This is a genomic window from Streptomyces sp. UW30 (assembly GCF_008042075.1).
GTDB lineage: Bacteria > Actinomycetota > Actinomycetes > Streptomycetales > Streptomycetaceae > Streptomyces.
The window spans coordinates 518,976-621,428 of the sequence record NZ_RDBN01000005.1 but is presented as its reverse complement, the minus strand read 5'-3'; the positions used below and the strand labels follow the sequence as shown (position 1 = coordinate 621,428).

Here is a 102,453-nt window from a genome sequence, read left to right as displayed (position 1 = left end):
GGGTATGGGGATGTCGTCGGTGGGGAGGGTCACTCGTCGGCCGTTTCGGGGGACAGGCGGGCGATGTAGGAACGCAGGAGGCGGCTGCGGTCGCGGTCGTCGGTCAGGCGCAGGGCACGGTCGTAATCGTCGTGAGCCGTCCTGGGCCTGCCTTGCGACTCCCGTGCCTGGCCGCGCCTCATGAGGGCTGCGGCCACCAGCTCGTCGTCACCCGCCTCCCCGGCGAACTCGATGGCCTGGTTGCAGAGGTCGATCGCCTTCTGCAGATGCGCGATCGCCGCCGTCCGCTCGTACAGGAGCCGGGACACGGCTGAGCGACTGATCAGGCTCTGCGCGATGAGCCCTGGGTTCTCTGTGGCGCGAACGGCCTCCGCGAACAGCCAGTCGGCCTCGTAGAGATCCGTCAGTACACCGCTCAGGAGGTAGCGCCTCTGGTAGGCGTGTCCCAGGCTCCGGCGCAGCCCCGGAACGCGCGGATCGTCCGGTGGGCACTCGTCCACCGCCCGGCGCAGATGATCGATGCTCCTGGCGATGTCCTCGGCCTCTCCCCGCAGACCGAACCGGACGTGCAGCGCCAGACCGAGATCGGTCAGCACCCCGGGCCGCCGGGGGTCGTCCGCGCTGAGCAACTCCACGGCCTGCTGCCATGCCTCGACGGCGCGGTTCAGCTGGATCAGCGCTCCGGACCGGTCATGGCGATCGCGGTAGATCTTCCCCGCCCGCACCAGGCACTCGAACCTGAGCTCCGCGTCGTCGCCCGCGGCCCGGTGCGCCTGCTCCAGGGCGTACAGCAGCAGGCTCTCCTCACGCTCCGGCTGCGGGATCTCGACGGCGGCCGCCACCTCCAGCCAGATCCGGCAGCGCTCGGCGGCCGGCAGCGCGGTCTCGTCCCGGACCGCCTCCATGAGGTCCTCGGCGGCGCTCGCGGCGTCGTCGGCGGCGACCACGGAGTGCTCCTCGTGCCGCCGGGCCAGATCGAGCCAGAGCCGGCCCCGGGCGGCCAGGGCGAGCGGGGAGCCGGACAGCTGGATCCACGCACTCGCCGCGTCGACGGCCCGCCACAGGTGGAGCACCTGCCAGTCCCCGGCGTCGAGGGCGGCCTCGTCCTCGCCCCAGACGCCCGGCCCCGCCACCGCCACGGCCCGCCGCACACCCGCCGACGCCTCCGCGGCGACTCTCCGATGCGCCAGGGCCTCGGCATCGGTGTCCGTGTCGTCCAGTACGGCGGTGAGGTCGCGGTCGGCGAGATACAGCAGCACCGCTGCCGCGTGTTCCTCCGCCCGCCCCGGCTGCCGCAGCGCCCACTCCCGCAGGCTCTCCGGGATGCCGTCGAAGCCGACTCCGCCCGCCCGCACCTCCTGCACCTGCGTCCAGCACACCAGCCCGAGAACCAGCCGCCCGCGCGCGGTGGGCGCCCGCCCGTCGACCGCCTCCCACGCCTCCAGCAGGTCCTCGCCGACGCGCCGCACCCGCCACCGGGTGAGTAACGCGTGGGCCAGCTCCGCGCCGGCGGCGGCCTGCCCCCCGCCCGTCCGGGCGACCGTCACCGCCTGCCGCAGCAGCTCGATCGCGGCGTCGAGTTCCCGGGTGAGCCCCTCGCCGTTGAACCGGGCGAAGGCCTGCCGCCCCAGATCGAACAGCTCCGATGCGCTGTGCCCCGGTCCCACCGCCACCGCCGGCAGTCGCGCGCCGAGGTCCCGCAGGACCTCCGCGGACACCTCGGCGAACGCCCGCAGCCCGGCGGGTTCCCGCTCCCCCGAACCGGTCAGCGGTGCCGCCTGCGCCTGAGGCGGTACCGCGCCCCGCAGGAAGGCCCCCGCCAGCGCGGGGAAGTTGCGCGCGCTGCGCCCGAACTTGCGCTCCACGTACTCGGAGCAGTGCTTGAACAGCAGCTCCACCTCGTCGACCGACAGCCGGGACCGCAGCTCGGTGGCCACCCCCGGCAGGAAGTCGTAGCGGACGGCCCGCGGATCGTCCGCGTCCTCCCGCCGCCGCAGCAGTCCGCTCAGCAGCACCTCGGACAGCACGTCCGGCCCGCTCCCGGCCAGCATGGCGTGCTGGACGAGCTGCATCACCGGCAGATACAGCGGCACCGCGGACAGATACACCGCCAGCCGGCGCGCCTGGGAGGACGCGGGACGCCAGAACGTGCGGACGCGCTCCGCACCACTGCGTTCCTGCGCGGCACGCACCGGCGCCGCGGACGCGGGATGGTCGGCCCGCACCCAGCCGGCCGCGGCGGACAGCGACTGCCCCGTGGCGCCGGACACCAGCCGCGCCCAGCCCTCCACCGAGTCCCGGCGCAGCGCGAGCACGGGAACGGGCAGCGCGCCGGTCTGAACCGGCCCCTTCTCGGGCCGGAACCGAAGCGACCCGGCGGGCCCTTCGCGCCGGTGCAGCAGCCCGCGCCGGGCCGGCAGATGGGTGCGCAGCCACATCCTCTGCGGCAGCGGCTGTACGACGGCCACGGGCGCCGTAGCCGCCCAGCGGTGCAGCAGCCGCTGCACGAGGCCGCTGCGCCACATGGGCCCGGCGCAGTCGCTGAGGACCAGGGTGACGCGCCGCCCGGTCGGGTCGCTGAGCTGCTCCGGCGCGTGGAGCGCGGCGGTGGGCTTCGCGGTGGCCGCGCAGCCGGGCCGGCCGTCGGGCGCCTCGTGCAGATAGCGCACCTGCACCTCGCGGAAGGCGCCGGCGCGGGCGCAGACCTGGCGCAGTTCGTCCAGGGCCTGTTGCCACACGACCGTCGAGGTGGAGACGTCCATCAGGAGCAGCAGGCGTGCCTCGCGGCGCCGGTCGGTACGCAGCACGGGCAGGACCAGCCCGGACTCGGCGGCGCGTTCGGCGGTGGCCCGCTCGTCCAGGGTGCGCGGCACCGGTCGTACGGGCGCGCGGTAGCGCTGGAGGGGCCGTAAGCCGCGTTGCAGGGCGAGGGGTTCGGGCAGCGCGGGTGCGGCGGGGACGCGGACCGGGGTCATCCGGGCGCCGGCGCCGTCGCCGCCCGGGCCGGGTGCGAACAGGCGGGCGCCGTCGGGCTGCCGGGGCTCGTCGTCCTCGTCGGGCAGGCGCAGGGACTGCGGTGGGTGCGGGGGCGGCATGCCGGTGGAAGCGGGCCGTTCGAGCGAGGGGTCGAGGGGAGCCTGGCCGGTCCTGCCGGGCCGCCCCTCGGACGGCGGCAGCCAGCGGGCCAGCCACAGCGCGTCCGCGAGTTCCTCCACCCCGGGTGGGATGCCCGCGTCCCGCATACGCGCGACCAGCGCCGTGAGCACGGGGCTCACGCCGTCGGCGGGGTTGCCGGGAGCGCGGGAGGCCATCGGCTATCGCGGTCCCCGGTCGAGGGGCTGCATCAGCAGTTCCGAGATCTCCTCGCGCCGCTGGCCGGCGTCCCGGGCGGCGTGCTGGGCGAGGAAGATGGCGTTGAGCAGCTGGTCGGTGGGGCGCATCGCCCCGTCCGCCTCGGCCTGGGTGAACTGGTCGACGAGGTCGTGGTTGGTGTCGTAGGCGCCCTGCCCGAAGTGTGCCTGGACGAGGGCGGCGAGGCGTTCGTCGCGTGGGGCCTTCAGGTCGAGCGGGATGCAGCGGCGCAGCAGCGCGGCCGGGAACTCGCGCTCGCGGTTGCTGGTCATGACGACGAACGGGAAGGCCCGGCAGCGGACCTGACCGTCCGTCACCGTCACCCGGCGTCCGTCGTCGGTCACGACCCGCACCTCGGGCGTGCGGTCGGCGATCCGCTTCAGCTCGGGGATGGCGAACCGGCCCTCCTCCAGGACGTTCAGCAGGTCGTTCGGCAGGTCGATGTCGCTCTTGTCGAGCTCGTCGATGAGCAGCACCCGGGGCTTGTCGGCGGCGAGCAGGGCGGTGCCGAGCGGGCCGAGCGTGATGTACCGGCCGATGTCCTCGGCCGCGGCCTCGCCGGGGAGCTGGGCGTCCTGGAGCCGGCCGATGGCGTCGTAGGTGTAGAGGCCGTCGCGCAGTTCGCTGCGGCTGACGATCGGCCACTCCAGGACGCGGCCGAGGTCGAGTTCGTAGGCGACGGAGTGGGCGAGCGTCGACTTGCCGACGCCCGGTTCGCCGGTGACGAGCAGCGGGCGCCTCAGATACAGGGCCGCGTTGACGAGTTCGAGGGCGTCGGGGTCCTGGACGGGCAGCGGGACGGTGCGCTCGCCGAGCCTGCGGTGGGTGGAGGAGTCGAGCTCGGGGACCTCGTAGTCGACGGGTTCGGCGTCGAAGTCCCGCCAGGGCGGCGGGTCCGGCAGTTCGGCGATCCTGGCCGGATCCGGCTCTCCGATCCCCCGGTAGATGAACCACTCGCTCATGGCGCGCTCCTCGTCGACGGTCGGGGGTGGTCCACGTCCTGGCCGACGGGAGCGTCGTGCGCCCGCAGCGGGCCCCTGGGAACATACCCGGAACAGCCCTGGTAAACGGGCTGTTCCGGCCAGTCCTCGACGGCGTTCACAGCGGCGCGTCCACCGGATCGGTCTCCTCGCCGGGCAGTGGCCGGCGCGGGTCGTCGTACAGCAGGGCGAGGGGTTCGGCCCAGGCGCTGTCGGCGCGCTGTTCGCTGATGTCCTGCCGTACGTGCCGCAGCCGGTCGGGGAGTTCGGACAGCGAGCCGAGGGTCTCCAGGAACTTCTCCACGCGCGCGTGGAGCGTGTCGCACTCGGGCGGACAGGCGCCGCGCTCCGGGTGCGGGCCGATGTGCCACAGCGCGACGGCGTGCCCGCCGCCCAGCGCGCGCTTCATGGCGACCCGCCCGGGGCCCTGTCCGGCCGGGCGGCACATCACGGGGATGCGGTCGCGCTCGGCGTCGCGGTAGCCGACGGCGTCCACGGCGCCCGGCGGCGGCATGCGCCAGCCCTGGAAGCGCCGCTCGCCCGTCATGTGCTGCCAGCGGTCGAGCCAGACATTGTCCGGATCTCCCCGGCGCTCGAGGGCGCGCAGCACCAGGCGACGGCGCGCGCCCAGGTGTCCGGGGTCGGTCAGCGCCGCGATGTCCTCGAACCGCCAGCGGTGTACGGCGGTGTCGAAGTGCTCGGTGGGCAGGGCGACTTCGAGCGGTACGGGATGCCCTTCCCGGTCCTTGGACTCCAAGAGTCCGCCCAGCGGGACGCGCAGTGCCTGGACGAGTTCGTCGGGCCGGCATCCGTGCACCGAGCCGTCCGTCTCGTGGACCTCGGGCAGGCCGTCGCCGTCGTGGTACCAGATCTGCCAGAAGAACCGGACGGGCTGCGAGCCGATCACGGGGTCGAGCAGCAGGGCCACCACGGGGCCCTCGCCGGGGCCGGGGTAGGAGATCACGATCCGCTCCGGCCCGTCGCCGCCCGGGAGCGGCCGGAGCTCGTCGGGCAGGGCGACGTCCCGGACCAGGGCGTGCAGATAGCGCCGGGTGTCGCGGCGCAGCCGTCGGCCGATCCAGTCCGCGAGGAGCGGGCTGCCGGCGTCGCGCGCGCAGGCGTGGGCCTCGACGAGCCGGAGGTAGCGCAGGAAGGTGAGCGGGTCGAGCGGGGCGGTGCCTTCGTAGAGCAGGCCGTGGCCGTCGCGCCAGGTCCGCAGCTCGGGGGTGTCGCCGGCCCATTGGTTGCCGCTGCGGGCCGCCTTGGCGAGGAGGCGGACGGTGGGCTCGTCGGGCGGGGGCGGCAGCGCGGCCAGCAGATCCAGCGCCCGGCGGCGGTCGCGGGGCGTCCACACCGGGCTCTGCTCGGCGGACGGCCCGTGCTGGAGGTCGATCCAGTTGTCGCCGCTCTCCGACATCGGCTCCTCGCCGTGCCAGCGGTCGTGGGCCGCCATGACCGTGCGGTACGTCGCCCCGAAACGGCGCAGTGCGGCGATCGCGACCGCCTTGCCGCCGTCCTGCTCCTTGCGCCGCGACTTGATCAGCCCGACGACGGCTCCCGTCTCGGGGTCGAGCAGCGGACCGCCCGACATACCGCTGGGGAAGTCGATGTCGGGCTTGATGATCAGCCCGTACGTGTCCTCGTGGCCGTTGATCTCGGCGTCCACCATGCGGAAGCGGGCCTCGGGCGGCCCGGGGAAGTAGCCGCAGGCCTTGAGGGCGCCGGAGTGGCGGGCGGCGCGGTCGGTGAGCCACACGCACTCGTGGGGGTGGTCGTCGGGCTCGCCCGTGAGCCGCACCAGAGCCAGGTCCTCGGCCAGCGGGACCTTGGGGCGGCGCGGGTCGGTGATCAGCCACCGCGCGAGCCGGGCCTCGGCGTCCACGCCCTCGCCGCGCACCCGGAACACGGCCTTGTCGTCCGTCGCGAGATGCGGGCGCAGTACGTGGGCGGCGGTCAGGACCCAGCCGGGCGCGACGAAGAAGCCGCTGCCCCACAGCGGGGTGTCCTTGCCCCCGGTGGGGAGCAGATGGACGGTGGCGGCCCGGACGAGTGCGAAGAGGCGCTCGTTTCGCTCACTCATGCGCCGTGCTCTCGTCGGCCTCCCCCGCGGTTCCGCGGTCGAACTGCCAGGTGAGGGTGACCTGGAGGGACGCCTTGACCTCGCCCCGGGCGAGCACGGCGACCGCCACGCCCTCCTTGGCGGTCAGCTCCACGCCGAAGGTGATGGCGGCCTCGTGCGGCTTGGCCTGCCGGGCGGCTTCCAGGACGGTGCCGCCGACGCCCTTGATCAGCTCCTGGAGCTGCTCGACCTTCACCGCGGCGGCCTCGGTGAAGCCGACGTCCTGCTGGTCGTCCCAGGCGTCGGCCGCTCCGATCCGGGCGGTGATCACCGTGCCGTCCGGCAGTTCGAGATCCTGGATGTGCGTCATGCCGCTCCCCCCGCCGAGCCCGTGCCGTCCGGTCAAGCGACGATGGACGGCGCCCACTTGAACTGCGACGAGGCTAATACCCAGGTGGGTTGCAGGACTACTCGTCGTCCTCGTCGTCGAGCCGTGCCAGCCATGTCGCCAGCCGCTCCACCGGCACCTCGAAGTCCGGGTTGAGATCGACGAACGTCCGCAGCTGCTCGGCGAGCCACTCGAAGGTGACCTCCTCCTCGCCGCGCCGCTTCGCCAGTTCCTCGATGCCACGGTCGGTGAAGTACAACTCTTCGCTCCTGATACGGACGGGACATGCCGTGATACGGCCGGGACAAGCCCCTGGGGCCTTCCCCCTCAGGGTATGCCGTACCGGCTCGCCCGGGCCTCGGCGTCAGTCGCGCGGCTGCGTGAAGGCGTACGCCAGCCCCAGCAGCCCGTGCCCCAGCAGCAGCGCGCCCGCCGCGGTCCAGCCGCCGCTGCGGCGTCGTAGGCCCCAGGCCGTCAGGGGCAGGCCGAGCGTGATCTGGGCCAGGGCGAGGGCGCGGATCTGGGTGCCGCCGGCGCCGGGGAAGAGGGCGGCGAGTGTGCGGCCCTCGACGACGTCCAGTTCCGCCCGGAAGGTGTCGCGCCAGCCCGACAACTCGGTCAGGCGGATGTGCGGCTGGTTGCGGGCGGCGCTCTGGAGGTGGTCGGCGCTCTCGCCGGGGGCGAGTCCGTCGGGCAGCGCCATGCCCGCGCGCGTGAGGACGGCGATCAGGCCACGCATGCGTGCCCGGGCGTCGGCCACGGGGTCGGGGCGCGTCAGCTCGTCGAGCGACTGCACGTCCAGGACCGGATCGAGGCCGAGGCGGGCGGCGAAGGTGCGCATGGCCTCGTCCTCGCCGGCCGGGGTGCCGTTGGTGAGCCACACATAGCCGACGGGGCGGCGGAAGCCGGCGGCGAGGGTGTAGCCGGCACGGTCGGCGTCCCACCAGAGGGCGAGGACGGGCCAGGGCGCGCCGACGGCGAGGGCGGTGGCCCAGCCGGTGAGGACGCGGTCGACCGGCTCGTCGCCGTCCAGCCAGGGCCTGCCCTCGGGGACGAGCACGCTCCACTCCCCGCCGGCCGGGGCGAGCAGCATGTCCTCGCGCAACAGCCGGGCGACGGGGGCGACGGACTCGGGCTCGGCGCGGCAGAGCAGCAGGGCGCCCGGCGCGGGGCGGGCCTTGCTGGCGGTCCGGGGTTCCGTCGGCATGACAACACGCTAGGCCGGTTTGTCCACATCGCGTGATTTGTGATCACCAGAACGAGTGTCTTGACTTTCGACGTCCGCGATATATCGTGTTTTACGTAGGACGCGATATGGCGCGTGTCGTGTCCATCGCGTTCGGCGTATTCATCGTGTTCATCGTGTTCGATCCGGCCCGTGCGGCCGTGTCCGGTCGCCCAGGAGGTCCGCAGCATGTCCGAGTGGTCCGTAGCAGAGCCCAGGAAGCTCACCTTCGACGAGCCGGTGAGCGAGCTCCACGTACGCATCGTCAACGGAACGGTGAACGTCGTGGGGACGGACGAAGGTTCCGCCCGCCTGGAGGTCTCCCAGATCGAGGGCCCACCCCTGGTGGTGACCCAGGAGGGCGGCACCCTGTCGGTGGCCTACGAGGACCTGCCGTGGAAGGGCTTCCTCAAGTGGCTCGACCGCAAGGGCTGGCGCCGCAGCGCGGTGGTCTCCCTGGCGGTGCCGGCCGACACCCGCGTCGAGGTGGGCGTGGTCGGCGCCGCGGCGGTGGTCTCCGGGATCCAGGGCCCGTCGGTGGTCAAGGGCGTCACCGGTGACACGACCCTCGTCGGCCTGTCCGGCCCGGTCCGCGCCGACACCGTCTCGGGGAACCTGGAGGCGCAGGCCGTCACCGGCGACCTCCGCTTCAACTCCGTCTCCGGCGACCTCACGGTCGTCGAGGGCTCCGGCTCCGCCGTGAAGGCCGACTCGGTCAGCGGCTCCATGATCGTCGACCTCGACCCGGAGGGTCCGACGGACGTCCGGCTGACCAGCGTCTCCGGCGAGATCGCGATCCGCCTGCCGGCCCCGGCGGACGCGGACGTCGAGGCCAACACCGCGAGCGGCACGATCTCCAACGCCTTCGAGGGTCTGAGGGTGCACGGCCAGTGGGGCGCCCACAAGATCACCGGCCGCCTCGGCAACGGCACCGGAAAGCTCCGGGCGACGACGGTCTCCGGCTCGATCGCCCTGCTGCGCCGCCCGCCGCGGGAGGAGGAGCCGTGGGAGGCAGAGGCCTGGGAGACGCCCGAGGCGCCGGAGGCCACGGCGGACTCGACGGCCGACCCGGTGAACGGCGCACGGCACAGCGCGGGGGACAATTCCGTCTCCGGCCAGGGCGACCGCCCGACCGACCACCAGTCCGACGCTCCACCCCCCGCCCCGGCCGACGGCACGACCGACAAGAAGGTGCTCTGACATGCCTCCCGTCTTCGCCCATGGCCGTCTCCGCCTCTACCTGCTGAAGCTGCTGGACGAGGCCCCCCGCCACGGCTACGAGGTGATCCGCCTCCTCGAGGAGCGCTTCCAGGGCCTGTACGCACCGTCGGCCGGCACCGTCTACCCCCGCCTGGCCAAGCTGGAGGCCGAGGGCCTGGTCACCCACACCACCGAGGGCGGCCGCAAGGTGTACGCCATCACGGACGCGGGCCGCGCCGAACTGGCCGACCGCAGCGGCGAGTTGGCCGACCTGGAGCTGGAGATCAGGGAGTCGGTCGCCGAGCTCGCCGCCGAGATCCGGGCCGATGTGCGCGGCGCGGCGGGCGATCTGCGGCGCGAGATGCGGGCGGCGGCCTCCGAGGCCCGCAAGGGGACCGGCGCCAAGACGGAGACGCCCTTCGGCGACCTCTCCGACTACACCGACAAGGAGGCGTGGCGCGCCGCCAAGGAGGAGATGCGCCGGGCCAAGCAGGAGTGGAAGGAGCAGGCCCGCCGCGCCAAGGACGAGAGCCGGCGTGCCCGCGAGGAGGCACAGCGGGCCCGGCGCCAGGCCAAGGAGGCTCAGGATCACGCCCGGGCCCAGGCCCAGGAGGAGGTCCAGCGCATCGCCCGCCGGGTCCAGGAACACGTACAGGACCACTTCGCACGCGGCGACTGGCCGACGGGCGTCCGGGAGGGCCTGACGGAACTGGCCAAGGAGTTCGGCGACTTCGGCAAGGACTACGGCAGGGAGTTCGGCAAGGAGTTCGGCTTCGGCCGCCAGGGCGGCGCATCAAGCGCCCCCAAGTCGGCGGAGCGGCAGCCCGAGTACTCCGAGACCACCGAGGACTTCCCCGCCGACTACGAGCCGACGTGGGCCCATGAGCCGCCCGGCGGCGACCCGGCCCGCGACCTGGACCGCCTGCTCGACCGCTTCCGCGACGACATCCGTGACGCGGCACGCGACCACGGCGTGACGGCGGACCAACTCAAGGACGCCCGCCGCCACTTGTCGACGGCGGCGGCCCACATCGGAGCCCTGCTGCGCACGCCGAAGCCCTGACGCCACCCCTGGGCGGTCCGGCCGAGCGATGACCGCACCGCCCGGGGCAGCCGCACCACAACGCCCGGCACCGGCACACCGCACCGCCCGCCGCCGCACCGCGGCTCAGCCCGCCTTCGCCTCTCCCCCGCCGTACAGCACCCGCGTGACCGCCTCGTAGGTCACCCCGTGATCGGCGAGGACCTCGGCGGGCACGCCGGGGCGGCTGGTCAGGGCCAGCAGGATGTGCTCGTCCCCGATGTGCCGGTCCCGACGGGCAGTGGCCACCCGCAGCGCCCGTACGAGCACGTCCTTGGCGCCCCGGCTGAAGGGCCGGCGCCTCGCACGCGACCCCTTGCCCTCCAGGTCCCCGGACATCGCCCCGACCCCGTGCACTTCCTCCACCCGGGCGACGATCTCCGCGACGTCGATCCCCAGCCCGGCGAGCGCCTCGGCCTCGGACTGCGACATCCCGCCCCGCCGCCGAGCCTCGCCGAGCGCCTGCCGCACGGACTCCAGCCACTGCCCGCCCCCGAGCGCGGCGAGTGCGAACGAGGCCCGGCTTCCCTCCCGGTCGAGCAGGGCGAGCAGCATGTGCTCGGCGTCGACGGCCGACGCCCCACCCCGCTCGGCCTGCTCCACCGCACCCGTCACCACGGCACGGGCATCCTTCGTGAACCGCTCGAACATCAACGCCTCCCGTACTTCTTGTGCACGGCCTGCCTGCTGACCCCGAGTTCCGCGGCGATCTCCTGCCAGGACCACCCCTGGTTGCGCGCACTGCGCACCTGGACCGCCTCCAATTGCTCCAGCAGCCGCCGCAGTGCCGCGACGGCCCGCAGCCCGATCCGCGGATCGCGATCTCCCGCCCGCTCGGCGAGATCTGTTGCTTCGGTCATGATGTCAATGTAAGTTGACACGCCGATCCACGTCAACCCCAGTTGACAAACAGAACGGCGGGCCCGGGGCAGAGCCCCGAACCCGCCGCAAGCGCCTCGGCGAGAGCCGTCAGTTGGTGAGTACGACCTTCCCGAACAGCTCGCCCGACTCCATCCGCTCGAAGCCCTCCCGGGCCCGGTCCATGGGGAGCACCTCGTCGATCACGGGCCGCACACCGGTGGCGGCACAGAAGGCGAGCAGATCCTCCAGCTCGTCCTTGGTCCCCATGGTGGACCCGACGATCTTCAGCTCCAGGAAGAAGATCCGCGTCAGCTCGGCGTGCGAGGGCCGGTCACCGCTGGTGGCACCGGAGATGACCAGAGTTCCCCCCGGCTTCAGCGACTTGACGGAGTGCGACCACGTGGCGGCACCGACCGTCTCGATCACGGCGTCGACCCGCTGAGGCAGCCGGGCCCCCGACTCCACGGCCTCCACGGCGCCCAGCTCCAGGGCCCGCTTGCGCTTGGCCTCGTCCCGGCTGGTGGCGAAGACCCGCAGCCCCGCGGCCTTGCCGAGCACGATGGCGGCGGTGGCCACCCCACCCCCGGCGCCCTGCACCAGCACGGAGTCCCCGGGCCGCACGCCCGCGTTGGTGAACAGCATGCGGTACGCCGTCAGCCAGGCGGTCGGCAGACAGGCGGCCTCCGCGAAGGAGAGCTCCTTGGGCTTGGGCAGGATGTTCCAGGTCGGCACGGCGACCTGCTCGGCGAACGTGCCCTGATAGCGCTCGGTGAGGATGGAACGGGGTTCCTTGGGGCCGACGCCGTGACCGCTCTGTCCGATCACGGAGTGCAGGACGACCTCGTTGCCGTCCTCGTCGACACCGGCGGCGTCGCAGCCGAGGATCATCGGCAGCCGGTCCTCCGGGAGGCCGACGCCCCGGAGCGACCAGAGGTCATGGTGGTTGAGGGAAGCGGCCTTGACGTTGACGGTGCTCCAGCCGGGCCGGGCCTCGGGAGCGGGACGCTCCCCCAACTCGAGGCCGCTCAGCGGCTGGTCGCGGTCGATTCGGGAAGCGTAGACGGCGAACATGGCGTCGACGATAGGTGGCGTTTGCAGCCGACGGAACGGGAGGGGGCTGTGACGCTCGCCCTCTTGCCAAGGAGTGCTCACTCGAACGGGTGGCCCGGCGGGCAAAAAATCGGCCCCGCCCGGACGGGCGGGGCCAATCAGCGCCGATCAGGGTCGGTCGGCGAGGCCGCCGGGCGATCAGCGCCCGTCGGTCGACGTGCGGTGCACGTCAGCGCCGGGCCACGCCCTCCGCCCGAGCCGCCGCCGCGACGGCCGCGGTCACGGCCGGGGCGACCCGCTCGTCGAACGGCGACGGGATCACGTAGTCCGCGGCGAGGTCGTCGCCGACGACCCCCGCCAGCGCTTCGGCCGCCGCGATCTTCATGCCCTCGGTGATCCGGGACGCCCGCACCTGGAGCGCGCCCGCGAAGATGCCCGGGAACGCCAGCACGTTGTTGATCTGGTTCGGGAAGTCGGACCGCCCGGTGGCCACGACGGCCGCGTACTTGTGCGCGACGTCGGGGTGGACCTCGGGGTTCGGGTTGGCCATGGCGAAGACGAAGGCGCCCTTCGCCATCGAGGCGACGGCCTCCTCGGCGACCGTACCGCCGGAGACGCCGATGAAGACGTCCGCACCTTCCAGAGCCGCCTCGAGCGACCCGGTGATGCCGGCCTTGTTGGTGAAGGAGGCGAGCTCCTGCTTGACCGGCGTCAGGTCCTCGCGGTCGGCCGAGACGACGCCCTTGCGGTCCGCGACGGCCACGTCGCCGATGCCGGCCTCGACCAGCATCTTGGCGATGGCGACACCCGCCGCGCCGGCGCCCGAGATGACAGCCCGCAGCTCGCCGATCGCGCGCCCGCTCAGCCGCGCGGCGTTGCGCAGGGCGGCCAGCGTCACGACCGCGGTGCCGTGCTGGTCGTCATGGAAGACCGGGATGTCGACGCGCTCCTGGAGCTTGCGCTCGATCTCGAAGCACCGGGGTGCCGAGATGTCCTCCAGGTTGACGCCGCCGAAGGACGGGGCGAGGCGCACCACCGTCTCGACGATCTCGTCGACGTCCGTGCAGTCGAGCGCGATCGGGACCGCGTCCACGCCGCCGAACTGCTTGAACAGAATCGCCTTGCCCTCCATCACGGGGAGGGAGGCTTCCGGACCGATGTCACCGAGCCCGAGCACCGCGGTGCCGTCGGTGACCACGGCCACGACGGACGACTTCCACGTGTAGTCGTGGACGAGATCGGGCTGCTCGGCGATGGCGGTGCACACCCGCGCGACGCCGGGCGTGTACGCCAGGGACAGGTCGTCCTTGTCGCGGATCGGCACCGTGGCCTGCACGGCCATCTTGCCCCCGCGGTGCAGCGCGAACGCCGGATCGAAGGAATCGAGGGGCTCGACCCCGCCGTCCTGATCGGTATTGCTCCCGCTGCGAGGATTGACAATCTCCGCTGCCACTTTGTCTGACCCCTTAGGTGTTCATGGTTTGAGGGTGGGACCACTTCTGGTGAGAAGTGGGCGGGACCGCGCATGGCCCTGCTCGTTGATACGTACGACGTACGACGTACGGACCCATACGCGACGGGCGCGCCGCACACGCGCCCTGAGCCCCGGATGAGGGGTTAAAGAACCTTCTTACCGGACGGACCGTACCGACGACGAGTCCAATACGTGCAAGATCACATGACGGGAATGGAAACGCCCGCGCCCGGCAGCACGAATCAGACACGACCTGACGGCGAAACCGGTGTGATTCGTGACCAAATAAGTGGACAATCGACACCAGAAACCGCAAAGAACACCCGGCGGCCACAAAACCCACGCACGGCCGGTCCGCATCGCGGGATGCACCGAAGATCTTTCGGCCGGAAGGACAGATTCCCGTAGAAGGTGCGGTCAGGATGTACCGACCTGCGGCGGTTCGGGGGTAACCCGTTATCCGATTTTGACATGACGAGCGCCCTGAATGCCTCAGTCCGAATGGCAAGATGCCGTAATCACACGAGGTCGCGACACTCGAAGGCGTGTGCTCTCGTCGACCTAGGAAACCAAGGCTTCTGCCGACGTATCGGCGGGCGCCTGCCCCATCGGCAACTCCACCCATCCGCCGGAGGAACCCACCATGACCGCAAGCACCACCCGTCGTACGACCGCCACGCGCTCCCGGTTGGCAGCGGTCGCCTCGATCGCGGTCGCAGGCGCCCTGATTCTCACCGGCTGCGGTGACCAGACGGAGGGCGGCGGCAGCGACAGCACGACGGAGACGGACAAGTCCAGCGCCGCCCCGCTGTTCGACAAGCTGCCCAAGAACATCCAGGACGCGGGCGTCATCAAGGCCGGCACGAACGCCGAATACGCCCCCATGGAGTTCCAGGAGGGCGGCAAGATCGTCGGCGTCGACCCCGACATCGCCGCCGCTCTGGGCGAGAAGCTGGGCGTGGACGTCCAGTTCACCTCCGGCTCCTTCGACGGCCTGATCACCGCTCTGAACTCGGGCCGCTACGACCTCGCCATGTCCTCCATCACGGACAACAAGCAGCGCCAGGAGGGCCTGGACGACAAGGGCAAGAAGCTCGGCCCGGGTGTCGACTTCGTCGACTACTTCGTCGCCGGCACCGCCGTGTACGTCCAGAAGGGCAACCCGAAGAAGATCAACTCGATCGAGGACCTCTGCGGCCAGACGGCGGCGGTGCAGCGCGGCACCACGTACGAGAAGGCCCTGCAGGCGCAGTCCACGGCCTGCACGGACGGCGGCAAGAAGAAGATCACGATCGAGTCGTTCGAGAACGACACCGAGGCCCAGACCCGTGTGAAGTCGGGCGGCGCGGTCGCCGGTGTCAACGACTACCCGGTCGCGGTCGACCTGGCCCGCAAGGCCGGCGGCGGCAACGACTTCGAGGTCGTCGGCGAGCAGGTCGACGCCGGTCCGTTCGGCATCGCGGTGAACAAGGACAACAAGGAGCTCACCGCGGCCCTCGAAGAGGCCGTCAACGCCATCATCGAGGACGGCACGTACAAGAAGATCCTCGAGAAGTGGGGCGCCGAGTCCGGCGCGATCGACAAGGCCGCCATCAACGGCGGCAAGTGACCGTCCCGGGCAAGACTGAAGGGCAGTCACAGTGACTGACAAGTTCGACAAGGAGCCGGCCGACGCGAACCCGTCGGCCGCCGTCTCCAAGGAGGGCGGGGACCTCCCGCCCGAGGCGATCAAGGCCATTCCGGTACGGCACTACGGCCGCTGGGTCAGCGGTGTCGTCGTGCTGGCCCTGGTGGCCCTGCTGATCAACGCGTTCGCCAGCGCCGAGAAGATCCAGTGGAACGCGGTCGGCGACTACGTCTTCGACCCCACGGTCCTCGCGGGCGCCGGCCGCACCCTGCTGATCAGCGTCCTGGCGATGATCATGGGCGTGGTCCTGGGCGTGATCCTGGCCGTGATGCGCCTGTCCAAGAACCCGGTGACGAGCTGGGTGGCCTGGGTCTACATCTGGTTCTTCCGCGGCACGCCGGTCTATGTCCAGCTGCTGCTGTGGTTCAACCTGGCGCTGATCTTCCCGGTGCTGAATCTCGGTCCGCTCTACAAGGACGAGATGGTCGACGTCATGACGCCGTTCATGGCCGCCCTGCTGGGTCTGGGCCTGAACGAGGCGGCGTACATGGCGGAGATCTGCCGCGCCGGTCTGATGGCCGTCGACGAGGGCCAGACCGAGGCGTCGCACGCGCTCGGCATGAGCCACGCCAAGACGCTGCGCCGCATCGTGATCCCGCAGGCGATGCGGGTGATCGTGCCGCCGACCGGCAACGAGTTCATCAACATGTTGAAGACCTCGTCGCTGGTGTACGCGGTGACCTACAACGAACTGCTGCGCGCCACTTCCACGATCGGCTCCACGTCGTACGCCGTGATGGAGATGCTCTTCGTGGCGTGCATCTGGTACCTGGTCATGACCAGCGTGTTCAGCGTCTTCCAGTACTACCTGGAGCGGCACTACGCCCGCGGTTCGCTACGTCAGCTGCCGCGGACGCCGTGGCAGAAGATCAAGGCGAACATGCTCGGCCTGGGCAGCGAGAGGGGCAAGTGAGATGACCGCCATGGTGAAGGCCGAGGGCGTCCACAAGTCCTTCGGCGCCGTCCAGGTCCTCAAGGGCATCGACCTGGAGGTGCAGACCGGCGAGGTGTTCTGCCTCATCGGCCCCTCCGGCTCCGGCAAGTCCACCTTCCTGAGGTGCATCAACCACCTGGAGAAGATCAACGCCGGTCGGCTGTACGTCGAAGGCTCGCTGGTCGGCTACCGCCAGAAGGGCGACAAGCTGTACGAGCTCAAGGACAGCGAGGTCGCGCAGCAGCGGCGGGACATCGGCATGGTGTTCCAGCGGTTCAACCTGTTCCCGCACATGACGGCGCAGGAGAACGTCATGGAGGCGCCGATCCAGGTCAAGGGCACGAGCAAGGCCCAGGCCAAGGACCGCGCGAGGGAGCTCCTCGACCGTGTCGGCCTCGCCGACAAGGCCGGGACCTACCCCTCCCAGCTCTCCGGCGGCCAGCAGCAGCGCGTCGCCATCGCCCGTGCGCTGGCGATGGACCCGAAGCTGATGCTCTTCGACGAGCCGACCTCGGCTCTCGACCCGGAGCTGGTCGGCGACGTCCTCGACGTCATGCGCGACCTCGCCGAGTCCGGCATGACGATGGTCGTCGTCACCCACGAGATGGGCTTCGCCCGCGAGGTCGGCGACAGCCTGGTCTTCATGGACGGCGGCGTGGTCGTGGAGTCCGGCGACCCGCGCGAGGTCCTGACCAACCCGCAGCACGAGCGGACCCAGGCGTTCCTGTCCAAGGTGCTCTGACGGTAGGACGGTGAAGGGGCGGTACGAGATCCTCGTACCGCCCCTTTCGCCATGTGCTCGCCCTACGGCAACGGTTCTGGCGCCGGCACCGCCCGCTGCTCGGGCGCGAGCTGCGCGAGGGCGGCCCGCGCCATGACCCCGGTCCAGTACTGCGGGAGAGCTTTCAGGACGCAGTGAAGGCGGTACGAATTTCTCGTACCGCCTCCGAGCCGTCGGCCGGGGACAGCGCCCCGCCCGCCTACTTCACCGCGAGCATCAGCGTGTCCGACGGCGAGCACCACACCGGCCGCGCCTCCCCGAAGCCCTGCTCGCGCAGCACGCGCGCGTGCCACTCGGGGGACGGCATGTCGCCGTCGGCGTGCTCGCCGTAGATCTCGAAGCGGCGGGCCGTCGGGCCGGCCAGCACCGGGTCCTCGCCGGCCAGCCGCCACCACTCGGCCCAGTCGAGGGCGCCCCGCGCCTTGGCCTGATCCATGCGGGCGTGGCGCTGGGCGCGCTCGGCGGCGTTGATCCGGGGCGTCGACTCGTCGATCATGTGGTCCGCGTTCATGAAGACACCGCCGTCGCGGACGAGCTCCGCGACCTGACCGTAGAGGGCCGCGAGGGGTTCACGGTGCAGCCAGTGCAGGGCCGTGGCGGTCAGGACGGCGTCGTAGGAGTCGTACGGCAGCTTCGCCTGCCAGTCGGGGTCCTTGAGGTCGGCCGTGACGAACGAGACCCGCTCGTCGCCCGCGAAGGTGCCCTCGGCGATCGCGAGGAGCGCCGGGTCGAGGTCGACTCCGGTGCTGGTGGCGTCGGGGAACCGGGCGAGCAGCCGGGCCGTGATACTTCCCGTGCCGCACGCGAGATCGAGCACGCGCGGGGCGGGCCCGACGAGGGCCTCGACCATGTCGAGCATGATCCGGAAGCGTTCCTCGCGGTCGGGCATGTACCACTCCTGCTGCCGGTCCCAGCTCTCCTGCCACGCGGACCAGTCGGCGGCCCTGGTGGTGGTGTCCGTGTCCGTCATCGAGCCCCTCCGTTGCGCACATTACGTAATACCCTGGAAGCACGATCAGCTGTTACCCGACCGCACGACGACGATAGAACGCCTCCGTAAGGACTACAAGTGGAACTGGCCTATTACTCGGACTACGCCGTACGTCTCGTCAACAGCGAGGACCCGGCCCGGGGCAAGGACTCGCTGACCTCGGTCGAGGCCATCCGCGACCTGTTCGGCGTCAGCCAGGAGGCGGCCCGCCGCGCCACCGACGCCGACGTCACCCGCTTCCGCTCGGTGCGCGCGCGGCTGAGGGCGGTCTTCGAAGCGGCGGACCAGGGCGACGAGGCGCTGGCGGTGAACCTGCTGAACTCGCTGCTGCTGGAGTTCCCGGTGAGCCCGCAGATCTCCGGCCACGACTTCCGGGACGACGACGGCCGCCCGCTGTGGCACATGCACCTGGCGGACCACCCGTCGAACGCGACCGCCGGCTACGCCGCCACCGCCGCCATGGGCCTCGCCTTCCACCTCACCGAGTACGGCGTGGACCGCCTGGGCCTGTGCGAGGCGGCGCCGTGCCGCAACGCCTACCTGGACACGTCCACCAACCGCTCCCGGCGCTACTGCTCGGACCGCTGCGCGACCCGTGCGAACGTGGCCGCCTACCGCGCCCGCAAGCGCCTGGAGGCCGACCGGTCGGCGAACAGCGGCCGCACGGCCGACAGTGCCCAGCGCGCCAGCGCGAACGGCGAGCGCTGATCCGGCTTGCGCGGCCGGTAGCGCAGCCGGACCCTGCCCAGGATCAGCTCGTCCGGTACGACCCCGTAGTCGGTGCTGTCACCCCCCGCGTACGCGTTGTCGCCGAGCACCCACCAGCCGCCCTCGCGGCGCTCCGCGGCACGCTTGACGACGAGAAGGTCCTGCTGGAACGGATGCCGCAGCACGATGACGCCCCCCGGCCGGATCCGCCCCCGGTGCGAGACCACGAGCAGGTCGCCGTGATACAGCGTGGGCACCATCGACGGCCCGGTCACCTCGGCCCACCCGAAGGGCCGGTCCGCCCGCCCGCGCTCGGTCTCCTGCGACAACTCCGGCATCCCCGGCACCTCCCCAGTAGGGTCCTCCACCAGTCTCAGTCTCACCCCGGACTTTTGTCCTAAGCCCATGGGGGCACCCGCGAAAACCCGTCTTGCAGGGAGTAATGTCCCACCTGAGAAGACGATCACGAGGAAGGAATGCTCCATGCTTTCCCGCCTGTTTGCCCCCAAGGTCAAGGTCAGCGCACACTGCGACCTGCCCTGCGGTGTGTACGACCCGGCCCAGGCCCGCATCGAGGCGGAGTCGGTGAAGGCCGTGCAGGACAAGATGGCCGCCAACGACGACCCGCACTTCCAGGCGCGTGCCACCGTCATCAAGGAGCAGCGTGCCGAGCTCGCGAAGCACCATGTCTCGGTGCTCTGGAGCGACTACTTCAAGCCCCCGCACTTCGAGAAGTACCCGGAGCTGCACCAGCTGGTCAACGACGCCCTGAAGGCCCTTTCGGCCGCCAAGGCGTCCACCGACCCGGCCACCGGTCAGAAGGCTCTGGACTACATTGCCCAGATCGACAAGATCTTCTGGGAGACCAAGAAGGCCTGACCCAGGTCTCCTTGGCTTCTCGAAGGGGCCCGACCGGTTCGCCGGTGGGGCCCCTTCGTCACGCCCGGAACCGCCAATTACCGGTGAAAAGCACCAATTCGACGGCACGGCGAACCCATGGTTCCGTGAATTCGCGGTGATTGTATTCACGCGCCACCCAGTGGCCGCGGATCACCTCCGTCACGTAGCTTTTGGCACCTCCGCCCCTGCGGCCGACCCGCGGGGCGGGTGGCCCACGGGGGAAGGCGAACCACGCTCACGTCCCGTCTCGACCTGCGAGGTCGAGGCGTAGTTCGGCGTGCTCCGCGTCAGCGGGCGAGCGGGATCACATCACCCGGCGGCCTGTCCCCGCCGTATCGAATGTCGATCCCCTGGAGAGCTCCCTTGCCCGAAACCCGTTGGCCACAAGGGGCCCGTGTCCTGGGCGATCGGTCATCGGGCGACGATTCCCGTGACATCCCGGCGCGAATAGCCCTTCACCCCCGCCGCCCCCGTCTGTGGCCGGTCCCCCTGCTGTGGACCCTCGCCCTCGGTCTGTGGGGGCTGTCCCGGCAGCACAGCGTCTGGCGCGACGAGGCCGCCACCTGGCAGGTCGCGCGGCGCTCGGCCGGGGACATCTGGGACATGCTCGCGCAGGTCGACGCGGTGCACGGGCTCTACTACCTGCTGATGCACGCCGTCTTCGAGAGCTTCGGACCCGGCACCACCGCGCTGCGACTGCCCTCGGTACTGGCCACGGCGGTCGCGGCGGTCTGTGTGACCGAAATCGGTCGTCGGCTGGCGGGGGCCCGGGCGGGCCTGGCGGGCGGGCTGGTGTTCGGGCTGCTGCCCGCCGTGCAGTTCTACCTCCAGGAGGGACGCCCGTACGCGCTGGTCGCCGCGGGCGCCGGGATATCGACCCTGCTGCTGGTGACCGTGCTCCAGGGGCGCGGGCGAGCCGTGCACTGGCTCGCATACGGGGGCACGGTCGCGGTGTGCGGGCTGCTGAACTGGCTGTCACTGCTGGTCCTGCCCGCGCACCTGGCGACGCTGATGTGGACGCGGGCCGGGCGGCCGACGTGGACGCGCTGGCTGGTGGCCGCGGCCGCCGCCGTCACGGCCGTACTGCCGTTGATCCTGTTCAGCCGGCGCCAGTCCGAACAGGTCTCCTGGATCCCCCCGTTGACCTGGCACATGCTCATCGGCCCGGCGATCCTGCTGGCGCTCGGCGGTCTCGGGGCCCTGCTGGACCGGCCGCGCGCGGGACGGCTGTCGGTCGCGGCCGTCGGGCTGCCGCTGCTGGCGGTGCCACAGCTCGGCCTCCTCGGGCTCTCCCTGGTCCGCCCGCTCTTCCTGGACCGCTACATCCTGTTCAGCATGCTGGGGCTGGCCCTGTTGATCGGTGCGGCGCTGGGTGCGGCGGCGCAGGCGGCAGGGCCGCGGTTCCCGAGGGCGTCGCTGTGGCTCGTCCCTGTCGTGCTCGCCGCGGTGTTCGTGGCGCTGTTGCCGCAGTCGCTGTCCAAGCGCTCTCCGGAGAGCCGGGTGGACGACGTCCTGGCGGTGGCGGCGGACGTACGGCGGCTGAAGGAGCCCGGGGACGCCGTGGTCTTCATACCCGCCGCCCGGCGTGACACCGCCCTGGTCTCCCCCGACGACTTCGCCGGGCTGAGGGACGTGGCGCTGGCACGAAGCCCTCTGGCCTCGGGGACGTTGAAGGGCGAGGAGGCGGATCCCGCCCGGATCCGGGCCGCGATGCTCACTCACCGGCGGATCCTGCTGGTCACCGACGTGCCCGAGGTGGCCCGGGCGGTGACGGCGAAGCGCGACAAGGCGAAAACCGCGGTGCTGGAGGAGCACTTCAGGGTCGTGGAAGACGTACAGGTCCGCGGGCGGCGCGTGACGGTGTACGAGCGGGTCGGACCGGCGCAGGAGACCTGAGCCGTCAGGCCTCCTCCGGTTCACGGCATGGTCAGTGGAACTGCGGCACGATCAGATAGATCCCGTACGCCACCACCGCCGCGCAGGCCACAAAGCACAGCCCGGCCTGGGCGAGGCCGACGGTGGACGTGCCGCCGTCTTCCTCACGCGCCCCTTCGTGGCGGGCCATGCCCAGCACACCGAGCGCGAAGACGGCGACCACGGCCACGGTGACGGCGAGGCTCACCGCGGCGGCCTGGCCGAGTGCGGTCCAGTCGAGGTTCATGGTGTGAACTGCCCTTTCTCAGCTGACCGTTGCGTCAGGCGGCCGTGCCGACCTGAGCCGGCTCCGTGCCACGGATCGTGACCTCGTGGTTGTCGTTGACGTTGTGCGCGGACACGGGGTTGCGGCGGGAGACGACCACGATGCCGGCGGCGACCGCGGCGCCGATCAGGGCCACCACGGCCGTACCGATGTTGCCGCCGTGCTTCACCGCGCTCGCGGAGACGCCGCCGACCAGCGCCGCGGCCGGCAGGGTGATCAGCCAGGCCACGACCATCCGGCCGGCCACACCCCAGCGGACCTCCGCGAGACGGCGGCCGAGACCGGCGCCGAGGATGCTGCCGGAGGCGACCTGCGTGGTGGACAGCGCGAAGCCCAGGTGGGCCGAGGTGAGGATGACCGTCGTGGAGGCGGTCTCCGCGGCGAAGCCCTGCGGGGACTGGATCTCGGTGAGGCCCTTGCCCATCGTGCGGATGATGCGCCAGCCGCCGAGATAGGTGCCGAGGCCGATGGCCAGACCGGCGGAGGCGATCACCCACAGCGGCGGGCCCGCGTCGTGGCCGAGCGCGCCCGCCGAGATCAGGGTCAGCGTGATGACGCCCATCGTCTTCTGCGCGTCGTTGGTGCCGTGGGCCAGGGAGACCAGCGAGGCCGAGGCGATCTGACCGGCGCGGAAGCCCTTGGTGACGGACTCCTTGCGGGCGCGAGAAGTGAGCTTGTATGCCAGGTAGGTGGCCAGCAGCGCCGCGACACCCGCCACGAGCGGCGAGGCAACCGCCGGGATCAGCACCTTCTCGACAACCTTGTCAAAGTGCACGCCGTGGGACCCGGCACCTACCCAGACGGCCCCGATCAGCCCGCCGAACAGCGCGTGCGACGAACTGGACGGCAGGCCCACCAACCAGGTCAGCAGATTCCACAGGATCGCCCCGACGAGACCCGCGAAGATCATGCCCGGGGTGACGAGTGTGTCGTCCACTATGCCGCCGGAGATCGTCTTGGCGACCTCGGTGGAGAGGAAGGCGCCGACGACGTTCAGGACGCCGCTGATGAGCACGGCCGTCCTCGGTTTGAGGGCCCCCGTGGCGATGGAGGTGGCCATCGCGTTCGCCGTGTCGTGGAATCCATTGGTGAAGTCGAAGGCGAGGGCCGTCACGATGACGACCGCCACCAGGAACGTGATGTGGTCCATTCCCCAACGCAAACAAGCGCGGACCAATGCAGGGCGAACTGATGGCAAAGCAAGTCCCAGAAGCTGGCGCGTGGTTGGTGAGGGTCCTGCAAAGCAGGCGTGGCGACCGCTTTGCCCACCGTACGGATATCGCCGCGCGCGACCGCGCCGGCGGTTCTACGATCACCGCATGAGCATCCGCTGGACCTACGCGTTCATCGACCGCCCCGCCGCGGACTTCGCCCGGGCCCACACCTTCTGGACCGCGGTGACGGACACCGGGCTGTCCGATTTCCGTGGCGATCAGGGCGAGTTCGTGACCCTGCTGCCGGGCGGCGGGGCGGACCCCTGTGTGAAGGCGCAGGGCGTCGACTCGGGTCCCGGCGGCGCGCATCTCGACTTCGCCGTGGACGACGTGGAGGAGTTCGTGGCGTCGGCGCTCCGGCACGGCGCGGACCTCGCCGCCGAGCACGACGGGTGGGCCGTACTGCGCTCGCCCGCCGGGCAGTTGTTCTGTGCCGTGCCCTGGCAGGGCGAGTCGGTACGGCCGCCCGTGGTGCGCGGCAGCCGGCTCGACCAGGTCTGCGTGGACGTACCGCCGTCCGCGTTCGACGCCGAAGTCGCCTTCTGGGGCGGCCTGTTGGACGGCTGGCTGTCGGTGCCGGGCTCGCTCCCCGAGTTCCATGTGCTCAGGCCCCCGGCCGGGCTGCCGGTGCGCGTGCTGCTCCAACGGCTCGGCGAGGAGCGGGCGGGCCGGGAGCGCCCCACGGCTGCTGCCCACCTGGATCTGGCCTGCGCGGACATCCCGGGGACCCGCGCCCGGCACGAGGAGCTCGGCGCGACCTTCGTGGCCCAGGGTGCCCACTGGACGGTGATGCGCGATCCGGCGGGCGGGACGTACTGTCTGACGGGGCGGGACCCGGAGACGGGCGGGCTGCCCGGCTAACGGGTCCTGATGAAGCAGAGCGCCCGGCCGTTCTCGTCGGGCGTGGCGCTCGCACAGGCCGACTCCCAGCCCTGCGGAAGCGACGGCGTCGGATCGGCGTTCTCCCAGCGGTACGGCCCCGGCGGCTCCGCCGAGTCCTCAAGCCACCACGTCACTGCGCCCGCCACCGCCACGACGATCACCCACGCCACCGCGACCCACCGCCATAACCGGCGGCGTCCCGTCACCCCCACACCTCCACGTCCACGACCGCGTCCACCGGAATCGGCCCGTACACATGCGGGAATTCCTCGCCCCCGGGCTTCGGCGCCTCGTACTTCAGCGGCACATCCAGCCGCGCGGGGTCCACGACCAGGACGACCAGCTCGTCGGGGCCGTCGTAGGAGCCGTACAGGAAGGCGGCCACGGCAGGGAGTTGGGCGCGGGTCGAGCAGTGGATGAAGCCCTCCTCCCGGAGCGTGCGGCCCCGCGTGGACATCTCGTACGTGCCGCGCTCGCGGGCCGCGTCCCACAGGGAGCGTTCGGTGATGTGGAGGATGTACGTGCGTTCGACCATGGGGCGAGATTACGGCCTCAGCCGTGCCGCCCGCGCGTGCAGATAGCGCTGTTCGGGCAGGCTCTGTGTCTTGGCGGCCGCGGCCTCGTAGGCGGCGCGGGCCTCGTCAGGGGCGCCGGCCCGCTCCAGGAGGTGCCCCCGGACCGCGTCCAGGCGGTGCCCGGCGCCCAACTCGTCTTCCAGCTCCGCCAGTTCGGCCAGTCCGGCACGCGGCCCCTGGACCATGGCGACGGCGACCGCGCGGTTGAGGCGCTCGACGGGCCCGGGGACGAGTCGGAGCAGGACGTCGTAGAGGCCGAGGATCTCCCGCCAGTCGGTCTTGGCCGCGCAGGGCGCCTCGTCGTGCACGGCGGCGATGGCGGCGCGCAGCTGGTACGGGCCGGCGGGCGCCCGGGACAGGGCCCGCGTGACCAGGGCGACGCCCTCGTCGATCGCCGCCTTGTCCCAGCGGTCGCGGTCCTGTTCGTCGAGCGGGACGAGCTCGCCGTGCGGGCCGGTGCGCGCGTCGCGGCGGGCGTCGGTGAGCAGCATCAGGGCGAGCAGGCCGGCCACCTCGCCGTGGTCCGGGAGGAGGCGATGGACCTCGCGGGTCAGCCGGATCGCCTCGCCGGCGAGTTCGCGCCGCTGGAGGTTCGTGCCCGAGGTGGCCGTATAGCCCTCGTTGAAGATCAGGTACAGGGTCTGCAGGACCGCGGGCAGACGGTCGTCCCAGTTGTCGGGCCGCCCGAAGCGCACCCCGCGCACCTTCTGCTTGGCCCGGCTGATGCGCTGGGCCATCGTGGCCTCGGGGACCAGGTACGCGCGGGCGATCTCCGCCGTGGTCAGACCGCCGACGGCACGGAGCGTGAGGGCGATCTGGGCGGGCGGGGTCAGGTTCGGATGGCAGCTGAGGAAGAGCAGGGTGAGGGTGTCGTCCTCGCGGGGAGCGCGGTCCGCACCCGGCGGCGGGGCCGTGAAGGCGTCCCGTGGCGAGAGCGCCGCGACCTTCTCCTCCCGGGCCCGGCGTGCCTCCTCCGCACGCAAGGTATCGGTCAGGCGGCGTGCGCCGACCCTGATCAGCCAACCGCGCGGGTTGTCCGGGACGCCGGTGCGCGGCCACTGCTCGGCCGCGGCGAGCAGCGCCTCCTGTACGGCGTCCTCGGCGCTGTCGAAGTGGCCGTACCGCCTCACCAGCGCGCCGAGGACCTGCGGCGCGTGGCGGCGCAGCAGGTCCTCGGTCTCGGGTGTGGCGCTCATGTACGGCTCGGTGTGCGACGTGTCGTACGGCTCAGCCGATGTCTCCCGGCCCCTCGTCGATGGGCCGGATCACCACCGGGTACACGGGGGCCCCGGCGGGCTGGGGGCACTGAAGGACGCGCTCGGCGATCTCCGTGACCCGCTCCAGGCTCGCACAGTCCAGCACCCAGTAGCCGGCCAGCAGTTCCTTGGTCTCGCTGTACGGGCCGTCGGTGATCACTGCCTTGCCGTCGTCGCCCAGGGTGACGTGCCGCGCCTTCGCGGGCTCGCCCAGCCCCTGTCCGTCGACCATCTCGCCGGTTTCGGCGAGGTCGTCGTTCAGGGCCTGCATGAAGCCGTACATCGCCTGGATGTCCTGCTGGCTCCAGGCCACGGAGTTCGCGGACCCCTTGCCCTGCATCGCCTCGTAGTCCGCCTGCGTTCCCTGCACCATGACCAGGTACTTCATCAGTCCGCTCCTTCTGCTTCCGTCGGCTCGGGCCGCCCTCGGTGGGCGGCTCTCACAGGGGACGTCGGAGCCGGGCCGGCATTCTCGACAGGGTGGCTCAGGAATTTTTCGCGGTGGGTGCCTCGGGCTGCTCGGGCTGCTCCTCGTGCCCGGCGCCCTCCTCGGCGAAGGCCGCGCAGTCGGGGTTCCTGCAAGGGCCGCCCACCCAGGTGGGGACCCACGCGCCCAGCGTCTTGTGGCGCTTGACGACCGTGTCGACGGGCTGTCCGCAGTCGGGACAGACGTGCTCTTGGCTGCCCATGCCCTCAGAGTAGGGCGCCGGACCGCTCAGCGCTTCCTGCTGTACGTACGAACCACGGCGCCGTTGCCGAACGCGCGCACCTCGCCGAGGGTGAACTCCGTGACGGCGAAGTCCGAGCCGAACATCGGCATGCCCGTGCCGTACACGATGGGGTAGGTCTTGATGACGAGCTCGTCGATCTCGTCGAACAGCACACCGGCGAGCTGCGAGCCGCCGCACAGGTAGATGCCCAGCTCGCCCTCCTCGGCCTTGAGTTCGCGGACCTTGCCGACCACGTCCGTCGAGACGATCTCGACCTGCGGGTCGGGCGACTCGGTCAGCGTGCGCGAGGCGACGTACTGACGCATATGGGCGTAGGGGCTGGTGACACCCTCCTTCAAGGCCAGGTCGTAGCTGGCCCTGCCCTGGATGATGGTGTCGAACAGCCTGTTCTCCAGGTCGTCGAAGCCGAGGGCCCGGCGACCGGGCGTCGACATGGTCTCCGGGTGCTCCGTCTTGAGGAACTCCAGGAACTCCGCGTCGACGAAGGGGTACATCGCCGTGGCATCGCCGCTCGGGTCCCCGATGAATCCGTCGATCGAACAGGCGATGAAGTAGGTGAGCTTTCGCAAGCCGGTCTCTTTTCGTAGGGTGTCAGGCAACCACTGCGGTTGTAGTGCTTCAGTTGTAGTACTTCGCTTGTAGTGGTTGCAAGGGTATTCAGGCGTGCGTTTACGGGACGGGGAAAGTGAGAGAGGGGATTCCGAATGGCGGGCAATCCGGAGCGCCGGGCCGCCCTCGTCGACGCGGGCGTCGAGGTGCTCGCTCGTGAGGGGGCGCGCGGGCTGACCTTCCGCGCGGTGGACGCCGAGGCGGGGGTGCCGGTCGGCACCTCCTCGAACTACTTCACCGGGCGCGACGAACTGCTCCGCCAGATCGACGCGCGGCTGCATGTACGGCTCGCGCCCGACCCGGAGGTGATCGCCGGGCTGCTGACCCGGCCGAAGGACCGCGCCCTGGTCACCGCCTTCATGCACGACCTGATGGCCCGCGCGACCCGCGACCGCACGGGCTATCTGGCCATGATGGAGATGCGCCTGGAGGCGTCCCGTCGCCCCGAGCTGCGCTCTTCCTTCACCAAGTCGGTGCGCGGCGACCTGGACGAGGCCATGGAGTTCCACCGCGGCGCCGGACTGCCCGGCGGCGACGAGGCCGTCACCGTCCTGTATCTCGCGATGCTCGGCCTGCTCCTGGAGCACCTGACCCTGCCGGACGTGCTGGAAGGCGTACTGCCCGGGGTGAGCGTGCCGGACGGGCTGGTGGAGCGGATCGCGGCGACGATCGTGCCGGAGCGGTAGGGGCAGGGGTGGGGAGAGGGGCTGCGCTCAGCTGCGCGGCTCGCGCCACATCGGCCACATCCGGGGGCCGTCCGGGAGGTCGAGGGGGCGGCCCTTGAGCTCGAAGCCGAGCCGCTCGTACAGATGCCGGCTGCGGGCGCTGCTCGCCTCCAGGTAGGCGGCCACGCCCTCCTGGTCGCAGCGGTCGAGGACCGAGGCGATGAGCGCACTGCCGAGACCCTCGCCCTGCCGCTCGGGCGCGGTGCCGATCATCCACAGGTACTCGTGGGCCTCGCCCTCCGGATGGATGGCGGCCGTCAGCCGGCCTATCTGCTCGACGCGCTCGTTCTCCGGATCGACGGCCGCACGCAGCCGGGCCGGGCCTTCGTCGTCCTGACCGTGTGCCTCGGCCGGCACGGACATCCACAGCGCGCACGCGCTGCCGTCCTCGGTGACGTCGACACGGCCATGGGCGAGCACGATGTCGGTGAACGCCGCCATCAACTTGTGGTGGGTGGTACGGCGATGCTCCTCGCCCGGGAAGACCCAGCCGCTGACCGGATCGTCCTGGAAGGCAACGTCCAGCAGCCGCACCACCAGCTCCCGATCCTCCTCGCCCGCCGACCGGATCGCGACGCCCATGATGTGTACCCGCCCCTTCGTCTCAACCGGCCTTGATCGTAGGACGGATGACGAGGGCACGGCGTCCGCGCAGCCATTTTGTCGAGATCCGGCCGGTGCAACGAATCCGGCGGGTTACCCGTCGAGATCCGGCCGGTGCGCGTCGGAATCCGGCCGGTACGCGTCGGATTCCGGCCGGTGCACGAGGCGGGCCCCGCACACCGTGGGGATGTGCGGGACCCGTCGGTCCGGAGCCGCCGGCCGGCCGTACGGGGTCAGGAACCGTACGGCCCCGGAGCTCCGGAGTCTCTACGACCGTCGGCCGCCGCCCACCGTCTCGCACGGTACGTCGGCGGCTGCCGAGGCCCTCAGTTGCTGCGCCGCGTCACGAACTCGGCCAGGGCGAGCAGTCCGCCCGCGTCCTCCGGTTCCGGCACCGCGCGGGCCAGCGACTGCATGGCGCGGGCCATCCGGTCGGCGGCCTGGGCCTGCGCCCAGTCACGTCCACCCGCCTGCTCCACGGCGAGCGCGGTGCGCTGCAGGTCCTCCTTGTCGTAAGGCCTCTCGTACAGTGCTGCCAGCTCCGCCGCCGCCGGACCGCCGGAGGTCAGCGCGGCAACCACCGGCAGGGACTTCTTGCGGGCGGCGAGGTCCGCACCGGCCGGCTTGCCGGTGTGGCTCGGGTCGCCCCATATACCGATCACGTCGTCGATGAGCTGGAAGGCGAGCCCGGCCTCACGGCCGAACGCGTCCAGCGCCGCCACATCCTCCTGCGCCGCGCCCGCGTACAGCGCACCGACGGCACAGGCGCACCCGAGCAGCGCACCGGTCTTGGCCTCGGCCATGGCGAGCACCTCGTCGAGCCCGACCTCGCCCGGGCCGCGCTTCTCCAGCGCCGTGTCCGCGTGCTGTCCCGCGCACAGTTCGACGACGCAGTCCGCGAGCCGGGCCGCCGCCGCGGCGGACGCCGGGTGCGGATCCTCGGCCAGCAGCCGCAGGGCCAGCGCCTGGAGCGCGTCACCGGCGAGGATCGCGTCGGGCTCGCCGAACACGGCCCATGCGGTGGGCCGGTGCCGACGGGTGGTGTCCTGGTCCATCACGTCGTCGTGCAGCAACGTGAAGTTGTGGACCAGCTCCACCGCGACCGCCACCGGTACGGCCGCCGCCCGCGCCCCCGGTCCGCCGAGCGCGGCGGCCGCCGCGAGGACGAGGGCGGGACGGATCGCCTTGCCCGCGTTGCCCGCCGCCGGAGTGCCGTCCGGGTGCTCCCAACCGAAGTGGTAGAGCGCGATCTTGCGCATGGAGGGCGGCAGCGACTCGATGGCGGCGCGCAGTTCGGGGTCGACCGAGGCCCGCACCCGCTCCAGGATCACCGCCGCCTCGGGGCCGTCGAGCGGACCCGGCGTGCCGTCCCCTTCGGTCGCGATGGGCCCCCGCCTTTCGAGCGTCTCGGTGGACGGCCGCGCCCCGGCGGGGCGTTGCTGCGTCTCCGTCATGAACTCACCCATGGCATCGCCTCGGAGAGTCGGCGGACAGTGGCACTTCCGCTACGGCTGGGCGCCTACCCCGAAGGTCTACCCACGCGAAGGACGCGGGACACGGCGCGACTCCGACGAGAGTGCCGGCGAAGCCGCGCCGGGCGGGGAAGGTCACCGCCAGCGCCCGATCTCGACGTTCTCCAGCACGCCGAGGGCGTCCGGCACCAGGACCGCGGCCGAGTAGTACGCCGTCACCAGGTACTTGATGATGGCCTGTTCGTTGATGCCCATGAAGCGGCAGGACAGGCTCGGCTCGATCTCGTCCGGGATGCCCGACTGCTGGAGCCCGATGACGCCCTGCTCCCCCTCGCCCGTACGCATGGCGATGATCGAGGTCGTGCGGGCGTCGGTGACCGGGATCTTGTTGCACGGGAAGATCGGCACACCGCGCCAGGTGGGGATGCGGTTGCCGGCCATCTCGATGGTCTCGGGCACCAGTCCGCGCTTGTTGAGCTCGCGCCCGAACGCGGAGATCGCGCGCGGGTGGGCGAGGAACAGCTTGGTGCCGCGCCGCCGGCACAGCAGCTCGTCCATGTCGTCGGGGCTGGGCACACCGTCGTGCGGCTGGAGCCGCTGGTCGTATTCGCAGTTGTTGAGCAGCCCGAACTCCCGGTTGTTGATGAGCTCGTGCTCCTGGCGCTCCTTCAGCGCCTCCACGGTCAGCCGCAACTGCTGCTCGGTCTGGTTCATCGGCTGGTTGTAGAGGTCGGCCACGCGCGAGTGGATGCGCAGCACGGTCTGGGCGACGCTCAGTTCGTACTCACGAGGCCTGGCCTCGTAGTCGACGAAGGTGTGCGGGATGTCGGGCTCGCCGCTGTGGCCGGCCGCGAGGTCGATCTCCCGCTCGCCGTACTTGTTGGTGCGCTGCTCCGGGATCGCCCGCAGCTGTTCGAGGTGCTCGCGCAGCGAGTCGGCGCGCTCCGCGACCCGTTCGACGTCCTGGCGGGGCAGCACGAGCACCGTGCAGGCGGTGACCGCGCGGACGGAGTACTCCCAGATGGCGTCGGCGTCGAGCAGGGCCTGATCACCGAGATAGGCGCCGTCGGCCAGGACGCCGAGGGACTCGTCCTCGCCGTAGGGGCCGGTGCCGAGCTTCTCCACCCTGCCGTGCGCCAGCAGGTACACCTCGTCGGTCTGGCTGCCGAACGAGGCGACCACGGCGCCCGCCGCGAACTCCCGCTGCTGGCAGCGCTGGGCGAGCTCCGAGAGCACCTCCTCGTCCTCGTACGACCGCAGCGCCGGCAGTTCGCACAGCTCGGCGGGGATGACCTCGACGCGATCGCCGGTCTTGACGAACGTGATACGGCCGTCCCCGACGGCGTAGGTCAGTCGCCGGTTCACCCGGTACGTGCCGCCCTGCACATTCACCCAAGGCAGCATGCGCAGCAGCCAGCGGGAACTGATCTCCTGCATCTGCGGCGCGGACTTGGTCGTGGTGGCCAGGTTCCGCGCGGCCGCCGTGCCGAGACTCTGCTGCGGCTTGCCCTGCTCAGTGCGGACCTCTTCGCCTACCGACATAAGGAATTGCCCTCCCGGTCATGCGCCGACGCCGATCTGGCGCCACGCATCGCGATCTGCACCACCGAGCTTTCCATTACGGAGCGTGCTGGTGCTATTACACGAAAGAGCGGGAATGGATCACGGGCCACTGGGCAAATAGGAGGACCTTGTCCACCTGAACCGCTGTCGGCGCCTGTCCAAAACGCATCGCACAACGTGCGATGCGAGGAGTCCCCTCTGCCCGTTTTCGGTAGAGCACCGGTACGAGGCGGCCGCGGACGGCGGCCGACGCACGGCATGAAGGGGTCGGCCATGGCCACACCCATGTCAGCGAGCAGGTTCCTGGAGAGACTCCGGGCGGAGGGCGCGACCCTCGTCGAGGTCGGCGACTGGGAGCACCACAACCGCAACCACGTGGGCCCGTGGGGCCCCGTCCACGGCGTGATGATCCACCACACCGTGACCAAGGGCAGCGCACACACGGTGGAGCTGTGCCGCAACGGCTACGAAGGGCTGCCGGGCCCGCTCTGCCTCGGCGTCATCACCAAGGACGGCAGGGTCCACCTCGTCGGCTACGGCCGCGCCAACCACGCCGGCCTCGGCGACGACGACGTCCTGCGCGCCGTCATCGCGGAGACGGCCCTGCCGCCCGACAACGAGGCCAACACCGACGGCAACCGCCATTTCTACGGCTTCGAGTGCGAGAACCTGGGTGACGGAGTGGATCCGTGGCCGGAGGCCCAGCTGGACGCGATCGAACGTGTCTCGGCGGCCGTCTGCCGTCATCACGGCTGGACGGAACGGTCGGTGATCGGCCATCTGGAGTGGCAGCCCGGGAAGGTGGATCCGCGCGGGTTCACGATGGCCGCGATGCGGGCGCGGATCGGCGTCGGCGCATGACCGGGAGGGCAATTCCTTATGTCGGTAGGCGAAGAGGTCCGCACTGAGCAGGGCAAGCCGCAGCAGAGTCTCGGCACGGCGGCCGCGCGGAACCTGGCCACCACGGGCTCGAACGTCCGCATGATCGGGTGCCCGGACTCCTTGTGGTGCTCCGTGGCGTGCCGTCCCGGCGAGGAGTCGCAGCAGCCCGCCCTCGATTTTTCCGCGCGGGTGTGCGCGTGGCCGTCGTAACCTGGCAATCATGAAACAGTGCACGCATGCCGACGCGCTGCCGCACCCGGAACCCGCTCCGCTCAGCGAGACGTGTCTCAAGTGTCTGGCGGAGGGCTGGCACCCGGTCCAGCTGCGGCTGTGCCTCATCTGCGGTCACGTCGGCTGCTGCGACTCCTCGCCGGGACGGCACGCCACGGAGCACCACAAGGAGTCCGGGCACCCGATCATGCGGACGTTCGAGCCCGGCGAGCAGTGGCGCTGGTGCTTTGTCGACCACGTACTGGTGTGACGCCGACGTACGCTGGACCACTGGGGATCCGGACGGTTCGACCGTCTGACGTCTGGGTACGTCAAACCGGCGCGCGCTCTTCCCAATTGGGCCCGCAGACCCCCTAGCCACGGAGCGTATCCGTGTGTTTACTATGAGTGACAGCAAGGGGTTGGGGTCCTGGGGACAGGAAAGTTCAGAGCGCGGTAGCGTCACCGCTGAACCACACATCGCGTTACCCCGGGGGGCGACCCTCGGCCCCGAGAAGCTTGTACCACCTTGGAGGTGAGGGTGTCCCAGATCGCAGGCGAGCCCGCGACCCAGGACTTCGTGGAAGTCCGGCTGCCGGCCGCGGGTGCCTACCTGTCGGTGCTGCGTACGGCGACTGCCGGCCTCGCCGCCCGTTTGGACTTCACCCTCGACGAGATCGAGGACCTGCGCATCGCGGTGGACGAGGCCTGCGCGATCCTGCTCCAGCAGGCCGTGCCCGGCTCCGTGCTCAGCTGTGTCTTCCGGCTCGTCGACGACTCGCTGGAGGTCACCGTCTCGGCCCCGACCACGGACGGCCACGCCCCCGCCAGGGACACCTTCGCCTGGACCGTCCTGTCGGCCCTCGCGGGCAAGGTCTCCTCCGCCGTGGACGAGGACAAAACCGTTTCGATCAGCCTCTACAAACAGCGCGGCGCGGGACCCGGGCCGGCGTGAGGAACGGGGACGGGCCGGTGCGGGACGAAGAGCGCGGCACACGGGAGCTGCCGGACACTCCCCCCTGCTCGGGCGGAGCCGGGAGTCCGGGGACGGGCCCTGACGGCCCGAGCGGTTCCCGACGCATGGCGGACGGCATCGACGGCATTCCCGAGCAGGCCCGGCCGCACCCGGAGGACGACTCCGTGGAGACCGGCTTCCCGGGCGACGGCCGGGAGGACGACGGTGCTGTGCAGGGCGCGCCTCTGGGCGGTCGGATCGGGGTCTCCCCAGTCCGAGCGGGGGCGAGGGCTCGGGAGAGGGCGACGGGCGGGACGATGAGCGAGCACGAGCGACACGCCGACGAGGCGAGGGGCGCGCACGGCGCGCAAGCCACGCAGCACGACCCGCAGGACCGCAGCGGGGCACGCGCCCTGTTCATCGAGCTGCGCAAGCTGAAGGACGGCAGCCCGGAGTACGCGGAGCTGCGCAACCGGCTGGTCCGGATGCACCTGCCGCTCGTCGAGCACCTCGCGCGCCGCTTCCGCAACCGCGGCGAGCCGCTGGACGACCTCACCCAGGTCGCCACCATCGGTCTGATCAAGTCGGTCGACCGGTTCGACCCGGAGCGCGGCGTCGAGTTCTCGACGTACGCGACCCCGACGGTCGTCGGCGAGATCAAGCGTCACTTCCGCGACAAGGGCTGGGCGGTGCGCGTCCCGCGCAGGCTCCAGGAGCTGCGCCTCGCGCTCACCACGGCCACCGCCGAGCTGTCCCAGCAGCACGGCCGCTCCCCGACCGTCCATGAGCTCGCCGAGAAGCTGGCGATCTCGGAGGAGGAGGTCCTGGAGGGCCTGGAGTCCGCCAACGCGTACTCCACGCTGTCCCTGGACGTCCCCGACACCGACGACGAGTCCCCGGCGGTCGCGGACACCCTGGGCGCGGAGGACGAGGCGCTGGAGGGCGTCGAGTACCGCGAGTCCCTCAAGCCGCTGCTCGAGGACCTCCCGCCGCGTGAGAAGCGGATCCTGTTGCTGCGCTTCTTCGGCAACATGACGCAGTCGCAGATCGCGCAGGAGGTCGGCATCTCCCAGATGCACGTCTCGCGCCTGCTGGCGCGCACGCTGGCGCAGCTGCGGGAGAAGCTGCTGGTGGAGGAGTAGCCGCCGGCTACTTCTGATCCGGTGCGTTTCCGGGCCCCCGGATGCCGAGGGCCTGGGTCGTCGCCGGGTTGATCAGGAACACGAGCGTGGCGATCGCGATCACGGCGATCGCGATCCCCGCCGGGATGGCGATGCTGTCGGCCTGCAAGAGGCTGTAGGCGACCGGCAGCGCCAGGATCTGCGTGATGATGGACGGCCCGCGGCTCCAGCTGCGCTGGGCGAACAGCCCTCGCGCGGCGAGCAGCGGCAGCAGCGCGAGTGCGATCAGGGTCACACCAAGGGTGACGGCCTGCTGCCGGTCGTCCGGATCACCGGCAACCCCCAGCACGAGCACCCAGACGCCCCCGACGGCGAGGCCCACCCCTTCCAGCGCGGTCAACACCGCCGCATACGTCAGCCGCCGCGGACGCGGACCGGCGATTTCCGGGCTGATGGGGCTCTGCTCCTTGGTCACCCCTGAAGGGTAGCCCTCCGCGTCATCGCCCTCCGAGGGCACCTGACCGACGCCGGCCCGCACAATCCAGCCCGTCCGCAGCAACACCGGGCACCTCTTCAGCCACGCCGCCCGGTGGCCCGGCCCGGCCGACGGCAGTCCCCCCGTGTCGAGACTCACGCCCCCTCTCTTACTTGATCCCTACCTCGACCTGTGCCCGGTACCCCCCAGTAGGTACGCTGCAACTCATGCGTGCACTTCTCGTGGTCAATCCGGCAGCAACCACCACAAGCGCACGTACGCGCGATGTCCTGATTCACGCGCTCGCCAGCGAGATGAAGCTGGAAGCGGTCACCACCGAGTACCGCGGCCATGCCCGCGATCTCGGCCGGCAGGCGGCGGAGAGCGACGACATCGACATGGTCGTGGCCCTCGGCGGCGACGGCACCGTCAACGAGGTCGTCAACGGCCTCCTGCACGCGGGCCCGGATCCGGCGCACCTCCCCGGCCTGGCCGTGGTCCCCGGCGGTTCCACCAACGTCTTCGCCCGCGCCCTCGGCCTGCCGAACGACCCCGTCGAGGCGACCGGCGCCCTCCTCGACGCGCTGCGCGAGGGCAGCGAACGTACGGTCGGACTCGGCCTGACCTCGGGAACCCCGGGCTCGGACGACGAGGCCGTGCCGTCCCGCTGGTTCCTCTTCAACGCGGGGCTCGGCTTCGACGCAGGTGTGGTGGGCCGGGTCGAGCAGCAGCGCGAGCAGGGCCGGAAATCCACCCACGCCCTCTATCTCCGCCAGGCTCTGCGCCAGTTCCTGGGCGAGCCCAACCGCCGGCACGGCACGATCTCGCTGGAGCGAACGGGCGAGGAACCGGTGACCGATTTGGTGCTGTCCATAGTCTGCAACACCGCTCCGTGGACGTATTTGGGCAATCGTCCGGTGTACGCGGCACCTAAGGCTTCGTTCGATACGGGCCTCGACGTACTCGGTCTCAGCCGGATGTCCACCGTGTCGGTTGCCCGGTATGCCACCCAGTTGCTCACTTCGTCCCCCGAGCGCGGAGCCCATGGAAAGCATGCGGTCACGCTGCACGACCTGGACCAGTTCACCTTGCATTCGAAGGTCCCGCTCCCCCTTCAGATGGACGGCGACCACCTGGGGCTGCGTACGAGCGTGACGTTCACAGGCGTACGCCATGCACTGCGTGTGATTGTGTGAGCGGAACGGGCTAAAGTCCTTTCACTCGAACGTTTAGGCCAGGATCCACCCCATGGAAGTACGGCTGTGACCTAGTCGACACCGAGGAATCAAAAAAAACTTTCCGGAAGGGGTTGTATCCGTCGCTGAGGTTTGCGAGTCTCTACGTGGCGATCGGGACGGCCCGCAAGACCGGCCTCCACTGATCACCGGAACCCCTCTTCAAATCACAGGACCTCGCCAGGGAACCTGGCGTTCGGCCCTTCACTTGTTGAGGGATTCGTGAAAGCGTTCACATTCACAAGCAATCAGCACGTAATACCAAGGAGAGGTAGCAGCCATGGACTGGCGTCACAACGCCGTTTGCCGCGAGGAAGACCCCGAGCTCTTCTTCCCCATCGGCAACACCGGTCCTGCGCTGCTGCAGATCGAGGAAGCCAAGGCCGTCTGCCGTCGCTGCCCCGTTATGGATCAGTGTCTGCAGTGGGCGCTCGAGTCCGGTCAGGACTCCGGCGTCTGGGGTGGTCTCAGCGAGGACGAGCGCCGCGCCATGAAGCGCCGCGCCGCCCGCAACCGGGCCCGTCAGGCCTCCGCCTGACAACACCCGCCCCGCAAACAGCCTGAGCTTGGCGGCGCGTACAGCGAGTACGCATCTCCCGCCCCCGAGCCGCAGCGCGCAGTACCCCCGATGCGCAGCGAATGCTGGCAACGAGCATGTTGAGCCCCAGCCCCCTGAACGGGCTGGGGCTCTTTGCTGTCCAGGGCAGCGCTATTTGTGCGCCCGCACCGGAATGTCGAGGATCACCCTGGTCCCCCGCTCCGGTGCCGGAACCATGTCGAACGAACCGCCCAACTCGCCCTCGACCAGGGTCCGTACGATCTGCAGGCCGAGGTTGCCCGCGGTGTGCGGGTCGAAGCCCTCGGGCAGGCCCACGCCGTCGTCCTGGACCGTGACCAGGAGGCGGACCTGTTTCGTCGTGCCGCCGCGGACCGCCGAGACCTCGACCGTGCCGGTCTCGCCCTCGCGGAAGCCGTGCTCCAGGGCGTTCTGGAGGATCTCGGTCAGGACCATCGACAGCGGGGTGGCGACCTCGGCGTCCAGGATGCCGAAGCGGCCGGTGCGCCGGCCGTTGACCTTGCCGGGCGAGATCTCGGCGACCATGGCCAGCACCCGGTCGGCGATCTCGTCGAACTCCACGCGCTCGTCGAGGTTCTGGGAGAGCGTCTCGTGCACGATCGCGATCGAGCCGACTCGGCGGACCGCCTCTTCCAGTGCCTCACGGCCGCGCTCGGACTCGATGCGCCGGGCCTGGAGGCGGAGCAGGGCCGCCACGGTCTGGAGGTTGTTCTTCACCCGGTGGTGGATCTCCCGGATGGTGGCGTCCTTGGTGATCAACTCCTGCTCGCGGCGGCGCAGTTCGGTGACGTCCCGGAGCAGGACCAGCGAACCGATGCGGGTGCCCTTGGGCTTGAGCGGGATCGCGCGGAACTGGATGACCCCGTCATTGGCGTCGATCTCGAAGTTACGGGGCGCCCAGCCGCTGGCGACCTTGGCGAGCGCCTCGTCCACCGGCCCGTGGGTCGGGGCGAGTTCGGCGGTGGTCCTGCCGAGGTGCTGGCCGACGAGGTCGGAGGCGAGGCCGAGGCGGTGGTACGCGGACAGCGCGTTCGGGGAGGCGTACTGGACGGTGCCGTCGGCGTCGACGCGGATCAGGCCGTCGCCGACGCGCGGCGAGGCGTCCATGTCGACCTGCTGATTGGCGAACGGGAACGAGCCGGCCGCGATCATCTGCGCCAGATCCGAGGCGCTTTGGAGGTACGTCAGCTCCAGCCGGCTGGGGGTGCGCACGGTCAGCAGGTTGGTGTTGCGCGCGATCACACCCAGGACGCGCCCGTCACGTCGTACAGGAATCGACTCGACGCGGACCGGCACCTCCTCGCGCCACTCGGGGTCGCCCTCGCGCACGATCCGGCCCTCGTCGTGCGCGGCGTCCAGCATCGGGCGGCGGCCGCGCGGGACGAGATGGCCGACCATGTCGTCCTGGTACGAGGTCGGGCCGGTGTTGGGCCGCATCTGCGCCACGGAGACATAGCGGGTGCCGTCGCTGGTGGGGACCCACAGGACGAGGTCGGCGAAGGAGAGGTCGGAGAGCAGCTGCCACTCCGAGACCAGCAGGTGGAGCCACTCGAGGTCGGAGTCGTCGAGGGCCGTGTGCTGGCGTACGAGTTCGTTCATGGAGGGCACGGGGCCGAGCGTACCTGGCGGTACGGACATCGTTCGAAACCAGCCACTGGGAACGGGAACCGGCCGTGAAAACACCCGCGGGCCGCGGCGCCTGAGAGGGACCCTCAACCCTCCCGGCACCGCAGCCCGGAGCAATATCGGCCGTGGGGTGTGCGGTCCCAGTCGGCCGAAGGATGAGGATCCGGGGCAGTCAGGGCAGAGAGCTCCGGTTCCTCGTCCGCCTTCCTGTGCGGGGAAGGCGGAAGTCGGTGCGTACTCGTACTACGCACTCCTTCGCATTGTGGACTAGACCACTCTGGTGTGTCCATGCGTTGGAGCGTGTTTGCTGTTGACGCTTCTTCGCCGGGCTCCGAACCAGTTGGAGAACTTGTAGGACGCCCTCGCATACATCACGCAGCCTAACCCGTGTGGGTTCATGTGCGGGGCCAGATGGCCATGCCAATTTCCACGAGCGCCTCCAACTCCTCGCGGCTCGCCCCGTCGCGCGCCTGTTGCGCCATGCCCTGGATCATCGCGCCGACGTGCCGGGCGAGGGCGGCGGCGTCGATGCCCTCGGGGAGGGTGCCGGTGGCGATATCCGCGTCGATACGGCTCTCGCCCGCGAGGTTGTTCGAGCCTGAGGGGGCGGGCAGGTGCAAGGCGGAGGAGGGAGTCGGGGCGGAGCGTCGCCCACGGCGGCGGCCCGGCACACGCGCCTTCAGCGCGTCTCCGTCACCTTCGCCAGAGCCCGCGGCGCGTCCGGGTCCTGGCCTCGGGCGATGGTGACCTCGTAGGCCAGGAGCTGGAGCGGGAGGATCTCCAGGATCGGCTGGAGCTCCTCGGCGACGTCCTCGGTGGGCAGGACGAAGCCGGCCGAGGCCTGTTCGACCTGGTGCCGGGGCCCGATGACGACCAGGTCGGCGCCGCGGCCGCGGAGCCGGTCGAGGACGGGCCGCAGGGCCTCGCCGCCCTTGCCGTCGGTGACGACCGCGATGACCGGGGAGACGTTGTCGACCATGGCGAGCGGGCCGTGCAGGAGGTCGGCGCCGGAGTAGGCGAGCGCCGGGATGTAGCTGGTCTCCATCAGCTTGAGGGCGGCTTCCTTGGCCGTCGGATAGCCGTAGCCGCGGGAGGTGATCACCATGCGTTCGGCGAAGCGGTAGCGGGCGGCGAGGGTGCGGACCTCGTCCTGCCGGGCGAGCAGTCGTTCGGCGATGTCCGGGAGCACCTTGGCGGCGCTGCCGTCGCCGTCGCGCAGACCTTCGACGAAGAGGTACAGGGTGAGGAGGGAGGCCGTATAGGTCTTGGTCGCGGGAAGGGCCCGCTCGGGTCCGGCCATGATGTCGAGGTGGTACTCGGAGACGCCGGCCAGCGGGGAGTCGGGGTTGTTGGTCACCGCGAGCGTGATCGCGCCGGCCTCGCGGGCGGCCCGGGTCGAGGCGACCAGGTCCGGTGAGCCGCCGGACTGGCTGACGGTGATGACGAGGACGTCGGTGAGGTCGGGGCGCGCGCCGTAGGCCGTGGTCGTCGACATCGAGGTCAGACCGCAGGGCAGGCCGAGGCGGATCTCCAGGAGGTACTTGGCGTAGAGCGCGGCGTGGTCGGAGGTGCCGCGGGCGGTGAGCAGGACGAAGCGCGGGGAGCGGGCGGCGATCTCCTGGGCGACCTGGCGGATGGCCGGGGCGCCCTGGGACAGGATCCGGCGCAGTACGGCGGGCTGTTCGGCCATCTCGCGGGCCATGACGCGGCCGGGGAGGTCGTTGTGCGGGGCCTGGGGGTCGGGCGGGTACGGCGTCGTGGTGGTCATGGGCCCTTCCTGCTCTCGCGTTTGTCGTGCCGGGCATGGCGACTGTCGCTCCGGACGGACGGGTCGGAGGGACGGTTCGGACACACAGTCTCCATTCCACTCCCCCCTGGGGAATGACGCCTGCCCGGCGGGCTCTCGAAATGTCCGTGGGGCTTGCGTTCACCTGGGCCTCGGGGTCCCCGCTCTGTTAGATTGGTCTAAACCACATGCCCCTTTCAGGGTGCCCTTCGAGACCCTCTTCAGATCGGCAGGCCCAGCGTGGAAGTTGTCATCGTTCCGGACGCCAAGGCGGGTGGCGAGCTGATAGCCGAGGCCATGGCCCAGCTGCTCGGGCGCAGGCCCGACGCCGTGCTCGGCGTGGCCACCGGGTCGACGCCGCTGCCCATCTACGCGGCGCTCGCGGCCAAGGTCCGCTCCGGGGCCGTGGACGTCTCGCGGGCGCGGATCGCGCAGCTCGACGAGTATGTGGGACTGCCCGCCGAGCACCCCGAGTCCTACCGCTCGGTGCTGCGCAGCGAGGTGCTGGAGCCGCTCGGGATCGGGATGGACGCGTTCATGGGGCCGGACGGTACGGCCGAGGACGTACAGGGTGCGTGCGAGGCGTACGACGCGGCGCTGGCCGCCGCCGGTGGCGTGGACCTGCAGTTGCTCGGGATCGGGACCGACGGGCACATCGGGTTCAACGAGCCCTGTTCGTCGCTGGCTTCGCGGACGCGGATCAAGACGCTGACCGAGCAGACCCGCATCGACAACGCGCGGTTCTTCGAGGGGGACATCGACCAGGTCCCGCATCACGTCATCACGCAGGGGATCGGCACGATCCTGGAGGCGCGGCACCTGGTGCTGCTGGCCACCGGCGAGGGCAAGGCGGACGCGGTCGCGGCGACCGTCGAGGGACCGGTCGCGGCCGTCTGTCCGGCCTCGGCGCTGCAACTGCACCCGCACGCCACGGTCGTCGTCGACGAGGCGGCCGCGTCGAAGCTGAAGCTGGCCGACTACTTCCGGCACACCTACGTCAACAAGCCGGAGTGGCAAGGGATCTGAGCAGGCCGTGTACGCGGGTTCCGGGCCGGCTCAGCCAGTGCGCCGCCGCCCGAGCACCGCGACAGCCGTCCCGATGCCCGCGATCACGAGCCCGAGCCCGCCGAAGATCAGCGGCAGCAGCCACAGCGAGGCGAAGCCGTTGATCCGGGCGTCCTCGGGAGAATCGGCGCGGTAGAGGACCTCGACCTGCTCGCCCTCCTCGTACGACGGCGGATTGGATCCCGTCGAGCCGCGGAACGTCCTTGACGTGCCGTCGGCCGACGTGAACTCGACCACCGGGTAGGCCACGGGCCTGTTGCTCTCCCGGGCCTTGCGGGAAGCGCCGTTGTCGTCGCTGCGCCACTCCAGTTCCACCACCGTGCCCCGGGCGCGCTCCGCGTCCGCGAGGAACGAGACCGATATCCCCGCCAGGATCAGCCCGACGACCAGGAACACCGTTCCGAACGCGATCATCCCGAAGGCGACCCACCGGCGCCCACGCCGTCCACGCGTCTGAACCTGAAACTGCACGACGTCCCTCTCACTCGTCCGGAGTGAGAGGGACGCTATCCCAGGTGTTCGATCACCGTGTTCCCGCCCCCGCAGGGGCGGTTCGGCGGTCGGTGTGCGCTCACTCCCCCGCGATGACCTCCGCCGCCGCCCGCCCGCACACCCTGGCCGCCCCGTAGGTGGCGATGTGCAGGGCGCCTCGGGGGGACGCCTGGGGGACGCCCATCTCGACGATGATCGTGTCGGGGCGGGACGACAGGAGGGTGTCCAGGGCCGCCGCCATCCAGGGGTGGCGGTGTTCGTCGCGGACCACGGCCACGACTCGGCGGCTGCCGGCCGCTTCGAGGGCCGCTCGGGCCGCGTCCTCGCCCGTGTAACTGCCCGTCTGCGTGCCGGGGAGGAGGCGGGCCAGTTCGGCCGCCACGCCCCACGGGGTCTCGTCGCCCACCGCGATGTTCGCGACCGGGGTGAACGCGGCGACGAACGGCGCTTCGGTGAGCGGAGTGAAGGGCGACGCCGCCGTCACCCTCAGGGCGCGGCGAGCGGCGACGAGGCCGATGTCCTTGCGTCCCTCACCCTCGGCCGCCGGTACCGCCGTCGTCGCCGTCCAGCGGGCCAGCTCGCGGACGCGTTCCGCCGCCTCCGCCAGCCGGGCCTCGGCCAGTTCGCCCGAGCGGACCGCCGCGACCAACGCGTCGCGCAGGCGCCGTACCGTCTCGTCGTCCGCCAGGCCGCCGCCCACGCAGATCGCGTCGGCGCCGGCCGCGATGGCGAGGACGCTGCCGCGTTCGATGCCGTAGGTGGCGGCGATGGCCTGCATCTCCATGCCGTCGGTGACGATGAGGCCGGTGTAGCCGAGTTCGCCGCGCAGGAGGTCGGTCAGGACCGGGCGGGAGAGGGTCGCCGGGCGGTCCGGGTCGAGGGCGGGGACGAGGATGTGCGCGCTCATCACCGCCCGCGTGCCGGCGGCGATCGCCGCGCGGAACGGGGAGAGTTCGCGCTCCGCCAGCACCGAGGCGTCCGCGTCGATACGGGGCAGGGCGTGGTGGGAGTCGACCGCGGTGTCGCCGTGGCCGGGGAAGTGCTTGGTGCAGGCCGCGACGCCCGCCGACTGCAGGCCGGTGACGTAGGCGGCGGTGTGCCGGGCGACCAGGGCGGTGTCGGCGCCGAAGGAACGTACGCCGATGACCGGGTTCGAGGGGTTGGAGTTCACGTCGGCCGACGGGGCCCAGTTGAGGTTCACTCCGCAGGCGGCCAGGCGGCGGCCCATCTCGAAGGCCACCTCCCGCGTCAGCTCCACGTCGTCCACCGCGCCGAGCGCGTGGTTGCCGGGGAAGCTGGAACCGGTGCGCACCTCCAGCCGCGTCACATCACCCCCCTCCTCGTCGATCGCGACCAGGACGTCGTCGCGTTCGGCGCGCAACTGGGCGGTCAGGGCTGCCAGTTGCTCGGGCGAGGCGATGTTGCGGCCGAACAGGCCGACGGAGGCGAGGCCCTCGCCGAGCCGGCGCAGCAGCCAGTCGGGGGCGGTGGTGCCGGTGAAGCCGGGCTGCAGAACGGTCAGGGCGTCACGCGTCAGAGTGTCGGTGCCGCTGGCGAATGTCGTCATCGGGTGGCGTTATCCCTTCACGGCGCCGGCCGTCAGGCCGCTGACAGCCCTGCGCTGCAGGAAGACGAAGAGGATCAGGATGGGGATGGCGAAGAGGGAGGACGCCGCCATCGTCGCGCCCCAGTCGTTGCCGAAGGCGGTCTGGAAGCTGGACAGCCACAGTGGCAGGGTCTGCGCCTCGGCCTCCTTGTTCAGCACCAGGACCAGGGGGAATTCATTCCATGCGGTGATGAAGCCGAACAGGGACGTGGACATCAGGCCCGGCGCCAGCAGCGGCAGGATGACCTTGCGGAACGCCTGGGCGCGGCTGCAGCCGTCGACCATCGCGGCCTCCTCCAGCTCCCGCGGCACGGCGGCGACGAAGCCGCGCAGGGTCAGGATGGTGAAGGGCAGGATCATCATCATGTAGAAGACCGTCAGCGGCACGAGGCTGTTCAGCAGCGACGCGTCCCGCACGATCATGTACATCGCGATGATCATGACCTCCCAGGGCGCCATCTGGGCCATCATGAAGCCGATGACGAACCCGCGCCGCCCCTTGAACCGCATCCGGGCCAGGGCGAAGGAGCCCGCCAGCGCGATGACCAGGGCGAAGCCGACCGCGCACAGGGTCACGATCAGCGAGTTGGTGACGTAGGTCCAGAAGTGGTCGACGCCGGTCGCCCGCTTGAAGTGCTCGAAGGTGATGTCGGTCGGGAACCACACCGGGTCCTCGGAGATGATGTCGCCGGTCGGCTTGAATGCCGTGGAGAACATCCAGTACACGGGGAAGACGAAGCCGATGAACAGGACGACGGCCGTGACGTTGGGCCACAGGCGGCCGAAGAGCGAGCGCTTCACAGCTCGTCCTCCTCTTGCTTGAGCACGATCCTGAGGTAGTACGCGGTCAGGCCGAGCAGGATCAGGATGGTCAGGACGGCGATCGCGGCGCCCATGCCGTAGTGCTGGTTGCCGACGCCCTCGATGTAGGCGTAGACGGGCAGGATCTCGGTGAGCCGGTCGGGGCCGCCGCCGTTGATGGTGAAGACCTGCACGAACGCCTTGAAGACCCAGATGATCTCCAGGAAGGTCGTGGCGTAGAGGAACGGCCGCAGGAAGGGCAGGGTCACCGTGGTGAAGCTCTTCCAGGCGCCCGCGCCGTCCAGCGCCGCGGCCTCGTACAGCTCGCCCGGGATGGTGGTCGTGGCCGCGTACAGGTTGATCGCGACGAACGGGATCGACATCCAGACGATCAGCACCGTGACCACGAAGAACGTCGACATCTGGCTGCTGGTCCAGCTGTAGTCGGCCATGGAGTGCCAACCCAGCTTGTCCAGCACCCAGTTGACGACGCCGAAGCGCTGCGCGAACAGCCACTGGTAGACGGTGCTCGCAGCGACCACGGGCATCGCCCAGGCCAGCACGAGCCCGAGCAGCAGCATGACCCGCATCCGCTGGCCGAGGCGGGCGAGCAGCAGGCCGACCAGGGTGCCCAGGGCCATGATCAGGGCGACGTTGACCGCCGTGAACAGGATCGAGCGCAGGGTGACGCGCCAGAAGTCCTCGCCGGTGAGGACCTCCTTGTAGTTGTCGATGCCGTTCCACTCGGTGACGTGCTGGATCAGCTGCGCCATGTTGAGGTTCTGGAACGACAGCAGGACGTCCTTCACCAGCGGCCAGCCGAGCAGCAGCACGGTGGCCGCGCAGGCCGGCAGCAGCAGAAGGTACGGGGTGAGCGCGCCGAGGCGGGACGCGGCTCGGGGCCGCGGTCCGGCGGAGCCGCTCTCGGCTTTCTTCACTACGTCCACCGGACCGGAGGGCGGCCGTTCGGTCTGCACGGTCATGCTCGCGATCTCTCTTCTCGGCCTGCGTATCTCGACCTGCGTACGGGGGGACCCGCGTACGGGGACCCGCGTACGGTCGCCGGGGCGGGGGGCGTCACGCGCATCCCCCGCCCCGGCGCGAACCCGGTGCCGTTACTGCTGCTGGGCCAGTCGCTTGTTGAACTCGTCCTCGACCTGCGCGGCAGCCTCGGCCGGCGACTTACCGTTCAGCACGGCGGTCATGTACGTCTTGACCGGGTTGGGCGCGTTCTCCACGGCGGCCCACTCCGGGATCAGCGGCGTGGTGCCACCGCCCGCGGCGGCCGGCGCGGCGGCCTCGGCGACGGCGTTGCCCTTCAGGTTGGTCTGGAGGGACTCCTTGTTCGGGATGACGCCGTTCTGCCTGGCGAGCTCGCCCTCGTACTGGTCGGACAGGGCGATCTTCAGGAACTCCTTGGCGAGCTCCTGCTTCTTGCTGCCCGCGGCGACGGCGAGGTTGGAGCCGCCGAGGAAGACGCCCTCGGGCTTGTCGGCCGTGGCACCGGGGATGGTGAAGTAGCCGATGTCCTTCTCGATCTTCTTGTTGGCCGCGATCGCCGTTCCGGCTTCCCAGCCCATGCCGATGAAGGCGCCGACGTTGCCCTTGGCGAACACCTCGGCCTGCTGCGGGGTCGCCTCGTCCTTGTCCTTGGGCGCCTTGGACAGCGCCTGGAACTTCTTGTACGTCTCCATGGCGGCGGCGACCTTGGGGTCGGCGAGGTTGGAGACGTACTTGTCGCCGTCCTTCTTCACCAGCTCGGCGCCCTCACCGATGGTCAGGCCGACGAAGTGGTACCAGTTCTGGCCCGGCAGGTAGATGGGCTCGGCGTCGGTCTTCGCGCCGATCTGCTTGAGGTCGGCGTAGAACTCGTCGCGGGTCTTCGGGGTGTCCTTGATGCCGGCGTCGGCCCAGACCTTCTTGTTGTAGAGGACGACGCGGTTGGCGAAGTACCACGGGGCGGCGTACTGCTTGCCGTCGAAGATGGACGACTCGTTCAGGGACTCGGCCCAGTCGGCGCCGATCCCGGTCTTGAGGTCGGCGAGGTCGGCGAGGCCGCCGGTCTTGGCGTAGGCCGGAGTCTGGGTGTTGCCGATCTCGAAGACGTCCGGCGGGTTCTCCTCCGACAGGGCGGTGGTCAGCTTCTGCTGGATGCCGTTCCACTGCTGGATCTCGAACTTGACCTTGGCCTTGGTCTTCTTCTCGAAGGCGGCCTGGACGTCCTTCTGCCACTGATCCGGGGAGGAGCCGTCCATCACCCAGACCGTGAGCGTCTCGCCCGCGTAACCGTCGGCCCCTGCCTTGTCGCCGCCGTCGCCGTTGTCGCCCCCGCACGCCGCCAGGGAGATCATCATGCCCGCGACACCGATCGCGGATATCAGCTTGCGCTTCACGCCACCCTCCTCAGGGATGCCACAAACCCCCCTGCCTCCCCGCACGAGCGTTGGGCCGGGACCTGGACCAATGGTGTAGACCAGTACGGGGAGCTTGGACCAGACCAAAAGCCCTGTCAAGGGTCACGGAAGGGCCCTGACCAGCCGTTATGGGACCTACATATGAAGGAACCTTTAAGTAAGAAGCCAGCGAAAACACCGACGCCGGAGTACTCTCATCCGCTAGACCACTCGGCGGCATGGACTAGACCAAAAGTGGCGGCGACGGTATACAGAAGGGATCACGATGTGACCCGCATCCGGAGCCGGGAAGGCGAAGCATGAGCACCGACGTCAGCAGTGCGGAGAACGAGAACGGCGCGACCGTCCGTACCGCCCGCGTGCCCAAGTACTACCGCCTGAAGAAGCACCTCCTCGACATGACGGAGACCCAGGCGCCCGGCACCCCGGTCCCGCCCGAGCGCACCCTGGCCGCCGAGTTCGACACCTCCCGCACGACCGTGCGTCAGGCTCTTCAGGAGCTGGTCGTCGAGGGGCGCCTGGAGCGCATCCAGGGCAAGGGCACGTTCGTCGCCAAGCCGAAGGTCTCCCAGGCGCTGCAACTCACCTCCTACACGGAGGACATGCGCGCCCAGGGCCTGGAGCCGACCTCCCAGCTGCTGGACATCGGCTACATCACCGCCGACGACCGCCTCGCCGACCTGCTCGACATCACCGCCGGCGGCCGGGTGCTGCGCATCGAGCGGCTGCGCATGGCGAACGGCGAGCCGATGGCCATCGAGACCACGCATCTGTCGGCCAAGCGCTTCCCGGCCCTCAGACGCAGCCTCGTGAAGTACACCTCCCTGTACACCGCGCTCGCCGAGGTCTACGACGTCCATCTCGCCGAGGCCGAGGAGACCATCGAGACCTCGCTGGCCACCCCGCGCGAGGCCGGCCTGCTCGGCACGGACGTGGGCCTGCCGATGCTGATGCTGTCCCGGCACTCGCTGGACCGGGACGGGCAGCCGGTGGAGTGGGTGCGGTCGGTGTACCGGGGGGACCGCTACAAGTTCGTGGCACGGCTCAAGCGGCCTCAGGAATAAGCCACTTGAGGTAGTGCACGCGGTGTAGCGCATCCCCTCTTCCTGTTCTACGTTCCTCCCGTCGCCGCATGGACGGGAGGACTCCCCGGTGCGTACCGCGAACGTCCGAACCATCGTCGTCTGGAGCCTTGTCGCGCTCGTCGGCGCGACCGGGTGGACCGTACTGGCACTCTCGCGCGGTGAGGAGGTCTCGGCCGCCTGGATGGTCGCGGCCGCCCTCGGCTCGTACGCCATCGCCTACCGCTTCTACAGCAAGTTCATCGCGTACAAGGTCCTGAAGGTCGACAGCACCAGGGCCACCCCCGCCGAACGCCTCAACAACGGCATCGACTACCACCCGACCGACCGCCGCGTCCTGCTCGGCCACCACTTCGCCGCCATCGCCGGCGCCGGTCCGCTGGTCGGGCCCGTGCTGGCCGCGCAGATGGGGTATCTCCCGGGCACGATCTGGATCATCGTCGGCGTCATCTTCGCGGGCGCGGTCCAGGACATGGTGGTGCTCTTCTTCTCCACCCGCCGTGACGGACGCTCGCTGGGGCAGATGGCGCGCGAGGAGATCGGTCCGTTCGGCGGCGCGGCCGCGCTGCTGGCCACCTTCACCATCATGATCATCCTGCTCGGTGTGCTGGCCCTGGTGATCGTCAACGCCCTCGCGCAGTCCCCGTGGGGCACCTTCTCCATCGCGATGACCATCCCGATCGCCCTGCTGATGGGCTTCTACCTGCGGGTCCTGCGCCCCGGCCGGGTCAGCGAGGTGTCGCTGATCGGCGTCGCGCTGCTGTTGCTCGCACTGGTCGCGGGCCGCTGGGTCGCCGAGTCGTCCTGGGCCGACACCTTCACCCTCGCGCCCTCGACGCTGGTCGTCTGGATGGTGGCGTACGGCTTCATCGCCTCGATCCTGCCGGTGTGGATGCTGCTCGCGCCGCGTGACTACCTGTCGACCTTCATGAAGATCGGCACGATCTTCCTGCTCGCCCTCGGCGTGGTCATCGCCCTGCCGACGCTGAAGATGGACCCGGTGACGGACTTCGCCTCACGCGGCGACGGCCCGGTCTTCGCGGGCTCGCTGTTCCCCTTCGTCTTCATCACCATCGCCTGCGGCGCCCTGTCCGGCTTCCATGCGCTGATCTCGTCGGGTACGACGCCGAAGATGATCCAGAAGGAGACGCAGGTCAGGATGATCGGCTACGGCTCCATGCTGATGGAGTCGTCGGTCGCCGTGATGGCGCTGGTGGCGGCCAGCATCATCGACCCGGGCCTGTACTTCGCGATGAACGCGCCCGCCGGGGTCATCGGCGACACCGTGCAGAACGCCTCGCAGGTCGTGGGCAGTTGGGGCTACCAGATTTCCCCGCAGGACCTGGCCCAGGCGGCGAAGAACGTCGAGGAGGCGTCCCTGCTCTCCCGGACCGGCGGCGCGCCCACCCTCGCCATCGGTGTGTCGGAGATCTTCTCGCAGGTCACCGGGGGCGGTCTGCGTGCCTTCTGGTATCACTTCGCGATCATGTTCGAGGCGCTGTTCATCCTGACCGCGCTGGACGCCGGCACACGCGTGGGCCGGTTCATGCTCCAGGACATTCTGGGCAACGTCTACCGGCCCTTCAAGAACGTCAGTTGGAAGCCGGGCCTGGCGATCACCAGCGCCGTCGTGTGCGGTCTGTGGGGCTACTTCCTGTGGGTGGGCGTCCACGAACCCCTCGGCGGCATCAACCAGCTCTTCCCGATCTTCGGCATCTCGAACCAGCTCCTCGCGGCGGTCGCCCTCGCCGTCTGCACGACCCTGCTGGTGAAGTCCGGGCGCCTCAAGTGGGCCTGGATCACCGGGGTTCCGCTCGCCTGGGACGCGACAGTCACCCTGACCGCCAGCTACCAGAAGGTGTTCTCCAGCGACCCCAGGGTCGGCTTCTTCAAGCAGCGTCAGGTCTTCCAGGACGCCATCGACCGCGGCGAGGTCCTGCCGCCCGCCAAGACCATGGACGACATGCACACCGTGGTCACCAACTCCACGGTGGACGGCGTCCTCACGGCGGCCCTCGCGATCCTGATCGTCGTCGTGATCGTCGACGCCACCCGGGTCTGCGTCCGGCACGTGCGCCGTCCGGCCCTGTCCACGCTTCAAGAGGCGCCGTACGTCGAGTCGAAGATCATCGCTCCGGCCGGGCTGTTCCCGACGCAGGAGGAGAAGGAGGAGGAGCGCCGTGCGGTCGCTGAGGCGGGTACTCGGTAGCGTGCGCTGGTACCTGCGCGAGCTGACCGACGAGTCGGCGTACGACCGCTATGTCACGCATGTACGACACGGGCATCCGGACGCGCCGGTGCCCTCCCGGCGTGACTTCGAGCGGATGCGGACGGACCGTCAGGAGGCCGACCCGCGCCAGGGGTTCCGCTGCTGCTGAGCGCATCGCCACCCGAAGGGTGCCGTGCACACCAACCCTCCACATCCGATATGCGGACAGGGTCTTCCGCTGTCGTTGCACCGTCACCTACATTGCCCGGGCGTTTCTCAGGTGATCAGTGAGGGGACGGAGCCGTCAGATGTCAGATGCGCCGGAAGTGAACAGAGGGCCGGTGGTGACGCCTGTACGGGTCGTCATCGCGCTCTGCCTCGTTGCGCCCTTCGCGGCGATGCTGTGGGTCGGTTCGTATGCCAAGACCGACCCGGCGTTCGCCGGCATCCCGTTCTTCTACTGGTACCAGATGCTGTGGGTGCTGATCTCCACGCTGCTGACGATGGTCGCGTACAAGCTGTGGCAGCGTGACCAGCGGTCCCGCGCCTCCCAGAAGGGCGGTGCGCCGGAATGAACGACGGCGTGAACGGCGTCGCACTCGGCGTCTTCATCTTCTTCTTCCTGGCCGTCACGGTCATGGGCTTCCTGGCCGCGCGCTGGCGCAAGGCCGAGAACGAGCACAGCCTCGACGAATGGGGCCTGGGCGGCCGGTCGTTCGGCACCTGGGTCACCTGGTTCCTGCTCGGCGGCGACCTCTACACGGCGTACACCTTCGTCGCCGTACCCGCGGCGATCTACGCGGCGGGCGCGGCCGGCTTCTTCGCGGTGCCGTACACGATCCTCGTGTACCCGCTGATCTTCACCTTCCTGCCGCGCCTGTGGTCGGTCTCGCACAAGCACGGCTATGTGACGACCTCGGACTTCGTGCGCGGCCGGTTCGGCTCGAAGGGCCTGTCGCTGGCGGTCGCCGTGACCGGCATCCTGGCGACGATGCCGTACATCGCGCTCCAGCTCGTCGGCATCCAGGCCGTGCTGGACGTGATGGGCGTCGGCGGCGGCGAGAACACGAACTGGTTCATCAAGGACCTGCCGCTGCTCATCGCCTTCGGTGTGCTGGCCGCGTACACCTACTCCTCGGGTCTGCGGGCCCCGGCGCTGATCGCGTTCGTGAAGGACACGCTGATCTACATCGTCATCGCGGTGGCGATCATCTACATCCCGATCAAGCTGGGCGGCTTCGACGAGATCTTCGCCAAGGCGGGCGAGGCGTACAGCCAGACCAACCCGGCCACGGGCGCGCCGCGCGGTGCGCTGGTCCCGGGCGAGGCGGGGCAGTGGACGTACGCCACGCTGGCGCTGGGTTCCGCGCTCGCGCTGTTCATGTACCCGCACTCGATCACCGCGACGCTGTCCTCCCGCAGCCGTGACGTGATCCGCCGCAACACCACGATCCTGCCGCTGTACTCCCTGATGCTGGGCCTGCTCGCCCTGCTGGGCTTCATGGCGATCGCGGCCGGGATCAAGGTGGACAACGGCCAGCTGGCGATCCCGCAGCTGTTCGAGACGATGTTCCCGGACTGGTTCGCGGGCGTGGCCTTCGCGGCGATCGGCATCGGCGCGCTGGTGCCGGCGGCCATCATGTCCATCGCGGCCGCGAACCTGTTCACCCGCAACATCTACAAGGACTTCATCAAGCCGGATGCCACGCCCCAGCAGGAGACCCAGGTCTCCAAGATCGTGTCCCTGCTGGTGAAGGTGGGCGCACTGGTCTTCGTCCTGACGATGGACAAGACGGTCGCCATCAACTTCCAGCTCCTGGGCGGCATCTGGATCCTGCAGACCTTCCCGGCCCTGGTCGGCGGCCTGTTCACCCGCTGGTTCCACCGCTGGGCCCTGCTGGCCGGCTGGGCGGTCGGCATGATCTACGGCACGGTCGCCGCGTACGGCGTCGCCTCCCCGACGCAGAAGCACTTTGGCGGCTCGGCGAAGGAGATCCCGGGCATCGGGGAGATCGGCTACATCGGCCTGACCGCGTTCGTGCTCAACGTGGTGGTGACGGTCGTCCTGACCTTCGTCCTGAAGGCGATGAAGGCCCCGGAGGGCGTCGACGAGACGAAGCCGGAGGACTACACGGCGGACGCGGGCGACCCCGGCGTCAAGACGGAACTGCCGGTGGCGTCCCACTAGTTCAGCCGCAAGGAGGCCGGGCGTACCGCATCAGCTGCGCGTACGTCCGGCCATTTGCTGCCAGAAGCCGTCGAGTTCGCGGACCCGCATGCTGACCCAGCGCGGTGTCTTCCTGCGCAGCCCCCGGGGCAGATGCCGGCGCACCCGTCCGGGCAGCAGGGCCTGTTGCTGGCGGCAGAACGGCTCCCGGATCTCCCCGCGCGGCACACAGCCCCGGGGCGGGTAGGGGCAGAGCTGGAACTTGCAGTCGGGCAGGCAGGTCGCTCCCGGTGTGGGTGGGTCCGCCATGCCGGCCCGCAGGTCGGGCCGCAGCGGGCCGCGGTCGCTGCGGATGCACGGCGGAAGTGACGTCCCCGGCTGCTCCGCGCGGGTCATCCGCTCCTCGACCTCGTCCGGATGCCCGTCCCGTTCGATGAGGTTCAGCATCACCAGCACGTCGGCCACCAGGCGCTGGGCGCGCGCGTCGAGGGTGCTCCAGCCGACCGAGGGCGGGATCCACAGGTTGTGCTTGCGGTACCCCTCGGGGTTGCCGGTGCGCGCGCCGATGTTGTCGGCGACGCCCTTCTCGTCGATCCAGAGGAACCGCTCGGGCTGCCCGGTCTCCAGCGCGAGGGCCACCAGATCCCCTGCCTCGGCGACGAACGGATGCAGGGGCTGAGGCGGCGAGGTGCCGTTCGCCTCGGGATGCCCGGATGCGCGGTTCACCGTGCCGGCCATGGAAAGCCAACGCTCCACGGTCTGCACGGCACTCGCCCCGCCCAGCGCCTGGGGCGGCTCGTGCCCGCCGCCGTGCCCGTCCTTGACCGGCATCGCGTGTGCCTCCCGCTCATGGACGCCCACGCTGTCGGGGAGCTCCCACAGGCACAGCGCCTGGAGCAGCATGACCTGCGCGTACCAGCAGCGGGACTGCTGGAGCACCGTCTCCGCCTGCCGGATCAGGTCATCGCGACCGCCCTGGTAGGCCTGCGGATGCCGGATCCGCCGGTTGGCCGCGTACTTGAAGCCCTGGGCCAGCGCGGCCTCCAGGGCGAGCGGCAGATCGGGGGCGCCCCCGGTGGCCTTCGGGTCCAGATGGCGCAGCCACCTGGTGAGACGTTCGCGGGCCTCGTCATGGTGTGCCTCGTCGACGGAGCCCAGCAGCATGGGGATCATCCAGGCACGCATCACGAACTCCCGGAACAGATCGACCCGTTTCCTGCGGTACTCCTGGTTGAGCGTGCGCCGGTCCTGCTGGAGCCGGGCGATGCGCTCGGTCCTGGCCCGCGAGGGCGCGCCCGCGGTCCGCGCCCGCGCCATGCGCTCGGCCCAATGCTCGTACTCACCGCGTTTCCAGGCCTTCAGCTCGCCGAGCCGGTCGTCGTACTCCTGCACGGGGTCGCTGCTCAGCCCGACCCGCCCGCGGATCACGGCGAACGCCGCGTTGCCGCCGGTGCCGAACTCCTGGGCGGCTGCCAGGCGTATCGAGTAGGAGGGTTCCTTCACGCCGATCTGGACGAGCTGCTCGTAGAGCGGAGTGGTGTCGATCCGGTCGGAGACGCTGCGCAGGGCGGCTCCGAGTTGCCTGAGCAGCCGCAGTTTGGCGTCGTCGAGGCTGCGCCGGTCGCCCTTGAAACCGGCCCAGGTTCCGCGCACTTCGTCCAGGATGTCCCCCAGCAGCCGCGGAGTGTCCTCCACGCTCTCGATCTCCACGGCGGCGGCGTACAGGTCGAGCGCCTTCGGATCGTCCGTGCGGCGTTCCGCGGCCTTGCAGAGCCGCTGGGCCAGGCTGTGCCCGCCCACCCGTGACCGGCGAAGCCGTTCCTCGGCCTCTTTCCTCACCTCGGCCCGGACGCCCTCCCGGCGGGCCCTGGCCCTCGCCGCCCGGCGGCGCGACAACAGCACCAGGGCCATGAGCAGTTCGCGGCTGGGTCCGGGCGGCTGGAGCACGTGCTCCACGAGCTCGCCGGCGCCCCGCTCGCCGAGCTGCCGCAGCACGCGGTAGCCGAAGTAGGCCTGGATGATGCTGTGCGGGAAACGGACCTTGCGCTCGAAGCCCTCCACCAGGCCCAGCTTGTCCGCGTTGCGCATGATCCGGGCGAGGGCGGAGCGGCACTGGTCCATGTTGCCCCCGCGCAGCCGCCTCCTCTCGTCCGGGCCGATCCGCCGGCACAGCACGTCCCAGATCTGCTGCCGGTGCCACTCGGAGAAGACGTTCCCGCGCCTGCCGTACCGGTCGAAGGCGCGTCCGCCGGCCCACAGGTGCTCGGCGCGGGCCTGTGCGCGCCGCATCGGACCGGGGTGGACGTCCGAGTCGAGCAGTTCCCCGAGGCCGACCTCCAGCTTGTCCTGGAGCAGTCCCACGCAGGCCAGGGCGGAGACCACTTCGACGGCGTCGCGGCGGTCCCGCCGGCTCAGCGCGACGTCCGGGCGCAGCCGGCCCTCGCACAGCGCCTCGTCCCAGGTCTCCAGCAGCCACAGCCGCAGCGTGCCGCGGTCGCGGCTGCGGGTGTTCATGTGCTGCGGGTCGTTGTCCGGCCGGTCGTGCTCCAGGGCTCCGTGGCGGTGCAGTTCGCGGGCGATCTGGAGGTAGACGGGCGACTCGGTCACCTCCGCCGTCTCCACGATCCAGTCCACGCGGCGTTCGTCCGTCTCCGGGACGCGAGCCTGGACGAACCGCAGCGCCTCCTCCTCGCTGAGCGGTTCCAGCTCCACGATCGCGGCCGGGGTGCTCTCCAGCGGGCTGTGCGGGCGGGAGGCGATGACGAGGGGCAGCTTCTCCTCGTAGGCACGCTCGATGGCCCGCCGGATGATGTTGTCCCGGTTCTGCTGGAGGCCGTCACCGAGGAGGGCCTCCTCCAGTCCGTCGGCGATGACGACCGGTTTGTCGTCGGCGAGCAGTTGCTGCCAGACCCGCTCGGTCTTGGTGCGCGCGAGGATGCCCCGGGGCGCCTCGTCGATGAAGCGCTCCTTGGCCATGCGTTCGAAGTTCAGGTCGCTGCCGCCGTTCGCGTCCCGCAGCCGGATCGGCACAGGTACGGCGTTCTGCTCCGCCAGCAGTTCGGTGAGCCGTACCAGGACGGCGGTCTTGCCCACACCGACGCCGCCGACCAGCAAATAGGGCCGGCGCGTGTCGCGGTCGCGCAGCCGTTCGGCGATGACCTGGGCGATCTCCTCCCGGCCCACGATCTCGGCGGTGTCCGGGCCGGCGGTGAGCACCAGCCGGTGGGGGTCGCTCCGTGCTTTGGCGAGATAGCGCCGCTTGGTCCACCGGTACCACCAGAACAGAAAGAGCGCGGCGGCGAGCGACGCGGCGAGCACCGGGCCGACGAAACGCAGGACCGTCTCGAATCCGTCGTTGTTGTCCTGCCGCCACTTCTCGAAGCCGGTCGTGTGGCCCGAGAGCACGATGTACAGGCCCTCCACCACCCACGCGAGCACGGCCAGCGCGGCCACCGTCCAGATGGCCCGGGTGACATTGGTGTAGGTGAACCAGCGGCGCCACTTCCTGGGGCGGGCGGTGCCGCCGCGGGCCTCCAGGCGAATCGTCAGCCGGTGCCAGTGGCCCACGGCCCCCTGCCTGAACCAGTTGCCCGCCCGTCTCGGAGCCAGCGTCGCCATCGGCGCGTCGCGCGGCCGCTTCTTGCCGGGCGGGCGACGGACGACCCTCGTCATCGTTCGTCTCCTTCCGAGAACTGCTCTCGAAACGGAGCGACCGCGAGGCGCCGACACCTATCTCCATGGAAACACTCCCGGAACTCCCCGCAACCCGGCGGCCCTCGGCGGAAATCCACGGGCCCGCCGTCGTGGCCGTCCGGCAGACTCGGCCGTATGGACATCGCGATCCGGCCGGCGGCACCCGGCGAGTTCGACGCGCTCGGTGAGATCACCGCCCGGGCATACCTCCACGACGGACTCCTCGACTTCGGCGAGAGCGACGAGTACCTCGGCGAGCTCAGGGACGTGGCCAAGCGCGCGGCCGCCGCCGAGGTGCTGGCGGCCGTCGCGGACGGCCGGCTGCTGGGCGGGGTGACCTTCGTGCCGAGCGGCGGCCCCATGGCCGACTTGGCCGGTTCCGGCGAGGCGGAGATCCGGATGCTCGCCGTGGACCGCGCGGCCCGCGGACGCGGCGTCGGCGAGGCCCTCGTGCGCGCCTGCGTCGACCGCGCCCGGACCACGGAGGGCTGCGTACGGATCGTCCTGTCGACCCAGAGCACCATGCACAGCGCCCATCGCATCTACGAGAGGCTGGGTTTCGTTCGCACACCCGAGCGGGACTGGAATCCGATCCCGCACCTGGACGACATCACTCTCCTCACCTATGAGTTGACGCTCTGAAACCAGCGCGACACAACATCTGGGGGTGGCGTGGCGGGTGAGCACAAGATGTATGCTCGTCCTCGCTGTCGCCGCAGGGGAATCCGGTGCGAATCCGGAACTGTCCCGCAACGGTGTACTTGTGCATGTCTGTTCCCAGGACTCCGTTCCCGGGACCCGGCGGGCACAGGAGTCAGTCCGAGGACCTGTCGACAGCGCGCCCGGCCACCCGGCCGGTGCGCTCTGACGTCCGGGCCTCGTGGAGTGGGCCGGTGGACGCGACGCCGCGTGCGCTCGTGTGCTGCCCCCTGCCCTCCGCAAGGCCCCCGTGCCGAGCGAGGGAGAGCCCCCACGTGACCATCGCGCCAGCAGACCCGGCCTCAGCCGTCCCGACCGTCCTGACGGACGAGGACGCTCCGGGAACCGCGTTGCTGCGGACCCTGACCGAGCTGACCGCCGACCTCCCCGACGCCGACCCCGGCCGGGTCGCCGCCGCCGCGCTGCGCGGCCGGTCCGCCTTCGCGGACGAGGCGGAGCTGCGCGAGCTGGCCACCGAGGCGGCGGCCGGTCTCATCTCCGAGGACCCCGCCTACAGCAGGCTGGCCGCCCGGTTGCTGACCGTCTCCATCGCCGCCGAGGCCGCCTCGCAGGGCGTGACGTCCTTCACCGAGTCGGTCGCCGTCGGCCACCGCGAGGGCCTCATCGCCGACCGGACCGCCGAGTTCGTGCGCCTGCACGCGGCCCGCCTCGACGCGCTGGTCGACCGGCACGCCGACGACCGCTTCGGCTACTTCGGCCTGCGCACCCTGCACAGCCGCTATCTGCTCCGGCACCCCCTCACCCGCAAGGTCGTCGAGACGCCCCAGCACTTCATGCTGCGCGTCGCCGCCGGTCTCGCCGAGGACGACACCGTCCGCTCTCTCGACGAAGTCGCCGCGCTCTACGGGCTCATGAGCCGCCTCGACTACCTCCCCTCCTCCCCCACGCTCTTCAACTCCGGCACCCGGCACCCCCAGATGTCGTCCTGCTACCTCCTGGACTCCCCCAAGGACGAGCTCGACTCCATCTACGACCGCTACCACCAGGTCGCCCGCCTCTCGAAGCACGCCGGCGGCATCGGGCTGTCCTACTCCCGCATCCGCTCCCGGGGTTCACTGATCCGCGGCACCAACGGGCACTCCAACGGCATCGTCCCGTTCCTGAAGACCCTCGACGCCTCGGTCGCCGCCGTGAACCAGGGCGGCCGGCGCAAGGGCGCCGCGGCCGTCTACCTGGAGACCTGGCACTCCGACATCGAGGAGTTCCTGGAGCTGCGCGACAACACCGGTGAGGACGCCCGCCGTACGCACAACCTGAACCTCGCGCACTGGGTCCCGGACGAGTTCATGCGCCGGGTCAACGCCGACGAACCGTGGTCGCTCTTCTCGCCGTCGGACGTGCCCGAGCTGGTGGACCTGTGGGGCGAGGAGTTCGACGCGGCCTACCGCAAGGCGGAGGCGGCCGGGCTCGCGAAGAAGACCATCCCGGCCCGTGACCTGTACGGCCGCATGATGCGCACCCTCGCGCAGACCGGCAACGGCTGGATGACCTTCAAGGACGCCGCCAACCGCACCGCCAACCAGACGGCCCTGCCGGGCCACGTCGTGCACTCCTCCAACCTCTGCACGGAGATCCTGGAGGTCACCGACGACGGGGAGACGGCGGTCTGCAACCTGGGGTCGGTGAACCTGGGTGCCTTTGTCGACACGATGACGGGCGACATCGACTGGGAGCGGCTCGACGCCACCGTGCGCACCGCCGTCACCTTCCTCGACCGCGTCGTCGACATCAACTTCTACCCGACCGAGCAGGCGGGCCGGTCGAACGCCAAGTGGCGGCCGGTGGGCCTGGGCGCGATGGGTCTGCAGGACGTCTTCTTCAAGATGCGGCTGCCCTTCGACTCGCCGGAGGCCAAGGCCCTCTCCACGCGGATCGCCGAGCGCATCATGCTCGCCGCGTACGAGGCGTCCGCGGACCTCGCCGAGCGGAGCGGTCCGCTGCCGGCCTGGGAGAAGACCCGTACGGCCAAGGGTGTGCTGCACCCCGACCACTACGGAGTCGAGCTGACCTGGCCGGAGCGCTGGGCCGCCCTGCGCAGCCGTATCGCCACGACCGGCATGCGCAACTCCCTGCTGCTGGCCATCGCCCCCACCGCCACCATCGCGTCCATCGCCGGTGTCTACGAGTGCATCGAGCCGCAGGTCTCCAACCTGTTCAAGCGCGAGACGCTCTCCGGCGAGTTCCTCCAGGTCAACTCCTACCTGGTCAACGAGCTCAAGGCGCTCGGCGTGTGGGACGCCCGCACCCGTGAGGCCCTTCGCGACGCGAACGGCTCGGTGCAGGACTTCGCCTGGATCCCGGCGGACGTACGGGCCCTGTACCGCACGGCGTGGGAGATCCCGCAGCGCGGCTTGATCGACATGGCCGCCGACCGGACGCCGTTCCTGGACCAGTCGCAGTCCCTGAACCTGTTCCTGGAGACACCGACCATCGGCAAGCTCTCCTCGATGTACGCGTACGCCTGGAAGCAGGGCCTGAAAACGACGTACTACCTGCGCTCGCGCCCGGCGACCCGCATCGCCCGCGCCGCCCAGGCGCAGGCTCAGCCCGAGAAGTCCATCCCCGTCCAGCAGGTCGCCGAGCCCGACGCCGTCGCCTGCTCCCTGGAAAACCCCGAGTCCTGCGAGGCCTGCCAGTAATGACCACCCGTAACGCCAATCTCCTCGACCCGGGCTTCGAACTGACCCTGCGTCCCATGCGCTACCCGGACTTCTACGAGCGCTACCGGGACGCGATCAAGAACACCTGGACCGTCGAGGAGGTCGACCTCCACTCGGACGTCGCCGACCTCGCGAAGCTGTCCGAGGGTGAGCAGCACATGATCGGCCGGCTGGTCGCGTTCTTCGCGACGGGCGACTCGATCGTGGCGAACAACCTGGTGCTGACGCTGTACAAGCACATCAACTCCCCCGAGGCGCGGCTCTACCTGAGCCGTCAGCTCTTCGAGGAGGCCGTGCACGTCCAGTTCTATCTGACGCTGCTGGACACCTACCTCCCGAACCCGGAGGACAGGGCCGCGGCCTTCGACGCCGTCGAGAACATCCCGTCCATCCGCGAGAAGGCCGAGTTCTGCTTCAAGTGGATCAACGAGGTCGAGAAGCTGGAGCGCCTGGAGACCAAGGCCGACCGGCGTCGCTTCCTGCTGAACCTGATCTGCTTCGCCGCGTGCATCGAGGGCCTGTTCTTCTACGGCGCCTTCGCGTACGTCTACTGGTTCCGCAGCCGGGGCCTGCTGCACGGCCTCGCCACCGGCACCAACTGGGTGTTCCGCGACGAGACGATGCACATGTCCTTCGCGTTCGACGTGGTCGACACCGTCCGCAAGGAGGAGCCGGAACTCTTCGACGACCAGCTTCAGCAGGAGGTCACCGACATGCTGAGGGAGGCCGTCGAGGCCGAGCTCCAGTTCGGGCGCGACCTGTGCGGTGACGGCCTCCCGGGCATGAACACCGAGTCGATGCGGCAGTACCTGGAGTGTGTCGCCGATCAGCGTCTGACGCGCCTCGGCTTCGCTCCGGTGTACGGCTCCGAGAACCCCTTCTCCTTCATGGAGCTGCAGGGTGTTCAGGAGTTGACCAACTTCTTCGAGCGGCGTCCGTCGGCGTACCAGGTGGCGGTGGAGGGCACCGTCGACCTGGACGAGGACTTCTGAGCCTCGGGCTCGTTGCGTCCCTGGGCCTCCCTGATCTGTCGGTCGATGCGCCGGTCGCGCGCCGCGCCGATCAGTGACGGGAGGACCAGGACCACGAACATGCCGAGAACGGCGACCATGGCGAGCAGTGTCTGTGTCTGTTCTGTAGTCATGACACCACTGTCGCGCTGAACACTCCTTACAAACAGTGGCAGGACTGCCGCACACCCTCGATTTACTGCCACTTCCGAGGCACACTGGCAGCATGCTGAAAAACGTCGCCGCCGTCCTCCTCGACGGCGTACACCCCTTTGAACTGGGCGTCGTCTGCGAGGTCTTCGGCATCGACCGCAGCGACGAGGACCTGCCCACGTACGACTTCGCCGTCGTCTCGGCGGAGGGACCGACGCTGGGCACCCATGTCGGCGGGCTCTCCGTCTCCACGCCCTACGGTCTGGAGCGGCTGGACGAGGCCGACCTGATCGCCGTGCCGGCCGGGCGCGACTATGTCGTCCGCGACTATCCGCCCGAGCTGCTGGACGCCCTGGTCAGGGCCGTCGAGCGGGGGGCGCGGGTGCTCAGCGTGTGCTCCGGCGTCTTTGTGCTGGGCGCGGCCGGGCTGCTCGACGGACGGCGGTGCAGTGCGCACTGGAAGCACGCCGGGGAACTGTCCCGACAGCACCCGCGGGCGATCGTCGAGCCGGACGTGCTCTACGTCGACGAAGGGCCGGTGGTCACCAGCGCCGGCACCGCCGCCGGTATCGACGCCTGTCTGCACATCGTCCGGCAGGAGCAGGGACCCGAGGTCGCCAACAAGATCGCCCGGCGCATGGTGGTGCCGCCGCACCGGGACGGCGGGCAGGCCCAGTACATCGAGCGTCCGCTGCCGCGCTCGCACTGCGACACGGTCGGCGAGGTGCTGGCCTGGATGGAGCGCCACCTCGACGAGGACGTCACCGTCGAGCAGCTCGCCGAGCGCGCGCACATGTCCCCGCGCACGTTCGCCCGCCGCTTCCAGCAGGAGACCGGGACGACTCCCTACCGCTGGATCCTGCGCCAACGAGTACTGCTGGCCCAGGAGTTGCTGGAGGCGACGGACGAGACCGTGGACGCGATCGCGGGCCGCACGGGGTTCGGTACCGCGGCCGCGCTGCGCCATCAGTTCGTACAGGCGCTGGGCACGACCCCCAACTCCTACCGGCGGACGTTCCAGGGGCCGAGCGCCGCGTAGGCCGTCACTGCCCGCGCCGGTCCCTCGGCACCGGCCTCAGCAGCAGCGTGTGCGGGTGCAGGGTGATCCCCACCCGGGTCGCGTCGTTCGAACCGGGCACCTGCTCGAAGCGGTACTCGGTGGACAGCGCCGCCGTGATCAGCGTCAGCATGGCCATCGAGAAGTGGTCGCTCGGGCACTTGCGGTTGCCGACGCCGAACGGGCTCATGGCGTATTTCGGCACCTCCTTGACGCGTTCGGGAAGCCAGCGGTCGGGGTCGAACTCGACGTTGCGCACGTACGACTTCGGGTCGCGCTGGACGGCGTAGGGGCTGTAGACGATGTCGGCCCCGGCCGGAATGCGATAGCCACCGAGTGACGTATCGGTCACCGCCCGTCGCGTAAGAATCCAGATCGCGGGGCGCAAACGCATCGCCTCCACCACGACATTGTTGGTGTGCCGCAGGCTGCGGACGTCCCCGAATGCCACAGGTCGGCCGCCGGTGAGCGATTCGACCTCCGTGCGTATCTTGTCGGCGTGTTCCGGATGTTCCGCGAGCACATGGAGCAGCCACAAGATCGTGGAGGCCACGGTTTCCGCACCCGCGGTGAATATCGCGACGACCTGATCGTGGATCTCCTGCTCCCCGATGGGGTCGCCATTGCCGTCCTTCGCCTCCAGCAATGCCGTCAGCAAATCGTCCGGCTTTTGACCGGATGCCCGGCGTTCGGCGACGACCTCGTCGACCAGGAGATGGAAATCGGCCAGGGCGTCGTTGAATGCGCGGTTGGCTGGGAGCGGCAGCTTGTAAAGCGGCCCGAGGGGGATCACCATCCGCCGGTACATGCCGCGGAAGAGGGTGTCGAGCGCGGCACACAGCCGGTCGGCCCGCTCGTCCATGTACGCGCCGCGCAGCAGACAGCGGGCGACGATGCGCACGGCGATCCGGAAGGACTCGGAGGTGCAGTCGATGGTCTCGCCGGGCTTCCAGCGCTCGGTCAGCGCATGCGCCTCCTCCTCCATGATCGGCCCGTACCCGGGGATCGCGTCGAGCCGGAAGGCGGGCTGGATGGTGCGCCGCTGACGCCGGTGCCGGGGGCCGTTGGCGGTGGCCACGCCCTCCTTGCCGAGCAGGCTCTCCAGGGACTCCCACAAGGGCCCGGCGATCTCGAAGTCGGTGCTGAGCGCCAACGCGCCGGTGAGGTCCGGCGTGGTGACGGCGTACACGGTCTTCGGTCCGAGCTTGATCCGTACGACGTCGCCGTGATCGCGCAGCGTCGTCATGAAGGCCAGCGGATCACGGACCATCTTCCAGCCGTGGCCGAGAAGCGGAACTCCCCCGCCCGCGAGGGGCGGTTGACGAAGGTCCGAGGCCGCACGGGGCCGGGTCTCGGGGTGGACGGACTCGACGGTCATTTCTCACCTGCCGCTTCGTTGTTGACGTACGGGGGCGTGGACCGGTCGTCCCAGCTGTCGACCCGGTAACGGCCGGACTCGTGGTGGAACCAGTAGACGGAGCTGAACCAGTTGCGCATATTGCCGACGCAAGCGCGCACGGCGGCACCGAGTTCCCTTCCCCACAGCGTGCCGCCGGAGAGAAGGTCCGCGAATTCCAGAGCCTCGCGCTCGGCCACCAGGAAATCGGAGACGCAGTCCTCGACCCGTCGCCTGACTTCCGCCACCGTTTCTTCCAGCGTCAGCCCCTTGTGGGCGATGAGGCTGATTCCGAGATTGTGCACCTCGTCGCCCGCGATTTCCTTCGGGAACGAACACAGGTCGTTGTACCAGGCGGCAAATTCTTGACTCAGTAGGGCCGCCCGCTGATATGCCGGATGATTTCGCACGAAGTCCGGGAGTTCCATTCCGGCGCTCGGCTCCAGCAGATCGGTCCAGATCCAGTGCGCGAAGGTGAGCCGGCGCAGTTCCAGGTATTCCTCGACGGTGGGGACTATCCCATCCGTACGGTTGTGGAATTCCTGGTCGTACGCCTCGATCACGGCATGGAAGTGCCGGGCGAACCGGACGTTCCAGGTCCGGGGCAGGAACGAGTACAGCCGCGTCACACTGTCCGCGAACCCCGCGACCAGCGGGTCCTTGTGGTGCAGATGGTCCTCGGGGGAGTCGAGCGCCGCGTGCAGGCGGTCTCTGAGCCGCCGCCAGGCGGCGGGGCGGTGGTGGACGATGTCGCGGTCATGCCGGTCGTCCCAGACGAAGAACCACGCGCTGTAGTCCGCTATCGCCTGCAGCACCTCGTTGGGGGCACCAATGTAGTACCCCGCCATCAGGTCGGTGTAGCAAAGTCCGTCGGCATATTCTTCGACCTTGTCGGCCGGCATCAGACGTTTTTCCAGCAGCCAGGCGCGGGTCTTCTCCTGGAGCAGGGGCCAATACGGATGCAGTTGCCTGGGAAAGGCCGCTTCGATCATCGGGAGAGAGAGCGACGGTGGAACCGGGACCGCCGTCGATGTCGCTGTGGTGCCGTCCGAGAAAGCATGCACGAACAAACTCCTCTCAGCCGCCAGTTGTGCGGTCGTGCACGCCCCTGCCGCTGTGCCGGGCGTGCGCCGTCGCGTATCCCCGCACTTCCATTCAGCACCATAACTGACCGTTTTGGGAACGGATTTGCTTCTTTCACTACCCCTCAGTGCCGCGTTCCTCCCTTTTTGTGACTGGATTTGGATCACTACTTGCATGTATGGGATCGAACGTGCGACGGACATGCGAACGGCGCCTGGTCAGGAGGGGGAACCTGACCAGGCGCCGTGCGTAAGGGACTTGTGGGGCCCGCGAGCCGTTCTCAGTCGTTGGCGACCACGGGGTAGCGGGGCTCGTTCTCGGCCATCTGCCGCAGCGCGTCCTTGCGCTCGCGCTTGGACAGCCGGTCGATGTAGAGGTAGCCGTACAGGTGGTCCGTCTCGTGCTGCAAACACCGGGCGAAGTAGCCGGTGCCGCGCACCTTGATCGGGTTGCCCCTCTCGTCCTGCCCGGTCACCTCGGCGTAGTCGGGGCGGGCGAGCGGCGCGTACGCGGTCGGCACGGACAGGCAGCCCTCGTTGCTGTCGTCCAGCCGGCGCCGGTCGGCGGGCAGCTCGACGAGCTTCGGGTTGCAGACGACACCGACGTGCCGCTTGCCCTCGTCGTCCATGCAGTCGTAGACGAAGACCTTCAGGTCGACGCCGATCTGGTTGGCGGCCAGGCCCACGCCCTCGGCGGTGCGCTGCGAGGCGAACATGTCCGCCACCAGCTGGTCCAGCTCGGCGCCGAACTCGGTGACGTCCTTGCACTCCTTGTGCAGGACCGGGTTCCCCACGACGGTGATCGGCCGCGAGGTGCCGCGCTCATGCCAGGCGTTCTCGCGCTCCTCCGTGTCCTCGGTGTCGACGACGAACCCCTCGTCGTCCACGGGGAGCACGCCCGCGTGCTGCTGCTCGGTGTCCTGCTGGGCCATGACCGACGTATGCCTTCCTGCACAAGAAAAGAGGGTGTGATGCTGATACAGGGTACGGGGAGCGCCCCCACAGGGGCGCGGGACTGTGTCGATATGCGGCTCCGCAGCGACCAGCCACGACGGACCCGCGCCGGCGCCGGTCCTAGCAGACCTCTTCGAGATCCCGCCAATCCCTGGAATCGGGGCTGTCCGCAGCCCACCCGTCCAGCAACCCCCGCACCAAGGCAGCCGGCGCGGCCACGCCACACTCGCGCTCCGGCACCCACAGCTGCCCGTCCGTGCGATGCCCCAGCGGCCCCGGGTGCCCCGGCTCACTGTGGTCGTGCGGATCCAGGTGCTCCCCGTCGCCCTCGTCCGACGGCATCCGTGACTCGGAGCACATCCGGCACAGCAGCCGCACGGACGACGACCAGTCCTCGGCCGCGAAGCCGGCGTCGGCGGCGAGCTGCTCCAGCGCGTCCCGGTCGGCCTCGGTGGCGGCCTCCAGGAGGACCACCCAGGTGGGCACGGGCGAGGGCGCCCACAGCTCGATCTCGTCGAAGACGGGGTAGGAGTGCCCGGACGCCGTGGTCCGCTCGCCGTGGGGCACGCCGTCGTGCAGCACGACCTCGCCCCAGCGCCGCCCGGAGGACGGCAGCGGAATCGACAGCACCTCGATCCGGGCGGGGTCCAGGCGCCGCCCCCACACGACCTCGGCCTCCCCCTCCGGGGACAGCCGTACGGCCGCGCTGCCGAGGTCCATGCCGACCGGCTCACCGGAGTCGGTCGCGCCACCGGGCACCCGCAGCCCGTACGCCTGCCAGGCCCGCCGGGCCAGCGGCCAGTCCTGCAGTGCGGTGGCGGCGATACCGACGTTCCACCAGTCGGGGGCCCCGGTCTCCCGGTCCAGCAGCGCCACGGCACGCAGTCCGGCGGCCCGGGCCTGCTCCCAGTCGTGCCGGAACTTGTGCAGCAGCGCGAGGTTGAACCAGGACTCCGAAAGCCAGGGCTCCAGATCGGCGGCACGTGTCAACAGCGCGCCCGCGTCCTCGTACCGGCCGTCGCCGATGAGCGTGAACGCCCGGTCGGTGGCCTGCCGCCAGGAGGCGGAGGGCCGGTGCCGTCCCTTGCCGAAGATCCTCACGATTCCCGCCTGCCAGTTCCGTGGAGTGGGCTGGCTAGTGCTCGCCCCCGGACACCCTCTCATTCGCATCCAACCACGTACGGCTGGAAGGCCGCTCATTACCCATGGGTTACCCAGCCACGGGCGCCGTCAGACAGTCTCTGGACAGCACCCGCGCGAGCGACCCCACCACTTCCGGCGAGTAGTCCCCGGCGGCGCTCAGCCGCAGTTCCTCCAGCGCCTTCAGCGACCCGCCCGGACCGGCGTCGCGCGCCTTCTCCTCGTAGGCGTTGACCGCCCGCACGATCCGTGCGGCCAGCGGCTGCTCCGGACCGGGATCGGCGATTCGCTCCACGACCATCGCCACCTGCGGACTCACCCCGGTCTGCCGTACGACGGCCCCGCCGAGCAGCGCGATCCTGCGCTGCTCCTCGACGGGCAGTACGGCGGTGGCGCCGGCCGGTACCGGGTCGACCAGGCTGAGCTGCCCGATGTCGTGCATGAGGGCCGCGTGCTCCAGCACGGTGAGCTCGGCCTCGGACAGGCCCAGGTCCCGCCCGACCTCCCGGCTGAGCGCGGCCACCCGACGGGCGTGTCCGACCGGCGTGTACCCGGCGATCTCGGTGGCCCGGGCGAGGGAGGCGATGGTCTGCCGGTAGGTGGTCCGCACGGCGGCGTACCGGCGGAAGGACATCTGGGTCAGCAGCAGCGGCAGCGAGAAGACGGGCAGCGCCCACAGCCCGACCACGGCGACCGCGAGCGCCATCACCGCGCCGGTCGCGCAGACGGCCGACCCGACCCCGAGGGTCGCCCGCAGCTCGTCCCGCAGCAGCGGCCCGAAGGGCCATCGGGTGCGCGCGTGCGCCAGGGCCGCGGCGAGCATGGCGTCGCACAGGGTCGTGAGGGCCAGGATCGCGAGCAGGAGCAGGGCGTAGGAGGTGCCCCAGCCGTGGAACGTGCCCTGGTTGAACAGGGGTTGGAAGCAGGCGGCCGCGAAGCCGACGGTGAGCACGCGCCGGGCGAGGTGGTCCAGCACGGGGCGCCCGCGCGCGATGTGCGGCACGCTGCCGAGGAGCGAGGCGGCCAGGACGACACCGACGACCTGCACGACGCCGTGCTGGGTGGGCTCGCCGCCGCTCTCCCCCAGCAGCGCGTACGACAGCGCGGCGGCGGCTCCGAGGGGCGCCGCCTCCCTGCCTTCGGCTCCGGTCCAGCGGGTGACCTCGCCGAGGACGACGAGAGCGCCGAAGGCGACGGCGATGCCGCGCTCGGCGAGACCGCTCCCCAGGATGCCGAGCAGACAGCCCGTGGCGAGGAGGGCGGCGCAGGTGTGGACGAGGGTGAGCAGCAYGGGTGGCCGCGGGGCGCTCATCGGGGCGCTCCGGGGGCGCCCGCGATCTGCGGGCGGGGCCCGGACGCGGAGGGCTCGTCGGCGGTCACCGCGGGATGCCAGCCGTGCTGGTCGACYGCGCGGGCSAGYGCCGTGACCATCCGGGGGTCGAACTGCGTGCCCGCGCACTTCTCCAGCTCCCCCAGCGCGACGGGCACGGGCCGGGCCCGTGAGTAGGACCGGGTCGACGTCATCGCGTCGAAGGCGTCCGCGACGGCCACCACCCGCGCCGACTCCGGGATCTGAGTCCCGCTCAGCCCGTAGGGGTACCCGCTCCCGTCCAGCCGTTCGTGGTGATGCAGTACGGCGGCCCGGGCCTCCCCCAGGAAGGCGATCCCGCGCACCATCTCGTGCCCGTACTCGGGGTGCAGTTCGATGACCCGCCGCTCCTCGGGCGTCAGCGGCCCGTTCTTGCGGAGCAGCCGGGTGGGCACGCCCAGCTTGCCGACGTCGTGCAGGATCCCGGCGAAGCGGAGCACCTCGACGCGCTCCTCGGCAAGGCCCAGCTCACGCGCGATCATCATCGTGGCCTGACCGACCCGCTCACTGTGGCCTCGGGTGTAGCCGTCCTTGATGTCGACGGCCTGGACGAGGGCCCGGATGGTCGCCTGATGCGCCGCGTGTTCCCGGTGGTACTGGGCGAACGCCCACCACGACACGCACATCGGCAGCAGCACGAGCAGCGCGGCGACGGGACCGTAGGCACTGCGCCACAGCACGGCCATCATCAGCCCGGCCAGACCGTGTACGGCGACCGGCGCGAGCGACCGCAGGAACAGCTCGTGCCAGGTCCGCCGCAGGGGCCGGCGCTCGGCGAGCGCCAGGATCCCGCCGTCCAGCACGGTCAGCACCAGACAGAACGCCAGGACCGCGGCTGCGGCGGGCACCAGCGCGTACGGGAAGTCGGACGCCACCACGGCGTCGCGCTCGCCCAGCTCCCAGTGCACCCGCGCGGCGACCCACACGGCGACCACGAGCTGCGCCGCCCGCCACACCCGCCGCAGCGGCTGCGGCCGTCCGCCGGCCGGGGCGATCAGCGCCCCCGGCACCGCGACCAGCGCGGCGGCGGGCGGTGACAGCAGGAAGGCCCCGGCGAGGAGCACGGGATAGAACGAGCCGGACAGCCGCTCGCCCACGGCGTAGAGGGCGGCCAGCAGGGCCACCGCCCACCAGGGGACACGCGTCGCCGGCAGGACGTACAGGCAGTGCAGGGCGCCGAGGACGACACAGCCCACGTAGACACGGGCCCGTACGGGTGTCGCCTCCATACGCCCCTCCCCGGCCGCGCTCTTCAGGCATGGGAGCCTAAAGCGACCAAGGGGAGGTTCGCGGTCTTATGACCGGGGGATTAGCACGTTCGAGTGACGGCTGTGCGTTCAGGATTCCTGAGGCGCTGCCGTGACGTCGTGCTCGGGCACGGCCTGGCCGGAGCGGATCAGGTCGAGCCGGCCGAGGACCTTGGCACGCAGGTCGGTCGGTACGTCGTCATGTCCGCAGCACCGCTTGACCAGCTTCTTCACGGCCTCTTCGAGCCCATACTTCTCCAGGCACGGCGAGCACTCCTGGAAGTGCTGCTTGAACTTGTCACGGTCGATGTCCGGCATCTCGCTGTCGAGGAACTCGTAGAGATGATCGAGTACCTCAGAGCAGTCCGTCTCGTGCGGCTCTCCGCAGCTCATGAGCCCGAGCCTTTCGCTTCGTTCGACTCTCCGGCGCCGGCCGGGACCAGTCCGCGCTCGCGGGCGTAGTCCTCGAGCATGCCGCGCAGTTGACGGCGGCCCCGGTGCAGCCGGGACATCACCGTACCGATGGGTGTCCCCATGATGTCCGCGATCTCCTTGTACGCAAAGCCCTCAACGTCGGCCAGATACACGGCGATACGGAATTCCTCGGGGATGGCCTGGAGCGCTTCCTTCACGTCCGAGTCGGGCAGATGGTCGAGCGCCTGCGACTCCGCGGAGCGCAAGCCCGTCGACATGTGCGACTCGGCGCGGGCGAGCTGCCAGTCCTCGATCTCCTCGGCCGCGGAGCGCTGGGGTTCGCGCTGCTTCTTGCGGTACGAGTTGATGAAGGTGTTGGTGAGGATCCGGTACAGCCACGCCTTGAGGTTGGTGCCCTCACGGAACTGGTGGAAGGACGCGTACGCCTTGGCGTAGGTCTCCTGGACCAGGTCCTCGGCGTCGGCCGGGTTGCGCGTCATGCGCAGCGCGGCCGAGTACATCTGGTCGAGGAATTCGAGCGCGTCCCGCTCGAAGCGCGCGCTGCGCTCGGCGGTCGACTCCGCGGACGGGTCCACGCTCGTGCCCAGGCCCTCGGGCTGCTCCGCCTGGCCGTTGTCGGTCCCTGCGTCGGTACCGGGAACCGGACCCACCTCCTCAAGATTGCGGGCAGGGCCGAAACCGGTCCCACCTGAATCGGAGGATAGACGACCTGCCGTACCTGCCGCCCCTCGAATAGGCGTGGTCCTGGCCGCATGCAGGACCGTCCACTCCAGGTCGGCGCGGCTGCCTGCGGTCGGGCAGAAGGTCGAACCCATGCGGCGGACTTCCTCTCCTACGACGTGTGCGCTGCCGGTTCAGCACCGCTGTCCGCCACAACAGGGACCGGGTCCGCAACATTCCCGAAGCTTTACCCCAGTGACCCGACCCACTTCACGGCGGCGTCCGTGACGATCGCCACTGCCTCGCCCTGATCGAGGGGTGCCCGCTTGGGCACGGCGAACCCGTGATCGCCGTACGGCACCTCGACCAGTTCGTAGTCGCCGTCGGGGAACTCCTCGGGCCTGCCGAAGGGGTCGTTCCCGCCCTGCACGACGAGGGTCGGCACCCCGGCCCCGAGCAGTTCGTCGGCACGGGACTTCTCGGGCTTGCCCGGCGGGTGGAGGGGGAAGCTCAGCGCGAGCACGGCGTGCGCGCCGAGTTCGACGGCCGTACGGCAGGCGACGCGGGCGCCGGCGCTGCGGCCTGCGGCGATCACCGGCAGCCCCGGTGCGGCGAGCGCGGGCCACAGGCCCCGCCAGCCGACGTCGAGCGTCTTCGGCGCGGGCGCCACCTTCTTGCCGGCCACCCGCCAGGGCTGCTCCACGAGGGCCACGCTCACCCCGTGGGCCGGGAGGACCTCCGCGAGCGCCACGAGGTCCCGCGCCCCGATGCCACCGCCGGCGCCGTGGCTCGCGGCCAGGACCAGCCGTGCCTTCTTCGCGCGGTGCCAGGTGATGCGGGCGTCCCCGGCGTCCGTGCCCATGGTCTCGATCGTCACATCAGACTCGGTCGTCACATCAGAAAAGTGTGCCCTCTTCGGGCCCGTCCAGCTCCTTCAGCAGCTCCGGGCCGTTGTTGCGGACGTTGCTGACCAATGTGGAGACGGGGTAGGCGCGCATCAGTCCGGCGGGCGGCGCGTCGAGGAGCGTCCGCAGCTCCTCCGGGTCCTTGCGGGACGGGTCCAGCCAGGCGTCCCAGCGGTCCGGGGTCAGCATCAACGGCATGCGGGGGTGGATGTCGGCGAGTGTGCGCGGGCCGTCCGCGGGCGACACGGCGAGCGGGGTCGTCTCGGCCTCCGTGGTGATGACGGAGCAGGTCACCCACCAGGCCTGCGGGTGCTCGTCGGGCAGCGTCTTGTCCCGCCAGAACTCGTACAGTCCGGCCATCGCGAACACCGACCCGTCGGCGGGCAGCACGAAGTACGGCTGCTTGCGCGGCCGTTTCCGCTTCCCCTCGACCTCCAGGTCCCGCTCCTGTGTGCCGGTGACCCACTCGTAGTAGCCGTCGGCGGGGATGATGCAGCGCCGGGAGGTGAAGGCCCGCCGGTACGACGGCTTCTCGTGCACCGTCTCCGCGCGCGCGTTGATCATCTTGAAGGCGCTCTCGGGGGTCTTGGACCAGCTCGGCACCAGCCCCCACTTCAGCTTGCGCAGCTGCCGAACCGGCCGCGGGTCCTCCGCGTCTTTCAGGGCACGGTCGAGGACGACGAGGACCTCTTTGGTCGGAGCCACGTTGTAGTCCGCGTCGAGGGTCTCCTCGGGCTCCCACTTCTCGATCTCGAAGATCCCTGCGAGATCCTCGGGCCCACGACTCGCCGCATACCGTCCGCACATCTGCAACCACCCCTCCGACCTGCGAAAACGCCAGATCATTCCGCATCACTCAGCACCAGTCGGCACGGTGCCGGGTCAGCGTGCCCGAGCCGCCTGGAGACGTCCAAGGGTGGCAGACCGCTCCCAGGCGAATCGCAGAACCCGATCAGGGCTTCTGGCTGTCCGCCTTGAGGTGTGTGGCGAAGAAGCCGTCGATGCGCCGCCAGGCGTCGACAGCGGACTCCGGGTGCGGCCTGATTCCGGCGACACGCATCAGCGGACGCAGCGCGCGTGGCCCGACCTCGGAGTCGTTGAGGAAGGAGTGCCCGGCCTCCGGGTATTCCTTGACGTCGTGGACGATGCCGAGCCGGTCGAGCGACGCCTCCAGTGCGGGGGCCGCGCCGCGCAGCGTACGGTCGCGGGCTCCGTAACTCGCGACGACGGGGCAGGAGCCGGCGAGCGCCGCGTCGAGATCCTTCGGCGGGCGGCCGTAGTTGACGCAAGCGGCGTCGAACTCGCCGTCGCTCACGGCGAGGAGTGCGAAGGAACCGCCCATGCAGAAGCCGATGATTCCGATCCGCCCGGTGCAGTCGGGATCCTGGGCGAGGCGGGTGCGGGCCGCCTCGATGTCGCGGAAGGCACGGCCCTGTCCGGACAGGGCCGCCCGGAAGGTCGGCACCAGGCAGCGCACGGCCCCTCCGTCGGTGAACAGGTCCGGCATCACGACGAGGTACCCGGCGCTCGCCAGCCGTTCTGCCTGACGGTGCATCACATCATTGACGCCCAGCGCCTCATGGACCACGACGACACCGGGCCAGGGGCCCGGCCCGGTGGGCCGGGTGAGATGACCGGTGAGCCGACGGGAGCCACCGCGGGCGGCGCTGAGCTCGGTGAGATCGACGGTGGTGGTCGTGGCGGGCATGCGGTCCTCCGGAGGAGGGGCGGGGACGGGACGGCCGTCGTGAAGCCTACGGCGCGATGAAGGGCTGGACGTTCTTGCGGAAGTCCTTGGGCCGCACCTCGTTGTAGTACTTGTCCGCGTCCTCGCCCTTCGAGGTGAGCATGTACACCGGGCACTCGTCGGACTTGGCCTCCCCCGTGTGCTGGTACAGCTCTTCGCCCGTGCGCGCCTCGACGACCTTCAGGCGGTACGAGGTGTTGTACGTACGCACCTTGAACGGTTTGCCGTCGTCGCCCTCCATGTCGCACACCTTGCCGCTCGCGGTCGCCTTGGTGCGCTCGACGCAGACGACCAGCTCGGCCTCGGCCGGCTTGTCCGAGTAGCCGAGGAACCAGCCCTTGGGGAAGTCGCCGGCGGACGGCTCGGACTGCGACCAGTCGTCACCGGGCTTGTTCATGAGCATCGCCGGGTGCACGGTCTTCTTCGTGCGGTCGTAGGCGGGCAGCCCCGAGTAGCCGAGCCCCTCCGTGCACACCCGCTCCAGGTCCTGGGCGAACGCCGGTACGTCCGGTCCGTCCCCTGCCGAGCTCGTCGACGACGATCCGCCGGTATCCCCTCCAGTGCCGGCGGTGAGCGACGAGCACCCGCACAGCGCCACGCCCACAAGCCCGGCGGTGATCCATCTGACGGCACGCGGCGTTGACGGCGTTGACGACATGTCGGCGACTCCCGATCGAAGAAAGAACAGCAGGCAGGGCATGTCCCCCGAGTCATGCCCTGTCCCCCGTGCCCTGCTGGAGGAAAGCGTGCCGCCCACCGGCCGCCGCGGACATCGGGGAAGAGCCCCCATGTAGTGGTGCGGCCCCTGTGACTCGTGGGTACTACGCTGTGCGGGCTCGAAGGAGTATTCGACGGGTGCCGGCGGGGGACATCCCGGAAGAGGGCGCAGGGGGCCTGAGTGTCGTCGTTGTCGTCATCGGCACTGATCGGCAGAGAAGCGGAGCGGGATCTTCTGACCGCGGCAGTCGCCTCGGCGGGCGAGGGGCGGGGCTCGTCGGTCTTTGTTCTGGGCGAGCCGGGCATCGGCAAGTCGCGCCTCGTCGAGGAGGCCGCAGCCGCAGCCGTCCGCTCCGGATGGCGGGTGTTGCGCGGGCGGGCCGCGTCCGCCGGGCGCGCGGTGCCGCTGCGTCCGCTCGCGGAGGCCGTGTTCTCCGGACTGCGCGGCGAAGGGGCGCCCGCAGACGGGGACCTGGGCCCTTACGAGCCGCTGCTGTCGCGGCTGTGCGGGCTGGCGCCGCAGGACGGTGCGCCGCTGGTGGGCTACGCCGAAGCGGTGCTGCGGCTCCTGGGGACCCTCGGACGCTCCGGCGGCTGTGTCCTGGTGCTGGAGGATCTGCACGACGCGGACGCCGACACGCTCACGATCGTCGACTACCTCACGGACAACCTTCCCGGCCGGCGGGCCGTCCTGCTGGCCACCCTGCGCGGTGGGCCCGGTCCCGCCCTCGACCTCGCCGAGGCCGCCGCCTCCCGCCGTACGGCCCGCACCCTGCGCCTCGCCCGCCTCGGCCCCGCCCACACCGCGGAACTGGCGGCCCGCTGCCTGGGCCACGACGACGCGGGCAAGGTACCGGCAGCCGTACTGGACCGGCTGCACGCCGTCTCCGAAGGTGTCCCCTTCGTGGTGGAGGAACTGCTGACCGCCATGGTCGACAGCGGCAGCCTCGTCCAGCGGCAGGGCGACGGCTGGACGGTGACCGGCTCGCTGGACGCCGGCGTGCCCGCGACGGTCGCCGCCGCCGTCCTCCAGCGCGTGGACCACCTGGAACCGCCGGGCGTCGCGCTTGTGGAAGCGGCGGCCGTTCTGGGCAGGCGCTTCCCCGTGGACATCGCCGCCCGCGTCGCCGGGGTCGACCGGACGACGGCGCTGCGCCAGCTACGTCATGCCGCACGCGCACATCTGGTCACCGACGGCGCCACCGCGGAGGAGCCCGGCTGGCACTCCTTCCGCCACGCGTTGACCGCCGACGCCATCACCCACCGGCTGCTGCCCGCGGAGCGGGCGGCGCTCTGCCTCGCCGCCGCCGACGCGATCGAGTCCGCCGACGCGGCAGGGCCCCGGCCGTGGGGCGCCGGCGGCCCTGCCCAGCGGGCCGGGGAGCCCGACGGCCTGATCGGCGGTGACCCGGGCGACGACCTGTACCGCCTGGCCGCGGAGCTGTGTGTCGCCGGCGGGCAGCGGGCACGGGCGGCCGTACTGCTCACCCGAACCGGCCGGCAAGCGGTCCTGCGGGGCGCCCTGCTGACCGCGGTGGAACTCCTCGACCGGGGCCTGGAGCTGACCGCCGACGCGGCGGACGCCCCGCCCGAGGCCGTGGCCCGGCTGCTGGAGGAGCTGCTCGGGACACTCGTCCTCACGGGCGACGTCCGGCGCGTCCCGGAGCTCGGCGACCGGCTGGACCGTGTCCTGACCGCGTGGGGCGCGCCGCCCGCCCGCCGCGCCGCGGGTTTCCTGATCCGGGCCAGGGCCGCGGCCACCGCGCAGCAGTGGGAGGAGGGCCTGACCGCCGTACGGCGGGCACGGGAGTTGCTCGGAGCCGAGCCGGACCCGGCGTCCCGCGCCGCCCTGGACTCGGTCGCCGCCCACCTGGTGCTCAACTCGCAGCGCCCGGACCGGCTGGAGAGCGCCAGGGCCCTGGCCGAAGGGGCCGTGGCGACCGCCGAGGCGMTCGGGCTGCCGGAGGTGAGCTGCAAGGCGCTGAACATGCTGGGGTACTGCCTGCGCCCCGGGGATCTGGCCGAGGCAGAAAAGGTGTTCGAACGCCTGGTCGCCACGGCCGACACCCATGCGCTGCCGGTCTGGCGCATACGCGGCCTGCTGGAGCTCGGTGCACTGGACCGGATCCGGTTCACCGGGACCGATCGGCTGCTGGCCGCACGGAAGGCGGCCGAGGAGACCGGTGCCGTACTCATGACGGCCTGGGCCGACATGCATCTGGCACAGGCCCATGTGCTGCGCGACGAGCATGACCAGGCCCTGGAGTCCGCCCGGCGGCTGAGGACGACGGCCAGCAGACTGCGGCTGCATGAAGTGCAGCTGATCGGCGTCGGAATGGACGCCATCATCGCCGCCTCCCGTGGCGAGCGGGAGAAACTGCAGGCCGCGCTGAACGCCATGCAGAGCGCACTGGCCGGACGGAGCGCCGGAGCGCTCTGGGGCTACGCCGACACCTCCGTGTGGGGCTGGGCCCAGGGCATCTGCTCCCTGCTGCGGGAGGAACCCGACCGTGCGATGGCCGAGTTCACCGAGGCGGACCAGGCCATGCGCGCCCTGCCCAGTACGCGCGGGGTCACCGGTTTCCTGGGCCCGTACCTGCTCCTGCGCACCGTACGGGGCACGGCCGGCTGGGCGGAGCTGGACGGGGCCGTAGCGGACCGGCTCACCCAGGTCCACTGGGACCGGCCCTTCGTGGGGTGGTCCCGGGCCGTGCTGCTGGGCCGCGAGGGCCGCGCCGGCGAGGCAGCCAAGGCGGCCGAGGAAGCACTGGCCGGGACCGACGCCATCCCCCTGGCCCGTCACCTGTGTCTGCGCCTGGGCGCCTCCGCGGCGCTCGCCGACGGCTGGGGGCACCCCGTCGAGTGGCTGTGCGCCGCCGAGCAGTTCTTCCACGACCGGGGCACGACACGGGTGTCGGCCGCCTGCCGCGCCCTGCTGCGGGAAGCCGGTTCTCCCGTTCCCCGCCGCCGTCAGGGCCACGACACGATTCCGCAGGAACTGCGGCTGGCGGGGGTGACCGCGCGGGAGTACGAGGTGCTGCGCCTGCTCGGCCGAGGACTCGGCAACCAGGAGATCGCCGAGCACCTCTTTCTCTCGCCTCGCACCGTCGAGAAACACCTCGCGAGTCTCAGAAACAGGACCGACCGGAGCAGCCGGGCCGCTCTGATCGCCCTGGCACGCCGATACGCGGACGGGCCGTGACCCCCCACTGGCTGGGGGCTGTTCCCGCGCCACCATCTCCGCGGAGCCCGGCGACGACGGCCCGACTCCAACGCTGTGACCTGCGTGTTTGCCGTCAGGAACGATCGCTGCCAAGTCGGCGTCTCAGATACCGTCCGCACTTGCGTGCCACACTGCCAGATTCCATCCGACCCAAGGGAGCCAACGTCTTACATGGACAGCACCGCATCCGCCTCGCTCGCCTCCCTCTGGGACGAGGTCTCCGGCACCCAGCCCGACCCTGACCTGTGGGTGGTGATCGCCGCTCTGGTCGTCGCGCTGGCCGTCGTCGTCCCGCACAGCCTGTGGCGTCTGTCCCGCAACGCCATCACGATCGCCCACGAGGGCGGCCACGGCCTGGTCGCGCTGCTGACCGGCCGGACGCTGACCGGCATACGCCTGCACTCCGACACCAGCGGCCTCACCGTCAGCCGCGGCAAGCCGCACGGCATCGGCATGATCCTCACCGCCGCCGCCGGCTACACGGCTCCCCCGCTGCTGGGCCTGGGCGGCGCCGCACTGCTGGGCGCCGGCCGCATCACCCTCCTGCTGTGGCTGGCGACGGCCCTGCTGGTGGCGATGCTGGTGATGATCCGCAACGCGTACGGGGCGCTGACGGTGTTCGTGACCGGCGGCACCTTCGTCCTGGTGTCCTGGCTGACCGGCCCGCAGGTACAGGCGGCGTTCGCGTACGTGGTGGTGTGGTTCCTGCTGGTGGGCGGGGTACGCCCGGCGTTCGAGCTGCAGGCGAAGAGGTCGCGTGGTGGCGCCGGGGACTCGGACGCGGACCAGCTTTCGAGGCTGACGCACGTACCGGCGGGCCTCTGGCTCTTCCTGTTCCACGCGGTGTCGTTGTGCGCCCTGATAGGCGGGGGACGCTGGCTCTTGGCGGTATGACCAGCCAACCAATGGGGCGTGGGGGCCCCGCACCCGACCCCCACGGCGCAGCACCCGAGCAACGGCCTGCACAACCCCCTGCTTATAAAGTGGGACCATGGCCCCGAACCCCGCACACACCGCCCTATGGCCCGCCCCGCACGCGAGCGGAGCCGTCGACGCGACGGTCCACGTGCCGGGGTCCAAGTCAGTCACCAACCGCGCCCTCGTCCTCGCCGCCCTCGCCTCGGAGCCGGGCTGGCTGCGCCGCCCGCTGCGCTCCCGCGACACCCTGCTGATGGCCGGTGCGCTGCGGACGATGGGCGTCGGCATCGAGGAGGGTGTCGGCCCCGAGGGCACCGGCGAGGCCTGGCGGGTGCTCCCCGCGGGTCTGCGCGGCCCGGCCACGGTCGACGTCGGCAACGCCGGCACGGTGATGCGCTTCCTGCCGCCGGTCGCCGCGCTGGCCGACGGCCCCGTCCGCTTCGACGGCGACCCGAGGTCGTACGAGCGTCCCCTGCACGGTGTGATCGACGCCCTGCGTGTCCTCGGCGCCCGGATCGACGACGACGGCCGGGGCGCCCTGCCGCTGACGGTCCACGGCGGGGGCGCCCTGGAGGGCGGCCCGGTGGAGATCGACGCCTCGTCGTCGTCCCAGTTCGTGTCGGCCCTGCTGCTCTCCGGACCGCGTTTCAACCAGGGCGTCGAGGTCCGGCACATCGGCTCCTCGCTGCCCTCGATGCCGCACATCCGCATGACCGTCGACATGCTCCGTGCCGTCGGCGCGCAGGTGGACACCCCGGAGTCGGGCGGCGAGCCGAACGTCTGGCGGGTCACGCCGGGCGCCCTGCTCGGCCGCGACCTGACCATCGAGCCGGACCTGTCCAACGCCCAGCCGTTCCTGGCGGCGGCGCTGGTGACCGGCGGCAAGATCCTCGTCCCGGACTGGCCGGCCCGCACCACCCAGCCCGGTGACCGGCTGCGCGAGATCTTCACCGAGATGGGCGGTTCCTGCGAACTCACCGAGTACGGGCTCGTGTTCACCGGTTCGGGTGCGATTCACGGCATCGACGTGGACCTGAGCGAGGTCGGCGAACTCACCCCGGGCATCGCGGCCGTCGCCGCCCTCGCGGACTCCCCCTCCACCCTGCGCGGCGTCGCGCACCTGCGTCTGCACGAGACGGACCGGCTGGCGGCGCTGACCAAGGAGATCAACGAACTCGGCGGCGATGTCACCGAGACCGCCGACGGCCTGCACATCCGCCCGCGCAGGCTGCACGGCGGGGTGTTCCACACCTACGAGGACCACCGCATGGCCACGGCCGGCGCGATCATCGGCCTCGCTGTGGAGGGCGTGCGGATCGAGAACGTGGCGACGACGGCGAAGACCCTCCCGGACTTCCCGGAACTGTGGACCGGGATGCTCGGGGCGTAGGGACACCGCCATGCGCCGCTACGGCAAGCACACCGACGAGGACGACATCCGCACGCGTCCCGGCCGCCGCAACACCCGGCCCCGTTCGAACATCCGGCCAAAGCACGAGGACGCCGCCGAGGGCATGGTCATCACCGTCGACCGGGGGCGGCTGACCGTCCTCGTCGACGACCGGATCGTGATGGCCATGAAGGCCCGCGAACTGGGCCGCAAGGCAGCGGTGGTCGGTGACCGGGTGGCGCTGGTCGGCGATCTGACCGGCAAGAAGGACACCCTCGCGCGGATCGTACGGATCGAGGAGCGGACCTCCGTGCTGCGGCGGACGGCCGACGACGACGATCCCTTCGAGCGCGTGGTCGTGGCCAACGCCGACCAACTCGCCATCGTCACCGCCCTCGCCGACCCCGAGCCGCGGCCCCGGCTGATCGACCGCTGTCTGGTGGCGGCGTTCGACGGAGGGCTCGAACCCCTGCTGGTGCTGACCAAGTCGGACCTGGCGCCGCCGGACGAAATCCTGGAGCTGTACGGGGCGTTGGACATCCCGCATGTCGTCACCAGCCGGGAGGAGCTGGAGACCGGGGGCGCCGCGGACCGGGTGCGCGAGCAACTGGGCGGCCGGGTCACGGCGTTCGTCGGGCACTCGGGTGTCGGCAAGACGACACTGGTGAACGCGCTGGTGGCGCAGGATCGCCGGCGTTCGACGGGGCATGTGAACGCGGTGACGGGACGCGGTCGGCACACGACGACGTCGGCGCTGGCGCTGCCGTTGCCGAAGATGCACGGCTGGGTGATCGACACCCCCGGTGTGCGGTCGTTCGGCCTGGCACACATCGATCCCTCGCGTGTGATCAACGCGTTTCCGGACCTGGTACCGGGAACCGAGGGCTGTCCGCGTGCGTGCAGTCATGACGAACCGGACTGCGCGCTGGACGACTGGGTCGCGCAGGGGCACGCCGATCCGGCGCGGCTCTACTCGCTGCGACGGTTGCTGTCCACGCGTGAGCGCACGGAAGGCGACTGACCTTCGCGTTGTTTGTCTTCCTGTGAGTCCGGTAAAGGCATAATCGCACCGAGCCGGATCCAAGCCTGACGAAGCGGTCACAGTACGTGGGGATACGGGAGGACAGCACATGGCGTGGCTGCTGGTCATCGTGGCGGGGCTGCTCGAAACCGGCTTCGCCGTCTGTCTGAAGCTGTCGCACGGGTTCACCCGGCTCTGGCCGACCGTCGCCTTCAGCATCTTCGCCCTCGGCAGCTTCGGGTTGCTGACGCTGTCGCTGCGCAAGCTGGACGTGGGTCCGGCCTACGCGGTGTGGACGGGGATCGGGGCTGCGGGTACGGCGATCTACGGGATGGTCTTCCTCGGGGACATCGTGTCCACGTTGAAGATCATGTCGATCTCCCTGGTGGTGCTCGGCGTCATCGGGCTGCAACTTTCCGGCTCGTCGCACTGAGCCTGGCGCGCAACGCGGCGTCAGCCGGGCAACTGCCGGTACAGCGCGCTGCGTACGAGGTCGGCGACACCTCCTTCGCCGGGTGGGGCGGCGACGCAGGACAGGGCCAGTCTGACGACGAGTTCGCAGGACCGGGCGAGGTCGCCGGTGTCGGACTTGCTGTTGGCGGGGCCGGTCAGGACGGACACGGCCCGGTCGCGCACCATCGCCACGAAGTCGCCGGGTGACGGCAGCGGGCCGTCGGCGCGGCGCTGCGCCGGGACCGCGGAGGAGGACGGGACGGCGGACAGGGTCGGCGAGGGCAGGCGCTCGCTCCAGCAGCCGGTGAGCATGGCCCGCACCAGGGCGTTGTCGCGGGCGAGGCCGGCGGTCCACTCCGCGGTGGCGGAGAGGCGGTCGCGGGCGTCGCTGGGGGTGGCGAGGGCGCGGTCGATACCGGCGAGGTAGCCGTCGGCCTCTCTGCGGACGAGCGCGCGGGCGAGACCTTCCTTGCTGCCGAACTCGTTGTACAACGTCTGCCGGGACACTCCGGCCGCCGAGGCCACGTCCACCATCCGCACGGCGGACCACGGCCGGCGCGCCAGCGCCGTGTAAGCGGCGTCCAGCAGGGATTCCCGCGCTGCAGGCATCATTGCCTCCCGGGGAGGAGCAGCTCTGCGCCCAGATTTGACGCGCACAGCGTCACTGTCAAGGGTTCGCGAAGGCGTGCGGGGGCGCCAATTGCCCGGGGTGCGCGGGTCTCGGGCGGTTCCGGCGGGGTCGGCCGCGGTGTGCACGACAAAAGCGGCCGCCAACCGTGCGCAACCGGCCCAACCGCCCCGGGCCTAGTAGCCCCAGCCCGACCACGGCAGATACCGTTCGTTCCATGCCGGACTACCTGGACGATCTCCGCCTCGCCCACGTCCTCGCGGACGCCGCCGACGCCACCACCATGGACCGATTCAAGGCCCTCGACCTCAAGGTCGAGACCAAGCCGGACATGACCCCCGTGAGCGAGGCGGACAAGGGCGCCGAGGAACTCATCCGGGGGCAGCTTCAGCGGGCCCGCCCGAGAGACGCGATCCTCGGCGAGGAGTACGGCGTCGAGGGCACCGGGCCCCGCCGCTGGGTCATCGATCCGATCGACGGCACCAAGAACTACGTACGCGGCGTCCCCGTCTGGGCCACCCTCATCTCGCTGATGGAGGCCGTGGAGGGCGGGTACCAGCCGGTGGTCGGGCTCGTGTCCGCTCCCGCGCTCGGGCGGCGCTGGTGGGCGGCCAAGGGCCACGGCGCCTTCGCGGGCCGTAGCCTCTCCTCCGCGTCCCGCCTGCGGGTCTCCCAGGTCTCGAAGCTGACGGACGCCTCGTTCGCGTACTCCTCGCTGAGCGGCTGGGAGGAGCAGGGGCGGCTCGGCGGCTTCCTCGACCTCACGCGCGAGGTGTGGCGCACGCGCGCGTACGGCGACTTCTGGCCGTACATGATGGTCGCCGAGGGGTCGGTGGACATCTGCGCCGAGCCCGAGCTGTCCCTGTGGGACATGGCGGCCAACGCGATCATCGTGACGGAGGCGGGCGGCACCTTCACCGGGCTCGACGGCCGCCCCGGCCCGCACAGCGGCAACGCCGCCGCGTCGAACGGCATCCTGCACGACGAGTTCCTCGGGTACCTCAATGAACGGTACTGACGCCACTCAGGGCTCGGCCTGAACGTTTCCCTCATTCCCGGGCCGCCCTCGAAGGCGCGCCTTGCCTCATCTATCGAAACTCGATAGATTTCCATCGCGGCTCGATGGAAGGACGAGGCATGGGAAAACTGGCAGTGCGTGCGCTTCGCGCCGTGCTCGTCGTGGTGCTCGCCGGCACCGCGCTCGTACAGGTGTTGATGGTGTGGGTGTTGTTCAGCGGGAGCGACCCGGAGGACGGGTCGCTCCCGCTGACCCCGCTGCGCGTGATCGTGATCCTGGGCATGGTGTCGGCCCAGGTCGCCCTGGTCAGCGTGTGGCGGCTGGTGACGATGGTGCGCCGCGGAACCGTGTTCTCCCATGCCGCCTTCCGGTACGTGGACGCCGTGATCGGCGCGATCGTGGCGGCCGCCCTCCTGTGGTTCGCGGTCACGGCCCTCAATGCGCCGGGCCAGCGGGACGACCCGGGCGTCACCGTCATCATGGGCGGCATCGGCCTCGCCATCCTGGGGGTCGCGCTCATCGTGCTCGTGCTGCGGATGCTGCTCGCCCAGGCCGTCGCGCGCGACGTCGAAGCGGCGCAGATGCAGGCCGAGTTGGACGAGGTGATCTGATGCCGATCGTCGTCGACATCGACGTCATGCTGGCCCGGCGGAAGATGTCCGTGGGCGACCTCGCGGACCGCGTAGGGATCACGCCCGCCAACCTGGCGGTACTCAAGAACGGCCGCGCCAAGGCGGTGCGCTTCGCGACGCTCGCCGCGCTCTGCGAGGTACTCAAGTGCCAGCCGGGCGACCTGCTGCGCTGGGAGGCCGAGGACGCCGCGAGCGGATGACGCGCCCGCCCATGGGGAAGGGGGGCGTCCCGCGGGGCTGTCGATCACAACGAACGCTACCGAGCGCCCCCTTGTTGACCCGCTCTTTACCTGTCACTCTGAGAGTCCCCCCACTTGTGAATTTGTGAATCGATGAACAAACGGTGCGGGGGCACTTCAGGAGGTGGCTCCATCCATGCTCGTACGTGACGCCATGAGCACCGTGGTCCTCACCATCGGCCCCACCCACACCCTTCGCCAGGCAGCCGCGCTGATGTCCACCCGCAGGGTCGGCGCGGCCGTGGTCCACGACCCCGACGCGGGCGGTATCGGCATCCTCACCGAACGCGACATCCTCGTCTCCGTCGGTCTCGGACAGAGCCCGGACACCGAACGCGCCCACGACCACACCACCACCGACGTCGTGTTCGCCGCCCCGGCATGGACCCTGGAGGAGGCGGCCCGCGCCATGGCACACGGCGGCTTCCGGCATCTGATCGTCCTGGACCGTGGCGAGCCCGTCGGCATCGTCTCGGTCCGCGACATCATCCGCTGCTGGGCACCCGTACGACAGCACGTACCGGCCTGACCACGCACGACGGGCCGGGTCCCCGAAGGAACCCGGCCCGTCCGCCACGGCAAGCGGTCCAGTGCTGGTGATCAGCCGCGCAGGGCCTGGACCGCGGCCTCCAGCCGCTTACCGAAGTCGTCGTCCGCCTTGCGGAAGTTGCCGACGGCCCGCTCGACGATGTCCTCGCGCGAGACCGGGGCGATGGCGCCCGCCAGATTGGCGATCAGGCGCTCCTGCTCGTCCTCGGACATCAGCCGGTAGAGGTTGCCCGCCTGCACGAAGTCGTTGTCGTCGGCGTGCGCGGGGGCCTCGTGGTTGCCCGTGCCGGCGGTGAAGCCCGTGAACGGCTGCCACAGCGGGCGGTCCGTCTGGGCCGGGCCGCCGAAGCTGTTCGGCTCGTAGTTCTTCGCGCCGCCGTGGCGGCCGTCGTACAGGAAGCCGTCGCGGGAGTTGGTGCGCGCCTCGGTGGCGTGCGGGCGGTTCACCGGCAGGTGGTCGGCGTTGATGCCGACGCGGTAGCGGTGGGCGTCGCCGTAGGCGAAGAGGCGGCCCTGGAGCATCTTGTCCGGGGAGGGGCCGATGCCGGGGACGAAGTGCGCCGGGGAGAAGATCGACTGCTCGACCTCGGCGAAGACGTTGCGCGGGTTGCGGTTGAGCTCCAGCCTGCCGATCTCGATCGGCGGGTAGTCCTCGTGCGGCCACACCTTGGTGAGGTCGAACGGGTTGAAGCGGTACGTCGCCGCGTCCGCCGCCGGCATGATCTGCACCTGCACGGTCCAGCTCGGGAACTCACCGCGCTCGATGGCCTGGCGCAGGTCGCGCTGGTGCGAGTCGGGGTCCACGCCGGCGAGGCGGCCCGCCTCGTCCTGGGTGAGGTTCCTGATCCCCTGGTCGGTCTTGAAGTGGTACTTGACCCAGAAGACCTCGCCGGCCTCGTTGTTCCACTGGTAGGTGTGCGAGCCGTAGCCGTTCATGTGGCGGTACGACGCCGGGATGCCGCGGTCGCCGAACAGCCAGGTCACCTGGTGCGTGGACTCGGGCGACAGGCTCCAGAAGTCCCAGACGTTGTCGGCCTCCTGGCTCCCCGAGTACGGGTCGCGCTTCTGGGTGTGGATGAAGTCCGGGAACTTGATGGCGTCCTTGATGAAGAACACCGGGGTGTTGTTGCCGACGAGGTCGTAGTTGCCCTCCTCGGTGTAGAACTTCAGCGCCCAGCCGCGCGGATCGCGTACGGCGTCGGCGGCGCCGAGATTGCCGGCCACCGTCGAGAAGCGCAGGAACGTCTCCGTCTGCTTGCCGACCTCACAGAGGAATGCGGCGCGCGTGTACGGCGTGACATCGGCGGTCACCGTGAAGGTGCCGTAGGCCCCGGCGCCGCGCGCATGCACCACGCGCTCCGGGATGCGCTCCCGGTTGAAGTGGGCGAGCTTCTCCAGCAGGAGCTGGTCCTGGACGAGGACCGGGCCTGCGATGCCCGCGGTCTCGCTGTTCTGGTTGTCGGCGACCGGAGCACCGGCCTCCGTCGTGAGCGGTCCCTGGGTCACGTGCGCCTCCTGCGTTGTACGAGCAACTCCGGCCACTCCTGTCCACTGGCCAGAGCAGAGCTCGATCCTATACTGGACTTTGTCCAAGTCAAGGTGAGCTCTAAAGTCACATCCATTCGGAACCTGGTCCTCCTGCTGTTAAGGTGTCCTCATGAGCGACCTTCTGGAACGGCTGCGCGGACGCGGATGGCGGATGACCGCGCAGCGGCGCGTCGTGGCCGAGGTCCTCGCCGGCGATCACGTCCATCTGACGGCCGACGAGGTGCACGCGCGGGCCGTGGCCAAGCTGCCGGAGATCTCCCGCGCGACCGTCTACAACACGCTGGGCGAGCTGGTCACCCTCGGTGAGGTACTCGAGGTCTCGACCGACAAGCGCGCGAAGCGGTACGACCCGAACGCCCACCGGCCCCACCACCACCTGGTGTGCGCCCAGTGCGGCTCGATCCGGGACGTCCACCCGACGGGCAACCCGATGGCCGACCTCCCCGACACCGAGCGCTTCGGCTTCACGGTCTCGGACGTCGAGGTCACGTACCGCGGCATCTGCCCGAACTGCGCGAAGGCCTAGCGGCCGCCCCCTTGAGCCCCGGCACCGGTGAGTGTCGGGGCTTTGTGCTGCTCTCCCACGGGCGGGGTTCCCGAATCTGACGGACCGTCATATGGTCGACCGCGCCCCCCATGCGTCACCCACACGTCCGTTCCGCACTCCGCGAGGAGACAGAAGTGGGAGAGCCGTATCCGCAGAATCAGCCGAATCCACCGAGCCCCGAACTCAAGGCCCGTGACCTCACCCGGGCCTTCGGCCGAACCCCCCACACGGTCGACGCCCTCGGCCCCCTCGATCTGACCGTCGCCCCCGGCGAGTTCGTCTGTGTCGTCGGCCCCTCCGGCTGCGGCAAGTCGACGCTGCTGCGCATCGCCGCGGGCCTGCTCCGCCCGAGCACGGGCACCCTGGAGATCCGTACGTCGAGCAGCCGCCCGGCCGCCATGATCTTCCAGGACTACGGCATCTACGACTGGAAGTCCGTCCGCGCCAACGTCCGCTTCGGTCTGGACATCCAGCGCGTCCCGCGCCGCGTGGCGAACGCCCGCGCCGACGACTGGCTGGCACGCATGGGCCTGTCGGACTTCGCGGACGCCTACCCCGCCACCCTCTCCGGCGGGATGCGCCAGCGAGTGGCGATCGCCCGCGCCCTGGCCGTGGAGCCCGAGATCCTGCTGATGGACGAGCCCTTCGCCGCGCTCGACGCCCAGCTGCGCACGATCCTCCAGGACGAACTCCTGGACATCACCCAGTCGTTGAGGACGACCACGCTCTTCATCACCCACAGCCTGGAGGAGGCCATCGTCCTCGGCGACCGCGTCCTGGTCATGTCCGCCCGCCCCGGCCGGATCATCGCCGAGCACCACCCGCCCTTCCCGCGCCCGCGCACCGGCGACATCCGCGCCACCCCCGAGTTCACCGCTCTGAAGAGCGAGCTGTGGGACCTGCTGCGGAAGGAGGCCGTACCGGCATGACGACCCTCACGAAGCCGCCCGCCGAGTCGGTCCTGGTCCGCCGCCCGGGCCCACGCGAGCTCCACCCCACCCGCACCCACCGCCGCAGGCGGGCACTGGAGGTGTCCCTGGCCCTCGCCGTGCCCCTCTGCCTCCTCCTGCTCTGGCAACTGGCCGCGGCCCAGGCCTGGATCGACGACCGCGTCTACCCGGCCCCGTCCACGATCCTCGCCGACGGCTGGGACCGGGCGGCGGCCGGCGACCTGTGGCCGGACGTGTGGGCCACCCTGAAGCGGGTCCTGGCGGGCTACGCGGCCGGCACGGCGGCGGGCTACGCCCTGGGCCTGCTGATGGGCTCCCTGTCGCTGGTACGAGCGGCACTGGAGCCACTGCTGGACGCGCTGTACGTCGTACCGAAACTGGCCCTACTCCCCATCTTCCTGAACATGTTCGGACTGGGCGAGGGCCCGCAGGTGGCCCTGGTGGCGGCGACGGTCTTCTTCTTCGTGTGGATCTCGACCATGTCCGCGGTCATGTCCATCCCGTCCGGCCACCGTGACGCGGGCCAGGTCTTCGGCGCCTCGCGGTGGCAGATGTTCCGCCACGTGCTGCTTCCCGCGTCACTTCCCTCCGTCCTGGTGGGCGCGCGCATCGCGGCGGGCGTGGCGGTGCTGGTCATCGTCGCGTCGGAGCAGATCGCCGCGACGAACGGCCTGGGCCATCTGATCTTCGACTCGCGCGCGCTGTTCCAGAACGACGTCATGTTCGTCGGCATCGTCTGCGTGGCCATCCTCGGGGTGCTCTTCTCCGAGCTGATCCGCTTCGCCGGACGCCTGCTCACGCCCTGGGCGCCGAGGGACCGAGGAAGGGGCCAGTCATGAGCAGGGGAACACGCCAGGCGTACGGCGTCGCGATCGCCGCGGCGGCACTGCTGGCATCGGCGGCGTGCTCATCGCCGTACGAGTCGGACTCCTCGTCGAAGGCAGCCGCCGGCGACCGCACGATCCGCCCGGTCGAGGGCTGTGGCGCGAAGGCCTGGACGGACCCGGGGGACCTCTCCCCGACCCGCACACCGGCCCGCTGCCTGCCCGGGGCCCCTTCCCCACAGCCCCTTTCCGAGCCCCGCGAGCTGACGATCGCGACGGGGACGCTGAGCGCGGAGTACGTGGCCCCGCTGCAAGTGGCGCTCGACAAGGGGGAGTTCAAGAAGGAGGGCCTGGACGTCACGCTGAAGGTCCTGCCGACGCCGGACGCGCTCCCGCTCCTTGCGAAGGGCGACATCGACGCGCTGTGGGCGGCCCCGGAGGCGGCCGTCATGAACGGCATCAAAGGTGGCTTCGACATCAAGTGGGTCGCGGGGAACTTCTCGCCGGCCGCGCGCTCGAAGAGCGGGCTGTGGGTGCGCCTGAAGGAGGGCGAGACCGCGAACCGCGTCACGATGGCCGGCCGCAAGCTGGGCACGATGATCGGGAAGGGTTCGGTCATCGCGTACCCCATGGAGAAGGCACTGGAGAAACACGGCGGCGGCCTCGCCGACATCCAGTACCAGCAACTGGGCTCCGCCGACGTCCTCACGGCCCTCCAGAACGGCGGCGTCGACTCCGCGTGGCTCCTGGACCCGGTCTGGCGCAAGGTGGACGGCGAGCAGGGGTACGCCTTCCTGGGCGGCCAACCGCAGGGCGAACCCCTGGGCGGCATGCTCTACGGCCCCGCGCTCCTCCAGGACGACGTGGACGCGGGGGTGGCCCTCCTCAGGGCCTACATCCGCACCCTGAACACCTACTTCGCGTCGGACTACAAGCAAGATGCGACCTTCGTCACATACCTCGCCAAACTCCTGAAGGCGGAGGAGCCGATCCTCAAATCCACCCCGCCCCTGGCCATGGACTGGGAAATCCGCTCCGGCACGACGACGCGCCTCCAGTCGGCCTACGAGGCCCAGGGCGTGGCAGAGGGAAGCCCTCTACCGGAGTCCCGAACGACAAACCGCACCCTGTACGAGGAGGCAGTGGGCCACCAGCCCTGACGCACACCCGAAAAACACCTAGGGCCGGGACCCTTACGGATCCCGGCCCTAGGCCTTCAGTAGCGGGGACAGGATTTGAACCTGCGACCTCTGGGTTATGAGCCCAGCGAGCTACCGAGCTGCTCCACCCCGCGTCGGTGAACTGAACATTACGTCAAGGACGCGGACAGAGGCAAATCGCTTATCCGGCAGCCATCCTCCGAGACCGACCAGCACACCACTCAGCCCGTCCGGTGCCCCTGCTCGAAGAGCCTGGGGAAGTCTGAGGACAAGGCCTGACCGTCCCGAGCCCCCACCCACCCGCGGGGGCTTAACCTCTCAGCGCCGGCCGGCACCTCTCAGCCCGTCCGGCGTTTGAGGACAAGGCCCGTTCAGGGCCGAAGCGGGGGTCCGGGGGCGGCAGCCCCCCTGGGGGTCCCCCCTGCTCGAAGAGCTTGGGGGAGGGACGGGTAGGGGCGGCGGGGGCGAGGAATCCGGCGGCAACCACAAACTCCGCCCACCCCTCAGCACACCCTCACGCCGAGAGTTCCTCCCGCAGAGCGTCCCGCAACCGCGCCGCCCGCTCCGTAACCTCCGCCGGCCCCAGACTCACCGCCCGATCAGCCCACCGCTGCCCTTCCGCAAGCTCACCGCGACGCGCGTAGACCAGGGCGAGCCGCAAAGCCGACCGCCCATGCCCGGCGTCAGCCGCCCGCGTCCACCACACCGCCGCCTCGGGCTCACTCCCCTCCCGGGCCAGCAGCAGCCCCAGATTGAAGGCGCCGTTACGGGACCCCGCCTCGGCAGCCGTCCGGTACCACCGAGCCGCCTCCACCACGTCCCCACGGGCCGCGGCCAGCATCCCGACCCGCACCTGCGCCCGCCGATGCCCCTGGGAGGCCGCCCGCTCGTACCACTCCTCGCACTCGGTCTTCTCGTGCGCCGGCTCCCCGAGCTCATGCGCGGGCTCCGGCGGCCGCCGAGAGTCCAGCACGGTCGCCAGCCGGTACGCGGCCTCCGCGCTGCCGCCTCCGGCCGCACACCGCAGATGCCGCTCCGCCGCCCGCTCGTCCCCGTCCCGCAGCCGCGCGATCCCGACCTGGAGTGCCGCCTCCGTGTGCCCGGCGGCCGCGGCACGCTCGTACCACCGCAGCGCGGCCCGCTCCTCGCCCCGCCCGGCGTGCAGGATCCCGAGGTTGAACGCGGCGTCCACGCTGCCCGCCTCCGCGGCCTTGGAGAACCACGGCTCGGCGCCCGACGTGTCCCCGCCCTGGAGCAGCAGGATCGCCAGCGCGTTCGCCGCCTCGCGGTGCCCGGCGTACGCCGCACGCCGGTACCACTGCTCGGCCTGCGCGGTACGCGCCTGCTCGGCGCAGAGCAGCCCGAGGTTGTACGCGCCGTTCACATCGCCGGCGTCCATCGCGGCCCGGTACCACCGCTCGGCCGTCTGCGTCTGACCGCGCTCGGCGTGCAGCGCGCCCAGCGCGTTCGCGGCGTTGCCGTCACCGTCCTGCGCGGCCCGCAGCCACCACACGGCGGCGCTCTCGGTATCCCCGGCGTCCCGCAGCAGGAACCCGAGCGCGCAGGCGGCCCGCGCCTCCCCGTCCTTGGCGGAGGTCAGATACCAGCGCCCGGCCTCCTTCAGTTCCCCGCGCTTCTCCAGGATCGCGCCGAGGTGCAGCGCGGCCCTGCGGTGCCCGCGCGCGGCGGCCTGCCGGTACCACTGCTCGGCCTCCTCCAGCAGCGCCTCGTCCGGCGCGACACCGTTGTCAGCTCCGTCCTCCCCCGCGCCCACCGCGTGCCGGTCGATCGCGCGCGCCAGGCGGTACGCCGCCTCCCGGTGCCCGCGCTCGGCCGCGGCCCGCATCCACTGCTCGGCGCGGTCGTCGCTGCGGTGCTCCATGAGATCGGCGAGCGCGTACGCGCCCAGCGTGTGCCCCTGCTCGGCGGACTGCCGCAGCCAGTACTCGGCGGCGGGCTCGTCGCCGCGCTCGCGGTGATGACGTCCCAGCGCGTGCGCGGCCGCGGCCGACCCGGCGACGGCGGCGATCCGCCACCATCCGGCGGCCTCGTCGGCGTACCCGCGCTGATGCAGAAGGACACCCAGGTTGTTCGCGGCCGCCCGGTCCCCGGCGGCGGTGGCGGCACGCAGATGGGCCTCGGCTCCGTCGAGGTCGCCGCGGCGCAGCAGCATGGCCCCGAGGACGCTCATCGCCTCGACGTCACCGGTCTCGGCGGCGAGCCGCTGCCGTGCCTCCTCGGCGGCCTCCCCCGTCTCGTCCTGGTCCGCAGGCCGGCCGAGGGCGAAGTCACCCTCCGGCTGCATGAGCTCACCCACCGGCTGCAAGGCGCCGTCCGTCGGCTGCGAGGCGTCGTTTCCGGGGTGCACGAAATCGCCCGTCGGCTGCACAAAGTCGGCAGGCTGCACAAACCGCCCTGTCTCCAACAGAGTTGCCTTGTCCCCCATAACGTCCATCGTCGCACCACCTGCAACCTGGGTACACCTGGTATACCGCAGCCAGTGAGGTCACTTCAGCGTTTTGTCGACATGCCCACAGAGAGACAAGTCAAACACAGTTCCCTCAACTCCCCACGGCGGCACGACCGTCCCGCCCTCCGGCACATGCGTTCGCACACGCCGAAGGCCCGGATCCTCTGGAGGATCCGGGCCTTCGCTGTCGTACGAAATATTCGCCGACTTCAGTAGCGGGGACAGGATTTGAACCTGCGACCTCTGGGTTATGAGCCCAGCGAGCTACCGAGCTGCTCCACCCCGCGCCGTTGTTCTGCAACCGTATCACGGCGCGGGGTGGGCTATTCGATCACCCGCCGGCTCTATGTCCCGGTGGGACTGCTGCTCGGCTTCGGGCTCCCGCTCGGGCTCGCGCCTGCGCCGCCGTTGCCCGTGCCGCCGCCGGTCTTGTCGGGCTGCGACTGCGCGTCCTCGGCCCGCCGCAGCGCGTCCTCCAGGTCCTTCTGCGCCTTGCCGTACGCCTCCCAGTCGCCCTTCTTCAGGGCGTCCTGGCCGGCCTCGAAGGCCTTCTGGGCGTCGTCGAGCGCTTCTTGGACCGTCGGGTTGTCGGACGTCGGCGGAGGCTTCGTACCGCCGTCCTCGTCGCCTTCGTCCGGGGGCTGGGTGGTCGCGCCGTCCGCTCCGAAGACCTTGTTCAGGGCCTCGTCGAGCGTGTCCTCGAAGGCGATGGCGCCTCCGTAGGTCACCAGCACCTTCCGCAGCAGCGGGTACTTGAGTCCACCGCCACGTACGTAGACCGGCTCCACGTACAGCAGTCCTCCGTCAAGTGGCACGGCCAGCAGGTTGCCGTACTCGATGTCGGAGTCGCCGCCACCCTTCAGCAGCCTGATGGTCTCGGCGATGTCCTGTTCGGAGTTGAACTGGCTCTGGACCTGACTGGGGCCATTGACCGTGGTGTTGGTCGGCAGTTTCAGGACTCTGATCTTGCCGTAGTCAGGGGTGCCGGCTTCGGCGTCGACGGCCATGAACGCACTGAGGTTGTCCCGGCCGTTCGGTGTGAACGTCGTCGTCAACGAGAACGCCTGCGCCGCCTGGTCGGGCATCTTCATGCTCAGGTAGTACGGCGGTGTCGCGCTGCCCGACTTGTTGGTCGGGTCGTCCGGCACCTGCCAGACCTCGCTGCCGCTGAGGAACGTCGTCGCGTCCTTCACGTGGTAGCGGGTGAGCAGCTCACGCTGGACCTTGAACAGGTCCTGCGGGTAGCGCAGATGAGCCATCAGCGACTTGGAGATCTCGCTCTTGGACTTCACCGTGTCCGGGAAGGCCTTCATCCAGGTCTTCAGGACCGGGTCCTTGGTGTCCCACTGGAAGAGCTTGACCTCGCCGGTGTAGGCGTCGACCGTCGCCTTCACCGAGTTGCGGATGTAGTTGACCTGGTTCTGCTGGGCGACCACCGCACGGTTGTCGTTGGTGGCGGTCAACGAGTCGGCCGTCGTGTCACCGAGGGTCGTACGGGACGAGTACGGGTAGCCGTTCGTCGTCGTGTACGCGTCGACGATCCACTGGATACGGCCGTCCACGACCGCCGGGTAGGCGTCGCCGTCGATGGTCAGCCACGGGGCGACCGCCTCGACGCGCTCCTTGGGCGTGCGGTTGTACAGGATGCGCGAACCGTCGCCGATCGCACCGGAGTACAGGATCTGCGGCTCGCCGAACGCCACCGCGTACGCGGCCCGGTTGACCGGGTTGGAGAGGCTGACCCCGCTGTCGGCCTTGTAGCTGTAGGTCTTCTCGCCGTTGTCGTCGGAGTAGTCGATCTCCTTCTGGGGACCGCCGACGATCGAGTACATCGTGGTCTTCTCGCCGTAGTAGACCCGCTGCTCGTAGGTCCCGAGGTCGCCCTTGGACGGCAGGTCGGACTCGGTGAAGTCCGGCCGGCCCTGGGAGTCGGCGTTGGTGCCCTCGGCGGCGACCACGCCGTAGCCGTGGGTGTAGCGGAAGTGGTCGTTGATCCAGTTCCGCTTCGGGATGCCGTTGAGATTGATCTCACGCAGACCGATGACGGTGTCCTGGTCCTTGCCGTCCTTGCTGTACCGATCGACGTCCAGGTTGGTCGGGAACGCGTAGTAGTTCCTGATCTGCTGGAGCTGCTGGAACGTCGGCGAGACGATGTTCGGGTCCAGGATGCGGATGCTCGCCGTGGTGTCGACGTCGTCGCGCAGCTTCGTCTTGTCCTCGGTCTTGCTGGTGCCCGGGTACTCGGTGACCTGGGTGCCGTCGATGCCGTACGCGTCGCGCGTCGCCTTGAGGTTCTTCTCGACGTACGGCGCTTCCTTGGCCTGCTCGTTGGGCTGGACCTGGAACTTCTGCACGATCGCCGGGTACAGCCCGCCGATGAGGATCGCCGAGAGCACCATCAGGCCGAAGCCGATGACGGGCAGCTGCCAGGTGCGCCGCCACAGGGTGGCGAAGAACAGCAGCGCGCAGATGACGGCGATGCAGAACAGGATCGTCTTGGCCGGCAGATAGGCGTTGGCGTCGACGTACCTGAGGCCGGTCCAGTTGTCGGTCGCCTTGAAGTCGCTGGACTTCACCGCGAGTCCGTACCGGTCGAGCCAGTACGCGACCGCCTTCAGGGCGACGAAGATGCCGATGAGGACCGACAGATGACCGGTCGCTGCGGCCGTGGCGCGCGCGCCCGGGCTGGTGATCCGCAGCCCGCCGTACAGGTAGTGGGTGAGCGCGGCGGCGATCACGGAGAGGATCGCGGCGGCGAAGCCGAAGCCGAGCAGGAACCGGTACCAGGGCAGGTCGAAGGCGTAGAAGCCGACGTCGAGGTGGAACTGCGGGTCCTTCTCACCGAACGGAACGCCGTTGACCCACATCAGCCAGGTCCGCCACTGGCTGGAGGCGGAGGCGCCGGCGATCAGGCCGACCAGGGCGGTGATCGCGAGCAGCAGCCACTTCTTGTACGGCGCGATGCCCATGCGGTAGCGGTCGAGGCTCTGCTGCTCCATCGACATGGCGCTCAGCGGGGGGCGCAGCCGGTGCGCCAGCCAGATGTTGAAGCCGACCGCGAGGGCCATCAACAGACCGAAGACGAAGAAGAGTCCGATCTTCGTCCACAGCGTGGTCGTGAACACCGAGGAGTAGCCCACCGACCGGTACCAGAGCCAGTCCGTCCAGAAGCCCGCGAACATGGTGAAGGCCATGCCGAGGACGGCCAGGACGCCCAGTGTCATGAGCAGGGTCCGGACACGCCGGGACGGGCGGCCCACTCTGATCCGTGGCCCGGTCGGGCCTCCGCCGCGGTCCGGCATCTGGAAAGCCAAGGTTCGCACCCCGAAGTTCGCTGTTGGTCTGGGTCAGGCCCGCGTCTTCGTGGACCCTGAGTGGCCCCCCGTGATCGCGGGCCCACACCTATGCAACTTACTCACCGCTTACTCGGTTCCCGATTCCGGCCAGGAACGAGGCAGGATTGTGACCATGTCCAACACTCCCATGGCTGCGAACCCGCTGACCCGGGCCGTTCTCGAGATCGACGAGTACGCCTCCGGCCTCGGCTGGGACCAGCCCGCCCGCCTCTTCGCCCTCGTCGACACCGCACGGCTGCGAGTCCAGGAACCCGGCCTCGCCGCCCAGCTCGGCCTGGGGGACGAGCAGGAGTCCACCGGCCTGACCCCGATCGAGCAGGACGAGATTCCAACGGGCAAGGCGCTCGACGAGTTCCTCGGCACGATCGCCTGGCCCGACGCGGTGGTCGGTTGCGCGCTCACGGTGGAGCGCCTGATGCTGCCCCCGTCCGCCGAGGCGCAGGTCCCGCAGGGCCTGAGCGGGACCAAGCTCACGAAGTGGGTGGCGGACCATCCGGACCGTCAGGAGGTCCGGATGACGGTCGCGGTGCTGCGCGACGGCACCCGTGAGTCGGCCCTGCGCCTGCGCGAGAAGGACACCCCGACGGAGGTCCTCACCGGCCCGGAGCTGGTCCCGGGTCTGGCTCAGGCGCTGACGGCGACTTTCGCGGACTGAGATCTTCCGGTACGACGACGGGGGCGCCCTTCAAGGTGAAGGGCGCCCCCGTCGTCGTATCGAGGCCGGTCGCTCAGCTCTTGGCCGTGCACTTGGGCAGGTCGGCGGTGTCGCCGGAGCGGATGTCGTTCAGGGCGCCGAGTGCGTCGTCGATGGTGCCGACCTTGACGAGGGTGAGCCCGCCGGGGACGTCCCTGGAGGCGGTCGCGCAGTTGTCGGCGGGCGTGAGGAAGTACTGGGCGCCCTTCTCGCGCGCGGCGATGGTCTTCATCTCGATGCCGCCGATGGGGCCGACCTTGCCGTCGTCGTCGATGGTGCCGGTGCCGGCGACGAACTTGCCGCCGGTGAGGCTGCCCGGGCTGAGCTTGTCGTAGAGCCCGAGCGAGAACATCAGACCCGCGCTGGGTCCGCCGACGTCGGCGAGCTTGATGTCGATGCTGAACGGGAAGGTGTGGTCGGTCCCTGCGGAGATCCCGACGATGGCGCGCTTGCTGCCGGTGTCGTCGGACGCGGCGGTCCTGATCGTGACCTTCTCGGTCTTCGTCGGCTGCCTGCGCTCCTTCTCCGCGGCGGCCTGCTCCTTGGCCGGCACGATCGTGAAGACGACGTCCTGGCCGGGCTTGTGCTTGGTCACCAGCTCGGCGACGTCCCCCGGTTCCTTCACCGCCGTGCCGTCGACGGCCTTGATCACGTCACCGGCGTGCAGCTTGCCCTCGGCGGGGGTGCCCTTGACGACGGTCGAGACGATCACCCAGCTCTGCACCGGGATGTCCAGCGCCTTCAGGGCGGCGACCTTGGCGCTCTCCTGGGACTGGCTGAACTCCTCGGCGTTCTCCTGGGTGGACTGCTCCTCGGTCTTGCCGTCCGGGTAAAGGGTGTCGTGCGGCACGACCTTGTTGTCGTGCGCAAGCCACCCGTAGACGGCCTCGACCAGGTTCATCTTGTAGTCGGCGCTGGTGACCCGGACCGTGGTCATGTTGAGGTTCCCGGTCGTCGGGTACGTCTTGCGCCCGGAGATCTGCAGCACCGGCTCGCCGTCGTGCTCGCCGAGGGTGTTCACCGTCGGCCCCGGGGACATCTCCGCGTACGGCACGGGAATGAAGACTCCCGCGCACAGGAGCGCGATCAGCATCAGGGTGGAGGCGAGCATCGTCGCGGTGCGGCGTGGCATGCCTCGACAGTACGTGACAGTCCTGTCAGAGCCCCGTCAGGGCCGCGAACCCGACTCCGTGAGCATGTGCCGAGCGATCATGTGCGGGAGGAAGGCTTCTCCATGGCCGCGCGGAAGCGGGCATAACCGTCGAGCTCCGGGCCGTCGCCCCGTGCCTTGCGGGTGCGGTTGGCCCAACTGCCCCACAGACCGGCAAAGATCGCAGCCACAAGCGGAATCAGCAACCAGGCAAGCGCTGCCATGCCGTCCTCCCATCCCCAATGAGCGACCGCAACTGACTGATCAGCAGATTAACCACTGGCACTGACAACGCTCACGCCAGGGGTGCGGTTACGCAAGCGGAGTGAGGTGGACGGGTTCGGGCCGACCGATTCGGGCGCGCTTCAGCAGGCGCCGACCCGCCCTCCCGTCGCCCCTCGACGACAGCGCTACGCGCCGACCCATTCCTCGGTGCCGTCGGAGAACTTCTGGTGCTTCCAGATGGGCACCTCGTGCTTGAGGTCGTCGATCAGCTTGCGGCACGCCTCGAAGGCCTCGCCGCGGTGCGGGCAGGAGACGGCGACGACGACGGCGAGGTCCCCGACCCTGAGGTCCCCGACGCGGTGCACGGCCGCGAGCGCCCGCACCGGGTACTCGGCGACGACCTTCTCGGCGATGCGTCGCATCTCGGCCTCGGCACTGGGATGGCACGAGTACCCGAGCTCGTCGACGTCGGCACCCTCGTCGTGGTTGCGCACGGTCCCCACGAACAGCGCGGTCCCACCGGCGGCATCGTCCCCGACGGCCCGGAAGACCTCGTCCAGGGAGAGGGCCGTCTCGCGAACGGCGATGAGCTTGACGGGATCCTGAGCGCCCTGCTCACCGGGGTGATCGTTGGTAGGTGCCATGGGCCCATCGTGCCTCACGCGTGTGTGGCCGGGGAATAGCGTTATCCCCCGGCACGCGCGCGTGGAGGTTTGGAGGGTCCTACGGGCCTCAGATCCGCCGCCGGGCCTTCCGGGCCCGCCGCACGACCGCCGCCGCGCCCAGCAGGGCCACCGTCGCGCCCGCCGCGCCGGCCGCCGTCGCGTCCTTGCGCCCGAGCCGCCGCCCGGCGACGGTGTGCCTGCCGGAGACCTCCTCCAGCAGCTCCGCGAGCACTTCCTCGTTGGTCCACTGCGGCCGCCACCCCGCGTCATGGAGCCGGCTTCCGCTCACCACCCACGGATACATCGTGTAGGCCAGGTCACCTGCCGGGGAGGGTGTCAGCCCGATGCGGTGCAGCCGGGCCGCCGCTCCCAGCGCGACCGCCGAGGGCAGTTCCATGCGCCGGGTCCCGCTGAGCTCCTCGACCTCCTCCTGCTCCAGCCAGCCGTCGCATCCGACGGCGAGTTCCCCGTCGACCTTCTCCAGGACGGCGTACTCCAGGGCACTGCACAGGTCCTCGACATGGCAGAACTGCCAGGCGGGCCGCGAACCGGCGACAACGAGCWGCCGCGGCGACTCGAAGTACCTGGTCAGCGCGGTGTCCGTGCCGCCCACGAGCACCGCCGGACGCACCACTGTGACATTGAGTCCGGGGTGGGCCCGGGGGGCTCTGCGCGCGAGACGCTCGATCTCCAGCAGGTCCCCGACGCCGGTGGCCTCGGCGGTCGCCCGCAGTTCCGCGTCCTCGGACAGCGGCAGCTCGTTGTCGGGGAGCGCCCCGTAGACCATCGCCGAGGTGCACAGCACCACCCGGTGGATGCCGGCCGCCGCGGCGGCCGTCAGGACGGTCTGCGTCCCCCGAACGTTGTAGGCGGTCCGCGCGGCTGAATCCGTCTCCAGATCCAGGTCGAGCGCCAGGTGAACGACCACGTCGGCGCCCCGAAGCTTCTCCGCGATGGCCGGATCCCGCACGTCCAGGATGTGCCACTGCGCCGCCGCGCACTCACCGCGCCGCTCGTCGATGGCGATGACCTGCTTGACCTCGTCGGACGCCACCAGCCGCTCGGTGAGCAGGGCGCCGATCCCGGACGCGGCACCGGTCACCGCCACGACGGGGCCGCGCACGCCGCGCGCGGGAGGGGTTGACTGGTTTCGCGCTGCGCGAACCTGCGGATCAGGGGAACTCACCGGGCGTCTCCAGCGGTTGTCTTCAGTACGGACGCGAGTGACGCGTACGTACCAGGTGGCATCCATCCTGCCGCAGGCCGGGAGTCGGCGAAGCACCGAGGCCCGATCGGCTCGCGGTGTCTACGCTGGGTGGTGTTATCGGGCAGTCGTGCCGCCGGCGCCAGCCGGTGGCCTTAACAGCCGAGGAATCCCGTGAGTGACACCCCATTCGGATTCGGCCTTCCGCCGGAGGAGCCGGACGACGGCGACGAGGGCAAGAAGAAGGACCAGCAGAGCGGTGGTGGTCAGGGACCGGCCAACCCGTTCGGTTTCGGCGGGCTGCCCGGTGCCGGTGGCATGGGGGGCGGTGCCGACAATCCGTTCGCAGCGATGTTCGGTTCGCTGAACCCCACCGACCTGGGCGCCGCGTTCCAGCAGCTGGGCCAGATGCTCTCCTACGAGGGCGGCCCGGTGAACTGGGACATGGCCAAGCAGATCGCCCGCCAGACGGTCTCCCAGGGCACCGCTGACGGCACCAAGGACGCGAGCGTCGGCCCCGCCGAGCGCACCGCCGTCCAGGAGGCCGTCCGGCTGGCCGACCTGTGGCTGGACGACGCGACGTCCCTGCCGTCCGGCGCGGGCACCGCCGTGGCGTGGAGCCGCGCGGAGTGGGTCGAGGCGACCCTGCCCGCGTGGCAGGAGCTCGTCGACCCGGTCGCCGAGCGCGTCGGCACCGCCATGGGCGACGTCCTGCCGGAGGAGATGCAGGCCATGGCCGGCCCGCTGATCGGCATGATGCGCTCGATGGGCGGCGCCATGTTCGGCACGCAGATCGGGCAGGCCGTCGGCGTGCTCGCGGGAGAGGTCGTCGGCTCCACCGACATCGGCCTGCCGCTCGGCCCGATCGGCAAGGCCGCGCTGCTGCCGATCAACATCGAGACGTTCGGCAAGGACCTGGGCGTGCCGAAGGAGGAGGTGCGGCTGTACATCGCCCTGCGCGAGGCGGCCCACCAGCGCCTGTTCGCGCACGTGCCGTGGCTGCGCTCGCACCTGTTCGGCGCGGTCGACGGCTACGCGCGCGGGATCAAGGTCGACACCGCCAAGCTGGAGGACGTGGTCGGCCAGTTCGACCCGCAGAACCCCGAGCAGCTTCAGGACGCACTTCAGCAGGGCATGTTCCAGCCGGAGGACACCCCGGAGCAGAAGGCGGCTCTGGCGCGTCTGGAGACGGCTCTGGCGCTCGTCGAGGGCTGGGTCGACGCGGTGGTCCACGCGGCCGCGAAGCCGCGTCTGTCGTCCGCGGACGCGCTGCGTGAGACGCTGCGCCGCCGACGCGCCTCGGGCGGCCCGGCGGAGCAGACGTTCGCCACGCTGATCGGGCTGGAGCTGCGCCCGCGTCGGCTGCGTGACGCCTCCCGCCTGTGGGCCTCGCTTACGGACGCCCGTGGTGTCGACGGCCGGGACGCCCTGTGGGCCCACCCGGACATGCTGCCGACGGCCACCGACCTGGACGACCCGGACGGCTTCGTGCACCGCGAGCACATCGACTTCTCCGAGCTGGACAAGATGCTCGGCGAGGCGGCGAGCGGCTCCACCGAGAAGCCGAACCTGAAGAAGGACGACGACACCAAGGGCGACGACTCCAAGGGCGACGGCGCCGAGTGAGCCTGCACGACGACGCGGTCCTCGTGCTCAAGGGGTACGAGGGCCAGGAAGAGCTGCGCCGGACGTATCTGGAGCATCTGGAGACCCGTCCGGACGGCCTGTGGAAGGCCTGCGGCGACGGGCACATCACGGCGAGCGCGCTGGTGATCGACCCCTCACGCGGGCGTGTGCTGCTCACCCTCCACAAGAAGTTGCGCATGTGGCTGCAGATGGGCGGCCACTGCGAGCCGGCCGACGAGACGCTGGCGGCGGCTGCCTTGCGCGAGGGGACCGAGGAGTCGGGCGTCACGGGGCTGACCCTGCTGCCGGGCGGCCCGGTGCGTCTGGACCGCCATCACACGCCGTGCGCCTGGCATCTCGACGTCCAGTACGCGGCGCTGGCTCCGGCCGGCGCGGTGGAGGCGATCAGCGACGAGTCGCTCGACCTGCGCTGGTTCGCCTACGACGAGGTGGCGGACGTGGCGGACGAGTCGGTGGTACGGCTGCTGGAAGCGACGCGGGCGAGGCTGTGAACAGGTAAGAGGCTGTGAACGGGTAAGGGGTGACCGCCCTCGCGGTCACCCCTCACCGATGGTCACGCCTGCTCAACTCCAGACGTTGCCCTGGTTCTGCCCCCGCGCCCCCTGCTGCCCCATGCCGTACTGCGCGGCGAGGCCGGAGCCGACCTGGGCGTTCTGCGGCGGCAGCAGCTCGCTGGGCTGCACGAGCGCGTAGCCGCTGCCCATGAAGCTGAGCTCCCAGCCCTCGCCGGTGTTGCCTCGGCGCCGCCACACCCCGGAGGAGTGCGTCTGGGCCTGCATCTGCACGCGCAGCGAGGTGGACCAGGCGACGATCGCGTCGGCGTCGCAGTTGACGTACTTGTCGGGCGTCACCTGCATCATCAGCGGCATGCCGGAGGTCATGAGCGCGACCTTGCCGCGGCCGGTGATGTTGAGCTGGTACTTCCCCGAGCCGGAGATGCCGTAGAGGCTGTCCACGGCGATGACCTCGTGGTGCAGCGAGGAGTCCATCGCCAGCACATAGCTGCTGTCGACGGTCAGCCCGTCCTGGTCGACGTCCATGACGTGGACGTGCTGCTTGAGGTTGGCGAGGTAGACCGTGCCCTGGCCATGGCACCGCATGAGGTCCAGGCCCTCGCCGGTGTGCGCACGCGCGCGTCCCTGCTGGTTGCTCTGGTACTCGGCGTCGAACTCGACGAGTCCCTGGTAGGCGACCATCGTGCCCTTGCGGGCGAGGATGTCGTCGTGGCCCTCCAGGCCGACGCGGAGCATCTGCTTGTTCTGCAGGCTCCAGCGGTCCTGGGTCTGCTGGTCGTTGTAGGCGAAAATCGGGCTCTGCATGGCGTTTCCCTGCTCCCCCTCAGCCCCGGACCCGGAGGCGGTCGGTACTGTCCTCGCTGGGCTGGACGACGACGATGCCCTGGCCCGAGAAGGCCATCTGGTAGGCCTCGCCGCTGCCACGGCCGATGAGCGACTGCGCCTTGAAGCTGCGCTTGCCCTTCACCTTGAGGTTCGGGGACCAGGCGACGAGCGCGTCCGGGTCGACGTAGGTCTCGTCCTCGCCGCCGCCGCAGTCGACGACGATCGGCTTGCCCCGGGAGGTCAGCGCGACCCAGCCCTGCCCGGAGATCTTGGTGTTCCACAGGCCCTGCCCGGCGAACTTCGCCAGGCCCTTGACCCGCTCGACGCCCCACGTCAGATGCGCGTCGAAGGCGAGCAGGTTGGTGGCATTGACCGAGATGCCGTCGCCGTTGAGGTTGAGCACGACGACGTTGGCGCCGTAGTCGGCGAGGTAGAGCAGGCCGTCGCCGGTGCACTTCATCAAGGGTGCGCCCTCGCCGGTCATCCAGTCCTTGGCGATCTGGCGCACGGCCGGCGGGTTGGGCTCGTACTGGACGAAGCCCTCGTAGGCGACCATCGAGCCCACGCGCGCGAGGAGGTCGTTCCCGGTCTGCATGGCGACCTTCAGCATGTGGTTGCCGTGGTTCTCCATGCGGGCGGTGACGGGTGCGGGGGCGTAGCCCGCGAGTGGCTGATTCATGACGGGCTCCCTCAGATCTCGTACGGCTGGACGACGATGAAGTTGCCGGGAGCGGCCCGGAACTGGAGGTTGACGCTCTCTCCGGTGTCGCCGGGGTAGGCGTTGCGACGCATGCGGACCTGGCTGGAGACGACCACCTGGGCGGCGGACGACCAGGCGACCACGGCGTTGCAGTCGGCGAACGTCGTGGGCGTGACCGGCAGCACCACGGGCGTGCCGTGCGTCTTGACGACGATCGTGCCGGTGCCCGTGAACTGCATCGTGAACAGCGCGCCGCCGGGGATGCCGTGACCCTCGATGCGGCGGACCTCGTACTGGAGGCTCTCGTCGAAGGCGAGGACGTTCTCGGCGGAGACGCAGATGCCGTCGCCCTGGAGCTCGATGGGGTGCAGCATCGTCGAGTTCTCGGCGAGGAAGACCTGGCCCTGGCCGGTACAGCGCATCAGCTGCATCTCCTGGCCGGTCGCGTTGCCCACGATCCGCCCGGCGAAGCCGGCGCCCTTGTAGCTGAAGTCGACCTTGCCCTGGTAGAGCACCATGCTGCCCTGCCGGGCCAGCACGGGCTGGCCGCCGATGCCGAGGTCGACACGGACGAGCTTCTTGTTCTGCTGGGTCCAGCGCTGCCCGGTGGGCGTCTCCTTGAACTGCTGGAGCGCCGCGGCCACGCCGGGTCCCTGAGGTGCGCCTTGCGGGGCGCCCTGGGGGGCTCCGTAGGGCGCCGGCTGGCCCGGGACCTGCCCGTAGGGGGGCTGCTGGCCGTAGCCCGGGGGCGGGG

General features: G+C 70.4%; 99 protein-coding genes, 2 tRNA genes, 1 pseudogene and 1 riboswitch. Of the genes and pseudogenes, 43 read left to right on the top strand and 59 right to left on the bottom strand.

Annotated elements, in window-relative coordinates:
* Positions 1 to 29 precede the first annotated feature (29 nt).
* The 6 genes from EAO75_RS04535 to EAO75_RS04510 all read right to left on the bottom strand — a co-directional run bounded on the left by EAO75_RS04535 (position 30) and on the right by EAO75_RS04510 (position 7,985).
* A complete protein-coding gene (locus EAO75_RS04535; protein WP_147993685.1) occupies positions 30 to 3,311 on the bottom strand; it encodes an SAV_2336 N-terminal domain-related protein in 3,282 nt (1,093 codons plus the stop codon).
* A gap of 3 nt (positions 3,312 to 3,314) precedes the next feature.
* Complete coding sequence (locus EAO75_RS04530; RefSeq protein ID WP_147993684.1) at positions 3,315 to 4,313, bottom strand: AAA family ATPase; 999 nt, start codon at positions 4,311 to 4,313, stop codon at positions 3,315 to 3,317.
* A gap of 136 nt (positions 4,314 to 4,449) precedes the next feature.
* Complete coding sequence (locus tag EAO75_RS04525; protein WP_147993683.1) at positions 4,450 to 6,411, bottom strand: trypsin-like peptidase domain-containing protein; 1,962 nt, start codon at positions 6,409 to 6,411, stop codon at positions 4,450 to 4,452.
* A complete protein-coding gene (locus EAO75_RS04520) occupies positions 6,404 to 6,760 on the bottom strand; it encodes a CU044_2847 family protein (RefSeq protein WP_147993682.1) in 357 nt (118 codons plus the stop codon). Before EAO75_RS04520 ends, EAO75_RS04525 begins: the two co-directional genes overlap by 8 nt.
* Positions 6,761 to 6,857: 97 nt before the next feature.
* Positions 6,858 to 7,037, bottom strand: a complete 180-nt coding sequence (locus EAO75_RS04515) for a DUF6104 family protein (protein ID WP_147993681.1) — start codon at positions 7,035 to 7,037, stop codon at positions 6,858 to 6,860.
* A gap of 105 nt (positions 7,038 to 7,142) precedes the next feature.
* Positions 7,143 to 7,985, bottom strand: a complete 843-nt coding sequence (locus tag EAO75_RS04510) for a hypothetical protein (RefSeq protein WP_147993680.1) — start codon at positions 7,983 to 7,985, stop codon at positions 7,143 to 7,145.
* A 207-nt stretch (positions 7,986 to 8,192) separates the two neighbouring features.
* Between EAO75_RS04510 and EAO75_RS04505 the strand changes: the two genes are divergently transcribed.
* Complete coding sequence (locus EAO75_RS04505; RefSeq protein WP_147993679.1) at positions 8,193 to 9,203, top strand: DUF4097 family beta strand repeat-containing protein; 1,011 nt, start codon at positions 8,193 to 8,195, stop codon at positions 9,201 to 9,203.
* A gap of 1 nt (position 9,204) precedes the next feature.
* Positions 9,205 to 10,266, top strand: a complete 1,062-nt coding sequence (locus EAO75_RS04500; RefSeq protein WP_147993678.1) for a PadR family transcriptional regulator — start codon at positions 9,205 to 9,207, stop codon at positions 10,264 to 10,266.
* Positions 10,267 to 10,371: 105 nt separating this feature from the next.
* On the opposite strand, the gene EAO75_RS04495 is transcribed toward EAO75_RS04500, so the two are convergent.
* The 4 genes from EAO75_RS04495 to EAO75_RS04480 all read right to left on the bottom strand — a co-directional run bounded on the left by EAO75_RS04495 (position 10,372) and on the right by EAO75_RS04480 (position 13,648).
* The gene (locus EAO75_RS04495) at positions 10,372 to 10,935 is read right to left on the bottom strand and encodes a Clp protease N-terminal domain-containing protein (RefSeq protein WP_147993677.1); all 564 of its coding nucleotides are present in this window, start codon (positions 10,933 to 10,935) and stop codon (positions 10,372 to 10,374) included.
* A complete protein-coding gene (locus EAO75_RS04490; protein WP_030952466.1) occupies positions 10,935 to 11,144 on the bottom strand; it encodes a helix-turn-helix domain-containing protein in 210 nt (69 codons plus the stop codon). Before EAO75_RS04490 ends, EAO75_RS04495 begins: the two co-directional genes overlap by 1 nt.
* A 109-nt stretch (positions 11,145 to 11,253) precedes the next feature.
* On the bottom strand, positions 11,254 to 12,216 hold the full coding sequence (locus tag EAO75_RS04485; RefSeq protein ID WP_147993676.1) for a zinc-binding dehydrogenase: 963 nt from the start codon (positions 12,214 to 12,216) through the stop codon (positions 11,254 to 11,256).
* Positions 12,217 to 12,424: 208 nt separating this feature from the next.
* Positions 12,425 to 13,648 carry an NADP-dependent malic enzyme gene (locus EAO75_RS04480; RefSeq protein WP_147993675.1) on the bottom strand — a complete coding sequence of 408 codons (1,224 nt, stop codon included), beginning with the start codon at positions 13,646 to 13,648 and terminating at the stop codon, positions 12,425 to 12,427.
* A gap of 664 nt (positions 13,649 to 14,312) precedes the next feature.
* Here EAO75_RS04480 and EAO75_RS04470 point away from each other — a divergent pair.
* The 3 genes from EAO75_RS04470 to EAO75_RS04460 are packed head-to-tail and all read left to right on the top strand — an operon-like array spanning position 14,313 to position 17,032.
* The gene (locus tag EAO75_RS04470; protein ID WP_147993674.1) at positions 14,313 to 15,278 is read left to right on the top strand and encodes an ABC transporter substrate-binding protein; all 966 of its coding nucleotides are present in this window, start codon (positions 14,313 to 14,315) and stop codon (positions 15,276 to 15,278) included.
* 31 nt (positions 15,279 to 15,309) lie between these two features.
* Positions 15,310 to 16,269 (top strand): amino acid ABC transporter permease, encoded by a 960-nt coding sequence (locus EAO75_RS04465; protein WP_147993673.1) that lies wholly within the window; start codon positions 15,310 to 15,312, stop codon positions 16,267 to 16,269.
* 1 nt (position 16,270) lies between these two features.
* Positions 16,271 to 17,032 (top strand): amino acid ABC transporter ATP-binding protein, encoded by a 762-nt coding sequence (locus EAO75_RS04460; protein WP_147993672.1) that lies wholly within the window; start codon positions 16,271 to 16,273, stop codon positions 17,030 to 17,032.
* A 238-nt stretch (positions 17,033 to 17,270) separates the two neighbouring features.
* Here EAO75_RS04460 and EAO75_RS04455 read toward each other — a convergent pair whose 3' ends face one another.
* Entirely contained in the window at positions 17,271 to 18,041 is a 771-nt protein-coding gene (locus EAO75_RS04455) for a class I SAM-dependent methyltransferase (protein WP_147993671.1), read from the bottom strand.
* Between the two features lie 99 nt (positions 18,042 to 18,140).
* Between EAO75_RS04455 and EAO75_RS04450 the strand changes: the two genes are divergently transcribed.
* Positions 18,141 to 18,770, top strand: a complete 630-nt coding sequence (locus tag EAO75_RS04450; protein ID WP_147993670.1) for a CGNR zinc finger domain-containing protein — start codon at positions 18,141 to 18,143, stop codon at positions 18,768 to 18,770.
* On the opposite strand, the gene sodX is transcribed toward EAO75_RS04450, so the two are convergent.
* The gene (sodX, locus tag EAO75_RS04445; RefSeq protein WP_147994286.1) at positions 18,674 to 19,108 is read right to left on the bottom strand and encodes a nickel-type superoxide dismutase maturation protease; all 435 of its coding nucleotides are present in this window, start codon (positions 19,106 to 19,108) and stop codon (positions 18,674 to 18,676) included. The two genes, EAO75_RS04450 and sodX, sit on opposite strands and share 97 nt — an antisense overlap.
* A gap of 145 nt (positions 19,109 to 19,253) precedes the next feature.
* Here sodX and sodN point away from each other — a divergent pair, with 145 nt between their 5' ends.
* Entirely contained in the window at positions 19,254 to 19,649 is a 396-nt protein-coding gene (sodN, locus tag EAO75_RS04440) for a superoxide dismutase, Ni (RefSeq protein ID WP_005480378.1), read from the top strand.
* A 468-nt stretch (positions 19,650 to 20,117) separates the two neighbouring features.
* Positions 20,118 to 21,566, top strand: coding sequence for a glycosyltransferase family 39 protein (locus EAO75_RS04435; RefSeq protein WP_261989180.1), 1,449 nt, complete (start codon positions 20,118 to 20,120; stop codon positions 21,564 to 21,566).
* Positions 21,567 to 21,597: 31 nt separating this feature from the next.
* Here EAO75_RS04435 and EAO75_RS04430 read toward each other — a convergent pair whose 3' ends face one another.
* On the bottom strand, positions 21,598 to 21,831 hold the full coding sequence (locus EAO75_RS04430; protein ID WP_147993668.1) for a hypothetical protein: 234 nt from the start codon (positions 21,829 to 21,831) through the stop codon (positions 21,598 to 21,600).
* A gap of 34 nt (positions 21,832 to 21,865) precedes the next feature.
* Complete coding sequence (locus EAO75_RS04425) at positions 21,866 to 23,020, bottom strand: inorganic phosphate transporter (RefSeq protein WP_147993667.1); 1,155 nt, start codon at positions 23,018 to 23,020, stop codon at positions 21,866 to 21,868.
* Positions 23,021 to 23,189: 169 nt separating this feature from the next.
* Here EAO75_RS04425 and EAO75_RS04420 point away from each other — a divergent pair, with 169 nt between their 5' ends.
* Positions 23,190 to 23,945, top strand: coding sequence for a VOC family protein (locus tag EAO75_RS04420; protein WP_147993666.1), 756 nt, complete (start codon positions 23,190 to 23,192; stop codon positions 23,943 to 23,945).
* On the opposite strand, the gene EAO75_RS04415 is transcribed toward EAO75_RS04420, so the two are convergent.
* From EAO75_RS04415 to EAO75_RS04390, 6 genes are all read right to left on the bottom strand, one after another.
* A complete protein-coding gene (locus EAO75_RS04415) occupies positions 23,942 to 24,172 on the bottom strand; it encodes a hypothetical protein (RefSeq protein ID WP_261989144.1) in 231 nt (76 codons plus the stop codon). The two genes, EAO75_RS04420 and EAO75_RS04415, sit on opposite strands and share 4 nt — an antisense overlap.
* Positions 24,169 to 24,501, bottom strand: a complete 333-nt coding sequence (locus tag EAO75_RS04410; protein ID WP_147993664.1) for a DUF952 domain-containing protein — start codon at positions 24,499 to 24,501, stop codon at positions 24,169 to 24,171. The genes EAO75_RS04415 and EAO75_RS04410 overlap by 4 nt, the downstream gene beginning before the upstream one ends.
* Positions 24,502 to 24,510: 9 nt before the next feature.
* Complete coding sequence (locus EAO75_RS04405; protein WP_147993663.1) at positions 24,511 to 25,737, bottom strand: RNA polymerase sigma factor; 1,227 nt, start codon at positions 25,735 to 25,737, stop codon at positions 24,511 to 24,513.
* 31 nt (positions 25,738 to 25,768) lie between these two features.
* Positions 25,769 to 26,185 carry a YciI family protein gene (locus EAO75_RS04400; RefSeq protein WP_147993662.1) on the bottom strand — a complete coding sequence of 139 codons (417 nt, stop codon included), beginning with the start codon at positions 26,183 to 26,185 and terminating at the stop codon, positions 25,769 to 25,771.
* Positions 26,186 to 26,282: 97 nt separating this feature from the next.
* A complete protein-coding gene (locus EAO75_RS04395) occupies positions 26,283 to 26,486 on the bottom strand; it encodes a hypothetical protein (protein ID WP_147993661.1) in 204 nt (67 codons plus the stop codon).
* Between the two features lie 26 nt (positions 26,487 to 26,512).
* Entirely contained in the window at positions 26,513 to 27,097 is a 585-nt protein-coding gene (locus EAO75_RS04390; protein ID WP_147993660.1) for a dihydrofolate reductase family protein, read from the bottom strand.
* A gap of 135 nt (positions 27,098 to 27,232) precedes the next feature.
* Here EAO75_RS04390 and EAO75_RS04385 point away from each other — a divergent pair, with 135 nt between their 5' ends.
* Positions 27,233 to 27,823: a TetR/AcrR family transcriptional regulator gene (locus EAO75_RS04385; RefSeq protein ID WP_147993659.1), complete on the top strand. Its 591-nt coding sequence runs from the start codon at positions 27,233 to 27,235 to the stop codon at positions 27,821 to 27,823.
* A 27-nt stretch (positions 27,824 to 27,850) separates the two neighbouring features.
* Here EAO75_RS04385 and EAO75_RS04380 read toward each other — a convergent pair whose 3' ends face one another.
* The 3 genes from EAO75_RS04380 to EAO75_RS04370 all read right to left on the bottom strand — a co-directional run bounded on the left by EAO75_RS04380 (position 27,851) and on the right by EAO75_RS04370 (position 31,479).
* Positions 27,851 to 28,444 (bottom strand): GNAT family N-acetyltransferase, encoded by a 594-nt coding sequence (locus tag EAO75_RS04380; RefSeq protein WP_147993658.1) that lies wholly within the window; start codon positions 28,442 to 28,444, stop codon positions 27,851 to 27,853.
* Positions 28,445 to 28,791: 347 nt separating this feature from the next.
* Positions 28,792 to 29,931: a family 2 encapsulin nanocompartment cargo protein polyprenyl transferase gene (locus EAO75_RS04375; RefSeq protein WP_147993657.1), complete on the bottom strand. Its 1,140-nt coding sequence runs from the start codon at positions 29,929 to 29,931 to the stop codon at positions 28,792 to 28,794.
* Positions 29,932 to 30,072: 141 nt separating this feature from the next.
* Positions 30,073 to 31,479, bottom strand: a complete 1,407-nt coding sequence (locus EAO75_RS04370; RefSeq protein WP_147993656.1) for a family 2B encapsulin nanocompartment shell protein — start codon at positions 31,477 to 31,479, stop codon at positions 30,073 to 30,075.
* A gap of 294 nt (positions 31,480 to 31,773) precedes the next feature.
* Between EAO75_RS04370 and EAO75_RS04365 the strand changes: the two genes are divergently transcribed.
* The 5 genes from EAO75_RS04365 (at position 31,774) to EAO75_RS04345 (ending at position 34,689) form a co-directional block, all read left to right on the top strand.
* Positions 31,774 to 32,361, top strand: a complete 588-nt coding sequence (locus tag EAO75_RS04365) for an N-acetylmuramoyl-L-alanine amidase (RefSeq protein WP_187284304.1) — start codon at positions 31,774 to 31,776, stop codon at positions 32,359 to 32,361.
* Positions 32,362 to 32,379: 18 nt separating this feature from the next.
* Complete coding sequence (locus tag EAO75_RS46470) at positions 32,380 to 32,592, top strand: hypothetical protein (protein ID WP_147993655.1); 213 nt, start codon at positions 32,380 to 32,382, stop codon at positions 32,590 to 32,592.
* Between the two features lie 10 nt (positions 32,593 to 32,602).
* Complete coding sequence (locus EAO75_RS04355) at positions 32,603 to 32,863, top strand: UBP-type zinc finger domain-containing protein (protein ID WP_147993654.1); 261 nt, start codon at positions 32,603 to 32,605, stop codon at positions 32,861 to 32,863.
* A gap of 270 nt (positions 32,864 to 33,133) precedes the next feature.
* Entirely contained in the window at positions 33,134 to 33,547 is a 414-nt protein-coding gene (locus EAO75_RS04350) for an anti-sigma regulatory factor (protein WP_019058277.1), read from the top strand.
* A 17-nt stretch (positions 33,548 to 33,564) separates the two neighbouring features.
* Positions 33,565 to 34,689: an RNA polymerase sigma factor SigF gene (locus EAO75_RS04345; protein WP_187284303.1), complete on the top strand. Its 1,125-nt coding sequence runs from the start codon at positions 33,565 to 33,567 to the stop codon at positions 34,687 to 34,689.
* A gap of 7 nt (positions 34,690 to 34,696) precedes the next feature.
* Here EAO75_RS04345 and EAO75_RS04340 read toward each other — a convergent pair whose 3' ends face one another.
* Positions 34,697 to 35,143: a hypothetical protein gene (locus EAO75_RS04340; protein WP_147993652.1), complete on the bottom strand. Its 447-nt coding sequence runs from the start codon at positions 35,141 to 35,143 to the stop codon at positions 34,697 to 34,699.
* A gap of 227 nt (positions 35,144 to 35,370) precedes the next feature.
* Between EAO75_RS04340 and EAO75_RS04335 the strand changes: the two genes are divergently transcribed.
* Positions 35,371 to 36,339: a diacylglycerol/lipid kinase family protein gene (locus EAO75_RS04335; protein ID WP_147993651.1), complete on the top strand. Its 969-nt coding sequence runs from the start codon at positions 35,371 to 35,373 to the stop codon at positions 36,337 to 36,339.
* Between the two features lie 319 nt (positions 36,340 to 36,658).
* Positions 36,659 to 36,916 (top strand): WhiB family transcriptional regulator, encoded by a 258-nt coding sequence (locus tag EAO75_RS04330; RefSeq protein WP_006142322.1) that lies wholly within the window; start codon positions 36,659 to 36,661, stop codon positions 36,914 to 36,916.
* 171 nt (positions 36,917 to 37,087) lie between these two features.
* Here the strand turns inward: EAO75_RS04330 and EAO75_RS04325 are convergent, their stop codons facing one another.
* From EAO75_RS04325 to EAO75_RS04315, 3 genes and pseudogenes are all read right to left on the bottom strand, one after another.
* On the bottom strand, positions 37,088 to 38,554 hold the full coding sequence (locus tag EAO75_RS04325) for a sensor histidine kinase (RefSeq protein ID WP_147994284.1): 1,467 nt from the start codon (positions 38,552 to 38,554) through the stop codon (positions 37,088 to 37,090).
* Between the two features lie 422 nt (positions 38,555 to 38,976).
* Positions 38,977 to 39,168 (bottom strand): annotated as a pseudogene (locus tag EAO75_RS04320) (TetR/AcrR family transcriptional regulator); the annotation flags it as partial.
* Between the two features lie 92 nt (positions 39,169 to 39,260).
* Positions 39,261 to 40,349, bottom strand: a complete 1,089-nt coding sequence (locus EAO75_RS04315) for an SIS domain-containing protein (protein ID WP_147993650.1) — start codon at positions 40,347 to 40,349, stop codon at positions 39,261 to 39,263.
* A gap of 258 nt (positions 40,350 to 40,607) precedes the next feature.
* On the opposite strand from EAO75_RS04315, the gene nagB reads away from it, so the two are divergent.
* Entirely contained in the window at positions 40,608 to 41,393 is a 786-nt protein-coding gene (gene nagB / locus EAO75_RS04310) for a glucosamine-6-phosphate deaminase (RefSeq protein ID WP_147993649.1), read from the top strand.
* Positions 41,394 to 41,423: 30 nt separating this feature from the next.
* On the opposite strand, the gene EAO75_RS04305 is transcribed toward nagB, so the two are convergent.
* The 5 genes from EAO75_RS04305 to EAO75_RS04285 all read right to left on the bottom strand — a co-directional run bounded on the left by EAO75_RS04305 (position 41,424) and on the right by EAO75_RS04285 (position 46,724).
* Entirely contained in the window at positions 41,424 to 41,846 is a 423-nt protein-coding gene (locus EAO75_RS04305) for a DUF3592 domain-containing protein (protein WP_147993648.1), read from the bottom strand.
* 157 nt (positions 41,847 to 42,003) lie between these two features.
* The gene (locus EAO75_RS04300; protein ID WP_147993647.1) at positions 42,004 to 43,491 is read right to left on the bottom strand and encodes a glycoside hydrolase family 3 protein; all 1,488 of its coding nucleotides are present in this window, start codon (positions 43,489 to 43,491) and stop codon (positions 42,004 to 42,006) included.
* A gap of 9 nt (positions 43,492 to 43,500) precedes the next feature.
* A complete protein-coding gene (locus tag EAO75_RS04295; protein WP_147993646.1) occupies positions 43,501 to 44,331 on the bottom strand; it encodes a carbohydrate ABC transporter permease in 831 nt (276 codons plus the stop codon).
* Positions 44,328 to 45,314 (bottom strand): carbohydrate ABC transporter permease, encoded by a 987-nt coding sequence (locus EAO75_RS04290; RefSeq protein WP_147993645.1) that lies wholly within the window; start codon positions 45,312 to 45,314, stop codon positions 44,328 to 44,330. The genes EAO75_RS04295 and EAO75_RS04290 overlap by 4 nt, the downstream gene beginning before the upstream one ends.
* 132 nt (positions 45,315 to 45,446) lie before the next feature.
* Positions 45,447 to 46,724, bottom strand: coding sequence for an extracellular solute-binding protein (locus EAO75_RS04285; protein WP_147993644.1), 1,278 nt, complete (start codon positions 46,722 to 46,724; stop codon positions 45,447 to 45,449).
* Positions 46,725 to 47,044: 320 nt separating this feature from the next.
* Here EAO75_RS04285 and EAO75_RS04280 point away from each other — a divergent pair, with 320 nt between their 5' ends.
* The 5 genes from EAO75_RS04280 (at position 47,045) to mctP (ending at position 52,224) form a co-directional block, all read left to right on the top strand.
* Complete coding sequence (locus tag EAO75_RS04280) at positions 47,045 to 47,809, top strand: GntR family transcriptional regulator (RefSeq protein ID WP_147993643.1); 765 nt, start codon at positions 47,045 to 47,047, stop codon at positions 47,807 to 47,809.
* Positions 47,810 to 47,897: 88 nt separating this feature from the next.
* On the top strand, positions 47,898 to 50,036 hold the full coding sequence (locus EAO75_RS04275; RefSeq protein WP_147993642.1) for a carbon starvation CstA family protein: 2,139 nt from the start codon (positions 47,898 to 47,900) through the stop codon (positions 50,034 to 50,036).
* Positions 50,008 to 50,205 (top strand): YbdD/YjiX family protein, encoded by a 198-nt coding sequence (locus EAO75_RS04270; protein WP_147993641.1) that lies wholly within the window; start codon positions 50,008 to 50,010, stop codon positions 50,203 to 50,205. Before EAO75_RS04275 ends, EAO75_RS04270 begins: the two co-directional genes overlap by 29 nt.
* Positions 50,206 to 50,344: 139 nt before the next feature.
* Entirely contained in the window at positions 50,345 to 50,611 is a 267-nt protein-coding gene (locus EAO75_RS04265; RefSeq protein WP_147993640.1) for a DUF3311 domain-containing protein, read from the top strand.
* A complete protein-coding gene (gene mctP / locus EAO75_RS04260) occupies positions 50,608 to 52,224 on the top strand; it encodes a monocarboxylate uptake permease MctP (protein ID WP_147993639.1) in 1,617 nt (538 codons plus the stop codon). Before EAO75_RS04265 ends, mctP begins: the two co-directional genes overlap by 4 nt.
* A 30-nt stretch (positions 52,225 to 52,254) precedes the next feature.
* Here mctP and EAO75_RS04255 read toward each other — a convergent pair whose 3' ends face one another.
* Positions 52,255 to 55,875: an ATP-binding protein gene (locus tag EAO75_RS04255; protein ID WP_147993638.1), complete on the bottom strand. Its 3,621-nt coding sequence runs from the start codon at positions 55,873 to 55,875 to the stop codon at positions 52,255 to 52,257.
* Positions 55,876 to 56,031: 156 nt separating this feature from the next.
* Here EAO75_RS04255 and EAO75_RS04250 point away from each other — a divergent pair, with 156 nt between their 5' ends.
* The 3 genes from EAO75_RS04250 (at position 56,032) to EAO75_RS04240 (ending at position 60,268) form a co-directional block, all read left to right on the top strand.
* Positions 56,032 to 56,538, top strand: a complete 507-nt coding sequence (locus EAO75_RS04250) for a GNAT family N-acetyltransferase (protein ID WP_147993637.1) — start codon at positions 56,032 to 56,034, stop codon at positions 56,536 to 56,538.
* A gap of 77 nt (positions 56,539 to 56,615) precedes the next feature.
* Positions 56,616 to 56,724: riboswitch (cobalamin riboswitch) on the top strand.
* A gap of 146 nt (positions 56,725 to 56,870) precedes the next feature.
* Positions 56,871 to 59,255, top strand: coding sequence for a ribonucleoside-diphosphate reductase subunit alpha (locus EAO75_RS04245; protein ID WP_147993636.1), 2,385 nt, complete (start codon positions 56,871 to 56,873; stop codon positions 59,253 to 59,255).
* Positions 59,255 to 60,268, top strand: coding sequence for a ribonucleotide-diphosphate reductase subunit beta (locus tag EAO75_RS04240; RefSeq protein WP_147993635.1), 1,014 nt, complete (start codon positions 59,255 to 59,257; stop codon positions 60,266 to 60,268). The genes EAO75_RS04245 and EAO75_RS04240 overlap by 1 nt, the downstream gene beginning before the upstream one ends.
* Here EAO75_RS04240 and EAO75_RS04235 read toward each other — a convergent pair.
* Entirely contained in the window at positions 60,181 to 60,420 is a 240-nt protein-coding gene (locus EAO75_RS04235) for a hypothetical protein (RefSeq protein ID WP_147993634.1), read from the bottom strand. The two genes, EAO75_RS04240 and EAO75_RS04235, sit on opposite strands and share 88 nt — an antisense overlap.
* A 92-nt stretch (positions 60,421 to 60,512) precedes the next feature.
* On the opposite strand from EAO75_RS04235, the gene EAO75_RS04230 reads away from it, so the two are divergent.
* The gene (locus EAO75_RS04230; RefSeq protein WP_147993633.1) at positions 60,513 to 61,478 is read left to right on the top strand and encodes a GlxA family transcriptional regulator; all 966 of its coding nucleotides are present in this window, start codon (positions 60,513 to 60,515) and stop codon (positions 61,476 to 61,478) included.
* 4 nt (positions 61,479 to 61,482) lie between these two features.
* Here the strand turns inward: EAO75_RS04230 and EAO75_RS04225 are convergent, their stop codons facing one another.
* The 12 genes from EAO75_RS04225 to EAO75_RS04170 form a co-directional block, all read right to left on the bottom strand.
* A complete protein-coding gene (locus tag EAO75_RS04225; RefSeq protein WP_147993632.1) occupies positions 61,483 to 62,874 on the bottom strand; it encodes a cytochrome P450 in 1,392 nt (463 codons plus the stop codon).
* Entirely contained in the window at positions 62,871 to 63,956 is a 1,086-nt protein-coding gene (cyc1, locus tag EAO75_RS04220; RefSeq protein WP_147993631.1) for an epi-isozizaene synthase, read from the bottom strand. Before cyc1 ends, EAO75_RS04225 begins: the two co-directional genes overlap by 4 nt.
* 299 nt (positions 63,957 to 64,255) lie before the next feature.
* Positions 64,256 to 64,906, bottom strand: a complete 651-nt coding sequence (gene def, locus EAO75_RS04215) for a peptide deformylase (protein ID WP_147993630.1) — start codon at positions 64,904 to 64,906, stop codon at positions 64,256 to 64,258.
* A 142-nt stretch (positions 64,907 to 65,048) separates the two neighbouring features.
* Positions 65,049 to 66,029 (bottom strand): tetratricopeptide repeat protein, encoded by a 981-nt coding sequence (locus EAO75_RS04210; protein ID WP_147993629.1) that lies wholly within the window; start codon positions 66,027 to 66,029, stop codon positions 65,049 to 65,051.
* 109 nt (positions 66,030 to 66,138) lie between these two features.
* Positions 66,139 to 67,380, bottom strand: coding sequence for an HD-GYP domain-containing protein (locus EAO75_RS04205; protein WP_147993628.1), 1,242 nt, complete (start codon positions 67,378 to 67,380; stop codon positions 66,139 to 66,141).
* Positions 67,377 to 68,666, bottom strand: coding sequence for an HD-GYP domain-containing protein (locus EAO75_RS04200; protein ID WP_147993627.1), 1,290 nt, complete (start codon positions 68,664 to 68,666; stop codon positions 67,377 to 67,379). The genes EAO75_RS04205 and EAO75_RS04200 overlap by 4 nt, the downstream gene beginning before the upstream one ends.
* A 108-nt stretch (positions 68,667 to 68,774) precedes the next feature.
* Positions 68,775 to 69,077, bottom strand: coding sequence for a mycothiol system anti-sigma-R factor (gene rsrA / locus EAO75_RS04195; RefSeq protein ID WP_147993626.1), 303 nt, complete (start codon positions 69,075 to 69,077; stop codon positions 68,775 to 68,777).
* Complete coding sequence (gene sigR, locus EAO75_RS04190; RefSeq protein WP_147993625.1) at positions 69,074 to 69,769, bottom strand: RNA polymerase sigma factor SigR; 696 nt, start codon at positions 69,767 to 69,769, stop codon at positions 69,074 to 69,076. Before sigR ends, rsrA begins: the two co-directional genes overlap by 4 nt.
* Before the next feature lie 257 nt (positions 69,770 to 70,026).
* Positions 70,027 to 70,641, bottom strand: coding sequence for an alpha/beta family hydrolase (locus tag EAO75_RS04185; RefSeq protein WP_147994283.1), 615 nt, complete (start codon positions 70,639 to 70,641; stop codon positions 70,027 to 70,029).
* Positions 70,642 to 70,675: 34 nt separating this feature from the next.
* A complete protein-coding gene (locus EAO75_RS04180) occupies positions 70,676 to 71,491 on the bottom strand; it encodes an SOS response-associated peptidase (protein ID WP_147993624.1) in 816 nt (271 codons plus the stop codon).
* Between the two features lie 145 nt (positions 71,492 to 71,636).
* Positions 71,637 to 72,392 carry a dienelactone hydrolase family protein gene (locus EAO75_RS04175; RefSeq protein WP_147993623.1) on the bottom strand — a complete coding sequence of 252 codons (756 nt, stop codon included), beginning with the start codon at positions 72,390 to 72,392 and terminating at the stop codon, positions 71,637 to 71,639.
* A gap of 46 nt (positions 72,393 to 72,438) precedes the next feature.
* Positions 72,439 to 73,089 carry a hypothetical protein gene (locus tag EAO75_RS04170; RefSeq protein WP_187284302.1) on the bottom strand — a complete coding sequence of 217 codons (651 nt, stop codon included), beginning with the start codon at positions 73,087 to 73,089 and terminating at the stop codon, positions 72,439 to 72,441.
* A gap of 249 nt (positions 73,090 to 73,338) precedes the next feature.
* On the opposite strand from EAO75_RS04170, the gene EAO75_RS04165 reads away from it, so the two are divergent.
* The 5 genes from EAO75_RS04165 (at position 73,339) to EAO75_RS04145 (ending at position 80,133) form a co-directional block, all read left to right on the top strand.
* On the top strand, positions 73,339 to 76,350 hold the full coding sequence (locus EAO75_RS04165; RefSeq protein WP_261989142.1) for a helix-turn-helix transcriptional regulator: 3,012 nt from the start codon (positions 73,339 to 73,341) through the stop codon (positions 76,348 to 76,350).
* Positions 76,351 to 76,542: 192 nt separating this feature from the next.
* Complete coding sequence (locus tag EAO75_RS04160) at positions 76,543 to 77,265, top strand: M50 family metallopeptidase (RefSeq protein ID WP_147993621.1); 723 nt, start codon at positions 76,543 to 76,545, stop codon at positions 77,263 to 77,265.
* Positions 77,266 to 77,362: 97 nt separating this feature from the next.
* On the top strand, positions 77,363 to 78,679 hold the full coding sequence (gene aroA, locus EAO75_RS04155; protein WP_147993620.1) for a 3-phosphoshikimate 1-carboxyvinyltransferase: 1,317 nt from the start codon (positions 77,363 to 77,365) through the stop codon (positions 78,677 to 78,679).
* Positions 78,680 to 78,689: 10 nt separating this feature from the next.
* Complete coding sequence (gene rsgA, locus EAO75_RS04150; protein ID WP_147993619.1) at positions 78,690 to 79,700, top strand: ribosome small subunit-dependent GTPase A; 1,011 nt, start codon at positions 78,690 to 78,692, stop codon at positions 79,698 to 79,700.
* Between the two features lie 109 nt (positions 79,701 to 79,809).
* Positions 79,810 to 80,133 (top strand): DMT family transporter, encoded by a 324-nt coding sequence (locus tag EAO75_RS04145; protein WP_147993618.1) that lies wholly within the window; start codon positions 79,810 to 79,812, stop codon positions 80,131 to 80,133.
* A 20-nt stretch (positions 80,134 to 80,153) separates the two neighbouring features.
* On the opposite strand, the gene EAO75_RS04140 is transcribed toward EAO75_RS04145, so the two are convergent.
* A complete protein-coding gene (locus EAO75_RS04140) occupies positions 80,154 to 80,762 on the bottom strand; it encodes a TetR/AcrR family transcriptional regulator (protein WP_147993617.1) in 609 nt (202 codons plus the stop codon).
* A 236-nt stretch (positions 80,763 to 80,998) separates the two neighbouring features.
* Between EAO75_RS04140 and hisN the strand changes: the two genes are divergently transcribed.
* From hisN to EAO75_RS04120, 4 genes are all read left to right on the top strand, one after another.
* The gene (gene hisN / locus EAO75_RS04135) at positions 80,999 to 81,799 is read left to right on the top strand and encodes a histidinol-phosphatase (protein WP_147993616.1); all 801 of its coding nucleotides are present in this window, start codon (positions 80,999 to 81,001) and stop codon (positions 81,797 to 81,799) included.
* Positions 81,800 to 81,918: 119 nt separating this feature from the next.
* Positions 81,919 to 82,410 (top strand): DUF2975 domain-containing protein, encoded by a 492-nt coding sequence (locus tag EAO75_RS04130; RefSeq protein ID WP_147993615.1) that lies wholly within the window; start codon positions 81,919 to 81,921, stop codon positions 82,408 to 82,410.
* A complete protein-coding gene (locus EAO75_RS04125; RefSeq protein WP_147993614.1) occupies positions 82,410 to 82,631 on the top strand; it encodes a helix-turn-helix domain-containing protein in 222 nt (73 codons plus the stop codon). The genes EAO75_RS04130 and EAO75_RS04125 overlap by 1 nt, the downstream gene beginning before the upstream one ends.
* 175 nt (positions 82,632 to 82,806) lie before the next feature.
* Complete coding sequence (locus EAO75_RS04120) at positions 82,807 to 83,199, top strand: cyclic nucleotide-binding/CBS domain-containing protein (RefSeq protein ID WP_147993613.1); 393 nt, start codon at positions 82,807 to 82,809, stop codon at positions 83,197 to 83,199.
* A gap of 71 nt (positions 83,200 to 83,270) precedes the next feature.
* Here the strand turns inward: EAO75_RS04120 and EAO75_RS04115 are convergent, their stop codons facing one another.
* Positions 83,271 to 84,725, bottom strand: a complete 1,455-nt coding sequence (locus EAO75_RS04115; RefSeq protein ID WP_147993612.1) for a catalase — start codon at positions 84,723 to 84,725, stop codon at positions 83,271 to 83,273.
* A 151-nt stretch (positions 84,726 to 84,876) separates the two neighbouring features.
* On the opposite strand from EAO75_RS04115, the gene EAO75_RS04110 reads away from it, so the two are divergent.
* The 4 genes from EAO75_RS04110 to EAO75_RS04095 all read left to right on the top strand — a co-directional run bounded on the left by EAO75_RS04110 (position 84,877) and on the right by EAO75_RS04095 (position 88,248).
* A complete protein-coding gene (locus EAO75_RS04110; protein WP_147993611.1) occupies positions 84,877 to 85,293 on the top strand; it encodes a Fur family transcriptional regulator in 417 nt (138 codons plus the stop codon).
* A gap of 155 nt (positions 85,294 to 85,448) precedes the next feature.
* Complete coding sequence (locus EAO75_RS04105) at positions 85,449 to 86,243, top strand: ABC transporter ATP-binding protein (protein ID WP_147993610.1); 795 nt, start codon at positions 85,449 to 85,451, stop codon at positions 86,241 to 86,243.
* Positions 86,240 to 87,103: an ABC transporter permease gene (locus EAO75_RS04100; RefSeq protein WP_147993609.1), complete on the top strand. Its 864-nt coding sequence runs from the start codon at positions 86,240 to 86,242 to the stop codon at positions 87,101 to 87,103. The genes EAO75_RS04105 and EAO75_RS04100 overlap by 4 nt, the downstream gene beginning before the upstream one ends.
* A complete protein-coding gene (locus EAO75_RS04095; protein WP_147993608.1) occupies positions 87,100 to 88,248 on the top strand; it encodes an ABC transporter substrate-binding protein in 1,149 nt (382 codons plus the stop codon). Before EAO75_RS04100 ends, EAO75_RS04095 begins: the two co-directional genes overlap by 4 nt.
* Positions 88,249 to 88,308: 60 nt before the next feature.
* On the opposite strand, the gene EAO75_RS04090 is transcribed toward EAO75_RS04095, so the two are convergent.
* The 4 genes from EAO75_RS04090 to EAO75_RS04075 form a co-directional block, all read right to left on the bottom strand.
* Positions 88,309 to 88,382, bottom strand: a tRNA-Met gene (locus tag EAO75_RS04090).
* Between the two features lie 380 nt (positions 88,383 to 88,762).
* Positions 88,763 to 90,703: a tetratricopeptide repeat protein gene (locus tag EAO75_RS04085; RefSeq protein ID WP_410092198.1), complete on the bottom strand. Its 1,941-nt coding sequence runs from the start codon at positions 90,701 to 90,703 to the stop codon at positions 88,763 to 88,765.
* Positions 90,704 to 90,931: 228 nt separating this feature from the next.
* Positions 90,932 to 91,005: transfer RNA gene (locus tag EAO75_RS04080), tRNA-Met, on the bottom strand.
* 57 nt (positions 91,006 to 91,062) lie between these two features.
* Positions 91,063 to 94,020 (bottom strand): UPF0182 family protein, encoded by a 2,958-nt coding sequence (locus EAO75_RS04075; protein ID WP_261989179.1) that lies wholly within the window; start codon positions 94,018 to 94,020, stop codon positions 91,063 to 91,065.
* Positions 94,021 to 94,186: 166 nt separating this feature from the next.
* On the opposite strand from EAO75_RS04075, the gene EAO75_RS04070 reads away from it, so the two are divergent.
* The gene (locus EAO75_RS04070) at positions 94,187 to 94,729 is read left to right on the top strand and encodes a PPA1309 family protein (RefSeq protein ID WP_187284301.1); all 543 of its coding nucleotides are present in this window, start codon (positions 94,187 to 94,189) and stop codon (positions 94,727 to 94,729) included.
* A gap of 73 nt (positions 94,730 to 94,802) precedes the next feature.
* Here the strand turns inward: EAO75_RS04070 and EAO75_RS04065 are convergent, their stop codons facing one another.
* From EAO75_RS04065 to EAO75_RS04055, 4 genes are all read right to left on the bottom strand, one after another.
* The gene (locus EAO75_RS04065; protein WP_147993606.1) at positions 94,803 to 95,900 is read right to left on the bottom strand and encodes a PDZ domain-containing protein; all 1,098 of its coding nucleotides are present in this window, start codon (positions 95,898 to 95,900) and stop codon (positions 94,803 to 94,805) included.
* 77 nt (positions 95,901 to 95,977) lie between these two features.
* Positions 95,978 to 96,142, bottom strand: a complete 165-nt coding sequence (locus EAO75_RS45600) for a hypothetical protein (protein WP_187284300.1) — start codon at positions 96,140 to 96,142, stop codon at positions 95,978 to 95,980.
* A gap of 186 nt (positions 96,143 to 96,328) precedes the next feature.
* A complete protein-coding gene (locus EAO75_RS04060) occupies positions 96,329 to 96,787 on the bottom strand; it encodes a molybdenum cofactor biosynthesis protein MoaE (RefSeq protein ID WP_147993605.1) in 459 nt (152 codons plus the stop codon).
* A gap of 88 nt (positions 96,788 to 96,875) precedes the next feature.
* A complete protein-coding gene (locus EAO75_RS04055) occupies positions 96,876 to 97,994 on the bottom strand; it encodes an SDR family oxidoreductase (RefSeq protein WP_147993604.1) in 1,119 nt (372 codons plus the stop codon).
* 192 nt (positions 97,995 to 98,186) lie between these two features.
* Between EAO75_RS04055 and EAO75_RS04050 the strand changes: the two genes are divergently transcribed.
* Complete coding sequence (locus EAO75_RS04050) at positions 98,187 to 99,638, top strand: zinc-dependent metalloprotease (protein WP_147993603.1); 1,452 nt, start codon at positions 98,187 to 98,189, stop codon at positions 99,636 to 99,638.
* Complete coding sequence (locus tag EAO75_RS04045) at positions 99,635 to 100,150, top strand: NUDIX hydrolase (RefSeq protein ID WP_147993602.1); 516 nt, start codon at positions 99,635 to 99,637, stop codon at positions 100,148 to 100,150. Before EAO75_RS04050 ends, EAO75_RS04045 begins: the two co-directional genes overlap by 4 nt.
* Before the next feature lie 72 nt (positions 100,151 to 100,222).
* On the opposite strand, the gene EAO75_RS04040 is transcribed toward EAO75_RS04045, so the two are convergent.
* From EAO75_RS04040 to EAO75_RS04030, 3 genes are all read right to left on the bottom strand, one after another.
* Entirely contained in the window at positions 100,223 to 100,978 is a 756-nt protein-coding gene (locus EAO75_RS04040) for an AIM24 family protein (RefSeq protein WP_147993601.1), read from the bottom strand.
* A 19-nt stretch (positions 100,979 to 100,997) separates the two neighbouring features.
* Positions 100,998 to 101,678 carry an AIM24 family protein gene (locus EAO75_RS04035; protein WP_147993600.1) on the bottom strand — a complete coding sequence of 227 codons (681 nt, stop codon included), beginning with the start codon at positions 101,676 to 101,678 and terminating at the stop codon, positions 100,998 to 101,000.
* An 11-nt stretch (positions 101,679 to 101,689) separates the two neighbouring features.
* Positions 101,690 to 102,453: AIM24 family protein (locus tag EAO75_RS04030; RefSeq protein ID WP_147994279.1), on the bottom strand; the 764-nt coding region annotated here is incomplete at its 5' end.

Coding starts and splice junctions, on each gene's coding strand:
- EAO75_RS04535 (WP_147993685.1), bottom strand. CDS start 3,311: ATGGCCTCCCGCGCTCCCGGCAACCCCGCCGACGGCGTGAGCCCCGTG.
- EAO75_RS04530 (WP_147993684.1), bottom strand. CDS start 4,313: ATGAGCGAGTGGTTCATCTACCGGGGGATCGGAGAGCCGGATCCGGCC.
- EAO75_RS04525 (WP_147993683.1), bottom strand. CDS start 6,411: ATGAGTGAGCGAAACGAGCGCCTCTTCGCACTCGTCCGGGCCGCCACC.
- EAO75_RS04520 (WP_147993682.1), bottom strand. CDS start 6,760: ATGACGCACATCCAGGATCTCGAACTGCCGGACGGCACGGTGATCACC.
- EAO75_RS04510 (WP_147993680.1), bottom strand. CDS start 7,985: ATGCCGACGGAACCCCGGACCGCCAGCAAGGCCCGCCCCGCGCCGGGC.
- EAO75_RS04505 (WP_147993679.1), top strand. CDS start 8,193: ATGTCCGAGTGGTCCGTAGCAGAGCCCAGGAAGCTCACCTTCGACGAG.
- EAO75_RS04500 (WP_147993678.1), top strand. CDS start 9,205: ATGCCTCCCGTCTTCGCCCATGGCCGTCTCCGCCTCTACCTGCTGAAG.
- EAO75_RS04495 (WP_147993677.1), bottom strand. CDS start 10,935: ATGTTCGAGCGGTTCACGAAGGATGCCCGTGCCGTGGTGACGGGTGCG.
- EAO75_RS04490 (WP_030952466.1), bottom strand. CDS start 11,144: ATGACCGAAGCAACAGATCTCGCCGAGCGGGCGGGAGATCGCGATCCG.
- EAO75_RS04485 (WP_147993676.1), bottom strand. CDS start 12,216: ATGTTCGCCGTCTACGCTTCCCGAATCGACCGCGACCAGCCGCTGAGC.
- EAO75_RS04470 (WP_147993674.1), top strand. CDS start 14,313: ATGACCGCAAGCACCACCCGTCGTACGACCGCCACGCGCTCCCGGTTG.
- EAO75_RS04460 (WP_147993672.1), top strand. CDS start 16,271: ATGACCGCCATGGTGAAGGCCGAGGGCGTCCACAAGTCCTTCGGCGCC.
- EAO75_RS04455 (WP_147993671.1), bottom strand. CDS start 18,041: ATGACGGACACGGACACCACCACCAGGGCCGCCGACTGGTCCGCGTGG.
- sodX (WP_147994286.1), bottom strand. CDS start 19,108: ATGCCGGAGTTGTCGCAGGAGACCGAGCGCGGGCGGGCGGACCGGCCC.
- sodN (WP_005480378.1), top strand. CDS start 19,254: ATGCTTTCCCGCCTGTTTGCCCCCAAGGTCAAGGTCAGCGCACACTGC.
- EAO75_RS04430 (WP_147993668.1), bottom strand. CDS start 21,831: ATGAACCTCGACTGGACCGCACTCGGCCAGGCCGCCGCGGTGAGCCTC.
- EAO75_RS04425 (WP_147993667.1), bottom strand. CDS start 23,020: ATGGACCACATCACGTTCCTGGTGGCGGTCGTCATCGTGACGGCCCTC.
- EAO75_RS04420 (WP_147993666.1), top strand. CDS start 23,190: ATGAGCATCCGCTGGACCTACGCGTTCATCGACCGCCCCGCCGCGGAC.
- EAO75_RS04410 (WP_147993664.1), bottom strand. CDS start 24,501: ATGGTCGAACGCACGTACATCCTCCACATCACCGAACGCTCCCTGTGG.
- EAO75_RS04405 (WP_147993663.1), bottom strand. CDS start 25,737: ATGAGCGCCACACCCGAGACCGAGGACCTGCTGCGCCGCCACGCGCCG.
- EAO75_RS04400 (WP_147993662.1), bottom strand. CDS start 26,185: ATGAAGTACCTGGTCATGGTGCAGGGAACGCAGGCGGACTACGAGGCG.
- EAO75_RS04395 (WP_147993661.1), bottom strand. CDS start 26,486: ATGGGCAGCCAAGAGCACGTCTGTCCCGACTGCGGACAGCCCGTCGAC.
- EAO75_RS04385 (WP_147993659.1), top strand. CDS start 27,233: ATGGCGGGCAATCCGGAGCGCCGGGCCGCCCTCGTCGACGCGGGCGTC.
- EAO75_RS04380 (WP_147993658.1), bottom strand. CDS start 28,444: ATGGGCGTCGCGATCCGGTCGGCGGGCGAGGAGGATCGGGAGCTGGTG.
- EAO75_RS04375 (WP_147993657.1), bottom strand. CDS start 29,931: ATGGGTGAGTTCATGACGGAGACGCAGCAACGCCCCGCCGGGGCGCGG.
- EAO75_RS04370 (WP_147993656.1), bottom strand. CDS start 31,479: ATGTCGGTAGGCGAAGAGGTCCGCACTGAGCAGGGCAAGCCGCAGCAG.
- EAO75_RS04365 (WP_187284304.1), top strand. CDS start 31,774: ATGGCCACACCCATGTCAGCGAGCAGGTTCCTGGAGAGACTCCGGGCG.
- EAO75_RS46470 (WP_147993655.1), top strand. CDS start 32,380: ATGTCGGTAGGCGAAGAGGTCCGCACTGAGCAGGGCAAGCCGCAGCAG.
- EAO75_RS04355 (WP_147993654.1), top strand. CDS start 32,603: ATGAAACAGTGCACGCATGCCGACGCGCTGCCGCACCCGGAACCCGCT.
- EAO75_RS04335 (WP_147993651.1), top strand. CDS start 35,371: ATGCGTGCACTTCTCGTGGTCAATCCGGCAGCAACCACCACAAGCGCA.
- EAO75_RS04330 (WP_006142322.1), top strand. CDS start 36,659: ATGGACTGGCGTCACAACGCCGTTTGCCGCGAGGAAGACCCCGAGCTC.
- EAO75_RS04325 (WP_147994284.1), bottom strand. CDS start 38,554: ATGAACGAACTCGTACGCCAGCACACGGCCCTCGACGACTCCGACCTC.
- EAO75_RS04315 (WP_147993650.1), bottom strand. CDS start 40,349: ATGACCACCACGACGCCGTACCCGCCCGACCCCCAGGCCCCGCACAAC.
- EAO75_RS04305 (WP_147993648.1), bottom strand. CDS start 41,846: ATGATCGCGTTCGGAACGGTGTTCCTGGTCGTCGGGCTGATCCTGGCG.
- EAO75_RS04300 (WP_147993647.1), bottom strand. CDS start 43,491: ATGACGACATTCGCCAGCGGCACCGACACTCTGACGCGTGACGCCCTG.
- EAO75_RS04290 (WP_147993645.1), bottom strand. CDS start 45,314: ATGACCGTGCAGACCGAACGGCCGCCCTCCGGTCCGGTGGACGTAGTG.
- EAO75_RS04280 (WP_147993643.1), top strand. CDS start 47,045: ATGAGCACCGACGTCAGCAGTGCGGAGAACGAGAACGGCGCGACCGTC.
- EAO75_RS04265 (WP_147993640.1), top strand. CDS start 50,345: ATGTCAGATGCGCCGGAAGTGAACAGAGGGCCGGTGGTGACGCCTGTA.
- mctP (WP_147993639.1), top strand. CDS start 50,608: ATGAACGACGGCGTGAACGGCGTCGCACTCGGCGTCTTCATCTTCTTC.
- EAO75_RS04255 (WP_147993638.1), bottom strand. CDS start 55,875: ATGACGAGGGTCGTCCGTCGCCCGCCCGGCAAGAAGCGGCCGCGCGAC.
- EAO75_RS04250 (WP_147993637.1), top strand. CDS start 56,032: ATGGACATCGCGATCCGGCCGGCGGCACCCGGCGAGTTCGACGCGCTC.
- EAO75_RS04240 (WP_147993635.1), top strand. CDS start 59,255: ATGACCACCCGTAACGCCAATCTCCTCGACCCGGGCTTCGAACTGACC.
- EAO75_RS04235 (WP_147993634.1), bottom strand. CDS start 60,420: ATGACTACAGAACAGACACAGACACTGCTCGCCATGGTCGCCGTTCTC.
- EAO75_RS04230 (WP_147993633.1), top strand. CDS start 60,513: ATGCTGAAAAACGTCGCCGCCGTCCTCCTCGACGGCGTACACCCCTTT.
- EAO75_RS04225 (WP_147993632.1), bottom strand. CDS start 62,874: ATGACCGTCGAGTCCGTCCACCCCGAGACCCGGCCCCGTGCGGCCTCG.
- def (WP_147993630.1), bottom strand. CDS start 64,906: ATGGCCCAGCAGGACACCGAGCAGCAGCACGCGGGCGTGCTCCCCGTG.
- rsrA (WP_147993626.1), bottom strand. CDS start 69,077: ATGAGCTGCGGAGAGCCGCACGAGACGGACTGCTCTGAGGTACTCGAT.
- EAO75_RS04185 (WP_147994283.1), bottom strand. CDS start 70,641: ATGGGCACGGACGCCGGGGACGCCCGCATCACCTGGCACCGCGCGAAG.
- EAO75_RS04180 (WP_147993624.1), bottom strand. CDS start 71,491: ATGTGCGGACGGTATGCGGCGAGTCGTGGGCCCGAGGATCTCGCAGGG.
- EAO75_RS04175 (WP_147993623.1), bottom strand. CDS start 72,392: ATGCCCGCCACGACCACCACCGTCGATCTCACCGAGCTCAGCGCCGCC.
- EAO75_RS04170 (WP_187284302.1), bottom strand. CDS start 73,089: ATGTCGTCAACGCCGTCAACGCCGCGTGCCGTCAGATGGATCACCGCC.
- EAO75_RS04160 (WP_147993621.1), top strand. CDS start 76,543: ATGGACAGCACCGCATCCGCCTCGCTCGCCTCCCTCTGGGACGAGGTC.
- aroA (WP_147993620.1), top strand. CDS start 77,363: ATGGCCCCGAACCCCGCACACACCGCCCTATGGCCCGCCCCGCACGCG.
- rsgA (WP_147993619.1), top strand. CDS start 78,690: ATGCGCCGCTACGGCAAGCACACCGACGAGGACGACATCCGCACGCGT.
- EAO75_RS04145 (WP_147993618.1), top strand. CDS start 79,810: ATGGCGTGGCTGCTGGTCATCGTGGCGGGGCTGCTCGAAACCGGCTTC.
- EAO75_RS04140 (WP_147993617.1), bottom strand. CDS start 80,762: ATGCCTGCAGCGCGGGAATCCCTGCTGGACGCCGCTTACACGGCGCTG.
- hisN (WP_147993616.1), top strand. CDS start 80,999: ATGCCGGACTACCTGGACGATCTCCGCCTCGCCCACGTCCTCGCGGAC.
- EAO75_RS04130 (WP_147993615.1), top strand. CDS start 81,919: ATGGGAAAACTGGCAGTGCGTGCGCTTCGCGCCGTGCTCGTCGTGGTG.
- EAO75_RS04125 (WP_147993614.1), top strand. CDS start 82,410: ATGCCGATCGTCGTCGACATCGACGTCATGCTGGCCCGGCGGAAGATG.
- EAO75_RS04120 (WP_147993613.1), top strand. CDS start 82,807: ATGCTCGTACGTGACGCCATGAGCACCGTGGTCCTCACCATCGGCCCC.
- EAO75_RS04110 (WP_147993611.1), top strand. CDS start 84,877: ATGAGCGACCTTCTGGAACGGCTGCGCGGACGCGGATGGCGGATGACC.
- EAO75_RS04100 (WP_147993609.1), top strand. CDS start 86,240: ATGACGACCCTCACGAAGCCGCCCGCCGAGTCGGTCCTGGTCCGCCGC.
- EAO75_RS04095 (WP_147993608.1), top strand. CDS start 87,100: ATGAGCAGGGGAACACGCCAGGCGTACGGCGTCGCGATCGCCGCGGCG.
- EAO75_RS04085 (WP_410092198.1), bottom strand. CDS start 90,703: ATGGACGTTATGGGGGACAAGGCAACTCTGTTGGAGACAGGGCGGTTT.
- EAO75_RS04075 (WP_261989179.1), bottom strand. CDS start 94,020: ATGCCGGACCGCGGCGGAGGCCCGACCGGGCCACGGATCAGAGTGGGC.
- EAO75_RS04070 (WP_187284301.1), top strand. CDS start 94,187: ATGTCCAACACTCCCATGGCTGCGAACCCGCTGACCCGGGCCGTTCTC.
- EAO75_RS04065 (WP_147993606.1), bottom strand. CDS start 95,900: ATGCCACGCCGCACCGCGACGATGCTCGCCTCCACCCTGATGCTGATC.
- EAO75_RS45600 (WP_187284300.1), bottom strand. CDS start 96,142: ATGGCAGCGCTTGCCTGGTTGCTGATTCCGCTTGTGGCTGCGATCTTT.
- EAO75_RS04060 (WP_147993605.1), bottom strand. CDS start 96,787: ATGGCACCTACCAACGATCACCCCGGTGAGCAGGGCGCTCAGGATCCC.
- EAO75_RS04040 (WP_147993601.1), bottom strand. CDS start 100,978: ATGCAGAGCCCGATTTTCGCCTACAACGACCAGCAGACCCAGGACCGC.
- EAO75_RS04035 (WP_147993600.1), bottom strand. CDS start 101,678: ATGAATCAGCCACTCGCGGGCTACGCCCCCGCACCCGTCACCGCCCGC.